Origin of the sequence: Sphingobacterium hungaricum (assembly GCF_015210005.1) — a bacterium.
In the GTDB taxonomy this organism is placed as follows: domain Bacteria; phylum Bacteroidota; class Bacteroidia; order Sphingobacteriales; family Sphingobacteriaceae; genus Sphingobacterium; species Sphingobacterium hungaricum.
Window position 1 is genome coordinate 1,669,640 of sequence record NZ_MU158698.1, and the last position, 115,343, is coordinate 1,784,982.

Genomic DNA, 115,343 nt, shown 5'->3' on the forward strand with positions numbered 1-115,343 from the left:
CTCTTAATATATTGTTCTAAAATTGTTGAATCGAGGCTGATTTGTGGAATAATAAATAGTTTTCATTTTTAATCCACTTCATTACACAGGTTATCCACATTATTTGTTAATTTGTTGCTCAGTTCAGAGAATAGAAACCAGGTTTAGTTTATATGCACAATAGAAAAGTAGATTTCTTAATCGTTGGGTCGGGTATAGCAGGATTAAGTTTTGCGTTAAAGATTGCAGATTTTGGTAAAGTGTTGATTATCACAAAATCAAATGAAGATGAATCGAATACCAAATATGCACAAGGCGGAGTTGCCGCAGTCATTGATGATACAGATAGTTTCGAAAATCACATTCAAGATACGTTAATTGCCGGTGATGGCCTATGCGATCAACAAGTTGTGGAAAACGTAGTAAAAGAAGGGCCGGACCGCATTGCAGAATTGATTGCTTATGGCACTTCATTCGACAAAGAAGCGTCTGGTGAATATGATTTAGCTAAAGAAGGTGGACATTCTGCTAACCGTATTTTGCATTATAAGGACATAACGGGTTATGAAATAGAACGTTCGCTATTAAAGAAAATCCATGAACATCCGAACATTGAAATATTAACCCATTATTTTGCAGTTGATTTAATCACCCAACATCATTTAGGTGAATTTGTGGATAAACGTTCTACAGATATTACCTGTTACGGTATTTATGCACTGAATACGAAAACCAATCTGATTGAAAAGTTTTTGGCTAAAGTGACATTAATGGCTTCCGGAGGTGCAGGACATATTTATTCGAGTACAACGAATCCAACTATTGCAACTGGGGATGGAATTGCAATGGTCTATCGCGCAAAAGGAAAAGTTAGAAATATGGAATTTTTCCAATTTCATCCAACAGCCTTATATAATCCAAGAGAATATCCTGCCTTTTTAATATCTGAAGCGGTTCGTGGCTTTGGCGGTATTTTGCGCCGTGTAAATGGCGAATCGTTTATGGAGGAGTATGATGAACGCGCTTCATTAGCACCGCGCGATATTGTTGCTCGAGCGATCGATAGCGAAATGAAAAAGTCCGGAATTGATTATGTGTATTTGGATATAACACATAAAAACAAAGCCGACTTATTGGCTCATTTTCCTAATATTTATGAAAAGTGTTTGTCGATTGGATTGGACATGACAAAGGATTATATTCCTGTTTCTCCAGCTGCACATTATCTATGTGGCGGAATTATGGTCGATGATTTTGGAAATACAAGCATCAATAATCTTTACGCCTGTGGCGAATGTTCTTCTACAGGATTGCATGGAGCAAATAGACTAGCTTCAAACTCACTATTGGAAGCTGCTGTGTACGCACATCGCATATTTTTAGACGCTAAATCTAAGTTTGAAAAGATTCAGTACCAAGAAAGCATCCCAGATTGGGACGATTCAGATACGATATTATTGAATGAAGAAATCTTAGTGACGCATAATTTAAGAGAAACACAAAAATTAATGAGCGACTATGTTGGAATTGTGCGTTCTGATTTTAGGTTAGACCGCGCTATGCGTAGGCTTGGTTTCATCTATGAGGAGACTGAAGATTTTTATAAAAACACTAAACTTTCCGTAAAATTATGTGAATTGCGAAATGTGATTCAAGTTGCTTATTTGGTTGTTAAGTCAGCCACGTTACGTAAGGAATCAAGAGGACTGCATTACACAACGGATTACCCTTCGCACAGCGAATTATTAGAAGATACGATTATTTAATTAGACCTTATGCCTACCATTTTACCTGTAGAAGATAAATATCCAAGTATTGATGATGCAGTTTTTATTGCTCCGAATTGCACCATTGTTGGTGATGTGGTTATAGGCAAGAACTGTTCTGTTTGGTTCAATGCGGTCATTCGTGGCGATGTCAACTTTATTAAGATTGGTGATTATACGAATATTCAAGACAATGTGACTATTCATTGTACTTATTTAAAGAATGGAACGACAATAGGAAATTACGTGAATATCGGGCATAATTCGATTGTTCACGGATGCATCGTCCATGATTATGTTTTGTTGGGAATGGGTTCTATCGTGATGGATAATGCAGTTATTGAGAGCAATGTGATTATTGCAGCTGGAGCTGTTGTTCTGGAAAATACGGTATGTGAATCTGGTTTTCTATATGCCGGAATTCCAGCAAAAAAAATCAAGCCTTTGACCGATGAACAATTGGGAATGTTACAGCAATTGCCGCATAACTATGTAAAGTACAGCGGTTGGTTTACGGAGAAGTAAAATAAGAGGTATCAAATTGAGTATTTTAATTTGATTTTTGATATTTGTTCATTTAATGTAAGTATATTGTTGCCTCTCTTAACAATTTTACCCGATTTTACCATTTCATTGTATCTATCATTGGCTTTTGTCAATGAATTTAATTTTGATGGAGCATCTTTTATAGCCTTGACATCATCATAAGTTTTTCCCATATTATTTTATATAAAGTTCCTTGTGTTTATAAATATTTTGGTTTGATTTATTCTAACATAATCATCCATAAGTTCATAATAATCTCTTATTAAATCTCTTAATTCTGTTTTATTAGAATAATCTTCAATTTCTAATTTCAACTCTTTTAAATCGTGGATATTTATTGGTCTAGCGTGTGATTTCCATTTGTTATTATTACTCAAATCATCTGCTATTTCTGTGGCTCTTTTCTCTTTTTGATTTTCTGTTACTACTGTACCTATCAAAGAACTATTTGTTCTATGGACAGTCCAATTTTTAAACTTATATTTTACCAACCATTTTTTTAATAAGGCTATTGTTAGGTCTTTAGCTTGTTCGTATCCCCTTAATTCTGCTAAATCAAAATCTCTTAAAATTAGAAATTCAGAATCTGATATAGAACCATCTCTTGCTTTTTCAAGTAAATCGTTTATTTTATCAAGATATCCTAATGCGGCAACAAATTTGCCATCTTTGTTAATTACCTGCGGGTCAATAGGGCCTAAAATGGAGAGATAATCCATATAAATATTATCTCCACTCATGCAAAAGATAGTGCCGGCACTATATGCGTAGTCAGGTACAATAAAATTTACTTCATCATAATGGTGTCTTAAGATATTTACGTATCTCTCTACGACTTCTGCGCTTCCGCCTGTAGTGGTTAATACAATAAAAATGCTACTTTTTTTATTTGGATCTGATGCAAGCTCTTCTACTATTCTTGCAAAACTGTTTTGCAATCCTTCAACAAATGGGCCGTAATAGACCAGTACATCTGCATTCAAATTATTTTCTATTTTCTCTATGTACTCTTTTAAAGAGGTTTGAGCATATTCATTAAGAGATTTACCCATAACAAATTTATAATTGACCTAATCTGTTTATTATTAGATGTATACTTTATATATAAATATAGTTAATTATAAATAAATTGTAAAATCAATCAAATTTTATTGCGATAGTCTCATTCTGCTCCCAGTTAGCTCGAATGGTGAATGTTTTATCCAAGTACCAAATATTTTCAGGTTCTCGTTTTTCATAAACATCTCCAGCATCCCATTTGCCATTTCGATTCAAGTCTTCAATAATTCGTAATGAATATTTTCCTCCAGGATATTTTACGTAACTCACAATTCTATTATCTGGAATTACGCTTCGATTGAAAAGCTTTTCTTTCGTTTCATCAATCAATTCAATGATGTATTGCTTATCAGCATCTAAGCCCGTTAGAGTCAAATTAATGTCGCCGTAGTTATCGGATTCATCTAAGGTGAAACTCGCCTTAAACTCCTTGTTTGTATCGTCAAACGGACTCTTTAATGCACCTTCTTCCAATACCAATTCGTAATTCCGTTTAGGGCGCCAATTGAAGCGGATATGGTAAAGATTACTGTTTAATGAATCCTGCTGCAATTGAAAATTACGTCTGGATACGCTGTCTTCCATAATTAAGACTTTTGCCTTATCAACGGAAGCTAAAGGTGTTTTAGTGGTTAAAGTGATGTGTTTTATGCGATCTACTTTGTTGCTGATATTTAATACAGGCAAAAGGGAACGGTCTATTTTTAGATTTCTTGGCTTGCGCAAAAGAATGGTATCTAGAACGTCATTACCGTCATTCACTTGAAATTTTAGAGAGTCAAACTCGATGTTATCAACGTATACAAATGCGGAATCATTAGCCTCGCTATAACGGACAAATTTTGAAGCATCTAATTCTGCTGGAGATAAAATGGTTAATTGAGGATCGTCTAAAGTTTTATTGTAGGTAAGCAAAGCAGATCCATCTTTTTCAACTTTTTTGTCCAGGTTTCTAAAAACTAATGGCTGACCTTTGGTATAAACCAACTTGATGTTGTTTACATTTTGGTCGAGCACAATACTATCTTGCAGAAAACCGATCCACTCATCAGTACCGTTAAAGATGCGGTCGTTATTCTGTTCTTTGATTGCATAGATTCTATATGTATTTTCTCTTAGGTTTCTGAACGAGAATTTTCCCAATGAATCCACGGTTGTGTAAATACTAGCTTTTCTTTTTCCGAAAATACTGTCTTGTGATGTAGGGATTAAAACGACATTGACATCTTTATCCTTATCGTATTTAAATTCTTTCGTATACCCATTCATCACCGAGCCGGTAATGACCAAAGAATCCAATTCATTTCCGGTCGCAAAAACATAACTGTAATTCGTAAGCGGATTGCCTTCGTTATAGTCGACCAATCCTTTTCCAAAATTAATTGTGTAGGTGCTGTTGTTGTCCAGCGAATCCGGAAGTTTGATAATTAGATTTTTTTTCTTGATGCGATATTCGGGTTGGATGTCCACATCGGGAGAAATACTAAATTCCTTAAATTGGTTACTGATTTTTACGTACTCGTCGAAAGTAATCGTAATTTCTTTCTCTTTAAAATTTGTTGTCAAGTTCGCCGGCGACTCATTCAAAATTTTTGGTGGCAACGAATCTTTAGGACCGCCGGTTGGCTTTTGCATGTTTGCACATTGAATACAAGTTAAAAAAATTAATGCGAAAAAGGCTAAAAGAACTAGTCTTTGCGATAAGCACGTTTTTAGCGCTTTTGAGCTATTTTTATCTTTTTTTAATAGTTGTATCATATATTTTAAAATATGCGCTTAAATCTCTTTATTTTAACCCAATTTTTATATTACCTAATTAATTGTATTTCAATTAATTAACTCATATGAACCATCAAAACACTGATATCTGAAGGAGAGACTCCAGAAATCCGTGAAGCTTGGCCTAAAGTTCTAGGTTTTACTTTCAGTAATTTTTCTTTTGCTTCAATCGATAAGGAAACGATGGATTTGTAATCGAATTCAGGATTGATTTCTCTGTCTTCCATTTTTTTCATCCGGTTGACAATTTCCAGTTCTTTCTGAAAATAGCTATCGTATTTTACTTTGATCTCCGCTTGCTCGATTGTTTCTTCGTCGAATTGATTTAATAGATTCTTAAATTCGGTATTTGCTTTTGCTAAATCAAAAATTCCAATTTGAGGTCTGCTCAATATAGCATATAACTTTGTTTTCTGATTAACTTCGGATGAACCAAGTTCTTGGAGAATCGGATTAATTTCAGTTTCAGAAATGCTGTTCTTTCTCAGGTATGAAACAATCTCATCTGAATTTCTTATTTTCTGATTCACTTTTTCTAAGCGTTCATCAGATACTAAACCTAATTCATGAGCCATTGGAGTCAAGCGGATATCAGCATTATCTTGTCTCAACAGCAAGCGATGTTCCGCTCGTGAAGTGAACATCCGATAAGGTTCGTCGGTTCCTTTGGTTACTAAGTCATCTATTAAAACGCCGATGTATGATTCCGCTCTTTTCAAGATTAGTTCATGTTGATCATTGATGCGTTGATGTGCATTAACCCCTGCTACAAAACCTTGTGCCGCGGCTTCTTCATACCCTGTCGTTCCGTTAATCTGTCCTGCAAAAAATAGGTGTTTTACGCGCAATGTTTCCAAGGTTAAATCCAATTGCATTGGTGGAAAATAATCGTATTCTATCGCATATCCTGGACGGTACATTTTTGCTTTTTCAAATCCCGGAATTAATTGCATTGCCTTTAATTGTACATCCTCAGGAAGCGAAGTAGAAAAACCATTTACATAAATTTCTACTGTTTTAAATCCTTCTGGTTCTACGAATATTTGATGACGGTCACGTTCTGCAAAACGATTGATTTTATCTTCTATGGATGGACAATAGCGAGGGCCTAAACCTTTAATCCTTCCGGTAAACATTGGTGATTTTTCAAAGCCCGTCTTCAATACTTCATGAACGGCCGAGTTCGTATACGTAATCCAACAGCACCGTTGTTCCTGTGGAATCTCAACATCCGTGTAAGAAAAGCGTCCTCTTTTTTCGTCGCCCCACTGTTCTTCCATCAAGGAATAATTCAAGCTTCTTCCGTCCACACGCGGCGGAGTTCCTGTCTTCATTCTTCCTGATTCGAAACCTAGGGAAACCAATTGTTCTGTTAATCCAGTTGCTGCCTTCTCTCCTGTTCTGCCACCACCAAATTTCTTTTCTCCAATATGAATAGTACCATTTAAAAAAGTTCCATTAGTCAAGACTACGGCATCCGATTCTATGCGTGCTCCCAATGAAGTAATGACACCACAAGCTTTTCCATTCTCCACTAAAACTTCTTTGACGGTATCTTGCCACATGTCCAGGTTGGAAATGCTTTCTAAAGTTAGACGCCATTCTTCTGCGAAACGCATGCGGTCATTCTGTGTTCTTGGGCTCCACATTGCAGGTCCTTTCGAACGGTTCAGCATTCTGAACTGAATAGTTGACTTGTCTGCGATGATTCCGGTGTATCCACCCATAGCGTCAATTTCGCGAACGATTTGGCCTTTTGCCACACCTCCAATCGCCGGATTGCAACTCATTTGTGCAATCACTCCCATGTTCATCGTGATTAATAAAACCGATGAACCCATGTTTGCTGCCGCTGCCGCTGCTTCACAGCCCGCATGCCCAGCGCCCACCACAATGACATTATATTTCTTAAACATATATTTTCGTACTGTTCCACGTGGAACGTTTTGGTTTTTGTTCCACGTGAAACATTAAATTAATTCTGATAATAATAACCAACGCTCCGTTTTTGAATCCAGCTCGCCTTTTAGCTTTTCTATTTCTTCAGACAATTCAATCAGTTTTTGATGGTCTGTTTCTGAATTTAAAGCTTCGCTTTTTTGAATAATCTTGTTTTCCCTATCCGCAATATCCTGTTCCAATTCTTCGTACTCCCGCTGCTCTTTGTAGCTCAATTTTGTTTTGACAGAAGGTTCAACTTTCTTTTCTACAACAACGGGAGCTGGAGCTGATTTTTCTTTTTTCGCTAATTCTTCTTGTTCGATTTTATAATCGGCATAGTTTCCATTGTAAATTGTGACATCCCCTTCGCCATTAAAAATGAATAATTGTTCTGTCAATTTATCGACCAAATACCTATCATGGGAAACCAAAACCAACACACCGGAATAGCTCATCAAAAATTCTTCCAAGACATTCAGCGTATCAATATCCAAATCATTGGAAGGCTCATCCAGAATTAAAAAATTTGGGTTTGCCATCAATACGCGCATCAGTTGCAAGCGCTTTTTTTCTCCCCCACTCAAGTTACGGATCATCCCGTATTGTTTTTCAGGCGGGAATAAAAACAGGGTCAATAATTGGGAAGCGGTAAGTACATCGCCGTTTGCCATCGTGATAAATTCGGCAACATTTTTAACCACATCCATGACACGTTCGTTGTCACTGAATGTCAAACCACCTTGACGGTAATATCCGAAAACGGTTGTCTCTCCAATCGAAATTGTTCCTGAATCTGGCTTCTCGTTTCCAGTGACTAAATTTAAAAACGTAGATTTTCCTGTCCCGTTTTTACCAGCTAATCCTATGCGATCTCCTTTTTTGAAAACGTATGAAAAATCGGCGATTACGTTCTTCGCTCCGTAAGTTTTATAGACATGATCTAGCTCAGCAATCTTCGCTCCTTGGCGACTGACTTTGACGCTTAGCTCAACGACATCATTCTTTTTAATGTGCTGCGATTTCTTCTCTAAATCATAGAAAGCTTCTATGCGAGATTTGGATTTTGTACCACGAGCTTTCGGCATTCGTCGCATCCATTCTAATTCCTTTTTCATCAAGTTGCGCGCTTTATCCGCCATCAACGAGTTGATGTTTTCGCGAGCAGCTTTGTTCTCTAAAAAGTAACTGTAATTTCCTTTATAACTAAATAATTCGCCACGATCCAATTCTCTAATTTCGGTACAGATTGTATCCAAAAAGTAACGGTCGTGTGTTACAAACAAAACTGTTTTTTGACCTGTGGTCAATAGCTTTTCTAACCATTCAATCGTTTCTACGTCCAAATGATTCGTCGGCTCATCTAAAATATAAACATCTGGTTCGTCAATCAATAATTTGGCTAATGCCAATCGCTTTTTCTGACCACCGGATAAACTTTCGATTTCTTGTTCGAAATCATTGATATTCAAACGATTAAGAATTGTCTTAATGTTGTATTCATAATCCCAAGCTTCCATCTCAGACATCTTATCGACAAGAATTGCCAATTTATTCTGGTCAACTGGTTCATGAAGCAACAATTCTTCATAAGCGCGAATTAATTGTTGTTGTTCGTTATCCGCAGAATAGATAAAGTCGTTGATAGACTTTAAATCTTTGAAGCTAGGTTCTTGAGGAAGGAAACCAATGCGGATTCCTCGTTCTTTAACAACCTTTCCTTCTGTTGGCAAAAATTGTTCTGCTAATAATTTTAAAAGCGTCGATTTACCCGTTCCATTGATTCCGACCAATGCAACCCTGTCTCCTTTTTGCAATCCAAAATGAAGACCTTTAAATAACCATTTGTCATTGAATGAATGACCTATTTGTTCTGTTGAAAGTATGCTCACGCTAATTCTTTAATTGTCGATGTTTTATAAATGTGTACACCTTGAGGATTTTTGAGACTCGCATGTATCATTGCGCTAGCAACATCTTTTCCTTGTATGCTTGTGTAATTTTTTAATGGTCCCCAAAGAAGCAAATTGATTCCTTTAAACAAAAAAGAAAAAATATCTTCTGCCAGTCTATTTTCATTTCGTTCGCCGATTAATAAGGATGGGCGAAACAGGAGCGTTGATGGGATTCCAACTTTGGTCAAGTCGCGCTCTGTCTCCCCTTTCATCCGCAAATAAAAGTTTTTGGAATGTTCGTCAGCTCCCATACTAGAAACAAGAGCAACAACCTGGCATCCATTATCTTTTAAGATGGAAGCAACTTTTACTGGATAATCATGATCGATTTGATAATAGACAGCTTTATCAGGAGTTTTCTTTTGCGTAGAACCTAGGCAAGAGTAAAGATGGTCAACCTGCAGATTTTCAATAAGTGCATTTATAGAATCAAAATCTGCCAAGAGCTGTTCCAGTTTAGGATGCTCCAAGGCTATTTTTTTTCTAGAAACAGCATACACTTTATGGTAGGCGGGATTATCGAGCAATTGCCGGACGACTTGTAAACCAATCATCCCACTTGCACCCAATACCAAAGCCGCTGTGGTCATCTCTCTCATACCTTTAATTAGGCAAAAATAAAGAATATTCGTTAGATAAAGATAAACACCAGATTATACTACGCTTAAATTACAAAATCTGCTAATTTAATAAGTACGCAGCTTCTAGTGTGAAGCGCGGAATATCGACCATAAACGTCTCTCCCGTCAGGTGATTTTTCATTTCGTAAAATCCTTCCATGTAACCCATATCGGATTTTAGGTTGCAACCAGAAGTATATTGATGGATTTCACCGGGATTTAAAATCGGCTGTACGCCAACGACACCTTCGCCATCGACCTGTTTGTATTCGCCAATGGTGTCAAAAATATCCCAATGCCTATTGAGTAGCTGTACGGTAAAATGACTTAAATTTTCAATCGTAATCCGATAAGCAAACATAAAATGTTTATTCTCCGGATTAGAGTATTCAGATTGGTAGGTCGCTTCTACTGAAACTTTTACACCTTCAGTGATTTGAGTAGTCATTTGTTTTCTTTTTATCAAAGATAAAAATTTTATCATTTAAGACAAGTTTTTATCAAAATCGAGCGAATTAAATTTTTAATCCAATCCTTCTATAGGAACAAACAAATCTATTAACCCAGCGCAACAATATTTGACTGAGAAAAAACAAGAAATTACCTTACTTTTGAGCATGAGTTTAGGAAAACTATATCTAATACCAGTTCCTTTGGCAGAAGAAGCGGCAGACGCTTCATTTACTCATTTTCATTATGAGCTTATCAATCAATTGGATGAGTATATTGTGGAGAATGAAAAAACAGCACGGAAATTTTTAAAGCAATCGGGATTAAAGAGACCGCAAAGTGAATTGATTATTCACGATTATGGAAAACATATTCGAAGCAAGGAAAATAAGGTGGATTTTCTAGCAGCAGCAATGAAGGGGAAAGATATCGGACTGATGTCGGAAGCCGGCTGTCCGGGTGTTGCCGATCCGGGAGCAGATATTGTTGCTGATGCTCACAAAAAAGGAATTCAAGTCATCCCTTTAGTTGGACCTAGCTCCATTCTATTGGCATTGATGGCTTCAGGATTCAACGGGCAGAGATTTTCATTTCATGGCTACTTGCCTATTGACAAAGCGGAGCGCACAAAAAGAGTGAAAGAATTGGAAGCGATTTCATCGAGGGATAAGCAGACACAAATCTTTATCGAAACACCTTTCCGCAACAACCAGCTTTTGGCCGAATTGATCCGTTCTTGCAAACCGCAAACAAAAATTTGCGTAGCGTCAAACTTAACCTCCAAAGAAGAATTCATACTAAGTCTTCCCGTTTCTAAATGGAAAAATAAAGAGATTGACCTTCATAAAAAGCCAACGATTTTTTTACTTTTTGCATAAGGAATAAATATTACGTAATATAGAAACCATGTCGGAGGATATTATAGCAGAATTTCAGGTTTTAGTGATTATCATATTTGTTGTGCAAATGACATTATGGCTTTTATTTGCGAACACCATACGCAAAACATTAAATTTGATCGCAGAAGAAAATCGATGCATTCTTCCAAACCAAGCTTGGTTTGTCGCAATTCCTTTATTTAATATTTATTGGAATTTCCAAGTGGCCAGAAGGCTATCTGATTCGCTGACAAATGAATTTTTTGACAGAAAGATTGAAGCTGAAGAAAATCCGACACATCGGGATGGATTTCTTTATTCCATAACAAATTTGTTGTGCTATATTCCATTTCCACCATTTTGGATTATATTTTTACGCACAATCAGTTTCATAAATTTTGTCACCTATTGGTTTAGGATTAACCAATGCCGGATCTTATTAATAGAACATAATAAATGGAAGGAGGAAACAAAGAACAATGAAGATTAAAGAACTAACACAGTATTTAGAAAGTATTGCGCCTTTAGCATATCAGGAAAGTTATGATAATTCAGGACTGCTGGTTGGAGATCCAAATGATGAAATCCAAAAAGCATTAATTTCATTGGATTGCACCGAAGCCGTTGTGGATGAAGCAATCGCAAAAGGCTGTGACCTAATTATTTCCCACCACCCTATCGTTTTCAAAGGATTAAAAAAGTTCAACAATAAAAACTACGTTGAACGCACGGTTATTAAAGCGATTAAGAACAACATTGCGCTGTATGCCATTCATACCAATCTGGATAATGTTTTCGGAGGCGTTAATTCTAAAATAGCCGAAAAATTGGGTTTGATCAATACGGCAATTTTATCTCCTAAAAAAAATCAGCTTAAGAAATTAGTAGTCTATGTTCCGCGTGCTTCGGTTGAAGAAGTTCGCGAAGCGTTGTTTGAAGCGGGAGCCGGAAGCATCGGTGATTACGATGAATGCAGTTTTAACAGTGCCGGCTACGGAACATTCAGGCCTTTAGCCGGAGCAAATCCAACGATTGGACAAATTGGAGAACAGGAGCGTGTCGAAGAAACGAAAATTGAAGTTGTCTATTCGGGGATCCGAGAAAGAGAGATTTTATTGGCGATGTTTGCTGCGCATCCTTACGAAGAAGTTTCGTATCAGATTGTCACATTGGAAAATTCAATTGCTTCCATCGGAGCTGGAATTATTGGGAATTTGGCAACGCCATTGTCACCAACAGATTTTCTCGCATACATTAAGGATGGTTTAAAATTGAACTGCATCCGCCACACAAAATTGATTGATACTAAAATCGAACGCGTCGCTATTTGTGGCGGTGCTGGAGGATTCTTGCTCGCCGATGCGAAACGCTCTGGGGCTGATGTATTTATCACGGCAGATTACAAATACCATGAGTTTTTCGATGCTGAAGACGAACTGATCATCGCAGATATCGGACATTTTGAAAGTGAACAATTTACACAAGAATTATTGTTGGATATAATTCAGAAAAAATTTGCTACCTTTGCTGTCCTATTGACGGAAATAGACACAAATCCCATTAAATACTATTGTTAAATGGAACAAACTGTAGAAGAAAAATTAAAAGCATTATGGACGTTGCAAACGATCCATACAAAAATAGACAAAATTCGCCAGGTACGCGGTGAATTACCTATTGAGGTGGCCGATTTAGAAGATGAAATCGCAGGCCTTGACACGCGTATTGAAAAAATCAGAACGGAATTAGACGACCTGGAAGATTCAATCGTGAAACGCAAGAATATGATTAAAGATGCGCAAGTAGCTATTAAGAAATATGAAGCGCAATTGAACGAAGTGAAAAACAATCGTGAATACGATGCTATCTCTAAGGAAATTGAAATTCAAGGTTTAGAAATTCAAGTCTGTGAAAAACGTATCAAAGAAGCTGAGTTTGAAATCAAAAACAAAACAGAAGCTTACGAAGACACAGAAAAAAACTTGGATTTTTCTAAAGGTGAATTGGCAGTTAAGAAAGGTGAATTAGACACCATCACTGCTGAAACGCAAAAAGAGGAAGATGCGCTTTTGAAAAAAGCAGCTTCTGCTGAGAAAAATATTGATGACCGCTTATTGAAAGTTAGTGGAAAATTACGTGGATCGTTCCGCAACGGATTAGCTATTGTTTCTATTGATAGAGATAGTTGTTCTGGATGCCACAATAAAATCCCTGCTCAATTGCAGTCAGAAATTCGTCAACGCAAAAAAATCATTATCTGCGAACACTGCGGAAGGATTTTAGTCGATGAAGGCATTGTTTTCGAAGAGGAAAACAAGTAAAAAAATAAAAAGGTATTAAGGCACGAGATTTCGTGCCTTTTTCTGTGAAAGTCAATTGTTTCTATTTGACCAAAAAGAACCCTAATGATTTTCATTCCATTTGAATGTTACTCATTAGGGTTTTATTGCAACAAGTTTGCTATAAAGCTGTTTGATTGACGCAAATGGCTATTTTTATGAATTATTATCTAAAAATGAATATATACACTAAAATTTTGACTGCATTCGTGCTATTGATTAGTGCGAGTTTTCAGCTGTTGGCGCAGCAGGAAACATTGCTTTTGCGCAATCCGACAATCAGCGACACGCATATCGCTTTTGTCTATGGCGGGGACATTTGGATTGCCGAAAAAAGCGGAAACAATCCAAGACGTTTAACGGTTAATCCGGGCGTAGAACAGAATCCTATTTTTTCTCCTGACGGAAGCCAAATTGCATTCACAGGAAATTACGATGGAAATACGGATGTGTATGTGATTTCGGTATATGGTGGAGAGCCAAGACGGATCACCCATCACCCAGCATCGGATGTTTTGCGTGGATGGTTAAACAACAACGAAGTTTATTTTACAACGTCTCGCGAATTTGATTACTCGTTGGGTTCAAGACTATACAAAACCAACATCAACGGAGGTCGCGATGAGGCACTAATCATGCCGGAGGCGTACCAAGGTTCTCCCTCAGAAGACGGAAAATTTTGGGCTTACATCAAAAATGGAGACCCAACCGAGCGTGACCGCGTAGCTTTTAAAAGATACAGAGGCGGAGGAATGCCATCGATTTGGATTTTTGACACCAAATCGCATGATATTCAAGTCGTTCCAGGTGAACGTTCAAATGACGTAAAACCAATCTGGTTAGGAAGTAAAGTCTATTTTCTTTCTGATAGAGATAAAATCGTCAACATTTTCAGCTATGATGTGAAAACTAAAAAAGTTGAGAAGTTAACGAATTACACGGATTATGATGTTCGTACTTTACAAGGTCGTAAAAACGAATTGACTTACGAATATGCAGGAAAACTGCATATCTTAAACACAGATTCAAAAAACAGCAATGCATTGACTATTTCGGTTAATGCGGATGCATTGTACAAAAGAACGCATTACGATGAAATGAGCGCTGGCATTCGCGGCTGGAACATTTCTCCGACAGGACAGCGCGCTTTGTTTGAGGCAAGAGGCGAAATTTTTTCAGTGCCTAAAGAAAAAGGCGACGCAAGAAACATTTCAAATTCTCCTGGATCGCACGAACGGTTCCCGTCATGGTCTCCAAACGGAAAGTGGGTTTCATACATTTCGGATGTTAGCGGAAAATACCAATTGGTTCTTCGTGACCAAAAGGCGAGCGACGCCCCTGTTTACATTTCTTTAGGAGATAAAAACTTTTATTTCCAACCGGAATGGTCTCCAGACAGCAAGAAATTGTTTTATAGCGATGCGCATTTAAATTTATTTTATGTGGATATCGATACAAAGCAAGTTGTTCAGGTCGATAATGATTATGACGGTTCGAGTTTAGGACGCACAAGCAATCCATTCCAACCAAGCTGGTCATTTGATTCTAAATGGATCGCATACACAAAAACATTGAAAAATGGCGTTTCTGCGATATTCATGTATAACTTGGATAACAAGAAATCTACGCAGATTACTGACGGAATGAGTGAGGTCAGCAGTCCTACTTTTACGAGAGACAATAAATATTTGTTTTTCACAGCGAGCACGAACACAGGTTTGACGAATTCAGGCTTACACATGTCGGCTTATGAGCGTAGTCCATCGTACAATGTGTATGCGTTTATTCTGTCAAGCGAAACACCATCTATCTTCAAAAATGAAAGCGATGAGGAGAAAGTGACGGAAGAGCCTGCGGCTCCTGAGAAGAAAAAGGAAGAGCCAAAAGACGAAAAGAAAACGACTAAGAAAGGCGACAAAAAAGAAGGCGATAAGCAAGACGAAGAGGAAACTAAAAAAGAAAAAGTTACTCCGATTAAAGTAGATTTCGATAATATTCAAAACCGTATCGTAGCGATAGATCTTCCTGCGGGGTATTACCGTTTGGATGGTTCAGTTGATAAATCCTTGATGTATATGCGCGGAAGAACAATCTATGCATACGATTTGGAGAAATTAGAAGAGAAATCTTTGGTTGAAAATGCAAACGGTTTCGCGGTTAGTGCAGATGGTAAGAAAATGCTGTACGGAACGCAAGCTGGATTTTTTATCAATAATGCTGGCCAAAAGCCTGCTGGCGATGCTGGAAAAATCAAAACAACAGACATCAAACAATTGGTTGATCCTGCGGCTGAATGGAAGCAGATTTTCAACGAAGTTTGGGCTTTGCAAAAAGAGTATTTCTATGTAGAGAACATGCATGGTGCGGATTGGGATGCGGTCAAAGTAAAATACGAGAAATTCCTTCCTTATGTGAATCACCGTTCGGATTTAGGTTACTTAATCAACGAAATGATGGGAGAAATGGTCGTTGGACACAACTACATTTACCCGGGTGATGAGCCATCGTCGCCGTCTGTTAACGCAGGTGTATTGGGCGCTGATTATGAAATCGACAAAGGAAGATACCGCATTAAGAAAATTTATACACGTTTGGATTGGAATCCTTCGTTCAAAGCGCCTTTGGCTGAGCCAGGGTTGAATGTCAAAGAAGGAATGTACATTCTTTCTGTTGATGGCGTAGAATTGACGGAAAGCACCGATATCTATAAATTATTTGATTTCAAAGTTGATAAGCAAGTAACCATAAAAGTGAACACAAAACCAAGTTTTGATGGCGCTAAAGATGTCGTCGTTAAACCAATATCTTTTGGAAACGAAATCGCTCTTCGCCGTACAGAATGGGTTGAAAATAACCGCAAGAAAGTAGATTTGGCAAGTAATGGCCAAATTGCGTATGTGTACATGCCAAACACGGGTCAAGAAGGATATACGTCATTCAATAGATATTACTTCTCTCAGATGGACAAAAAAGCGTTATTGCTTGATGAGCGTAATAATGGCGGAGGTTCAGTTGCGGATTATGTAATTGATTTGCTGTCCCGAGAATTAATCGCAGGATGGGGAATTCGTGACGGAAAAAGCTTTACGACTCCAGGAAATGGAATTTATGGACCGAAAGCGATGATCATCAATGAGAATGCGGGTTCTGGAGGCGATATGATGCCTTACATGTTCCGATTCAAAGGATTAGGAAAATTGGTTGGACGTACCACAATGGGAATTTTGGTTGGAATTTCTGGCTACCCTCCTCTATTGGACGGTGGAAGAATCACCTCTCCAAACTTTGGTGTATTTGATTTAAAAGGAAATTACATTATCGAAAACGAAGGTGTAGCTCCAGATATTTTTGTTGAACAGACTCCAAAAGAATTATTGCAAGGAAGAGACCCGCAATTGGAAAGAACAATTCAATTGTTGCTGGAAGAAATGAAAACCTACAAATACCAGGAAATCATTAAGCCAGCTGACCCGATCCGCGTAAACTAAGCGAATCGATAGCAAGAGAAATGGCGTCAACTCAAAAGTTGACGCCATTTTTTTAAAACTTAAATTCTTCCCATAAGCGGATCCGTTTTGCTGTCGTTGCCAGTTTCTACCCGTCCAGCAAATTGACGTTCAAATAATGGATAGTCTGGCAGTTTTACTGAAAAATCATACCAGTTGTGACTCGATTGGTTATCTATCGAGATTGATACTTCCTGTTGTGGTGCAAGTTTTTCTTCTCTGCGAAAATTATGATAAGCATTCGTTAAAACAGCAACTTTTATCGTTTCAGAAACGGAATTATTTTTAAGTTTCAATTCAATATTTCCTGTCGGAATGCCTTTTTGATCGATTGCATATTGACAAGAGATTGATAGATCGGGGTCTTTATCATTTCCTAGAAAAGTCCGATAAAAACCATTTGGACCATAAGCTTTTAATTGATAATGCTTGTTGTCAAAGTCCGTTAGTGGCCAATGATAATTTATGGAGGCTATATCTGTAGCAAATGTCCAAGAACGAACCCCGTCTTTATGTTTCTCTCCTGAATACACTAAAAACGGCGAAGGCAAGGATTTCTCTTTAAAGAAATTCTGCGAAGCAGAAAAACTCAAGGCAATGCTGTCTTCTTGTTGTCGTCCGTCAATGTACAGCTCATAAGCCAAGGCATTGGAAGGACGTATGCCCTTTTCTTGCTTAGGCAATAACGGATGATGCAAAGGCATCTGTTGAATGTCGCTTATTTCATTCGGATTAAATTGTCTAAAGCCATTTGGTGCGGGCAATTCTTTTGTTGCATTGATGTTTGCAATTTGCTGATTGCGGTCAAGAAAGAATGGCAGGTCAATTTTTTCACCTTGATATTGCCGAAAGGCAGAAGTTAAGTCGCCAGTTATTTTTCTTCGCCAAGAGCTGATATTTTCTTCGAATATTTCCTTGTTGAACTTTTTATTTAAGAAAACTTCTAGAAATTGCAAAGTCGAGGTAATATCACAGACTTCAGAATTCACCCAGCCTCCTTTTGACCAAGGGGAAACGATTAACAAAGGAACGCGATAACCCAAACCAACAGGTCCTTCCGTCGCCTGGTTTTCGGCTACGCCACTTGCTAATTCCTGTTCTTTAAATACATATTCAGAAGAATAATCTAGCGCTGAAGAAGTTTTTCCAGAATCTGGATCTTTTGGGTTCGGAGCAACAAATGGCGGAACATGGTCAAAATAGCCATCATTTTCATCGTAATTGATAATGAAAATGGTTTTCTTCCAAACCTCCGGTTTATCCGTTAAGATTTTCAAAACTTCGGATACATACCAGGCGCCATACATGGGAGCCGAAGGATGGTCGGAAAAATTTTGCGGAGCAACCAACCAAGAAACCGTCGGCAATTTTTTGTCTTGAACATCCTTTCTGAATTGATAGAGCACATCGCCTTTGGGAACAATGGTATCTTGATCGTCGATTTTAACCGTCTCTACCGAATGATAAGTTGCATCTAATTCATTTGTGCTGAAGGCTTTCTGATGCAAAGCTTTTTGAAAGGATGAAAGAGAGTTGAATTTTTCCTCGCTAAAATCCATGACTTCTCTTTTGTAAGATTCGAGCTGTTCTTGCTTCTGTTTAAGCGATTTTTGAGGTTTTTGAATGTCTTTATTCGCGGTTGCTTTTATCTCGTTTTCCAAGCCTAGAATCTCGTTTGGAAGTTGTGCAATGCGTTTGTGCAAGAAATCGAGGTGGCTTTTTTTAAACCTAACTTGATAGTTTGCAAACCATTCCAAATTGTTGTCGGTAAAATTTCCAAGCCAAGGCTCCGCAGCTCCGTCCAGATCATTTTGCAACGAAATCTCATTCTGATAGACCTTCCAGGAAATATGGTTTTCTTCTAAGCGCTCGGGAAACGTTTTCCAATGTGCCAATTTATTGTAATAGGTATCCGAGTTTCGGACCAAAGGCTTTGCTCCTTTTTCGGGTACACAGGTTCCTGTCCAAAAGAAATGCCTGTTGGTCGTTGTCCCGGTTATGGACGAACAGAAATGCTGGTCGCAGATCGTAAAAGCATCTGCTAAAGCATAGTAAAATGGGATATCTTCTCGTATGTAATAGCCTAGCGTAAGCGGTAAACCGTTGAAATCTTTTCTTCCGGAGCGTTTAGCTTCTAGCCAATTATCATGCTTTCCGTTATTTCTAGCGGCCATTTGATTTTCCCAAGAATGGGGTAAATCACTTGTCCAAGCCGCTTTGGAATTTTTAATATCCAGGCGGAATGGCGCAAAAGTTTTCCCGTCGCGATAGGACTGAAGCCAAACCGGATTTTTATTGGGCAAGCTGATCGCGCGCGGATCGTTGAATCCGCGAACGCCTTGCAAAGTTCCGAAGCTATGGTCAAACGAGCGATTTTCCTGCATCAGCAATACGACATGCTCAGCATCTAAAAAAGTAGAGCCTAATTCTGGATTTATAGCTAAAGCTTTTTGGATCGAAGCGGGCAATTGGCTAAATAAACCAAAGGAACCAGCTAATAGACCAGCCTTTTTTATAAAATCTCTCCTGTTTTCCATAGTCTGGATATAAATTATTTTTGAAAAAAAACGATTAATTTTAATTACACTTGTTTTAAAGATAGACCGAGGTTTATAAACTCTATCTTTGTATAAAAGTAAAATTTTTTAAAGAAGAATTATGCAACAAAAGCCAAATAGCCCTTGGTATTCATTGATGATACTTTTGATCTTGACGCTTGCACTTAGTGTTTTTGTTTCAATAGCCCTTGTTCTAATTGAGATAATCAGATCTGGGTCGCTGCACAATTTTGTTTCTAATGGTCAGACATTCTCCTTCGGTTCTATTGAGAGCGAATGGGCGCTCTATCTTTTTCTAGCTTGCGGAAGTATTGGAACTTTTTTTCTTCCTGCCTATTTTCTGCAGCGGATTGAAAAAGACCAAGTGATTTATTTTCCAAAAGACAGCGCGGCCCCCGCAATCTATGGGCTTGTGTTTTTATTTCTTCTTGCGTTCAGCCCATTGATGGGAATCATTGGTGAATGGAACATGAACATGACCTTGCCAAAATCATTTGAAGCTCTTGAAACCTGGATGAAGACACAGGAAGACCAAATGGCTGGGCTGACCGAACGTTTAGTGATGGTAACTTCCTGGGGCAGTCTATTCGCAAACCTGCTCGTGATGGCATTGATTCCCGCAATTGTTGAAGAGTACTATTTTCGCGGTGTTTTGCAGAACATCGCACAACGTATTGTTATTAATCCGCATGTGGCAATTTTTATTACGGCCATTATTTTTAGCGCGATCCACGTGCAATTTTATGGGTTTTTTCCGAGGATGATTTTGGGTGTTTTTTTTGGATACCTTATGCTCTGGTCAAACAACATTTGGGCTCCGATATTTGCCCACTTCGTGAATAATGCATCCGTTACGATCATCGCTTTTTATTATGCGCAGCAAGGAAAAACCTATCAAGATTTGATGTCTATGGATTCCTACTCTATATTTGTGTATATTGCAAGCTTAGTTCTGAGCATAGCTTTCGGCTATCTCATCTTTAAATTATCGAATAAAAAACAGCCCACGCATGGAGAAGAATTGGACGAAAGTCAGAACATATACGAACGAAATTAAAAGCGAATTTTTAAAACAGCTTTTAGAGCAAAATGATATTCCAACTGTCGTGATGAATAAAAAGGACTCTTCTTATTTGTTCGGTAAAATCGAAATTTATGTCAGTGATAGTTTGGTTGCGCAAGCAGAAAAAATTATTGAAGAGTTTGAAAGTGAAAAAAGTTTAAACTGGGATGAAGACTAGAGCAATTACCGGATTTTTCTTTATCGCGGTCGTTATTGGTGCTATTTTGCTTGGAGATATTTCGTTTGTTCTCTTTTTTTCAATCTTAGCTGCCTGGAGCACCTATGAATTTTACACATTGGTAAGTTCGGAATTGATCAAACCATTAAAAATTCTTGGAGTTGGCTCTGCTGTTGTCTTTTCAGGATTGGTATCGACTTATTTCCTTGGTTATCTTGAGGGAAAATTTATTTTATTGGGACTGCCGTTCCTGTCGCTGACGTTTATTTTGCCCCTATTTCAAAAACGAGAATTACCATTCAACGATATTTCCTATACGCTTTCTGGCCTGCTATATGCGGCTTTTCCATTTGTATTTTTTATTGCGTTGGGTTTTATTTCAGGGGTTTATAATCCATTTTTGCCACTCGGGTACTTGATCATCCTTTGGTCGAATGATACGGGAGCGTATTTGGCAGGAAGGAGTTTTGGGAAAAGAAAACTATTCGAACGCATTTCACCGAATAAAACTTGGGAAGGTTTTATCGGCGGATTGATTTTGGCTGCGGTCGTCGCTTTAAATTTGCATCAATATTTTGGTTCCATTTCGAAAATTCATTGGGTGTGCATTGCTTTGATCATCAGCACATTCGGAACGCTGGGCGATTTGGTGGAATCGATGCTGAAGCGCAGTTTGAATGTGAAGGATTCGGGTAAAATTTTGCCAGGTCATGGCGGTTTATTGGATCGTTTTGATGGCCTTTTAATCAGTACACCTCTGGTCTATTTATTTTTAATTTTTGTCTAATGAACATTAAAAGATCAACGTTTGACTTTTTGGAACAGCTTACAAAAAACAACAATAGAGAGTGGTTTCAAGAAAATAAGGCGCTTTATGATGATGCGCATCAGAATGTAAAAGATTTTATTACGGCGATGATTGTGGAACTGTCGAAATTTGACCCGCAGATCACTACCGATATTGTGGCATCCAAATGCTTGTTTCGCATTTATCGTGATGTCCGTTTTTCTAAAAATAAAGATCCGTATAAAACCTGGTTCTCGGCCGGAATTTCGCTAGACGGCAGAAAATTAGCTGGACCAGAATATTATTTTCACATTGAGCCTGAAAAGTCCTTTATCGCTTGTGGTTATTGGCGACCAGAAAAACTGCATTTGGAACTTATTCGCCAAGAAATTGACTATAATTCGGCAGCCATGAAAACGGCATTGAAGAAAGGTGGCTGGCAAGTGGAGGATCTTTCTTCTGAAGATAAATTGGTACGTCCTCCGGCTGGATATGATGCAGAAAACGAAAACATTGAGCAATTGAAATTGAAGAGTTTTATTCTCTATAAAAAATTAGAGCAAAAGGATTTGACCTCCGATAAAGCCATGCAAAATGTAATCGATGCTTGTGAAAGCATGTATCCTTTTAAGCTATTTATCCATCAGGCTTTGGATCAATAAAAAATTTCCCCTAACCCCCGAAGCGAGAACTATTGAGAAAAGACGAAGAGCTACAAAAACGTCCTGCCTTTTTACTAAAGATTGTTCCACGGAGTTTCGAGGAGCTCTCAGCAAACATATTATTGTGTTGCGGTTTGTCCCACTATTATCTGCCCATGAAAGTCTTTCCGCTTTTTTGAATTTTTACTTTTTACTTTTTAAGGAAAACTAATTTTCCCCATGCAGACAGCCGGTGAATCTTTTATCTGTTGTACATTTTCGGGTTTGCCTGCTAGGGTCTCATTCGCCAGCAAAGCGAAAAGACAAGCTTCTTTCGCATCAGGATTTAATCCCAGTTTTTCGAAAGATTCAACAGGATAGGCTTTCAGCCCGGCTCTTATTTTGTCCATCAAAAGCGGGTTATGCAAGCCTCCTCCGCTTACGTAGATACAAACATTTTCCAATCCCTGAACTTGCTTTAAAATACTATTGACAATGGAATTTGCTGAAAATTCGCAAAGCGTAGCTAATACATCTTCATGCGGAATACCAGAACTGTTTGACTTTTCTTGCGCGTTGTGCAAGTAAGCTAGACTGAATAATTCTGGTCCGGTAGTTTTTGGAAAGGATTCCGAAAAGAACACATTGCTTTCTAGTTCTGACAAAAGACCGTTCTGTACTTTTCCTTGCTTTGCAATATGCGCATCCTCATCCATTTCTTTCCCAAAATGAGCTAACGTATATTGATTCATCAGCGTATTTCCTGGACCAACATCTGTTGCATAGGCCTGTTGGTTAGTATTTGCCGAAGGCAAAAAAGTAAAATTAGCAATGCCGCCGATGTTTAATAGAATGCGGTTTTCTCGTTCGTCAGAAAAGAGCAGGTAGTCGCCATAAGCCGCCAAAGGAGCGCCCTCGCCACCAGCAGCAAGGTGCTTCTGACGAAAATCGCTGATGGTAATAATTCCTGTCTTTACAGCGATATGGTCGCCATCGCCAATCTGCAAAGTGCTGTTAGGCTGTTGCAGATTTCCGGTCAGTCGCTGCGGTGCGTGGTAAATCGTTTGACCATGTGAGGCTATTGCATCAACAGCCTGCGGAAGGATGTTCCATTCTTTTAATGCTTCCAAGATCAATTCCGCATGTTTCAGTGCAACCGATGCATTCAGCTGGCACAGAAGCTCTAAATCCACATTTTTTTTCGCAAACACAGAGCGAACGGAATTTCGGAATTCTTCATCAAACGGACTCGTTTTAAATTCGATTAATGCTAATTTCGTTCGTTTTCCACTTCCGCTTATTTTGCATAAGGCAATGTCGAGACCATCGAGCGATGTGCCTGACATTAGTCCAATAATCAGACGTTCTTTTTTTTCTGCGATTAAAAATAGGCGTTCAAGTTGCTGGTTCATACGATAAAATTACATTTAACTTTTGTATTATCATTAGTTAATTCTATTTTTGAAAAAAACAATTAATATGAATTTTCCAGCGGAATTAAAGTACACAAAAGATCACGAATGGGTTCGTGTTGAAGGTGATGAGGCTGTTATCGGGATTACCGATTTTGCACAACGTGAATTAGGTGATATCGTATTTGTAGATATCAATTCAGTAGGCGACGAAGTTGCTGCTAACGAGGTTTTTGGTACAATTGAAGCCGTAAAAACAGTTTCGGATTTATTTATGCCTGTTACTGCTACTGTATTAGAAATTAATGCAGCGATCGACGGTTCTCCGGAATTAGTAAATTCAGACGCTTATGGCGAAGGATGGATTATCCGCGTGAAATTATCAAATCCGGATGATGTTGCCGCTTTGTTGTCCGCAGATCAATATAAAGAAGAAGTCAACGCTTAAGCGCCGGTTTCTTTTCTAAATAAACAAAAAGCTCCTCGCAGATTATTGCGAGGAGCTTTTTGTTTGAGGTCGCCTAGAATTTAATAGTTGTTGTTAAATAGATGGCTCTAGGTTGAATAGATATCGTTGAAAAAGGTGTACTGTTCGAAACAGCTTGTTCGTATTGCTCACTAGTGAATGAGTTATTGCCTTCGATGACCTCTAAAATTCCACCAGGCCGAACCCAGCTCATGACACCGTAATTATTGAAAATATTGTTTACGTTTAAGGATAAATTTATTTTTTCATTAAAGCCGTATCCGGCCGATAGGTTAAATTGAGAGAATCCTGGAAGGACAAATACATTCCCGACATTTGTTTGTCGCTGACCTAAATAAGACCAAGTTGCTGACGTAAACCATTTGTTTAGCGAATATGTTGGGCTTATGTTAATAATCGCCCTGGGAGTATTGTCTGTTTCGTTGCCAGAAAATGAAATCTTCGTGTCGTCGTCTGGACCAGGATTGTTCCCCGCCCAAGATTCCAAGGTAACGATTTTTGAGCGTTGGAAGGTTGCAATTCCTCTTATGCTTAATTGTGAGTTCAGCGAGTATTCCATTTCTAATTCCACTCCTACAGTTCTGTATTTTCCATATAACATCTCTGGCGTATAAAACCCGCCATCTTCGGAAGACAAGAACTGACTGTTAGGAACGCCACTCAATATGCTGTAAAAGGGCGTTACAAATAAATTGATCTTTCCCGAACGAGCTTTTAAACCCATTTCAACTTGTCTCGTAGTTCGTTTTTGGGGGTTTAACAGCCCGATTGTTTCTTCGCGATTAGCCGCAAAATAGACATCTAAGTCCGGCGCTTTTTGTCCTTGGGAATAGCGTCCATATAAAGCCCAATTTTCATTAAACATATAATTTAAGGCCCCAGAGAATGAAAAGCTATGCAGCCGCCGATCGAATGACACAGACGTAATTCTATCCACGGTATTGTAATCATAAAACGTATTTGGATTGCCATCAACGCCGCCCTGAACTCCCGTTTTCATGTAGGCTCGTTCGTTCTGCTCTGAAACGCCCACATTCTCGTAACGAAAACCCCAATCAAAGGTGAATTCATCATCGATATTCCATGTGTGGCCAAAAAATAAGACCATTTGTTTTTGGGTTGCTTTAAAATTTAGGGAAGTCCCGTTGTCACCATTTGCTTGCCCAATTCCATCAGCATTTGTTACCATGTGTTCGCCAGCTGTACCGCCCAAAGTTGCTCCTGTGAAGGTTAACGAAAGTTGTTCGGGCCGATTTTGAATAGTGCCCAAAGCAATTCCATCAATTCCTGAATATCGATCGACATCCGAATAGCCGTAGTATCCACCAATGGTATAGGTCATATTATCAGTTGTTTTTTGTAGGGTAAATTGGTCAACAATTTCATTTACCTTGTTTTGATAACTCCCAAAAATTATAGCGAATAAGCCATTTTCTAATAAATCCTGGCCGGGAAGATTATTGTTATTTACAGTATACACGGGTAAGCCGTTAGAACCAATAGCAGAGCTTACGTTCATGACCTCTTCTCCGGTATTGACATTTTTATAGGAATAATTTCCGACTCCCAAACCCTCTAGGCCAGTTAACAAATAGTAGCTGACATAGTCTGTCGCACTTATTGTTGTGATCGTACTTGGCGTGTTATATAGAATATTATTTTTTGAAAATCGAAGGGCATTTTGGAACTTCCATCCGTCTCCTAAGTTTTGTTCCCAGTTCAAACCTGCTGATCGATAGTCGCTTTTAACCAGATTGCTTGGGTTAAAATTTATTCGCCCCCATGAATAAAGTTTGGAGAGGTATAGTCTACTCTTGGCATAAGCACACTTGAATTGATGTCGAATCCATTAGCCGGTTTTGGATTTGAATAGTTTGTTGTTGGCATAAATTGCACATAGCCATTTTTATCATTTAGGTATTTGAATAAAAATTTGAGTTTGCCGGTTGCATATTCCTTAACGATATTTGCTTTCAATTGACCACCATTATTTAAAGGATATCCAGCGAAGCGTCCGCTCTGATCATAACGATAAAAACCACCAACATTGTAATACCAATTATTCGCAATTGGTCCTCCCGTATTGGCGTCTACGCGTGCATAACTGTGGCCACTTCCATCCATTAGGCCATATTTTAATCTGATTTCGCTCTCAACAGTTTTGCCCCCAGTCTTAGAAATATAGTTAAATATTCCTCCGGGCGCGTTTGCCGCTGCAATAGAGGCGGTGCCTCCCCGTACAGCCTCAAGTCTGAATAGCGTAGCGTCGGGTCGCAGAAAAAAATCTGGGCCGTAATTTACATAGGTTGTGTTCGTTACTGGGAGATTGTCCTCTTGCATGGAAACATATTCATACCCGAAACTTCCATCTTGTGTTCCTGCCGTTATCCCGCGGCTTGCCACGCTGTTCCTGATTTCTCCCAAAGACGAATTGACGAAGACACCGGGAACATTTTTTAGAAGATCTGCAGCACTCGTGAGCACTTGATTTTCAATTAAGGATTCATCGAGTGTGCTAATGGCCACAGATGCATTCATGCGTGTCCGCTTATCAAATGTTCCAGTGACAAAAACTTCGTCCAATTTATTGATGTCTTCAACTAAAGTAATGTTCGCATGCTTGCCAGAAGTTAGCGTAAACAATTGGGTTTTATAGCCAATGTAAGAAACCTTAACAATAACTTGTGCGTTGGCGTTTCTAAACGAGAAGTTACCCTCGGAGTCTGAGAAGAAAACCAAATCTCCTTTCTCATTAGTTATTGTCGCACCCGTAATACGCTTTCCGTTTTCATCAACGATTGTTCCTAAGAAAGCGTGTGTTTGAGCAAGTACATGTTGCGATAAGGAAAGAAGAATGAGTAAAATTCCAATTTTGCAGATTGATTGAATGGATGTGATAATCATGCTGGTAGAGTTAAAGTTTTTGGTAATAGTCCTTGAAATATTCATTCATAAATGAATATAACTCAGGATACATTCGGTTTGGCAAAGCTCCGTGTGGGTATCCAGGATAATTGTGAAGTTCGACAGGAATGCCACTTTGAATTAGCTTTATTCCATATGCTAAAGCCCCATCTCGCAACGGATCGACACCACAAGTCACCAAATAAGTTGCGGGAATATTTTTAAAATTGGAGGTGATTCCTGGTAAAATATTTTCCGGCACATTTTTTAAATCGGAGTTTCCAACATACATTTCGAACAGAACTGGAATATCTGCACCCTTTATTCCGGGGATATTCCAAAGCTCTTTCACCGAAGCTCGTGAAAGATCCACGTCAGCAGCAGGAAAGAACAAAACTTGAAACGAAATTGGTGGACCTGATTTTTCTCTGTTCATTAAAACTAAACTGCCGGCGATTGAAGCTCCGGCGCTGCCTCCGCCAACAGCAATTTTTTTGGGATTGGCTTTTAGTTTTTTTGCATTGGCAATGCTCCATAAAAAAACAGAATATCCATCGTTAACTGCAGCAGGATAGGTGCTTTCCGGAGACAACCTATAATCTACAGATATGACGATAGATTTTGTATGCTGCGCAATATTGGCACAGGATTGATGATCCCAGTTCAGGGTTCCCTGAACGAATCCACCGCCGTGAAACCACAAAAAAATGGATGCAGAATCTACTCCTTTAGGTTTATAAATCCTAACGGGAATTGGTGGATCGTTCTCCAATAAACCCGGAATATTAACATAGTCAACATCTACACTATCGGAATTTGTCAAAACAGGAATTGGCATCGCGCGCTCTTGTGCCCTCAACAATTTTATTTGTTCAAGCGTTATTGGGCTGATTGGTGAAAAAGCTAACGGTGCGTAGGTCTCTATTAGCCTGTCGCTTACCTCTTGCGCTGTTAACTCTTTTACCTCGCCTTTGTGTTGAGCTACTGCGGCTATTGAAATAGCGAGCAGCAGAAATGTGATTGCTGTATTTTTCATAATCTTACTGGTTTACTTCCCATATTTTTTTATCCATGCCACTGCTTCGCCATAAATTTTGTCGCGATCATTCTTTTCCTTATTGATGTCGTGACCTGCGTTCGGAATTGGGACTAACTTGTGGATGGCTCCATTTGACAGTAAGGAATCCGCCAATGTTTGAGCATGTACAAATTGCACGACATCATCTTCTTGGCCGTGAATAATAAGTGTTGGAATTTTCTTTATTTGTTGTGTAGGACTAATCAAAAAATAAGCTGAATCTAAAGGCCTGTCATCCGAGTAAGGAATTCCCATAATTTTTTCTATCACAGGTTTTAACCCTATGCGTTCTGTGTACTTTATTACTGAAGAGTCAACAAAAGTCGTCGGCGCCGAGAATTCTACTATCGCCTTTATCTTGTTTTTCGATGTATATGCATAAAGTAAAGCTAGATGACCACCGGAACTGACGCCAGCCATTACAAAACCAGTGCTTCTAGTTTTCCAATCTGAAGACCGTGAAGCGCAATAGCGGTAAGCTAAATCTACATCTGATAGCAATTCATTGTAATGAATAGTTTCGCTAGCATACCGATGGTTAATGCTAACAACACAAATACCATGATTAAATAAGGAGTCTTGAAATTCTCTTACATTTTCTTTTGAAGCCGTTGTCCATGCGCCACCGTGAATGAGTATAACAAACGGCGTATTTTGGTCTCTATCTTTTGGCAAGAAGACATCCATAATTTGACGCGGATCCTTTCCATACGGACTGTTGAAAATCTTCTTCTCTACTAGTTCTTGGGCATGTAGAAAATACGAAGAAAATAAGGCAAAGAAAAAAAATAGACTTTCGATTTTCATAAGTCATGTTTATTTGATAACCCTTTTTGAGGATCTGAATGATTTATAATTGTAAGATTAAAGGTATTTGAATACCGATAACAGGAATGTATCGAAAAAGAAATATTTTGATACGAAAAGGAAATTTATTGATTTTTGATTTTTCGATCTTCTATGGGTAAATGACCATAAAAACGGCAGTATAGTTGTGCAAAATGGCCCCTATTGCTGTATCCTAACAAATTACAGATTTCTGTCAAGGGCAAATCTGTTTGAGAAATCAGGAGCTGGGCTTTCTCCATTCTCAATTTTATTTGGTATTGATGAATCGACAGTCCGAATAATTTTTTGAAATTAACTTTCAAATCCTGTTCGTTCAAACCGATCATTCTGCTGATCTGTTTTATCGTAATGGATGTATTAAGGTTATCGCTTATTATGGAGGCGGCATCATCGATTTTCGTGCGATTTTTTTGATAGCTTATCACATTTAGTTGATCTTCAATGTTTCCGAAATGTAGAAACTTAATCCAATAATAAATAAATTCCAGCATTTTGCTTTCTATCAACATTGAATTATAAATTTCTTTAGGGTTTATGTCGAAGATCTGTTTACTTAAAACAAGCATATTCTCGCTTGTACAGTATTTCTCGAAGCGATCGTGCAACTGCTTAAGTGGAACATCTAAATATAAATTGGGCAGAAAAAATCGAAACCCATCAATCTCGCTAATATCCCATTCGAAGCGTTTCGCGCCACATAGCGAAGCCGAACTAAACTGACCTTCTTTATTTACGCGAAAATCTATAATGCCATTGTATCCAACAGGATCATTTGATACGAAAGCTGTCGGTTTTTCGAAATTCCATTTTCCGCGAAAAAAATGGATATCATTTCTAATAAATAGCTGAATGACCCCATTTCCATATTCTTCCGGAACGCTCAGGTATTGATTATTAATACCAAAGGATTTTTTAAATAAATATTTGCTCGCTAAGCAATTAGCAAAATGATTGGGATTGATATATGGAAGCAATAATTCCATTTAAGCTTATAAGCGGTTACATAAAATTAAGAAAAAACTTTTTCTAAAAAAAATAGCCCCGCGTAATTTTCGAGGGGCTATTTTTTGATTCGAATTGGATAATTACTTAACGGAAATCGTTACATCATTAACAATCACGTTTCCTTGTATATCAAAAGAAGTCTTAACTACGCCATGTTTTGTAAAATGCGTTTTCTTGTCTAAAGTGTACAGGCCGCTCAATTGACCAATTTCTTCACCGTCTGGTGAAACAATTTTACCCAATACCTCAATTACGTAACCGTCTGCAGTTTCTTCTTTAAATGTAGAAGTTGTGGATATTGTTCCCATCATATCATTATCTACTTCTCCAGTCCATGATTCGCCTACTTTTTTTGCTCCTTCTGGTAATTCGGTTGACAGACTGTTCAACAGCGTTTCATCAATTCCTTCCCCTAATGCTTCAGGAATTATCAAATCGACAACATTTCCTTTGTTGGTCAAGATTGCGGTAATCTTTTGGCCAATAATCTTCGAAAATTCAGCTTCTAACATTTTTGACATGTCATCAGTCGCTTCTTGTTCAGAATCATAGCTTGAGCTCATCATGCCTGAATTCATTTCCGTTTTAATCTTGTTTGTCGTGTACTCAAAAGTGATGTTGTTGTTTTCCAATTTCGTTGGAAGAACAGTCATGTCCATTACCATATCCATGATCATGCTTTGGACGCCATCAATATCCATTTTGGAAGAAATGACCATGTTCAATGGTTTTCCTATCTCAGGATTGATTTTGAAGTTTACCTCTTGCGCAAATATATTGACGAAAAGAAGGCTTAACAGTATTGTAAATAAGGATTTTTTCATTGTTTAACTAATATTAAAATGTATCGAAATATATTCAAAATATATCAATATTCCATAAAAAAAATAGCCTTTTAGAATTTCTAAAAGGCTATTTTCAGGAAAGTTGTGAAGCTTACTTTTTCAAGTAACTAACTTCTTTTACGCCTTTTACGACCTTAGCGATGCTTGGCAAAGATGCCTCTACCAAGGTAGGAGCGTAAGCCAAAGGAACATCTTCGGAAGTAATTCTTGTAACAGGAGCGTCTAAGTAATCAAACGCATCTTTTTGTACTTTATACGTGATCTCAGAAGAAATAGAAGCCAATGGCCATGCTTCTTCAACGATAACCAAACGGTTTGTTTTCTTAACAGATTCTATGATTGCAGCGTAATCGATCGGTCTAACAGATCTTAAGTCGATTAGTTCAATGCTGATATTGTCTTTCTTCAATTCTTCGATTGCAGGAAGAACCACGCGAGGAATCATTTTACCGAAAGAAACAATCGTCACATCGGTACCTTCTTGGATTACATTGGCTTTGCCAATTTCTAAGTAGTACTCTTCTTCAGGAACTTCTCCTTTGTCGCCATACATCACTTCCGATTCCATGAAAATAACTGGATCTGGATCGATGATTGCAGATTTTAATAAACCTTTTGCATCGTAAGGATTTGAAGGAACAACAACTTTCAAACCTGGTGTATTTGCAAACCAGTTTTCAAAATTCTGCGAGTGCTGTGCACCTAATTGACCAGCGTTTCCTGTAGGTCCGCGAAATACGATCGGACAAGAAAATTGGCCACCGCTCATGGAATGGATTTTCGCTGCGGCATTGATAATTTGATCGATTGCTACTAAAGAAAAGTTGAAAGTCATGAATTCAACGATTGGTTTTAACCCATTCATCGCAGCTCCAACGCCTATACCTGCAAAACCAAGCTCAGCGATTGGTGTGTCGATTACTCGCTTTTCACCAAATTCGTCCAACATTCCCTGGCTTACTTTGTATGCTCCGTTGTATTCAGCAACTTCTTCGCCCATCAAAAATATGGTTTCATCTTTGCGCATTTCTTCACTCAATGCTTCCCGAAGTGCTTCTCTGAATTGTATTTCTCTCATCAGTTGATTAAATTTGTCTTATTTTTTGAATACGCAAAACTACTATAATTAATTGATATTTCGTAGACTGTCAAGCCTAAAACAAGCAAGGTTCATGTAAAAATATACTTGATTTTTCAGGAAATTAAGATTTTAAACGAAATTTTCGAGAAAAAGAATTAATCTGGAGTTTAACTGTCGCAATGCCAGCGAAATATTCCAGTTGGATTTATTTCTTGGTTCTACGTAATTTGAAATTGCTCGAATCTGTAAAACAGGAACCTGCAAACGTTCTGCTGCATAAAACACCCCCGCCCCTTCCATGCTTTCAACCGTCGATTCGGAAATTCTTTTTTTTGCATCCACAATCGATTCTGATTTCCCATGAACTTTATTAACGGTTATTCCATTCACCTTTGGAAAAACTGCTAGGATATTTTCTATTGAATACGGGATATTTTCTCGATAGATGGATTTTCCAAAACCCAATTCTTCAATGGACAAATAGTTATCCTGATCTTCTGCACCTAATTCGAAAAATTGGTCTTCAACAACCCTAACGACATCGCCCAGATTCATTTTGTCAGAAAAAGCTCCCGCAATGCCTACATTGATTAATAAATCATAGGATTTTTGTTGAAGGAATTGCCCAAGCTCAAATGCTGTGGCAACCATTCCGACGCCGGTAATCAGGTAGTCAATCTGATGGTCATTAAGAAACGGCAAGGAAGGTTTTATTTCGTCCAATGTCGCTGATACTATTAAAATACGCATGTCTTATTGAAAAGATGGAGGCACTAATATATTGAATTTTACATTATCTTTGTTTTATGATTTATATAACGCGTAGAGAACGTTTCAATGCAGCGCACAAGTTATACCGCGAAGATTGGACTTTAGAGCAAAATGAGGCTATTTTTGGAAATTGCTCTAATCCAAATTGGCATGGACACAATTACGATTTATTTGTTACCGTCAAAGGACAAGTCGATCCTGAAACCGGATACTTAATCGATTTAAAATATTTGAAAGAAGTTATTACGACCCATGTCATCAATAAATTAGATCATAAGAATATCAATCTGGATGTTGATTTCATGAAAGGTAAAATGGCTTCGACGGAAGTGATTGCTATCGAAATCTTTAAAATCCTTAAACCACATATCGAAAAGGGAAATGTGCTTTTGCATGCTGTTCGTTTGCACGAAACAGAGAATAACTACGTCGAGTATTTCGGCGAATAATCAAAAAAGTTTACGAAAATGACTACTATTAAAACCTTTGAAGAGGAAGAAATTGTCGGCTATTCAAAAGTTGACCAATATAATGCGGAGCAAGTTACGCGCATCGCAAATCATTACGAAGATATTCTATCGGCAATCGGCGAAAACCCGAAACGCGAAGGTTTGCTGAAAACACCTGAGCGTGTGGCTAAAGCTTTGCAGTTTTTAACGCACGGATACGACATTGACGCTTCTGAAATTCTTAAGAGCGCGATGTTCGAAGAAGATTATAGCCAAATGGTGGTTGTGAAAGACATTGAGGTCTATTCGATGTGCGAACACCACATGTTGCCTTTCTTTGGAAAAGCACATATTGCCTATATCCCGAACGGACATATTGTTGGGCTGAGCAAAATTCCTCGCGTAGTTGATATTTATGCACGAAGATTGCAGGTGCAAGAGCGTTTGACAAATGAAATCCGCGATTGTATTCAAGACACCTTGAAGCCAGCTGGAGTTGCGGTAGTTATGGAGTGCAAACACATGTGCATGGCGATGCGCGGTGTGCAAAAGCAAAATTCGGTGACGACGACTTCTGCGTTCACGGGAGCGTTTCAAAATGATGTTACACGTTCGGAATTTTTACGATTGATTACCGCAAAATTAGATTAATACAATTCTTGCAAAATGGGCTCAATTCGACGATTGAGCCCATTTTTTGTTTGCCAATGTTACACATACATGATTGATTATGAAATATTTAAATAAAAAATCTTTTTAATAGAAATCTTAATATGTACTTTTGCTCGGATGTTTCAAAACGAAGAGCTTTTAAATTCTTATTTGGAAAGTACCTGTGATGAAGAATCACAGCTGTTAAAAAAGATAAATAGGGACACCTATTTGAGGCAAACAAAACCTCATATGTTGTCTGGACATTATCAAGGACGCGTGCTTTCTTTATTAAGTAAACTGGCTTCGCCAAAGCGAATTTTGGAAATTGGAACCTTCACTGGTTATGCGACATTGTGCTTAGCAGAAGGATTGGTAGAGGGGGGCGAAATTCACACAATTGATATTGATGTTGAGTTGCAGGAACAAGTACAGCAATATTTTGATGAATCGCCGTATCGTGAGCAGATTCATTACCATATTGGAGACGCGCTGGATGTAATCCCAACGATCGAAGGAATGTTTGATCTGGTATTCATTGATGCGGATAAGAAGAGAAATTTAATTTATTACGATCTGTTGATCGATAGAATCCCTTCGGGAGGATTGATTTTGATCGATAATGTATTGTGGAAGGGGAAGGTTTTGGAAGATAAGCCAGACGCCCAGACCGATGCAATAAAAGATTTGAATACTACATTGGCAAAGGATAATCGGGTGAATAAGCTGATTTTGCCAATACGCGACGGGCTTTTTGTTTTACGCAAAAAGTAATGGTTTAACTAAAAAAGTAAGTATGTTAAAGACATGTAGAAACTTAGTTGTTGTCTGTTTAATTTTAACAAGCACATTCAATGTATCATTCGGACAGAAATTCTCTCCAACAACGTACATTGAAGAACACAAAGAAGTAGCACAGCAATTGATGAAAGAAACGGGTGTGCCAGCATCTGTAATTTTGGCGGTAGCAATCCATGAAAGCGCCTATGGAAACAGCAAAATCGCAAAATACCTGAATAATCATTTCGGAATCAAAGGAAAAAACAACAGCAAATCCATCAAATCAGCTTACAAAGGATACGGAAGCGTTCTGGAATCGTATAGAGATTTTGTCGGTTTGTTACAACGACGCAAGTCAACACAGCCCTTGTTTCAAAAGCAAAATAACGATGATTTTGATGTATGGATAAAAGGAATTGCTCGTTCTGGATATTCTCAATCTAGCGATTGGTCAAGAAAGGTTACAGCAACCATTGAGCATTACGATTTGGATCAGTACGACAAAAATTCGGGTCTTAATTAATTTCTTCTTTATTACATGAATAGAATTTTATTCTTTGTTTGCCTGCTTTCGATTGGCATCATGGCTTCGTGCGGTTCGCGCAAGTCAAGTGTTTTAGGTTCAAAGTCTCCGAATTCTATTCCCAATACCTCTTCAAATACGAATAAGCCAGCCTCTGCCAACGCGAATGCATATATTGAGCGCTATAAAAACATTGCAATCAATGAAATGAACCGTTACGGCATTCCGGCCAGCATAAAATTGGGGCAAGCCATTCTAGAATCCGGAATGGGCAACAGTTATCTTGCGCTAAAAGCGAATAATCATTTTGGAATAAAATGTGGAGGCGTATGGAACGGCAAAAGCGTGACTCGGCCAGATGACAACATCAATGATTGCTTTCGCGTGTATGCAAATGCCGAAGAATCATTTAAAGACCACAGCCAATTTTTGCTTCGCAAACGCTACGAAAAATTATTCGCGCTGCGAAAAGACGATTATAAAGCTTGGGCTCGAGGGCTCAAAGATGCGGGATATGCAACCAACCCAAAATACCCGGAATTGCTGATAGGAATTATCGAACGCTATGACCTTCATCGTTTTGACCGAGCAGAATCGTATGTAGAGAAAGAAACCCGCGAAGAAAAAGTTGAAGAAATCATCGTCGAAAAAGAAATCGAAGAACCTGCGGTCATACCAGAAGAAATCAAGACCCCAGTTGCCATGGTTATCTACGAAGTGAAACCATCTGATACCTTGTACAACATTAGCAAAAGATACAATGTTACCGTTGACCAATTAAAGACATGGAATAACTTGAGTACGGAGAATCTATCGGTAGGGCAGTTGCTAGTCGTAACAAAATAATAGCACATATTCTTAAATGTTGTTAAATATTATTTTTGTATAAATCTATAATGTAGTTTTACATTTAGTGCGCACAACCATCTATATACTATCTTTTTGCTTAAGTATGTCTTTACCATTTGTTGTTCAGGCGCAAGAACTCATTCAGGGTATAGTTTTTGATAAAGAAACGAAACAACGGATAGGCAAAGTGATTATAACAAACCTAAACCAACAAACAGAGTTTTATAATAATGTTCGAGGGGAATTTAAAATTAGCCCAAATCCAGGGGATGTGCTCGTTGCGAGCCGCGATGGTTTTAATTCGGACACGGTCGTTTTTGATCAACAATCCGTTATCTTGTTCAATCTAAAACGGAGCATTATTTACATTAGCGAAGTGAATGTGGTGGCGAGAAAATCTCCAGAAGAAATTTTAAAGCAGGAGAAAGAAAGTTTTAACAAAGCCTATCGGCTAGCAGATCCGGGAAGCCTGTTTAGTGTTGGACAGACGGGGGCTGGATTGAGCATTAGCTCAATTTATAATTTGTTGAGCAAAGAAGGGCGCAATGCGAGAAGGCTGACTGAAATCATTGAACGGAATTATCAGGAAAACTTTGTGGATTATCGGTTTTCGCCCGATTTAGTGAATAATATTACAGGACTTGAAGGCGATATGTTGAGGCGGTTTATGTCGAATTATAGGCCCAGTTATGAATTTACTCGCGCAGCGAATCAATATGAATTGAGCCAATATATAAAAAGTAAATACATTTTGTTTAAATTAAACCCAAATTTGCGACATTTGCCTGCATTGCCAGTTATAAAAATGGACGTGAATAATTAATAATATGCTTATGAATTTGAAATTTTACCTATTCCTATTTGTCTTGATATCATTGATGTCCAACACAATACACGCGCAAGATTTGCGAAATCTACGAGCTAAACCAGACACCGCAATACGTGATGACAATAAGCAGGCGCTTGATGGATTGAAAAACATCTACGTTCCTATTCCAAAATTAGATTTGGAAGTCAATTATTGGAAACATTGGTCGCGTTTTGGCGTTAGCGCCAATCAAGCTTCGTTTAGTGATAATTGGAGTAATGGTGGGGTGAATTCCATGGCTCTGGGTTTCAATACATGGCATAAATCAGAATACAACAAAAATAAAGTCAATTTCACTTCTGAAATCGACCTTCGTTACGGTAAGATTAAAAACAAAGACCAGCTGGCAAAGAAAAACAATGACCGTATTTTTTGGGATAATAAATTGTCTTACAAGATATCAAAAGCATGGGCGGTCTACGCATCAATAACATTTGAGTCTCAATTCGATAATGGTTTTTCATATGCTAGGGACGCAGATAATAATGAAATTATCAGCGATACCATTTCAAGCTTTATGGCTCCAGGTTATTTTACAGAGTCTGTCGGTTTGGAGTATAAACCAGATAACACATTTTCAGTTCGTTTGGGTACGGGTACGGCTCGTCAAACATTGATTTTAGACGATCGGATTGCGCCACCAGCTACGGCAACTAACCCTGTTTTCGGTGTTGACCCAGGTAAAAATTTTAGAAATGACCTCGCTTTTCAGGTTACCGCAAATTTAGACCGCAACCTGAGTAAAAATTTAAATTTAAAAGCAAGGTATAATTTATTCGCCGACTATACGGACATCACAGACCCAGATCACCGTTTGGATTTAACGCTTACAGCGAAAGTGACTCGCGTGATCAATGTAACCTTGACGGGAATCGGTCTTTATGACAGCGAATACATTGCTGCGGGAGATACCAAAGCGAAGATTCAATATAGCCAGGCTTTAGCCCTAGGATTGACATTTAATTTCCCGAGATAATCATTTATGATTAAAAAGTTTTATTTCTTGCTGTTTGTTTTATGGAGCGCGATTGCAATTGTTGGCTGTGCTCCAAAAAACAAATATGCGAAGACAAATAAAATATATACAAATACCGCGAAAGAAGTTGCCTCCATTATTGTGCAACCTCTGCCAGTACCAGCGAAGGTTGAAGAGGAAGTCGATACGGTAGTTGAAAACACCGTTGAATTCCCAACAGTAGTTCCTCCGACGCCTGAAGAACGTGCTTCTGCGTTGCAGAACAAAGGCAGGCGAACAGATTTGAGTTGGGTAGGCGCAATTCATTTTGACGTGCGAAAACCAACGTACGTCATTATCCATCACACCGCACAAAATAGTTTAGATCAAACCATTCGGACATTTACGCTTGAACACACAAAAGTCAGCGCTCATTATGTCATTGGCCGGGACGGCCAAGTTGTACAGATGTTAAATGATTATTTGCGAGGATGGCATGCAGGGAAATCCAAATGGGGTTCAATAACCGATTTGAATTCCGTTTCATTGGGGATTGAATTGGATAATAACGGAAGAGAACCGTTTCCTGACAGTCAGATCAATGCGCTGATCAATCTATTGGATACCTTAAAAAAGAATTACGATATACCACAAACGAACTTTATCGGACACTCAGATATTGCGCCTTCGCGCAAAGATGATCCAAGCGTTTTGTTTCCTTGGAAAACATTGGCCGAACGAGGTTTTGGAATTTGGTACAATGAAAGTTTTTTGACTACGCCTCCGGCGAATTTTAACCCTGTCGACGCCCTTCGCATCATCGGCTATGACACAAGTAACCTAGGTGCTGCGATTGTTGCTTTCAAACGGAAATTCATAAAGAATGATTTGACGCCAGAACTGACGCTTTATGATAAAAGTGTCTTGTATGATTTGTATCGAAAGTATTAAGGAGTTAATGTGTGCTTTTTTGCTTTTGAAAGTATACCATCTGAAGCAGATATCCAATCGCAATCACGCCGACACAGCCTACCAGATTTAGCCAAAGAAAAGCCATTACATCCTGATTCCAAAGCGTGAAAATGATGACTTCGGTAATAAGCGCCGCATAGAAGACAGCCTTCCCTCCGATTGCTTTTACATAGAACGCTACTAAGAAAATCCCAAGAATGGTTCCGTAAAACAAAGAGCCTAAAATATTAACAGCTTCTAATAAATTGCCTAATTTGCTTGCAAACAAGGCGATAATGATTGTTAAAATTCCCCATATCAATGTGAATAGGCGGGAAGCATTCAAATACTGCTGATCGTTCGCTTGCTTATTGACAAAGCGTTTATAGATATCAATAACCGTCGTCGATGCTAAGGAATTAATTGCGCTAGCAGTAGCGCCCATGGAAGCAAGAAAGATAACGGCAATTAAAAGCCCCACAAGACCTTTTGGGAAGGTTGATGTAACGAAGCTTAGAAAAATATAATTGTTGTCATTGGTGTCCGCTTTTTCATCATTCTTGACCATCAAATCAATTACTTGATCACGCAAAACTTTATCTTCCGCGTTCAGCGTTGCCAATTGTTCGCGAGCTTTATCCACCTTTGCGTCGTCGTTGGAGTGTAAGCCATCGGTTAGGTCATTGATAATCGCAGTTTTGTCTATGCTTACTTTTTGGTGGGATTGGAGAATGGATTCATATTCAGCTCGATATTCGCTATTTTGAAGCTTATTTGTTTCGAGCTCATTGAAGAATAGCGGTGGCGTATTGTATTGATAATATGCAAAAACCAAAATTCCAATCAATAAAATAGCAAATTGCATAGGCACTTTAAGCAAACCGTTCATCAACAAACCCAAACGGCTATCGCGGACAGAAGAGCCCGTCAAATACCGGCCAACTTGGCTTTGATCGGTTCCAAAGTACGAAAGTTGCAGAAAAAAACCACCAATCAAACCCGTCCAAACGGTGTATTGATTGTTCAAGTCAAAATTAAAATCGATGGCGTTGGCTTTGCCAGATTTTCCCGCAATGTGCAAAGCTTCAGAAAAACCAATTTCTTGCGGAAGCAATTGAATTACCATCACACCGGCTAAGAGCAATGCGGCAAAAATAATTCCCATTTGCAGCAATTGCGTAAAGGAAACAGCTTTGGTTCCGCCATAAACCGTATACAATACCACAACGCTTCCAATTACCAAGGTGGTATAGGTCACATCGATATGAAGAATGGTCGAAAGAATAATGGAGGGTGCAAAAATGGTGATTCCAGTCGAAATGCCCCGTTGAATCAAGAAAAGCAAAGCCGTCAACACACGGGTATTGACATCGAATCGCTTTTCCAAAAACTCGTAAGCGGTAAAAACTTTTAACTTATGGAATATGGGGACGAAGGTGATGCAGAGTACAATCATTGCCAACGGCAACCCAAAATAAAACTGCACGAAACTCATTCCTGACGAATAAGCTAAACCTGGAGCGGATAAAAAAGTAATCGCACTGGCCTGAGTAGCCATTACCGAGAAACCCACATTGTACCAAGGCAATGAGCGATTCCCTAATAAATAGCCATCAATATTTTTGATGTCCCGGCTTTTATAAACACCGTAAGCGACGATTAGGAATAGGGTCAGAAAAAGGACAAGCCAATCTAATGTACTCATCCAAAATAAATTGTGAAGATGTACATCAAAATAATGCAGACAACAAGCCAGGCAACAACTAAAATATAGAATTGTCGCCAGCTGCGCGCAAATGGTGGAAGTCCCTTATCGGTCACTAGGCTTTTGTGGAAGAATAAACTTATTAAACAATGCAGCGAAAATTAATCCTCCGATTAGACCGCCAACGATGCTCATAAATGTTCCAGAAGCAGTATAACTGATTAATGCGCCAAAGATAGCACCGATTAATAAAGTTAAATTGTTAGCGTTTAAAGAAGATGATTTTTCTTGTTGATTTTCCATTTTTACTTAATTTTTAATTTTCTTTAGTTAGCAAATTTACAAATAATCTATAAGCTCCGGGAACTCCGGCGGGTAATTGTCTAAAAAAGGCTAAAGAAGTATACACAAATTTCCCTTTTCCATAGTCAGCAATCAGCAAAGAGCCATTTCTTTCAGGCTCATTTACATCATGCATCCGTAAGGGCGTGCGGTAAGCTTTGTCAATGTTCTCTGCGAAATATAAACCTCGTTCTTGAACCCAGCCATCAAAATCAACAGCCGTTATTTTATTCGGGAAGTTCAAATCTTTGTCCGAAGCATCGAATTTAACCGCTGCATCTTCTTCGGTCACGCGATTTCTCGAAATCGAAAAAGGATATGGACCAAGATTGGCGGAGTTAAATCCAGAGTTGACGTTATACTGCATCAAGACCGTTCCCCCATTCTCCACATAAGAAAGGATGGAAGATTTAAATCGTTGCAGCGCGGCGTTCACATTGAACGCGCGAACACCAAAAACAACAGCATCGTATTGGTTTAACAAAGGACTTGCTAGCTGTTTCTCGGAAAGAACATCCACCGAAATACCAACAGCGCGCAATGCTTCAGGAACCAAATCTCCTGCCCCAGCAATGTAAGCGATTTTTTTGATTGGAATTTCTATTGCCAAAGGTTGCACTCGTACTGCTAATTCCGGAAACCAGCTGATTTTTGGAATATGGTCGTAATTGATTTCTTGAAGAGATTTTATGTTATTTCCAGCCTCTTGAAATTGGATAGCAGCAGCTTCATTTGAATTTTTCTGTGAAGTGACCTCAAATTCTTGGGTAATGCTTTCTCCAGCTTCTTTGAAAGTAAGGTCGATTTTATGTGGAGTTACTTGTATCGCGGGATTTGCTTTTACTTCAATCGAATAGTTTTTTTTGCTAGCTGATTGATTGGTGAATGTGACCTGAAGCACATTCGGTTTGCCGTTCGCCAGCAAAACAACAGGATTCGATGCCGATGCGGTGATGTCGGGAGTAACAGAAATCGGTACGAAAACTTCACCTCGAACCGGATCTACATAGCTATACTGAATGGGTTTTTCTATGGTAAATGTTGTTCCTAAAATCGAAAGAACAAAAGAAACTTTCGGGTGGTCGGGGTTTTCAGGATAGCCGAAGTCTTTCTCCTCAACCGAGAATTTTCCTAAGGTAAACGGATTTTTTAGCCAATAAGGCTGTGTAATTTTTGGATAATTCACAATCGATGTAAAAGATTCCAGTTTATTGATCGGCGCTGTTTTTTGAATAGACTGGCCATTGATCGTCAGCAACTGTACATCCACACCTGGATTTCTAACAATTAGATCATTCCGAACCTCAATCTTATCAGCAGTCGTGTAATTGATCGAGTTTGCTTTGGCTTGCATCCAAATTCCCGCGCAATCCAAGATTAGATGTTGGATTTCTTTTAGTTTTTCTTCGCGCCAGAACGCATCGTTTATTTTTTCAACTAACTGATACAAATTAACTAGATCTGGAACTGATTTTTGAGGTGATTTTTGATCGAATTCGATTTGGATCTTCTGCGCCAATGTTTGAATTTGAGCCGAGTTAGCAACTCTGCCCCAAGTCGTATTGACTCCGTCAAATAAATCTGTTTTTGCTGGCTCACCAGCAACGTATTCAAAATATTCGAACGATTGGCCTCGGCTGGCCGCCGAACCAAATCCTTGGCTTTTGTGCTGCGAACGGCTTAAGGCCGCAACTTCGCCATACGATTGTCCAAGCAAGGGATTGTAATGGCCGATATCGATTTTCAATTGGTCTTCGGAGGTATTGTTCATTCCGCCGAAGTTGGCGGTATTCCAAAGCAATCTTTTGGCTTGCCAAACATCGACCACGTCCAATTGTTCCGGAAATTTTTTAGGGTCTGCTGCTGCAATAAAGGCTTCGTGTGCTAATATGGCCGATGCTTGGTGATGTCCATGCCCTCCTCTTTCGTCGGGCGGAAATCGCGTGATGATCACGTCGGGTTTTAATTTCCGAATGATCCAGACGGCTTCTCTTAACACCTCTTTTTTTTCCCAAAACTTGAATGTTTCTTCATGCGTTTTCGAAAAGCCAAAATCATAAGCCGAACTAAAATATTGTTCGCCTTGATCGATTTTTCGTGCAGCTAAAAGTTCTTGCGTACGGATTAAGCCTAAGTTGATGCCCTGTTCGGACCCGATCAAGTTTTGGCCTCCGTCGCCGCGCGTCAAAGACAAGTAAGAAGTTTTATAATTTCTATCCGAAGATAACCAGGCAATTAGGCGTGTGTTTTCATCGTCGGGATGTGCCGCGAAATATAAAACAGAACCAAGAACATTGAGTTTATCTATTTGCATCATAATGGAAGATGATGATGCTTGATTAGACTGTGCAAATGACAGAGAAGACTGAAATGCTAGAAAAAAGATGAATAAATAGTTGAAATTCATTTTTAAAGATAAGCAAGTCTATCTAAATGCAAAAATAAAAGGAACCAATTAAAATTGATTCCTTTTACCAACAATTAAAAATCTTTTTTTTGTCTTAAAACTAAGCGTTTCGCATGTACGTTTAATATCTGTTATTAATCGTGATGGATTGACAGCTTTAAGGCGGGGTAACCTTTAACATTATAAAAGTAGTGTTAATCAACCGAATAAAGGCAGGGCTGGTTTAAAAACTTTTCCACAAAAAAACACTTATTAACACAAATTTGTGGAAAAGTCGGCGTGCAATTCAGAATCTATTTGTCAATAGAACCTAAAACCCGTTGCATAAAGGTATTCAAGGCTTCTTTTTGAGGCATTCCTTCTTTAATCAAGTTATTGACCTCAACAGCGCCATATAAATTGGAGATTAATTCTCCGATTACATCAAGCTCTTCGTCTTTCAATGAAGAAACTTCCGTCAGTGATTCTAGTGTTTCTATCGTTTCCAATACGAAATCGACATCATTCTCTGCGATAAACGCAGTCATATGTTTAATTATCGGTAACTTCATTTAACAAATCAATTAAACCATCCACTTTATTTGTTTGTACCTGATTAACCAACTTCCCGTTTTTGAATGCTGCAAACGTAGGTAAGTTATTTACATTTGCTAATTTTCTAGATTCAGGAAATTTTTCAGCATCAACCAATACGAATGAAACGCCTTCGTTTTCTCCGGCAAGTTTTTTAAATTTCGGTTTCATGATTCTGCAATTCCCACACCATGATGCCGAAAATTGAACCAAAACAGTTTCGTTGCTATCGACCACCTCTTGCAAAGTGTCGTTTTCTAATTCTTGTAACATAAAATTAAATTTAAAATGTTTGAAAGAAGAGGATTGAACAATCCCCTTCTCTAAGAATGATTTAGTTTTGTGATAAGTAGCTAGCAACACCGTCGCGAGTTGCATTCATAGCTTCTTTACCATCTTCCCAGTTTGCTGGACAAACTTCACCGTGTTTTTGAACATGTGTGTAAGCGTCAACCAAACGGATATATTCTTTCACGTTACGTCCCAAAGGCATATCATTTACTGACTCATGGAAAACTTTACCCGTTTCGTCAATTAAATAAGTTGCGCGGAAAGAAACAGCAGAACCTTCAGCCAAAGTACCGTACTCAGGGTGCTCAACTTCTTTCACTTCCAAAATACCTAAGATGCTAGAAAGGTTGCGGTTTGTGTCAGCGATAATTGGATACGTTACGCCTTCGATACCACCATTGTCTTTCTCTGTATTTAACCAAGCGAAATGCACTTCGTTAGAATCACAAGAAGCACCGATTACGATTGTGTTTCTTTTTTCGAATTCAGGCAATGCCTCTTGAAAAGCGTGCAATTCCGTAGGACAAACGAATGTAAAATCCTTTGGATACCAGAATAATAATACTTTTTTATTTTCTTTTTGTGCTTTCTCAAACACATTTAAAGAGATGTAGTCACCTAAATAATCAATTGCATCTACGGTGATGCTTGGGAAATTTTTGCCTGTAAAACTCATAATATATTCTATCTTTTTTTGTGCTACAAAAGTAGGCAATCTGCGCTTGTAAAACGATACGATTTACAAATGACATATCGATAAAATCTATTTGTTTAAGAATAATGAATAATAATCGACTATCTATTTCTGAAATAAAAAGCAGAAATGTAATTTTCGCTTTGGAATACCCGAATCGTGCGCTATATTTACGAAAATTTGAACCGGCCCTGTAGTTCAACGGATAGAATAGATGTTTCCTAAACATTTGATAGCAGTTCGATTCTGCTTGGGGCTACAACTCTTAACGAAAATCGCCGAAGTCTTAAAGATTTCGGCGATTTTGATTTTTTCCCATACAAGATCCCATACATTTCTTGATTTATAGGACTTAAAAGGTGTTAAAGCCTTGAGTGTAATCTTCCCCTAGCTAGCTACATTCAAAACTAAAAAATTCCAGTCAGAATTGCTGTTGTTATCCTGTTGGAATGTGGGAAACTCGGAGAGTTTTCCATATTTCAATAGGAACTCTGTTGGCGTTAGTTGACCTAGAGATGAGTGTGGTCTTTCATTGTTGTACATCCAAACCCATGCGTTCGCATATTTTCTGATTTCTTTCAGGCTTTCAAACATATAACTATCCAAAACATCTTGTCTGAAAGTTCGGTTAAATCTTTCGATCAAGCTATTCTGCGTCGGCTTGCCTGGTTGAATAAATTCCCATTCTATATCTTTATCTTCACACCAAACTCGAATTGCTTCAGCAACAAACTCTGGCCCGTTATCTGAACGGATCTTCTCAGGTTTACCTCGCCATTCAATCAAATTTTCTAACTCTCTTACCACACGCTGGGCAGGTAGGCTAGTATCAACAGAAATTGAAAGAGCCTCGCGGCTGAAATCATCAATAATATTCAGCGTTCGTATGGTCTTTCCACTGGCTAGTGTATCGTGCATAAAGTCAAGACTCCAAGTAATATTTGGCCCTATGGGGCAAAGTAATGGTGCCTTGACACGTGCAGGAAGACGTTTCTTCCGCTTATTACGTAGGTTCAATCGCATATTCGTGTAGATACGGTATACACGCTTATGATTCCACATATACTGTAACTTTCTTAACCTATGATACATCATCCAAAAGCCCCAAGTGCGGTGCAGATCAGCAAGTTTAGAAAGCTGTTCAATTACTTCATCATCATTTTTACGCTTTCCTTGATAGTAGAAAACTGATGTGCTTAAAGAAAACAGTAAACAGGCCTGACGCAGGCTCATGCCCAATTCTTCTCGGGCATAGCCTATAAGCTCTCGCTTTTCGACAGGCCCTAAAGCTTTTTTTCTATGACATCTTTTAAAACCGTGTTCTGAAGAGTCAGTTCCGCAACGATTTTTTTGTACTGCGCAAGTTCTCGTTCCATATCTTTCATCTGTTTGAGTTGAGATACCTCCATCCCAGAATACTTATTTTTCCAACTGTAAAAAGTTCCCTGACTAATACCATGTTCCCGGCAGATATCAGTAACCGATTGCCCTGAGTCTTGTTGGGATAAAATTTTGATAATTTGTGATTCACTGAATTTACTCTTTTTCATTGTCCCTAATTTATTAAAAACTACATTTATAATCGTAGCTGATTTTAGGGAAGATTACAACATGAGTTTTAGTTTTAATAGAAACATACTCTAAAAAACCATTTACGACATTAGACTTTTTAAGATTTGCTGCATCCGAATACCTTAAACCCGTAAAGCATAAGAATAAAAGACAATCTCGAACCTGATCCAAAGCAACATCATTTTTTAGCTCTAAACTTTTAATTGCAAGTATTTCTTCTTTTTTTAGCGCAATTATTTCAGGTTCTTTAGACGAGAATGTGAAGGTTTTATAAACCATATTTTTATTATAACCACGAATACTAGAATAATTTAAAAACTGCTTTAGAGTTTGAGTGTACTTTGCTATTGTCACATTGGAATGATTCTTCTTATTCATAAGAAAGTCAACAAACTTTTGATAGAAGTCAGTATCTATCACATCGAATTCAAATTTAAGTCCAGAATATTTTGAATAAGCTTTTAAAAGCTCAATAGAGGTTTTATGCTTTTTAAGAGTATTTAAAGCACATTTCATTTCTACATTTTTTATATACTCATCATAGTATTCCCAAAAGGTCTTGTTACTACTTGTTTTAATTTTGTTAATTGAGTTTCTGATGAAAGCGACTGATAATTCGATTCCATTAAGTTGAGCATCAAATATTATTTTCTCAACTTCATTAACTTTAATCTGAATAATTCCATTAAGTTCTAAACTATTGGACACAGAGGTTTTAATACGATTATTTTTAGGATCCCAAAAACTTCTATTTGTTTTGATTCCTGTTTGTAACCAAAGTCTATTGCCTTTGAATACTACATCTAATAGAACAGGAACATTATCCTTTCTAAGTTGCCCAGTTTTTGGGTCTTTTCTTTGCTCTAATTTTGGAGTTACTTTTGCCATTTTTTAGTTATTAAATTGTTATATATTTTATAATAAATATTTATATATTTATTTGTTTATCAATATGTTACAATTGTAATAACCTTGTATGGAACTTCAATGAAAAAAGTGAAAATAGTCTTATATAAATAACTGATATTTTTATATTCATTTAGTTATTTTATAAGTTAATTTTAAGATGTATTTCTTATCAATATATTTGATAAAAGTTACAATTAAAAATTCTTTATAAAATTTATAGACAAAAATGTTTTAATTTAGTTTTATAAAAAAAAATATTTAAGAGATAAAGCTAATATGATTACGGAAGTCGGTATTGTTGGATATAAATCTATAAAAAGACAACTTGTGAAATTAACACCATTAAATGTTTTAATTGGGGGAAATGGTGTTGGAAAGAGTAATTTTATTTCAATCTTTTCTCTAATAAAGAATCTTTATGAAGGTAATTTGCAAAATTATATTGCAACTAAAGGTGGTGCAAATTCATTTTTGCATTTTGGATCAAAACTAACGAAAGAAATTAGTATTGGATTAACCTTTGATGATGTAAATAGATTCTTTTTTGATCTACAGTATGCACAAGATAAATTAATTATTAAAAATCTTTCAACTTCTTTTTTTAATAAAATTTGGCACGATAAACTCTATCAAAGTAATGTGTTGGAGACTGATTTTAGTTCAGTATATAGAAGTCAAGCATATTGGGTAAACCCTTATTTGATAGGGTTTGATGTTTATCATTTTCATGATACTAGTGATAATTCTCCAATGAAAATGAAGTGTAACATAAATGATAATATTAAGTTAAGACGAGATGGATCTAATTTAGCTGCTTTTCTTTATTTTCTTAAAGAAATACATCCATTGTCTTTTAAAAAGATCGAAATGACAATTACCTCAGTCGCCCCATTTTTTGAGTCTTTTGTGTTAATTCCTGATAGACTAAACAGTGAAATGATCCAATTAGAATGGAGAGAAAAGGGAAATACTGATGCTTATTTTAACGCGTTTTCTCTATCTGATGGTTCTTTACGATTCATTTGCCTTGTTACATTACTTTTACAACCTAATCCACCAAAAACAATAATTATTGATGAACCTGAATTAGGATTACACCCTTACGCAATTAATAAGATAGTAAATCTTATGAAAAAATTGAGTGAAAATAATTATCAAATTATTGTTTCAACACAGTCCGTTACTTTATTGGATAATTTCGATTCAGATTCAATTTTGGTTGCTGATAGGGAAGATGGTCAGACAGTATTTAAGCGATTAAATAAGGATGATTTGTCAAATTGGATTAATGACTACTCTTTAGGTGAAATGTGGGAGAAAAATTTGATTGGTGGATTGCCTTTTTAAAGCTATGAATAGGTTAGTTTTTTTGGTTGAAGGAGACTCTGAATTATATTTTGTTCAGAATAGAATTATACCTTACCTATATTTAAACGGTGCTATTGGAGCAATAACATGTCAGAAGATAACTACCAATAGAAAACTTAATATTTCTGGAGGAAATGTTTCTTATAATTTGTTTAAAAATGAGTTAGATAGAATTTACGCACAGGGAGGGGTAGTAGTAACTACTTTTTTAGATTTCTTTAGATTACCAAATAATTTTCCCAACCATGGTGCTGGAAATCCAGATGATATTGAAGCAGGCATGCTAGAGGATAATTTGGATAATAGAAATTATATCCCTTATATACAAAAACATGAATTTGAAGCTATTTTCTTTTCAGATATAAGTAATTTTTATTTGTTTGTTGATTCAAATGATAAAAGGGAGGCTATTGAGAGTATTTTGAATGAATTCCCAAATCCAGAAGATATTAATTCTCATCCAAATAGATATCCAGCAAAAAGACTTAAAGATATATTAGGCTATAATAAAGGAGCTGATGCTGAACTAATAATTGAATCTTGTTCAATAGAAATGGTTATTAGTAAATGTCCCAGATTTGCAGTGTGGATAGAAAAATTAATTAATTTGTATGTAGCGGCTTAATTGATTTAGTATAAAAATTGTATTAAGCTTATCAAATATTCTAAGTATTACTATATTATGAAATATAAGGTTTCTCCAAAATATTTAATGTTACTCATCTCGGAGATTGAAAAGGCACTTTGGGGATTATTCCCTTCCAGTAAATACAAGAATGTTCTTTTCTATATTGAGAAATGGCACGAATTCGAACAGGGGTATAATTTTAATGATAATTGGGAAAATTTCACAATCTTTTTTGACAACAACAACAATAACAATATAGATTTAGTAAGGACTCTAAATAATATTGATGGAGATACTCTAATAAAGATAGCTATAGATTTAGGTGTTAATACTCCAGATTTTATTCCTTCAATACCAACATTTCGCAATGATATTAAGGTTAACCACCACTCCGCAAGTGCAACTTTTGAAAATGCATTTAAAAAAATAGAATCAGAGCCTAGTTTAGCAATTGGCTTAGCTAATTCAGCTTTGGAAAGTATTATTAAGGAAATATTGAAAGATGAAAGGATTGCGAGCAAGATCAAATCAAATAAAACACTTTACGATTTGTCTTCAGAAATTCTTAAAGTTTTTCAGTTATTTCCTCATTCGGATATGCCAAATGAGATTAAAGCTATAGGTAGTTCATTGTTAGCAATTAGTCAGAATATTGAAAAGCTAAGAAGTGATAAAACCGATTTTCATGGAAAAACAAAGGAAGATTATAAAATAGAGGATTCAATTTATACTTATTTCATAATCAATTCAGTTACAACAATTGGTTTATTTTTAAGGTCATATTATAAAGCAAATTTTCCTGAAAATTTATTGGAAACCTCACAATCTATATTGGATGATGATGAATTACCATTTTAATTTATCATACAAATTTCCATACAAATTCGCCTTTTATCAATAAATAGACATCTATATTCAATTGGAAATCTTAAAATTTTATCTTTTAATAAAGTTTTTACAATTCCAAAATCATAATGAAACCATATATTTCATTATGAGAATGTGAATTCTGCTTGGGGCTACAAAAAAGAAAAGCGATTTTAATCGCTTTTTTTAGTTTATTAAATTTTCCTTATCCCTATTCAGTTCTTTACGAGATAAGTTGCGCGGTGTAGATTCGCTTTTATTTTATTATATAACTTTGGCAAAAAATTAAATTTTTGCCAAAGTTATATAAATAATTATTACTTTTATGTAATTGGAAATCATGACACAAGCTCTAGAAAAACATATCGGTCGATACTTTAAGGAAAGCGAAAGACTTTCCAAGCAAAAGCTTGTGGGTTCAATAAAAAAGGATTTTCCATCCTGGTCTGATAACACGATCAATATGTATCTGTCCAAACTAAAAAAAGAGGGGGTTATAAATGCTCCTTCTAGAGGGATTTATGAGATGGATAGTAACATCCCTTTTCAACCCAATATTTCAAATAATTTAAAGAGAGTATTTTATAAGGTAAAGCGCGAATTTCCTTATATCAATTTTTGTATTTGGGATACGGTGTGGCTAAATGATTTTATGCGTCACCAGCCATTTAAACATTATGTTGTTATAGAAGTAGAAAAAGATGCGTCTGAATCTGTATTTGCTTTTCTAACAGAAACCAATAAAAACGTTTTCTTTAATCCTGATGAGAAGATATTTGACCGTTACATTCATAATCAAGATGAAGTTCTTATCGTGAAAAATATGTTTTCGGAGTCTCCTTTGATAGAAAAGGGTAAAATTAATGTGCCTGCATTGGAAAAGTTATTGGTGGATATGTTGATTGATACAACACTTTTTTCGGCACAGCAAAACGAAAAGGATTTTATTATGCGAACTGTAAAGCAGAAATATACTTTAAATGAGCTAAAGATGCGGAGGTATGCCGTCCGAAGAAATAGAGAAGAAGAAATAGAAAAACTGATAAATATAAGTTTGGCAAAATAAGTTTATTTATGCCAATATTATACAATCTATGATAGACACAAAATCATATACAGTAGAGTGGGTTGTCGACTTGCGAAATAGGTTGGGAAAACGTATTGATCCAAAACTGATTGAAAAGGTAATATTTGCTTTGACACTTTTAGAGCAAATGCAATTGAATCATCTGAACTTTGTGTTTAAAGGCGGAACAGCTCTACTTTTAGCAACGGAAACACCTAAACGATTTTCGATAGATATTGACATTATTACAGAAGAACCGGAAGATAAAATCAAGAATATTTTAGAAAAGATTAGCCAATTAGAAATGTTTATCCGTTGGGAAGATGACAACGACCGAAAGCATTCGCCTGATATACCTATCGGACATTTCAAAATGTTTTACAAAAGTGTGGTTGATGGTAACGAAGAACCGATACTATTGGATTTATTGTACACGCTCAATCCATATACTGAAACAAAAGAATATCCAATAAATCATAGCTGGTTAGCCACTTCGGGGAAAGATACGATAGTTGTATTGCCAACGTTTGAGGCTATTTTGGGAGATAAACTAACGGCTTTTTCCCCAAAAACCACAGGCATATTGTATTCAAAAAATCGTCCTGTCGAAATCATTAAACAGTTGTATGATATTGGTTTTTTGTTTGACCAAATAACTGACCTCAAAGTAGTAAAAGAAAGTTATTTGAGAGTAGTACAGGAAGAAATCGGCTATCGAAAATTAAATATGGATGCTGACGATGTCCTAAAAGACACTTGGCTGGCTTGCTATACGTTGGCGGAAAGAGATACAAAATCTGATGAGTTCAAACACCTACAATTAGGCATTAAGAATTTCACGAATTTCATTATCGACCGATTTTCAATAGAAGAAGCCATAACAGCGTCAGCTAAAGTTGCCTATCTGACTTCATTATTGAATAAAGAAAATCACGAAATTGAACGTTTTAAAAATCCTTTGGAAATTAAAGATTGGTTGATTGAAGACCAATCCTACAATAAATTAAACAAATTAAAAAAGACCAATCCGGAAGCGTTCTTCTATTGGTATAAGATTATGTGACAAATGGAATGAGACTTAATAAAACCGATAGTCAAAAAATCTTCAAAAAAAATGCGACACCACCACAGTATCGCATTTTTCAATTATTAAAATAAATTTCCTAACTCCCCTTTTCGATTGCCTCAACTAGCGTCTTGCTAAAAATCTCCAAATCATCCGGATTTCGGCTGGTAATTAGATTTCCATCAACAACGACGGGTTCGTCGACCCAAGTTGCTCCTGCATTTTCGACATCAGTTTTAATCGATGTATAGGAGGTCATTTTCTTGCCGCTAACGACTTTTGCTTCCACTAAAGACCATGGCGCATGGCAGATTGCGGCGACAGGCTTTGAACTTTCGACGAATGCTTTGATAAAATCCAGCGCCGCTTTGTTTAGGCGCAATTTATCAGGGTTAATCACGCCGCCCGGAAGAAGCAATGCATCGTAGTCCGAAGCCTTAGCTTCGTCTAATTTTACGTCAACTTCATATGCTTTTCCCCAATCTGTAAAATCCCAAGATTTTATTTTTCCTGATTCAGGAGAAATAATAAAGGTTTCTCCGCCGGCATCTTCGATTGCTTTTTGAGGTTTTGTCAATTCAACTTCTTCAAATCCTTCTTCTGTTAAGATGGCTACTTTTTTTCCATGTAAACTCATACTACTTTTTTTTAAATATTAATATGCACTATTGCGATGGATAGTTGTGTTTTATAGATATAACACTTTAAGAAAAAAATTGTTGTATGAAATAATCGTTATTCATTTCGATTCCGTTGAACGCGGGAATACCTGTTGGTATTCGAAAATAAAAATCACAAACAGCAAGGGCCATCGTGATAAAATGTATAGATTAGTAGTTTAGTTAGATTATATGAAAAATTGGATATTCATACTTTTGTTTTGTGCGGTAGTCTCCAACAGTTATGGGCAATCGGATTATCTGCCACAAGGAAAATCGGTTATTTGGGGTCCATCCGTTGGTTACCAATACCAAAGCGGCAATTTTGTGAAAGTTTCCGGATGGGGATTGTTCGCTCCGAATGAATCTCAATACATGAAGGTCGATTTGGGCGCAAATTTTACGTGGATGCAAAATCAGACCACCGTTGTTCCTGAACTGGGATTAACCTATTATTTAAGCACAGCCTTATTATTTCCGTTTGTTAAGGCAGAGGCAAATTTATACACCGTTACACCAAAAGTGGGCATTAGCCTATTATCAATAGTAGATTTTGCAGTGGGTTATGGCTTCGATGTGCAGACGAAAAGCAACTTTAAAGAATTAAAAGGAATCACAGGTTCGGTTTCTGTGAATATTCCATTAAATTTTTATTTGAAATAAATTATTATGCTTAACTTCATGATACAGACGGTTGCATCCTGTTAACAATCTGGATACATTAAGTTAAAATGGGCTTAAATGTCTAGTTAGTGTAACAATAGCCAACCGGCTTCAACGAAAAACATTAAATATTTGAATTTCAGTTAAATAATAGTAGATTTGCAAATCTTTTAAGAATTTTATAGCTCACTAAATTATTAATTAGTTGAATTATAATTGATTGATGTAGGAAAAATTACAAAATATATTTTAAAACATCATTTTAAAAAGATACTTTTGCATCCCCAAATGTAATGCATTATGGGGTTGAACAATAAATAATTACAGTAAAAATTATTATGACTAAAGCGGAAATTATTGCAGAAATCTCTAACAAAACTGGTTTAGAGAAGGTAGACGTCCAAGAAACAGTTGAAGCATTCTTCAAAGTAGTAAAAAATGCCATGATTGGTGGTGAAAACGTGTATGTGAGAGGCTTTGGTAGCTTCGTGGTTAAAAAGAGAGCTGAAAAAACTGCACGTAACATCTCTAAAAATACGGCGATTATTATCCCTGAGCACTATGTTCCTAGCTTCAAACCAGCGAAGGTTTTTGTAGAGAAAGTAAAAGTAGGTAATAACAAAAAATAACATCTTCAATGCTTAATTCCAAACAAATACTAGTTATTGTGCTGATTCTCGCTCTTATGGGTGTATTATTGGCGCGTCCTATATCAGGTTTGGTAAGTGAAGATAAGGGTGCAAATTCTTCCTCATCGGTCGAAAATGCCTCAATCTATAATCTGGAAAATGTCTCCGACATTGCGAAGCAAGGATTAAATTCAAAGATTTCTAGCGAAATCGCTGCGTTGGAAAACAAAATTGCTTCTGCTGAAGGTGACGAGAAAGTGGAATTGTTACAGCAATTGGCAAATAAATGGGACGATGTCGCTAAATATGCTCCGCAAGGATTTATATATCAAGAAATGGCGACCATCAATCCAAAATTTGACTATTGGTTGAAATCAGGGAATGCATATCGTTCTGCATATGCGAATCTGCAAGATACAGTCATGGTAAGGGAGTTAACACAATTTGCAATCAATTCTTACGAGAAAGCGATTGCATTGGATGAAAACAACTTGGATGCGAAAATGGGCTTAGGCGCTGCGATGGTTACGGGAACAAATAATCCAATGGCCGGAATCGCATTGCTTAGAGAAGTTGTCGCAGCCGAACCAAAGAATGTAGAAGCAAATAAAACTTTAGGTTTGTTTTCATTGCAATCCAAACAATTTGATAAGGCTATCGAGCGTTTTCAAACGGTTATTGAAGTGAAACCAGATGCTGAAGCTTATTTTTATTTAGCAACAGCTTATCAAAACATCGGTTTGAAAAGCGAAGCTATTGCCTCCTTTCAACAAAGTAAAGCGCTTGCCGCAGACCCTACTTTGTCTCAGTACATCGACAGCCAGATTAAAGAATTAAGCAAGTAATTCACAAATTATTTTATAATCATTTAAAAAAATTAAAGCTATGCCAAGCGGAAAAAAAAGAAAAAGACACAAAATGGCTACTCACAAACGTAAAAAACGTTTAAGAAAAAATAGACATAAGAAAAAATAGTTTCTTATGAAGTTTGACAAGATGTAATCTTGAAAAACACCATACAATCTATGGGAACAAGTTTGGTACCATGGATTGTATTTTTTCATTAAATGGGTTTTATGTTTCATTGGACAACATAATTTTGCAAAGCAATTTTGTAAAAGTCCATAATTATGTAGCTGTTGGTAAAGGAATTAATTATCGATTCAACTCCTGATAAAGGAGTCACTATTGCTTTACTACAGGACAAGCAACTTGTAGAACTAAACACAGAACAGGTTGGAAATAATTTTTCTGTCGGAGATATTTATCTCGGCAAAATCAAGAAAATTATGCCCGGCTTAAATGCAGCATTCGTAGATGTAGGTTACGAAAAAGATGCATTTCTTCACTATTTAGACCTTGGACCGCAGGTTCAATCCTTGTTGCAGTATACACGTCTAGTAAAGAACGGCAGTTATCAAGAGAAGCTGCTCAATAGTTTTAAATTAGAAAAGGACATCGATAAAGCAGGTAAAATTTCGGATATCTTGACCCGAAACATGCTTTTGCCAGTACAGATTGCGAAAGAACCGATATCAACAAAAGGACCGAGATTAAGCTCGGATTTATCTATTGCTGGACGGTTTATTGTATTGGTTCCATTTTCTAGCAGTATTTCCATATCCAAAAGAATTAAGGGAAGCGCGGAACGTTCGAGACTTAAAAAAATAGTAGAAAGCATTAAGCCTACTAATTTTGGAGTAATCATCCGTACCGTGTCCGAAGGAAAAGGAGTTGAAGAACTTCAAAAGGACATGCTCGACTTAGTTTCAAAGTGGGAAATATTTACCAAACGCCTTAAAAGTGCCGAACCTCCTCAAAAGGTATTGGGAGAAATGGATAGAGCTTCTACCATTCTTCGCGATATCCTGACCGATGAGTTCACACACATATATGTCAATGATTCTACGATTTATGAAGAAACAAAATCGTATGTTCAGGAAATCTCTCCGGATTTAGAGAAAATTGTCAAGCTGTATAAGCACAAAGAGCCAATTTTTGACCATTACGGAGTAGAGAAACAAATTAAGGCGTCATTTGGCAAGACGGTCAATTTACAAGGTGGCGCATACCTAGTAATTGAGCACACAGAAGCTTTACACGTTATCGATGTAAACAGTGGCAACCGGATTGCGAGCAAAGAAAATCAAGAAGATAATGCGTTGCTTGTTAATAAAGAAGCAGCAAAAGAAATTGCAAGACAATTGCGATTGAGAGATATGGGCGGAATTGTGGTGGTCGATTTTATCGATATGCACAAACCAACCAATCGGAAAGAATTATTTGGGTATTTGCGTGAATGCATGGCCGACGACCGCGCTCGTCACACCATTCTCCCACCGAGTAAATTTGGATTAGTTCAAATCACTCGACAACGCGTAAGGCCAGAAATGAGCGTAGTGACAAATGAAAAATGTCCAGCTTGTGGAGGTACTGGAGAAATCCGTTCTAGCATCGTATTGTTAGATGACATTGAGAATAACTTAAGTTTTATTCTTCAAGAACAAAACGAAAAGGGAATCACATTATCGGTTCATCCTTACATCGAAGCCTACATCAAATCGGGTTTTGTTTCGAGACGAGTAAAATGGTTTTTTAAATTTGGTAAATGGATTAAGATTACATCCAACTCCAGTTATCATTTAACAGAATTTCGTTTCTTCAACGCCAAAGAAGAAGAAATTAAATTGTAAGAAAAATATTAAAGAAAGGATAGCTGCCCAGCTATCCTTTTTTCGTAACAGCAAATCCTTTACGACAACTTAATACATAGATAAATTTTCAATAACACTAAGTTAATCTCTCCGATATAGTTTTACATATCTTAATTAACTTACAAATGAAATTAGTTGACATCATTAATCGTGGAATTAGGCTAAGTTTTACGATTACAATCCTCTCCATTTTATTTTCACAGCAGGCATCTGCACAAGGCACACAGGCTTCGATTGTCGGAAATGTTCGCGACGATTCGGGGGCTTCATTGGCCAATGTGACGATTCGGGTGAAAAATGAATCTACAGGTTTTACGACTTCGACAGAAACCAATGAAAATGGGCGCTATGATTTTAAGCAATTGCCTTTGGGCGGTCCTTACACGGTAAATGCTTCACATGTTGAAAAAGGAAATAGCGTCAAAACTGGAATCCAGTTAAATCAAGGCGATGTGTCGCGAGTAGATTTTGTACTTTCAACGACAGCTTATGATATCGATGCGGTAGAAGTGAACGCGACTTCATTGAAAAACACAAAAGAATACCTGGGAGCGGCGACTGCAATTTCAGCTCGCGCAATTCAAAAATTGCCGGTAAATGGGCGGAATTTTGCATCGCTAACGGATTTATCGCCTTTGGCAAGAGGAAGCAGTATTTCTGGTCAATTGGGTTCGTCAACAAACTTCACCATCGACGGAATGAATGCAAAAAATCCAACATCTGCCGGAGCGACAACAAGCAGAAGCGGTGCACCATATTCAATCTCTATGGAGGCTGTCCGCGAATTCAAAGTCGTGACAAATCAATACGATGTCACGTATGGAAGAAGCGGAGGAGGTACAATCAGCGCGGCGACCAAAGCCGGAACAAATACATTGACAGGTTCTGCTTTTGTCTATGGCCGTGCAAATTGGTTGACAAGTCCTTACGATATACGCGGAAATGAATTATTAGGGAGTTATTCGACTTATCAATATGGTTTTTCATTGGGTGGCCCAATCATCAAAGATAAATTGCACTTCTTTTTGGTTTGGGATCACCAACAAGATAATCGCTCTTTATTAATCGCCGATATCCGTTCGGAAACTGATGAAGTATTGTACAAAGTAAATCAATCGACTTTGGACCAATTCTTATCTATTGCCCGTACTAAATATGGCGTTTCGAACGATGCGCAATTTGGAAATATTCCGAAAAGCCGAAATTCAGATGCGGTATTTTTAAGATTGGATTATCAATTGAATGAAGATAATCTATTGACCATTCGAAACAATGCGACTTATGACAATAATCCTCTGGGTTTAGCCGATAACTCGGGCATAAATTTACTGGAATCGTATGGTAACGACAGAAGTTTCGATAATAGCTTTCTAGCAACTTTAAGAACCTCGATTTCTCCAAGAATTACAAATGAACTGAAAGTACAGCATTTGTATGTCTATCAAAACAGTACGCAAGGAAGCCAAATAACACAAACCTACATTCCTAGGGCGATTGTTGAAAATGTGGTTTCTGAAATTGGAGGAAGCAATTTATCCACATCGATTCAGCTGGGAGGACATCGTTTTGGTCAAGAGAATTTTAGAAACAATGTATTTCAGATTGTCAATAACCTATATTACGATACAGATCGGGCAAAATATACTTTCGGGGTGGATCTAATGGCTACGCGTTCTGGATCTGTTTACGGAAGCGAAGTGAATGGCCGTTTTCATTTTACATCGTCAACAGGGGTAACAGCAATGGAAGCTTTTGATAACCTTGCGCCTTACCGCTACTACCGCGAAGTTCCGCTGAAAGATGATATCGCTGTGAAAGGAACAATCGCGAATATTGGTTTGTATGGCCAAATGAAAACATTTTTAACACCGGCTTTAGAAATGACAGCTGGTTTGCGTTTAGATTATGCAGCTTATCCAAAAGCAGTTTTTAATCAATTGGTTTTTGATGAATTAGGGATCAGGACAGATAATAAACTTCAGTCGTTTATCGTACAGCCGCGTGTTCAATTTACTTGGGATGTCAACGAAAATCAAACGGATTTCATCAAATTAGGTGGGGGTATTTTTGCGTCAGACATCAACAACTATGTCATGATCAATAACCTGACCTTTGATGGAACGAACATTGGAACGGTTGATGTGAGCGGAGCAGACGTTCCTACTCCTGATTTTATTTCTTACCGAAATGACATGAGCACAATTCCAACACTCGATAATTTGCAATTGCCTTTTATAAATTATACAGGAGAAAATGCTAAGGTGCCGACATTATACAAAGCCAATATTTCGTATACGCACTTCTTCAGCGATAAATTCAAAGCCAGTCTGACAGGATTTATGTCGTTGGCTAGAAATAATTATACTTATGTCGACCGCAATATGGTGGATGATCCATATTTCACGCTGGCGAACGAAGGTAACAGAGGTGTTTTTGTGCCTTTGGCAAGTATGCCGAGCAATGGACAGCCAGATTGGAAAGCTGGACGAAAAAGTACACAATTGGGACGCGTCTTAGAATTGACCAGCGATGGTAAAGTGAATCAGTTCGCAATTGCTATTGATGGAACATACAACTATTTTAAGGACGGAGAAGCCTCGTTCAGCTATACGTGGAACGATACAAAGGACAACACGTCGTTTAATGGAAATGTGGCGAATAGCGCAACGCTTTCACAGCCAGTCGTAGATGATCCGCGCGACTTGAGCGCAATTACCTATTCTGATAATCAGTTTCGCCATAAGGTCGTTTTCTTCGGAACCTTGCCCTCATTTTATGGCATAAGTGTTGGTTTCCGATATACAGGAATGGGCGGAACTCGCTATACCTTCTATTCTGGAGGAAACACAAATGGAGATTTTGTAACCTCGAACAACGATTTGGCTTATATTTTTGACATAAATGACCCAAATACAGCTGAAAATATAAAAACAGGTCTGCAAGCTATTTTGGATAATCCAGATGCGAGTCCAAGCATCAAAGATTATATTTTGGAATATCAAGGTGAGATTGCGCAGAGAAACGGTGGAATAAATGACTTTTATGGTTTGGTGGACCTAAGAATCAGTAAGAAGTTTAATTTTTACAAAACACATGGCGTAGAAATTTCTGCCGAAATCTTCAATTTTATGAATATGCTAAATAAAGATTGGGGAGTAAATAAATCCTTAGGAAATCAAGCCTTGTATGCGCTCGGCGTGGCGGCTGCGGGAACAAATCCTGCGTTGCCAGCTTTTGATCCAGCGAAAGCTCAATTCAACTACCGCGTGAATACATCGGGATTAGCTACTCCGTCAGGAAATCCTTATCAAGTCCAACTCGGATTGAGATATGCATTTTAGATAAGGCGGGACAGAACAACAAAAAAATGGGACTCAAGATTTTCTTGAGTCCCATTTTTTTTAAAAACAGATTGGCTAAAAACTAATCGGCATCTAATTCTTTTTGGAATTCAGCAACATTTTTGTAAAAATTCAATCTTCCCGAATAGATAACTTTCCATTCATTGTTGATTCCAGCAACATCCTCATCTTCTTGTTCATTGGTCACTTGTCTAATCAAATGACACCATAAGGCTCCTGGCTCAATGTACGACATTAAATGTGCCTGTGTTTCGCTCCAAATGCCCCCTTTATTCATCCAAGTGTAGCAGACATTGTTGCCCAAAATCATTGTGCTCTCTTTAGTTTTATCGGTCGGTTCAATTTTTTCCGTATCTGAATTATAGGTGTACCGAGTGCCCTTCCCATTCAATATTTGAATCATCATGTAATTCGTGTTCGAATCATCATCGGCATCTTTCAGCTCCCCAACCCAAAAGCCTTCAAAACTACTGCTCGTCGCTACGTGTTGTGCTTCAGCAGTGTTTGTTAATGTGTGCAGTGAAACAATCATCCACAGCGCAAGAATAATTTTCGTTAATTTCATAATAACTAGTTTTCACAAATATAATGCAGTGTTAGCGATATAAAAATAGCTACATGTGGGTATTTTTCAACAATTATTTTGTTGAAGAAATCGGTTTTAAAGGGAGTTTTATTCTGTATCTAGCCAATGAATTTGGATGCCGTCTTTTTCCATTTTGCGAAAGAAAGTCATTTGCCTTTTGGCATAACGATGGATTTCGGTTTCCAACTTTTTGTGAAACTCAGGATAATCTAAATAGCCTTGTAAATAATACGACACATATTTGTATTCCAAACCATAAAACACCAAATCCTCGTGCGTCAATCCTAAGTCAAGGAGTTTGTTGACCTCGTCGATTAATCCCGCTTTAAGACGTTCTTCTAGGCGTATACTAATTTTTTCTCTCCTTTCGGATAATGCTGGGTTTAATCCAAAGGCAATATAGTTTTTGACGACAGGGTAATCGGAGAATGCATAATCGGGATTGTTCTTCAGGAACTGAATGATTTCCAGCGAACGGATTAATCTTTTTTTGCTGTTTACGTCAATAATAAAATCGTTCGGCAATTGAGAAGCATTGATTTCTGAAAGCAAATCTTCTTTGCTGAGAAGTTGGCATGAGTTTACAAATTCTGCAGAACTCGGAATCTGGCTATAAGGTTTTGAAATCAGCAGGGAATGAATGTATGAACCCGTTCCTCCACATAAAATTGCTCGCTTCCCTCTGCCCCTGATGTCTTCAAATGCTTGAAAAAAATCTTTCCGGAATTCATTGACTTGGTAGCGATCACCGGGTTCTTTGATGTTGATTAGATGATACGGAATTTCGCCGTATTCAGTTAGGTCTTTCCCAGTCCCGATATCCATCTGTCGAAAGACCTGCCTAGAATCTGCACTAATAATTTCAGCATCAAATTCTTTCGCAAGCGCAACGGCTAAGGACGTTTTTCCGGAAGCGGTCGGTCCTAAAAGAATCAATAATGAATCAGGCGGAAAATTATTTTCCGCCTGATTTTTAGTAAGAATTGAATGAATTTGTTTTAAACGACAAATTTGGTCCATTTTTCAGTTCCTTCATTGTTATTCACAACATTTTCAATAAATGCCATTCCTCTTACGCCGTCATATACATTTGGAAAATCCAGCATTTCAGGAGTCGGTTGCTTGCCTTCTCTTTTTGCAGAGACAGTCAACGCAAAATTTCTGTAGATATTGGCAAATGATTCTAGCAAACCTTCAGGATGTCCTGCCGGAATGCGTGTGTTGTGCGTTGCAAACGAGCTTAACGTAAATGGCGCTGCGTAAGCATTTCCTGTACGGTAAAGCTGTCTTGGCTGGTCTAGCATTTTGATGATTAGATTATTTGGATCTTCATTCGCCCATTCTAATCCACCTTTTTCTCCATAGATGCGGATACGAACGGCATTTTCTTCACCAGCAGAAATCTGAGAAGCCATCAAAACGCCTTTCGCTTTATCTTCAAAGCGCAATAGGACAGATCCATCATCATCCAACAAACGGCCTTCGACCATTGTGCTCAAATCAGCACAAACTTCTGTGATTCTCAATCCAGAAACATATTCAGCCAAATGCGCGGCATGTGTTCCTATATCACCCATAACCAATGACTTTCCAGAACGTTTTGGATCCGCACGCCATGCTGCGCCTGCATTTCCTTCTCTTTCTGAAAGACGGCTTAACCATCCTTGAGGATATTCAACAACAATTTTTCTTATTTTTCCGAAATGACCTTCTTTCACCATTGCTTTGGCTTGTTTGATCATTGGATATCCAGAATACGTATGTGTCAAGCACAAGGTCCGACCAGTTCGTTCAACGGTTTCCTGAAGTTCTTTGGCTTCCTCCAATGAAACGGTCATTGGTTTTTCAACAACCACATCGAATCCATTTTCTAAAGCTAGTTTGGCAGGACCAAAATGCAAAAAATTGGGTGTCACAATCGTTAAAAAATCCATTCGCTCGCCTTCTGGAAGCTGCGCTTCTTTGGCAATCATTTCTTCATAGGTTGCATACACACGGTCAGGAGAGACAAATAGTTCTTCTCCCGATTCTTTTGAAATAACCGGGTCAATACTAAATGCACCACAGACCAGTTCGATTTTTCCATCCATAAAGGCTGCAATTCGATGTACAGCGCCGATGAAAGCATCTTTTCCACCGCCAACCATACCCATACGTAATTTACGTTTCATACTATTTTATTGTTAGATTGTAGTTTGATATCGTTTTAATAAATTTAAATATAGTAATTAGAAATCTATTTTAAAGTTCAAGAACCATTTTTATACTGCCGCTATTGCTTTTCACAAAACCTTCGCCGTTTTTTTCTCTTAGTAAAAGGGCATCTTCTTTTGCTTTAAAAATCATTCGCTCGTTATTTCTGACGTAATAATATTGCGGTTCTATTCGTCCTTTTTCCTCGAATCCCAAAGTCGTTAAGGTCGAACTTTGCGTCCAATCCAAGTCGACATAAGTCATCAAGTCATTTGCCGAAAAATCCTTTGCAAAGGATTTGATTAATTTTGACAATCCGCCAATAACAAGGATCGAGTTTTTATGGCAGAATCGGATTAACTCAAAAGAGCGATAATTTTCGTCTTTCCCAATCATTTTTCGGCCTCCGCTGAACACCGCAATCGAGACCAGCTCCCCTTCATAAAACAAACCATACCTATATTTTCCAGAAATAGGAAGTTGTATATGATGCTCCTCTTGAAATTCCAATGCAACTTTCTTATTGATGCGGGCAACAACCGTATTTCGAGCAAACAGTTTTGTTTCACAATGTATAATTCCTTTCAGCCTCGCTACAATCTTATCAAGAGATTGGTGAATTTGATCCTCATCCAAGTGGACGCATTGTTTTGAAGTTTGAGTTTGTATTCTTTGCTCAATGTGATTGGCATAGCAGTAGATTTCATAGTCAAAATCATCCAAAACAAGCAGAAAAACACCTTCTTGGATTTCTTCGATTGCCAAATTCTTATCGAAGCTTGACAAAATAGCTTGTTCTATTTTTTGAATGAAATGTTGTTCGCTCATTTGTGCAAATATAGGCAATGTGTTAGGTTGAGCTGTCGTAATAATAAATTAATTGATACCTTTGTAAACGAAAAAATTTAAAGATGAAGTTACCTATTGTTGCATACGGAGATCCGATTTTAAGAAAAAAAACCGAAGAGATTGACGAAGACTATCCTAATTTACAGCAGCTTATAGCGGATATGTTTGAGACAATGTATGCTGCGAATGGAGTGGGTTTAGCTGCTCCGCAAATTGGACTGGCAATACGTCTGTTCGTAATTGACGCATCTCCTTTTTCGGATGATGACGAAGATGGTCCGGGCGATGCAAGCGTAAAAGATTTCAAAAAAGTAATCATCAATCCTATAATCGTTGAAGAATCAGGTGAAAAATGGGCTTTTAATGAAGGTTGCCTAAGTATTCCAGATATCAATGAGGAGGTTTTGCGCAAACCGAATATTGTCTTGAATTATTTGGATGAGAATTTTGAGGAGCATGAAGTGGAATTATCCGGTCTTGCTGCCCGAGTTGTTCAGCACGAATACGATCACATTGAAGGAAAGCTTTTTATTGACAAAATCTCTGTGCTGAAAAAAGCCATGATCAAAGGAAAGTTAGATGCTATCGCAAAAGGTCGCGTCAAAGTGGATTACAAAATGAAATTTCCTCAAGCCAGCAAAAGAAAGGTTTAAAGCCTAATTTCTATAGTTTCCTATACTCGGCAGTGATAGTTTGTATTTTACAGCAACTATGCGAATGATAAATACTAACGCTGCGCTGAAGAAAATATTAGCTGACTGGTCGATTCCTACCGAACGTAAAATCACATAGAGAATCGCGCCGGCCAAACAGGCCGTCGCATAAATTTCTTTATGAAAGATTAATGGTGTTTCATTCAACAGCGTATCGCGAATAACGCCTCCCATGACAGCCGAAAACATACCTAAAACCACCGCGGCAACTTCCGAACTTCCATATGATAAAGATTTCTGCACACCAACAATACAGAAGAAACCAATTCCGATCGCATCAAAGAAAAACAGAGTCCGCGCAAGTTTGTCGATTTGTTTGTTCGCAACAATAGAGATAATCACCCCGATAAGAATGGCCAAAAGATAATTCCCGTCATCTACCCATACCGGCCGAAGGTTTAAAAAAACATCTCGTAAAGATCCTCCACCTATAGCCGTTACGAATCCGGTGAAGGTTGCACCAAACACATCGATATGCTTTCGGTTAGCCGCCATAGCTCCCGAGATAGCAAATACCATTGTTCCACAAAGATCGACCAGGTAAATAGGATCCATTTCAATATTCGATTAGATATGCAATAATAGCAAAAAAGACACAGCTTAAATAAATTTGAAATTAGTTTAAGAAACTTAAAATTGTTTTCTAAAAGCTTTTGTCTTGCTAATCATCTACTTAGGGTAGCTTAATGGATTTAGCAAGGCTGTTCAAACAAAATAAAACAAAAAAAGTTTTGGAGGTTCGGAAAAGATTTCTACCTTTGCAGTCCCAACGGAAACGAAGGGATCCAGAATCGCAAGGATTTTGGGAACAACAACGAAAAGATTGAGCTATTTATAGCGAGGTTATATAAGCAGAAGCGCGAAGCGGATGCGATAGAAGTTCTTTAAGAAAATGATCATGTAAACGCAGCGAGTAGCTTGAGAGAGCGAAAGTTCGCAAGGAAGAATCAGTTCTTCCGAAAAATTAACTTAAGCCTAGTCAGATCGGATTAGAAATAAACAAAGACAATTCTAATTATTTTATAGATAGTTAGGTGTCGAACACTACATTTTACAATGGAGAGTTTGATCCTGGCTCAGGATGAACGCTAGCGGCAGGCCTAATACATGCAAGTCGGACGGGATTCAGTTGTTAGCTTGCTAACAACTGATGAGAGTGGCGCACGGGTGCGTAACGCGTGAGCAACCTGCCCATATCAGGGGGATAGCCCGAAGAAATTCGGATTAAGACCGCATAAGAATACAGGATGGCATCATCTAGTATTTAAATATTTATAGGATATGGATGGGCTCGCGTGACATTAGCTAGTTGGTAAGGTAACGGCTTACCAAGGCTACGATGTCTAGGGGCTCTGAGAGGAGAATCCCCCACACTGGTACTGAGACACGGACCAGACTCCTACGGGAGGCAGCAGTAAGGAATATTGGTCAATGGAGGGAACTCTGAACCAGCCATGCCGCGTGCAGGATGACTGCCCTATGGGTTGTAAACTGCTTTTGCCCAGGAATAACCCTATCTACGAGTAGATAGCTGAATGTACTGGGAGAATAAGGATCGGCTAACTCCGTGCCAGCAGCCGCGGTAATACGGAGGATCCGAGCGTTATCCGGATTTATTGGGTTTAAAGGGTGCGTAGGTGGCCCATTAAGTCAGTGGTGAAAGACGGCAGCTCAACTGTCGCAGTGCCTTTGATACTGATGGGCTTGAATATTGATGAAGATGGCGGAATGAGACAAGTAGCGGTGAAATGCATAGATATGTCTCAGAACACCGATTGCGAAGGCAGCTATCTAAGCAATGATTGACGCTGATGCACGAAAGCGTGGGGATCAAACAGGATTAGATACCCTGGTAGTCCACGCCCTAAACGATGATAACTCGATGTTAGCGATATACAGTTAGCGTCTTAGCGAAAGCGTTAAGTTATCCACCTGGGGAGTACGGTCGCAAGATTGAAACTCAAAGGAATTGACGGGGGCCCGCACAAGCGGAGGAGCATGTGGTTTAATTCGATGATACGCGAGGAACCTTACCCGGGCTTGAAAGTTAGTGAATTATCTAGAGATAGATAAGTGAGCAATCACACGAAACTAGGTGCTGCATGGCTGTCGTCAGCTCGTGCCGTGAGGTGTTGGGTTAAGTCCCGCAACGAGCGCAACCCCTATGTTTAGTTGCCAGCACGTCAAGGTGGGGACTCTAAACAGACTGCCTGCGCAAGCAGCGAGGAAGGTGGGGACGACGTCAAGTCATCATGGCCCTTACGTCCGGGGCTACACACGTGCTACAATGGATGGTACAGCGGGCAGCTACATAGCAATATGATGCTAATCTCTCAAAGCCATTCACAGTTCGGATTGAGGTCTGCAACTCGACCTCATGAAGTTGGATTCGCTAGTAATCGCGTATCAGCAATGACGCGGTGAATACGTTCCCGGGCCTTGTACACACCGCCCGTCAAGCCATGAAAGTTGGGGGTGCCTAAAGCATGTAACCGCAAGGAGCGTGTTAGGGTAAAACCGATAATTGGGGCTAAGTCGTAACAAGGTAGCCGTACCGGAAGGTGCGGCTGGAATACCTCCTTTCTAGAGTATCCGCATTTGGTGCTCGCTGCGTTCACACATGGTTATAAGAAATTGAATAGTACTGAAGTATTTAGTATAGAGTATTTAGACAAAAACAGCAAGCAGATGATCGGAAACGATTTCCGCAGACGTTTCTAACTACTACTATCTAACTACTAATTACTATAACAGGAAACAGTGCCCGCCCCAAGATATTGGCAGTAGGTTACCCAGAGAGATAAGAAGATAAGCTAGTCCCGTAGCTCAGTTGGTTAGAGCACTACACTGATAATGTAGGGGTCAGCAGTTCAAATCTGCTCGGGACTACTAAAGATAGTATGGAAGTATTTAGTATCTAGTATTTAGAAAGGACAACAGTTATGTCATGGAGATTGATTCTCCATCTTAACAGGAAGCCATGAACGTTCTAACTACTGTTATCTAACTACTAGCTACTAAAACAAGGGGAATTAGCTCAGCTGGCTAGAGCACCTGCCTTGCACGCAGGGGGTCATCGGTTCGACTCCGATATTCTCCACTTGTGAGCTAGAGCGATAAGCTTAAAGCCCAACAAAGAGTTCTTTGACATATTGAAAGAAAAAAATTACAAGAGAAGACAACAGTAGAGACGCTGTTCTGGAGTAATAGGAAAAAAGGATATAGGAATGGGCTTCGGTCTATATACTAGATACTATATACTATATACTAAGAGGACAGCAATCAAAAGCATCTTATAGCTTAGCAAAAGGGGCTATAGGAGAAGAAAGTAAATAAGGGCACACGGAGGATGCCTAGGCTCTCAGAGGCGAAGAAGGACGTGATAAGCTGCGATAAGCTCCGGGGATTAGCAAATGTGAGCAGATCCGGAGATTTCCGAATGGGGCAACCTAGCATACTGAAGGTATGTTGTATAATACGCGAACGCGCTGAACTGAAACATCTAAGTAGGCGTAGGAGAAGAAAATAATAATGATTTCCCAAGTAGTGGCGAGCGAACGGGAAAGAGCCCAAACCGCACTTGTTACGGCAAGTGCGGGGTTGTAGGGCCACGACATTGCATTGCAGCTATGAACTGGAATCTGGAAGGGAAGCCAGGACCATAGGGGGTGATAGTCCCGTACAGGTAAAGAATTGCAGCATAGTGGTACCCTGAGTAGGGCGGGACCGGAGAAATCCTGCTTGAATCTGCCGGCACCATCCGGTAAGGCTAAATACTCCTGAGAGACCGATAGTGAACCAGTACCGTGAGGGAAAGGTGAAAAGAACCCCGAACAGGGGAGTGAAAAGAACCTGAAACCGTGTGCTTACAAGCGGTCGGAGCAGACGAGTTCTGTGACGGCGTGCCTTTTGCATAATGAGCCTACGAGTTACTCTTATCTGGCAAGGTTAAGCGATCAAGTCGCGCAGCCGAAGCGAAAGCGAGTCTGAACAGGGCGCATAGTCAGGTGAGGTAGACGCGAAACCTTGTGATCTACCCTTGGGCAGGTTGAAGGTGCAGTAACATGTACTGGAGGACCGAACCGATAAACGTTGAAAAGTTTCCGGATGACCTGAGGGTAGGGGTGAAAGGCCAATCAAACTGGGAAATAGCTCGTACTCCCCGAAATGTTTTTAGGAACAGCGTCGGTGTTGAGTCTGCTAGAGGTAGAGCTACCGATTGGGTGCGGGGGAGTCAAATCCTACCAAATCCAGACGAACTCCGAATGCTACGCAGATATAACCGGCAGTGAGGCTTTGGGTGCTAAGGTCCAAGGCCGAGAGGGAAAGAACCCAGACCATCAGCTAAGGTCCCAAAATATAGTCTAAGTTGAACTAACGAGGTCCGGTTGCCCAGACAGCTAGGATGTTGGCTTGGAAGCAGCCATTCATTTAAAGAGTGCGTAACAGCTCACTAGTCGAGCGGCCGGGCGTGGATAATAAACGGGCATCAAGATTATTACCGAAGCTATGGATTTGCATTGAAAGATATGCATCTGGTAGGGGAGCATTCTATAGGGGGCGAAGCAGCATGGCAATGTGCTGTGGACTTTATAGAAAAGCAAATGTAGGCATAAGTAACGATAAGGCGGGTGAGAAACCCGCCCACCGAAAGACTAAGGTTTCCTGATCAACGCTAATCGGATCAGGGTTAGTCGGGGCCTAAGGCGCATCCGAAGGGAGCAAGCCGATGGACAATGGGTCAATATTCCCATACTTTTATTGACTGCGATGTGGTGACGGAGTAGTGACACTGCCGCGGACTGACGGAATAGTCCGTTAAAAGGCGTAGGTATAGGGACGGTAGGCAAATCCGCCGACCCTGCTGAAACCCAATAGTACAGCAAAGCTTCGGCGGCGCTGATAGAGCAGGTAAGCAGACTTCCAAGAAAACCCGCTAAGCTCCAGGTCAATAAAACCCGTACCGTAAACCGACACAGGTAGTCGAGGAGAGGATCCTAAGGTGCTCGAGTGAATCATGGCTAAGGAACTCGGCAAAATGGCCCTGTAACTTCGGGAGAAGGGGCGCTTCCTCCAGCGATGGAGAAGCCGCAGTGAAAAGGCCCAGGCGACTGTTTAGCAAAAACATATGGCTTTGCAAAATCGAAAGATGAGGTATAAGGCCTGACACCTGCCCGGTGCTGGAAGGTTAAGAGGGGATGTCATCGCAAGAGAAGCATTGAATCGAAGCCCCAGTAAACGGCGGCCGTAACTATAACGGTCCTAAGGTAGCGAAATTCCTTGTCGGGTAAGTTCCGACCTGCACGAATGGTGTAACGATCTGGGCGCTGTCTCAGCCATGAGCTCGGTGAAATTGTGGTATCGGTGAAGACGCCGGTTACCCGCAACGGGACGGAAAGACCCCATGCACCTTCACTATAGCTTAACATTGGAATTGGGTACAGGATGTGTAGGATAGGCGGGAGGTAATGAAGCGGCTTCGCCAGGAGCCGCGGAACCGACCTTGAAATACCGCCCTTTCTGTATCCGGTTTCTAACTCGGTCTAGCCGAGGACATTGTTTGGTGGGTAGTTTGACTGGGGTGGTCGCCTCCAAAAAGGTAACGGAGGCTTTCAAAGGTAAGCTCAGTACGCTTGGTAACCGTACGCGGAGTGCAATGGCATAAGCTTGCTTGACTGTGAGACCAACAAGTCGACCAGGGTCGAAAGACGGACATAGTGATCCGGTGGTTCTGTATGGAAGGGCCATCGCTCAAAGGATAAAAGGTACGCTGGGGATAACAGGCTGATCTCCCCCAAGAGCTCATATCGACGGGGAGGTTTGGCACCTCGATGTCGGCTCGTCACATCCTGGGGCTGGAGAAGGTCCCAAGGGTTGGGCTGTTCGCCCATTAAAGTGGCACGCGAGCTGGGTTCAGAACGTCGCGAGACAGTTCGGTCCCTATCTGTTGTGGGCGCTGGAAGTTTGAGTGGATCTGACCTTAGTACGAGAGGACCGGGTTGGACGAACCGCTGGTGAACCTGTTATGCCGCCAGGTGTATCGCAGGGTAGCTACGTTCGGAATAGATAAGCGCTGAAAGCATCTAAGTGCGAAACTAGCCTCAAGATGAGACTTCCTTAAAGGGCCGTAGAAGATGACTACGTCGATAGGCTGCAGGTGTAAAGGTAGAGATACCATAGCTGAGCAGTACTAATCACCCGAAGCTTTCTCATAGCAGAGACACTGTTGTCTTCCTCTTTGATATGATTTTCTTTCAATAGTCATTAGATTAGTGCTTAAGTATATAGTATTTAGTATATAGACAAGATAAGGCTGAAGCCAAGAGTTCTAACTACTAACATCTAGCTACTAGCTACTAATAAAGATATTCAGGTGCCTATATCGGCGGTGTCTACCTCTTCCCATTCCGAACAGAGCAGTCAAGCCCGCCAGAGCCGATGGTATTGCCGTAACAGGTGGGAGAGTAGGTCGGTGCCTTTTTTTACACAGAAGCCCTTGCTGGAAACAGACAAGGGCTTTTTGCTATAACAGTTTTTTTTGAGGGAGCAAGGAATAAGGAACAAGGAGTAAGGATTACTTGGAGATTTGATATCCAATTTTATAAAATCCGCGATTGGTTCATTCAGGCATAAAGTATATATGCATCCAATTAAATCCTATATAAACAAATGGAATAGTATAATACGTATTGAGGTATAATAGATAATTATTGACTTACGGCCAATTTCTTTAATAGTACAATTTGCCCAAGATGGTAATAACAATGTTCAATCATGCCTTCTAAATTACGTAGATAGCTTCCATATTTTTCTTCAACAAACACGTTGTCCAGTTCCTCATTATTTAATTTTTCGAAATGTAGTGCCAATTGCTCACAGTTATTCCAAAATCTATTTAGAAAGCCGTCCCAATCAGATTGAACCGTTAATGGCTTAAAGTCGAAACTAAACTTGTCTTTGATATCCAAAGTCCTAAAATCAAATACTTTTAGAACTCCTTCCACATAATAGTTGATATGCTGTGCAATAGTCGCAATTGTATTTAGCGTTCCGACTTTTGCATTGGCTATAGATAAACTCAATCCTTGTAATTCCTGTCTATAGTTTGTATTGGCTATAAAAGTTCCGTGGAGAATAACTTCTCTAAATCGATCTGCAAGTTGTTTTGAGCTACTTTCCATCGCTTTAATATTTGTGAAAGATTAATTTAATTTTCCAAAAGTTACCTTGCTTTCATGCTGATTATCAAAATAGATCCTATGCGTATTTTTAAGGTAATCTTCCGCTTTGGCTTGGTAGATATCCATAAATTGATTTGGATTGCGGTCGACTAAAGGAAACCAAGAATGCTGGATTTGCACCATCAGCTTATGTCCCTTCTTGAACGTATGTCCAATATCGGGCAAAGTTAAATTTACCGCTGTAATTTCATTCGGAACAAATGCCTCCGGTGTCGAAAAGCTATTCCTAAATTTGCCTCTTAAGATTTCACCTCGAACTAGCATCTGATATCCTTGCATCACTTTTGTTTCCAAAATGGGCGATGTAATCGTCGTCGTATCTGGATATACATCAATTATTTTAACAATAAAATCTGCATCCGTTCCGGTCATCGAAACATTTAGCTCCGCTAACACTGGACCAGTTAAAGTTAAATCCTCTTCCAATGCTTCGGTTTGAAAAGAGATCACATCTGGGCGATTGGAAACGAAGCGCTGATCATCAATCATGTATTCTCTAGTCCGGTTCGTAATCACGCCCTCTTGAAAAGGGACAGGCTTATTTGGGTTGCTCTCGTATTCAACAAAATTAGTCTCTTTGCTATTTTTTTCTTTCGTTAATGTCCCGTGCTCATTTAAAAATAAGGAAAAAGCAGTAGCGTCTTTTGGAGGCCATTGTTTAAAAGATTTCCATTCATTGCTTCCAGAAATAAAAACATTCGCCTCAGCGGGATTAAAATCTCCTTTATCTTTCAGATAATAATTGAAGAATGGCAATTCAAATTTCTGCTGATAATCCAAACTCGTCTTTTGATTGAAACGGATGTCTCCAAAACTGTCTCCATTGCCACGCACCCAGCCACCATGAAACCATGGACCTGCGACTAAGATGGATTTATTTTTGGGATTTTCTTTTTCAATCGCTTTGTAGGTCGCAAATGTTCCATAAGCATCCTCAGCATCGAAAAAGCCTCCAACAACCATCACAGCTGGCTTCACGTTCTGTAGATGATTCGTAATTGTTCTCGCTACCCAAAATGTATCCAAGGTATTGTGTTTCGCTAAATCGTCCCAAAACTTGACGGTATGGCTTAGGTAGTCTTTTTTGATTCCGCTTAATGTTGGGTTTTCCAAAAAGAATTTGTAATAATCTTTCGACGGCAAATCAAAACCTTTATATGTGTTTTCCGCTGGAGTAATCGGTTTTGGTCTTGGTGCATCGAAAGTATACATAAACCGAAAAGCATCCATTAAGAATAAGGCACCGCCATGATTAAAATCATCTCCGATAAACCAATCGGTCACTGGCGCCTGAGGCGAAACCGCTTTCAAAGCCGGATGCGCATTCACTAAACCCGTTGTGGAATAAAACCCAGGATAGGAAATTCCATACAAGCCAACGCGTCCATTATTTTGATTTATGTTTTTTAACAGCCAATCGACCGTGTCCCAAGTATCTGTGCTTTCATCAATTTTTAGGTTATTCTGCTTTGTTGCCGTAGGACGGATATTTTCAAATGTGCCTTCGCTTTTCCATTTCCCGCGAACATCTTGGTAAACAAAAATATACCCTTCTTTAGTCATTCCGGGAAAGTTTCCTAGATAGGCTTTTACATTTTCTTCCCCATACGGTGCCACAGTATATGGCGTTCTATTCATCAGGATAGGCATTTTTTCTTTGCTATCTTTTGGGATATAAATGGCTGTAAATAATTTGACGCCATCGCGCATTGGAATTTCACGTTCGATTTTTGTAAAATGTGCTTTTACATACTCTTCATTAATCTCTTGGGAAATACCTATTTTTATGCTAAAAAAGAATAAAAGGAAAAGAATCTGAACTTGTTTGATCATGGTAATCTGAGTTGATTTTACAGCGGTCAATGTACAAAAACTGTTTGACTATTTTTTCTTCTGACTTTGTAAAAAAATAATTGCGCAAGCATGCAATGGATTGCAAAGTTAAATCGTCTACCTATTAAATGACACAAATGGATCAATCTACTTTTAAAAATACGGTATTCATCTTAAAGGATAAGCTATATCGTTTTGCGAAAAGTATGCTGAAAGATGAAGAAGATGCATTTGATCTAGTTCAGGAAATGTTATTGAAGTTTTGGCAAAATAGAGACGAATTAAGTAAAGTGAATAATATAGAAGCTTACGCGATGCGTTGTGTGCGCAATGAAATCGTCAACAAATCGCGTCATGCTAAAGTAGTTCAGCTCTTTCAAAATCAGTTATTCGAGCGGGTCCAAGATGCTGAATATCCGGCAATGACAAAAGAGATCATACTTAAACTGATCAACGATTTGCCAGAGAAGCAAAAAGCGGTAATCCACTTGAGAGATGTCGAAGAATATGAAATCGCTGAAATTAAAGAGGTTTTGGGAATGGAAGAAAATGCAATTCGAAGCAATCTAATGCGTGCTAGAAATAAGGTGAAATTCGAATTGCAAAAAATATTTGATTATGAAAAAGGACAAATTAACAGAATCGGAAGATAAATATTTGAATGGAGCTACTTCTTTGGAAGAGGAGCGTCTGTTGAAATCACAAAATCAAGAGCCGATGTTCAAGGGTCTGAATGAGATTTCCAAAGATAAAATGGATTTGGATTTTGACGAATTCATGGGCATTGCGACAACAGAAAAGGAAATAAACACATTGCCGAATAAGAAAATAGCGAAACCTATTTTTTGGAAATACGGAGCGGTCGCAATGGCTTTGCTAGTTGGATCCCTGTTTTTAATCAATTCATTTCAAACAGAAAATGCGGATTATCCTGAACAAGAAAAATTGGTTGCTCAGATTTTAAAGGCAGAACCTAGGGCAGAACTCGTACCGGATAAAGTCATTGCGACAGCAGAAAAAAGACAAATAACTAAAGCCAAAAAACAACACGTAGCCGAAAAAGAGCCGGAGATTTTGGAAACAGCTCAAGAAGCTTATGTTATCGTAAATGGAAAGCCCATTTATGATGAAGCAGAGGCAGAGAGAATCACCTTGTCATCGCTGAAATTACTTGCGAGCAACATGAGCGATGGAAAATCGGCTATGGATAAAATGAAATACATATCAATTGAATTATAAAACGCAAAAAATAGAAACCATGAAAATAATATTTAGCCTGCTTTTGTTGCTGTTTTCCACAGTAGCAAATGCCCAAATCTCTGCTTTGGATAAAATTTTTGAAACTTATCAAGAAGCACAGGGAGTGACATCCATAAAAATCGGGAAACCGATGTTTAATGTGATCAGTAAATTTAATATTCAGGATGATGATCTCAATCAGATTCGACCTTTGCTGACAAAGATAAACTCCATCAAAATGCTGATCGTTGAGGATGGGGAAAATAATATCATTCAAAATCAAGTGAAAAATGCATTTAATAATATCCATTATGAAGAGCTGATTTCGATCAATAGCGAAAAGAATAAAGTGAAATTTCTAGCGCAGGAAACGGAAGGCGACGTGCTCAAAAACCTTTTGTTGAATATTTCAACCGAAGGAAGTACAATCTTTATGATTTTGGACGGCGCGATTTCGTATGCCGATATTAACAAACTAGTTGCTGAGGAGAATTAATATGAAAAGATTACTTTATACCTTCTGTGCGATTGCTCTACTATTTAGCATGCAATCCTGTTATGTCAAACGCGGATCCAATATGAGCTTTGTCGATCGATCGTTAGCTGGCCGTGATGCTGAAATTGTTTCGATGCGAATGCCGATGTTTCTTGCTAGACCTTTTATCGTCAAAGAATTGGCTTCCGAAGAGAATGAGTTGGTGAGAAAAGCCATCTTGAATATCAAAAGTGTCAAATTTATGGCCTTATCGAATGCGCAGAATACGGATCGCATTTACAAAAGCTTCTCGAACTACCTGGACCATCAGAACATGGAAGAATTCGCCAGCCTGTATAGCGACGGTAGCCGGATTTCGATCAATGGAAAGATCAAGAAGAATAAGATTAAAAAATTATTGCTTTGCATCTCCGATGATCAAGATCAAATCTATGTAGAAGTGAAAGGCAATTTTTCGATGGATGATATCTCGAATTCAATCAATGTCTACGAAAAGAAATCATCGCTATAATTCAGGAGGCAAAAACTGCTGGAACAAAAAATCCCGAAACGTTTAGTTTCGGGATTTTTTTATGGAATAATTTGTTTGAATTATTTTGCTAATTCTTCAGCGATTGCTTTTCCGATTTCTGCTGGAGATTCTACAACACGGATACCGCACTCAGCCATGATTTTCATCTTCGCTGCTGCTGTATCATCAGCTCCGCCAACGATTGCTCCTGCGTGACCCATACGGCGTCCTGGAGGCGCTGTTTGGCCAGCGATAAATCCAACAACTGGTTTTGTACCATGTTCTTTGATCCATTTTGCAGCTTCCGCTTCCATGCCACCACCGATTTCACCAATCATGATGATACCTTCAGTTTCTGGATCGTTCATTAATAATTCTACAGCTTCTTTAGTCGTTGTTCCAATGATTGGGTCACCACCAATTCCGATTGCTGTTGTGATTCCTAAACCAGCTTTCACGGTTTGGTCAACTGCTTCGTACGTTAATGTACCTGATTTAGAAACAATCCCTACATTTCCTTTTTTGAAGATAAAACCTGGCATAATACCGATTTTCGCTTCGTCAGCACTAATGACACCTGGACAGTTAGGGCCAATTAAACGAGATTTTTTATCGCTCAAGTAAGATTTTACTTGAATCATATCTTTAGTAGGAATTCCTTCCGTAATACATACAATGACTTCAATTCCTGCAGCAGCAGCTTCCATAATTGCATCAGCAGCAAATGCCGGTGGTACAAAAATAATAGAAACATTTGCGCCAGCTTTATCCACAGCATCTTGTACGGTGTTAAATACTGGACGATCTAAGTGGCTTTGGCCACCTTTTCCCGGTGTTACACCGCCAACGACATTTGTACCGTACTCAATCATTTGAGACGCATGGTAAGTTCCTTCGTTTCCGGTAAAACCCTGAACAATTACTTTGGAATCTTTATTAACTAATACACTCATTTTATCTGTTTTTTTGCATAGCAAATCTACTATTTTGCTGTGACTTCTAAAAATTTAACCTGTAATCAATTTGTGTATTTTATGTAAATCTTAATTTATGGATAAAATCCCATAAAACTATTCCGACCGAAACGGAAACATTAAACGAATGTTTTGTGCCAAATTGTGGGATTTCAATGCAATGGTCGATGATTTTCATTACTTCTTCGTCGACTCCATGAACTTCATTTCCAAAAATCAACGCATATTTTTTGTCAGCCGATAGGCTGAAATTCTCTAGAGAAATACTTTCTTGAGCCTGTTCAATAGCTAAAATCGTATAATTTTCTGCTTTTAATTTTTGAATTGCATCCATCGTCTGCTCAACATGTTCCCATTCTACCGACTTCGTAGCACCTAAAGCTGTTTTTTCAATCTCGCGGTGCGGAGGCTGAGCAGTGATGCCACATAAAATTATTTTTTCGATTGCAAATCCATCGGCTGTCCGAAAACTTGAACCCACGTTATGCATGCTTCTTACATTATCCAATACAAGGGTTATGGGGAATTTTTGAAATTCTTTAAAGGACTCTACATCCATTCTTTGGAGCTCATCCATTGATAATTTTTGCATGTACAAAAGTAATCATTTCAAAATCTTTAAAAACATTTTGATTATTGAATTAATCTGGTTATTTTTGCAGTCCGAAATTTAGTATAAAAATATAATAGAGCTAAGAAAAAATGGCAAATCATAAATCGTCGATTAAAAGAATTAGAGCAAATGCTACAAAACGTTTGAGAAATCGTTACCAAGCAAAAACTACACGTAATGCAATCAAAAAATTGCGTAGCACAACTGTTGCTTCAGAAGCAAAAGATTTGTTACCTCGTGTAATCTCTATGTTAGACCGTTTAGCGAAGAAAAACGTAATTCACAAGAAAAAAGCTTCGAACAACAAATCTAAATTAACGAAATTCGTTAATACTTTAGGTTAATTTTTAAGCTTGATAATACTATTGGGGATGTGTAACAACGCATCCCCTTTCTTGTTTGGTTTCTTTATTTTCCTTTAAGTATAGTCTCAATAATTTGGTTCAATACTTCAGGTTTGTTTTTGAACTTATCCAAGTTGTATAATTCAACTTTTCTAAAGTCAACCGGATGGCTTTCGCTTTGCAAATAGATAAAGCCTGAAGTCAATGCTTGTCCGTCTTTTTTCTGATTCGCATCAAAGCTTTCCACATTTCCACCACCAATCTGAGGTTTGCTATACGATAAAACAACTTGGTTTTCCAAAACGTGCTGAATCAACGAATCACCTAATACCACAAAATCAGCTGTAACCCATTGGTCACCGTGATATGTTTTTGATGTAGAGCTGATGCAGTGTGGCGTAAACAATTTTCCATCCATCACGACATTCGTCCCTGGAGTACATAGATTTGATGTTGAACGAGCATTCTTACCATCTCCGCCCAATAATTGGCCTTCAATAGAAATCGGGAAATCCTGGTCTTTTAACATGGTCTTTGGGTCTTGACCGTGCAACATGGCTCCGCTATTGGCCCAAGCCCAACCCTCACCACCTTTGGCTTGTTCGTCTACAAAGCGGTATTCCACACGCAGAATATAATAACTAAAAGGTTTGTTGTAAGCGATGTGTCCGTATTGCTGATTAAATTCGTCATAGCCATCGTAGCGGACTTTCATTAAGCCGTCTTCTACACGAAAGGTATTGGCATAATTTACTCCTACATCTTGATGTCTGATTTTTGGAGTCCAGTCTTTAATGTCTTTTCCATTGAACAACTGAATGGGTTTTACATGCGGAACTTTTTGCGCAAATAATGCATTAGCTGTAAGTAAATTAGCTAAAGCAAGAGACAAGACAATTAGGTAAGTATAAGTTTTCATTCTTAAATATAGGAAATATGTTCGCTAAAGAATGATTGTTTTCTAAAAATTACTTTCAGAAATTTTCTTTTTGAATTCCGATAACGGAACAAAAACTAGGTGTAGGTTTTTATGAGCTGTGTTTAAGCAAGAAGTTATTATAACAGATAGCTTTTCTTTTTGACATATTCACTTGGCCTTACCCCAATTATTTTATGAAACGTATTGCTAAATGTAGGCAGGCTATGGTAACCGACGCGATTGGAAACTTCCTTGATGCTTAATTTTTCGTCCAATAAAAGTTTTAAGGCAGTCAACATGCGCAGAATAGTATAATATTGGATAAAGGACATGTTGATTTCTTTTTGAAATAAGCGAGCTAATGTGCGTTCGCCCACATCAAAATGTTCTGACAATTCATTGAAAGTCACATTTTTTGATAAATCCTTTTCCAGATAGGTGATGACTTGGATGAGCAATGGATTGTTAGGGTATGGCAAAGCCAATGGCAATTCCGATTGCGAAAGTTCAGGTAAAATCAATTTAAATGATTTCGCCAATGTATAATTCGGCTCGTCACTCTTATGGATATTGCCATTCCAGCGATTTGAAAACATAATCAATTCAATCAACAAATCATTTACCGGATAAATATTTATTTTCTCATAAAACAGGCTGTCGGTATCAAATTTTGGGAAATACAGATTCCTCATGATTACAGTTGGACTGCTTGGATGTATGCTGTGACGCGTTCCTGCCGGAATCCAGATGTAATGCCTTGCAGGCAAAAAATAGGATTTTTCAGGAGTTTTAAGAAATACAATTCCGCCCTCGGTATATAAAAACTGACCTTTGTGATGCTGATGCTCTTCCACGTGTTCGCCCATCACGGTATGATGACAATAAATGCTATCCGAATACTTGTCGACTTCGGTCATGTAATATCGGTCTATGTAGTCTTTTTCGCTGTTCATTGTTGAATCACATAAATTGTTAAGCAGTTTTTTTGCCGAATTTTCGTTTACGTAAATAGTGTTGGATAAGCCCAAAGAGCACTAACACGACTATAGGAAAAAGCACATTGATGACTTGCCATTTTACCTTCTCACTTTTGACGACTGATGCATTTAATAAGCGAAGCTTGATTTCTCGGTTCCTGAGTTGAATCAAACTTTCATCATTCAACAAATAATCCACCACATTTTCAAGCAATATTTTGTTGGCAAATTGCTGTTCGCTATATCGGTCCCAGCCCAATGGATAGGGCGACTGGTCTTTTGCGTTGACTTGATTGATTAACCAATCTCCATCCGCAATCAAAAACATTTTAGATTCTTGGGACGTTGCACTTAAATCTACCGCTTCGCTGATTCCTACAGGCGTCGGCCGGTCTTTAAATAGGTATGGGAATTTTCCAGACAAGGTCATTGCTACAGGAGCAGGAGCAGTGCGGAAAGTCTTAGGGTCGGGCTGTTCTTCAACCATTTGCAAAGAAATGCTGTTTGGCGTATTGATGATTCGGGTAAAAGGAGACGAACTTAGAACAATCTCTTTCTTTATTTCAGCATTCGCAATGGTATCCAATGTTCCGATAAATTCAGTACGGATTCCATCCAGATTTTTGACGATTGGATTTTGAGAAGTCGGCATCAGTATCGGGAAGAAATACCAAGGCGCCAATTCAATTTGGCTTTGGCCTGTTGCGCCAGCCATTGTAATCGGAATCTGGGAACAATTCAAGTCCGCTACTAAATTGTAATTGAAGCGCGCCCCATATAGAAAAAGCAAATCGTCCAGATTCAAATCCCGACCGATAATGGATTGGCTTCCCGTTACACGGAGATTATCTAAGCTTGCATTGACTTGGTCCAACGCCCAAACAACTTTTCCGCCATTTCTGACGAAATAATCAATTTTGTATTTGTCGCTTTCTGAAAACTTTTCTAAAGGCTTGACCACGAACAAGACCGATAATTGTTTCAACGATTCATAGGTTGTCGAATCTAAATTCACTCTGCCTACCTGATTTCCACCCATCAGGGATTGCATCGCATCATACAATTCCAAATCTGTTGGCTCTCCATGGCCTTCCGTAAAACCGATAAACGGAACTTCCTTAGCCGTTACTTTTTTGATGGAAGAAATAAAAGCATATTCAAGGTTTTGAACGGAATTATTTAATACTTCGTTGGGGTCTAATCCAGTTTTATTTTGCAATAAATTGACAGCGATTTCATGTTCTGCGTTTCCTACAATTGCCCAAGGGAAAATCAGTTTCTGTGAAAATCCATCTTCGGATTTGACATTTAAATTGGTAGGATACAATCCTCGCTCAGTCAAAGCCGTTGTGAATTCCTGCTGTTCTTGCTGACTGCCTTCCAAGGGATTGATGACATTGTATTTCACTTTTCCATCGGAATAAGACCTTAAATCAGCAATCATATCGATGGCTGAATTCTTCAAGCGGTTAAATCCGCTCGGAAGATTTCCGTCTAAAAACAGCGTGATGTAAATATCATCGTCGATTTCTTTAATCGTATTCTTCGTCGTGTTGGATAGGGTGTAGCGCTTATCTTGCGTAAAATCAATTCGGTTGGTTAATTGCGGAGCAACAAAGCAATTCAGGACAATTAAAACGATAATTACGCCAGCGTAGGTCAAGAGCGTTTTCTTTCTCTTTTGAAATTTTCGGTTTAGATGTCCTACGGACAATAACAGAAAAAAAGAAGTGATGGATAGGAAATAAATAAAATCACGAACCGTCAAAACACCACGGCTAATGGCATTGTAGTGCTCCTGAATGCCCAATTCTTTTACTTGTTCAGATGAATCAGTGAAAATGGATAGCTGGCTGATGGAATTAAAGCCATCGTAGAAGATAAAAGAAACAAAAACGGCAGTTAAAAATGCAAGAATTGAGTTTTTGGTCAATGAAGAACAAAATATGCCGATTGCCACAAATGAAAAAGAAAGCAACAATAGTCCGATGTAAGAACCGATTGTCGCGCCCAAATCAATATTTCCAACAGGATTTGCTAACAAATAGATGGAAATCGCGTAGATGCATGTGGGCAAAATCGCTAGCGCCGTAATCGTTACGCAAGCAAAGAATTTGGCTAAGATGATTTTTTTGATTTCAACGGGCCTGCTCAATAAAAGTTCGTAGGTTCCATCGGCTTTTTCTCCTGCAATGGTGCGCATGCTGATTGCCGGAATCAAAAACATAAACAAATAGGGAGAGATGGAAAAGAAACCTTCCAACGATGCAAAACCAGCATCCAGAATCGACGTGTCTGGAAATACCCAAGTAACTAATCCGGTTACGATAAGAAAAATTCCTATGGCTAAATAGCCGATTAGTGAATTAAAATATGAAGCGGTCTCTCTTTTATAAATACTGAACAAGGGTATGAAAATTTGATGTCTCGAAATTAGGAATTAAAACCCTGTAAAGCAAGAAAGCACAAACCCTCGCGGTCTGTGCTTCCTAAATTTATGTAAAAAAGCGATTTTCTATTTTTGTCCTGGCAAATAAATTTGGAAACCAAGGCTAACACCTAAGCCATTTTGAGAATTGTCGACGCCACTGACAGTAGCTTTTGAATAATTGTATCCTGCCATCACCTCCAAAGCAACTGAATTAGTAACAAAGTGTGCATATCCCACATTTGCTCCTAACTTTAAGCTAACACCATCTCCTGGGTTACTTCCCTCGATACCGACATCACCTTGTCCAAAGAAACGTCCTGAAGCGCTAGAACCTCCTGGGAAGTAATAACGTACAAATGGTGCAATACCATAGTTCCATACATTCTCTTGTTCATCTTGGGTTTGAAGACCTAATAAAGCTTGAGCACCAACAGCAAGACCATCTGCAACAAAGTATCCAGCTCTAGGACTTAAAGAAATACCAAATGATTTTCCTTCAAAGCTGTAGCCGATATTTCCTACAGAACCACCTACCATCCAGTTTCCAGCTTTGATAGGCGCCATGCCTACATTAGCGGAGCTTTGTGGAGTTGTAGAAACGGTTTGCGCTTGCGTACTAGCAAGCAGACCGAATGCTAAAATCGTAGAAAGTATTAATTTTTTCATATTTATAAATTTTATGTTTCCTTAATTAACAAGAAAGGATTAATAAAGTTTTAAGAAAATCAAAAAATTAATTTGTCAGTTTGACAAAGAGTGATTCTACGGTTTCGTCTTGCTGTTGATTCTTGATTTCTGCCAGTGGCAAATTGATTTTTAAAATACCTTTATGAAGGATAATAATCTCATCACAGATTGCCTCCACCTCCTGCATAATGTGGGTGGACAGCAACACCGTTTTGTTTTTAGCCAATTCTTTTATCAGGTTTCGGATTTCTAAGATTTGATTGGGGTCAAGTCCTGTGGTGGGTTCGTCCAGAATCAACACTTTTGGGTCATGGATTATCGCGAGCGCTAAACCCACCCGTTGCCGATAGCCTTTAGATAACTGGTTGATTTTTTTATGCTGTTCAAGTTGCAGACCTGTCAATGCAATAACTTCCTCAATCCGTCGTTGTTTGTTTTTTACTTGCTGTAAATCGGCTTCATAAGCTAAAATTTCCTTGACATATAAGTCCGTGTACAAAGGATTGTGTTCGGGAAGAAAACCGATTTGACGCTTGGCTGTCAGGGGGTCGGTCTGAATATTGAAACCACTAATCGAAATCGTTCCTTGCTCAAAAGGCAAAATTCCAGTGATGCATTTCATCGTTGTCGATTTTCCGGCACCATTAGGCCCTAAAAAACCAACGATTTTCTGTTCGCCGATTTCGAAAGATAGGCCATCAACAGCTTTTTGATTGCCATAGGTTTTTGTCAGATTTTCAACTTTTATGGACATGTTATGGAAGAAAGGGCGAGCTTAATTTTCGTTTTTTAATGTAATAATCCAATGCTTTTTGAGCTTCTTGCGGATGGTCGGTTGATAGAATATCCGCTCCGCGGTCAATGTATTCGGCATACACTTGATAGCCATTTTTGGTAGCTTGTCTATCTAAATTTCCTATCGTGCCCAAAATCGTCATAATGCCATGCGCATGCAATCGTTCGACAAGGGACTCGTCAGCTTCTTTTGTTCCGACAAAAGCAACAATCCGGTTGTCGGGAATGTTGTAGCTTGCTAAGCGACTAAAATCTTCTGTGTTTTTGATGTTTGCCGAAATCATTAAATCCGGTGCCAAGCTATGTACTTGCCCGGCTTGTCCAGCAGAATACGTAATGATAATCACATTGGATTCTGCCTGTGCGTTTCGGATTGCATCAACGACTAAACTATAAGGTACATTTTTTTTGACATCCAGTGTGTAAATAACTTTGCCTTTACCCCATTTCAAAGCGCTTTGCAAAGTAGGTACTCTAAACCGTGTCACATCACCGCGCGTATCTTTTAGATTCAGTTTAACGATTTCATCATAAGTAAAGCTACTGATTCTTCCTTGACCAGTGGTGGTTCTTTCCAAAAGTTCGTCATGCATCAATACAAGTACAGAATCTTTGGTCAATTGCACATCGCATTCGATGATGGTAGGTCTTTTTTTTGCATGGAATGCGAATGTTTCCAATGCATTTTCAGGGTGTTTTTCGAATGCGCCACCTCGGTGTGCGCTTACCAATGGATAGCGGTTTTCGTCATAGGTCAAAAACTGGTATAAATCGTCAATCGATTTGAAATTGAAGACCAGCTGATTTTCGGCATATTCCACTTTCGATTCCGCCTGAAAACAAGCCACACAGCTTAAAAGTGTGCTTATACAAATTAAAATATAAGCGAATCTTCTCATATAGTCTTTTCGGTTAAATGATTTTGAATTCGTTCTTCGATTTCTTCCAGCGAGGTGTGGATTTGGTCGATTTTGATATGTGCCCGTTCATAATGCTCAGAACGTTCTTCCAGTTTTTCTTCTATAAACGCAAGCAATTCTTCGTTGCTTAAATTTTTCAATGCTGGACGTTCCACAATTTTAGGCGTATTCAAGCGTGCATACAATGATTGTGGCGTATGGAATAAATAAACTGAAATGCCATTTTCAACAATCCAATCCATGTTGTCAAAAAAACATGGTGTGCCTCCACCTGTAGAAATAACCGCGTCCGTATTTGCCTGTTTTTTTAGTATCTGTTGCTCCGCAATCCTGAATTGCTCTTCGCCATGCAACTTAAAATAGCTCGGAATATCCATTTTGTATTCCTCCACAAAGACATGGTCCAAATCCACAAAAGGCAAATCCATTTTTTTGGCTAATTTCTTACCCCAAGTGGTTTTCCCGCTTCCCATAAAGCCAATCAAAAAAATAGGTTTCATGTCTAATTGATGTTTTGGAAATACGTTTTTTCTAAATATTCCTTGTCAGGGAAAGAGTTTTTTGACCATTTTTTGATGACAATACCATTTTGCAACAGCATAACTCCTGGATTTGAGCGAACCATACTTTTGATTGGAACGGCATCTGCATAAAATGTCTCCAAGACTAAATCCATTTGCTCATTTAAGTAGCTCGCGTCTTTTGGGGCGCTTGCTGTCAATAAAATTGCACGGATTGTATAGTCTTCCGCCAAGTTTCGGATAGTCGCATTGATTTCATCCAGTCTCAAATAATCCAACTGAGATAAGCCATTTAAATCCGTACTGGTTACAATGAAATTGTAATATGGATTTTCAATAATTTCCTGCGTGACTTCATTGCCCTCGGCATCATTGATATGCAAATCGGCAATCGGAACAACGTAACCTTGCTTAATCAATTTCGATTTTGGTTCTCCGATAATTTCCCAATTGTCGTCTTCCCAAATTTTATCATCCATATACACTTTGTCGGTCACGTCTTTTTCTTCGCCAGTTTGCTTATGTTTCAAATGATAGGTCTGCTCATAAACAGTTTCTTCCGCACCTTCCGGAACTTTCATCAGTTCGGGAATATTATTTCCCTCTTTGTAAGGAAGAAAATCAATGAACGGAAGATACATGCTCGTGTAAATTCCGATTCCAAAAGAAATCAGAACGATAAACGTCGTAATTAATCCCTTCGATTTCTTAGTTACTGGACGGATTTTATTGCGGTGGATAAATATGTAAAGAATAAAGACCAGCAGGATTAAATCTTTGATAAACGATTGCCATGGAGTCAGCGGAATCGCATCTCCGAAACAGCCACATGAAGTCACCACTTCAAAAAAGGCCGAATAAAATGTCAAGAACGTAAAAAAGATAATCAGCAACAACAGTCCCCAAGCCACTTTTTTACCGCTGAATCCTAGAAGCAATAAGGCTCCCAAAATAATTTCGAACGCACAAATGACGACAGCAATCCAAGTGCTGTAATCGTTTAGAAAGTTCAGGTTGAACACATGGAAATATTCCTGCAATTTATAGCCAAAACCCATCGGGTCGTTCGCTTTGATTAATCCAGAAAAAATAAATAATAAACCCACGAAAATTCTGGAAATCCACAAAAGGATTTCTGTCGTTGTCGAATGCTGTTGTTTAGCCGTTGTGTTAGTTGATTGCATGGTTTTTATTTTTTATCTCCAAAGCCCATTTTTATTAACGCAAAAACCGAATAATTTAGCATATCCTGGTAATTCGCTTTCAAGCCTTCCGAAACTAAAGTCGTTCCGTTGTTGTCTTCTATCTGTTTAACGCGGAATAATTTCATCAGAATTAAATCTGTCAATGACGAAATGCGCATATCGCGCCAAGCCTCTCCGTAATCGTGGTTTTTGGCCAGCATCAAATCGTAAGTTTCTTGTACAGCTTGCGTATATTTTTCATTGACTTCGTCAAAGGGAATGTTTTCCGGAGCATCTTTCGGCAATTCCAATTGAATAATTGCAATTACGCAGTAATTGACGATAGCAATGTATTCTTCTAAAATACCTTCACCGACTTTAGAGACTTTTTTTTCTTCTAACGTACGAATACGCTGTGCTTTGATAAACAATTGGTCGGTTATGGATGAGGGGCGCATAATCCGCCACGCCGTTCCATAATCTTTTGTTTTCGATAAAAATAATGTTTTGCACTGTTCTATTACGGTGTTGTATTCCGTCGTTGTATTCATATTGAAAATTACTTCTTTCCTTGCTAAAATACAAATATAGGCAGAATAACTTGTTTGAGTCAGTCATAGCAGTGTACAATTTGATTTGTATTTTTCATCATTCCATCAAAAAATCATGATATTTGGATAACGAATAACGAATGGAAATTTTTAAACCAGAAATACGAACCGTATCTATCACACGATATATTCAGCCTTTTCGCGAAGGTGGCTCTTTGCCAGCTTTAGTCGATGCCGACGATGGATTTAGTTATGTCATTAAATTTAGAGGTGCGGGGCAAGGCAAGAAAGCTTTGGTCGCTGAACTGATAGGAGGTGAGCTTGCCAGAATAGTAAAACTTAGAATGCCCGAATTGGTGTTCGCAGAATTGGACGAATCATTTGCCCGCACGGAGCCTGACGAGGAAATTCAAGATTTATTGAAGTTTTCCGTTGGGCAGAATCTTGGCGTTCATTTTTTGAACGGCGCAGTGACTTTCGATGCGAATGTTGACAAGATTTCATCTGAAGAAGCTTCAAAAATTGTTTGGCTGGATGCTTTGCTGATGAATGTTGACCGTACGGTCAAGAATACCAACATGCTGATTTGGCATAAGGAATTATGGCTAATCGACCATGGTGCATCTTTATATTTCCACCATTCTTGGGATAATTGGGAAGAGCAGGCCTTAAAGCCATTCGTCCAGATTAAAGACCATGTGCTGTTGCCGTTTGCTGATGCGGTTCAGGAAGTAAATGACGAATATGCTCCGTTATTTTCTGACGAAAATCTAATCAATATCTTGAACAGCATTCCTGATGAATGGTTACAAGAAGAAGGTCGAGATATCTCGGCGCAAGAGGCACGGTTAGTGTATTTGGAATTTTTGAAAAGAAGAATTGCCAATTCATCGTTATTTATAAAACAGATAGAAAATGAGCGAAAGAACCGTCTATGAATACGCTAGCATTCGAGTGGTTCCTCGTGTAGAACGTGAAGAATTCTTGAATGTAGGGGTCATCTTGTATTGCAAAAAACAGCGATTTTCGGGTATTCGTGTGTTTGTCGACGAACAGAAATTAAAGGCTTTCTATCCAGCAATTGACCTGGAATTAATCGTCAATCATTTGGCATCGTTCGAAAAAATATGTCAGGGAGCAAAAGATGCAGGAAAATTAGCTGAATTGGACCAAGCCGAACGATTTCGCTGGCTGACGGCCAAACGCAGTACGCTTATTCAATGTTCCGCTGTGCATCCCGGATTATGCGTTTCGGCAGAAGAAACATTGGAAGAATTATTTTCAAAATTGGTATTAGATTAACTCGGAATGGAAGATTTTTATAAATATATATTTCAAAAACAGATTGAAGTTCAGGATATGCCCAGCAATAAAAAAATTGCACAATGGGCAGTTTCGCTTTTGCATTTATTATTTCCGGAACGGAATTCTAAATCGTTCGTAAATGTGGTTGAAGTGAAAGATGCTTTTAATGAATCGAAAGCTGAATTGCTGGATATTTTATTAAAGACAAAAGCCTGCACGGTTTGTGATAATGAAGATATCGCGGAAGAATTTTATCAAAAGCTTCCCGATTTGTATCAGAAAATGCTGACGGATGCGCATGCTTTGCTGTCTGGCGACCCCGCCGCGAAAAGCATTCGCGAGGTCATTCGGATTTATCCTGGATTTACGGCAATCGGCATTTATCGCTTGGCGCATGAACTGCAGAAAGTGCAAGTTCCGCTGATTCCAAGAATTTTGACTGAATATGCACATTCAAAAACCGGCATTGATATACACCCAGGCGCTGTAATCGGCGAAGCATTGTATATTGACCATGGCACAGGATTGGTCATTGGCGAAACTTGTCGCATAGGCAATTATGTCAAATTGTATCAAGGCGTGACTTTAGGTGCATTGAGTGTTGAAAAGGCAATGGCGGATACACAGCGTCATCCGATTATTGAAGACCACGTTATTATTTATGCTGGAGCAACGATTCTTGGTGGCGAAACAGTCATTGGGCATCATTCCACCATCGGTGGAAATGTGTGGCTGACAAGTAGTATCGAACCTTATACGACTGTTTATCACCAGTCAAATTCAAAATTTATTGATTCTAAACCAACAACAATTTAATGGGAAATTTAATCGATGCGATTGGCAATACACCTTTGGTGGAAATAGAACATTTTTCTTTAAAAGAAGGTGTGCGGATTTTTGCGAAGTTAGAAGGGAACAATCCTGGCGGTTCTGTCAAAGACCGCGCTGCGCACAATATGATTTTTTCGGCCATGGAGCGAGGAGAAATTACCAAAGACACCAAATTGATTGAAGCAACTAGCGGAAATACAGGAATTGCTTTGGCAATGATTGCCAGCGTGTATGGATTGAAGCTGGAATTGGTTATGCCAGAAACATCGACCCGCGAACGTACATTGACGATGGAGGCTTTCGGTGCGGAAGTGACCCTGTTGGAGAACATGGAAATATGCCGTGATTATGCCGAAGAAAAAGCTACCAAAGGCGATTATTTTATCTTGAATCAATTTTCCAATCCGGATAATTATAAAGCGCATATCAAAACAACGGCTCCTGAAATCTGGCGCGACACAAAAGGTGAAATCACTCATTTTGTGAGTTCAATGGGAACGACAGGAACCATTATGGGAACATCCATTTTTTTGAAAGAGCAAAATCCAGACATCCAGATTGTCGGCTGTCAGCCGACGGAAGAATCTTCTATTCCTGGAATCCGACGCTGGCCTAAAGCTTATTTGCCAAAAATCTACGACGCTTCGCGCGTAGACCGCATTATTGATATTTCGCAAGCGGATGCGACAAAGAGAACAAGAGAACTTACTCGCAAAGAAGGGATTTTCGCTGGAATGAGTAGCGGTGGCGCCTTCCATGCTGCTTTGCAATTAGCAGAAGAAATAGATAAAGGCATTATCGTGTTTATTGTCTGCGATAGAGGCGACAGGTATTTAAGCTCGGATTTGTTCGGGTAAAGAAAGTAAAAATTAAAAATTAAAAATTCAAAAAGCCTTTCTGAGGAACTAAATTTTATGTGCAAAACTTTTGGAAGATATTGATTGTAAAGTGCTAATTGATTTTTTTATTCTGTAGGGCCTGAAAAGAGTAAAGTATATAGAATAAAGGTCGGATTATACTTTTTTTTAAAGCCTCGTTAGAGGCTGAATGTTTGTAGAAATAGTTAGGAGGATTAAATGCGTGCCGTAGGTACGCAACCCAATCATAAAGATTTTTATGGTTTTGAAATAAATTGTTGCGTACCTACGGCACGCTGATTTTATTGCGCATTCTTTTCCTACAAACATTTTGCTCCTACGGAGCAAAATCAGAAGCAATAGAGTTTCCAGTCAATGTGTCCTAGGCATAACCGCTTTGTAGCAAAACAACCCAGCATAATATATTATGCTTTAGACAGTGCCCATTTCTGCTGAGGCGCATACCTACGGCAAGCAATTATTAACGGAATAATAGAACTATAAAGCGGTTATTCCTATGGAGCGATATCGCTACTTTTAGCCAGTATTAATTCTGTCATTGCTAGTGATTAGAAAGTCTTTTCGATTTTCTTGTATTATTGCTGTCTAAGCTAGTCAGCTTTCTATTCCCTGCTCCAGATTTCATAAATAGGATCGCCTTTAGAACTTTTTCCGCTGTGATGCCATTGTCCATCTTTAAGCTCTCCCTTAAATGCTAATTCAGCGCCGACGCGGGAATTATCTCTCGAAAAGAAAATAATTGTTTCCGCATAGGTGGAATTTGAAAATTTGTAGGTTCCGCCACCGGTGCCGTAGAATCCTTTTTCGGCGGGGTTAATAGCAATCCATTGGAAATATCCATCTACTAACAATTTGATGGTTTTGCGGTCACCTCTTTGTATCGTAGAAACGGTTCCATTTTGATCACGTCCAGTAATTCTCCAAAGACCATCTAAATCTTGTTTTTTGTTAGCTTGTTTGACCCAAGTCAAGTTATTGGCTTTGATGTTTTTGCCATCCATTTCTATCGGGATAGCAACTTGTTGGCCAACTTTTTCTTTATCCTTATCATTGAATTCCACTTGAATTTGAAGTTGATTGTTCGCTAATAAAATCGGACCGCCCCATGTATTGAAGTATTCTTTGTCTTTGTACGAAATAAATGAACTGTAACCATCAATCACCAACAAAAGCTCGTGGTTTCCGTTGTTTTTCGCATGGTAGACTCCAGTTAGGTTTGGGGCTGTTTGTGCGTAGGTCGTTATCGAAAATGCGATCGATAAAAACAGGATTAAAATCTTTTTCATATGCCTAATTTTTGTTTAGTAAAGCCCACATTACTTCTAAAAGTACTAAAAATAAATTAAACGATTGATTTGTAATTCGATGGGAAGAAAAAAACAGGAAATAAAATCCAGATTTTTTCTGCTCAAAAACTTACTTTTGCGCTAATGAAAAAAGTTTTTCTAAATAAAGGCAAAGATAAAGCTGCTTGGCAATTGCATCCTTGGGTGTTTTCTGGAGCTATACAGTATGTCACAGAAAGTCCTGAAAATGGCGAGTTGGTAGCAGTTCACAATAACGATAAAGAATTTATAGCCTATGGACTGTACCATGGAAGTTCCAGAGTAGCGGTTCGTTTGTTGGAGTGGCATCCTGATCAGGAAGTTACCGAAGCCTGGTGGCGACAAAAGGTAGCTAGCGCTTTGTCAGCAAGGGCGAGGCTTTTGAAAGAAAATAACAATACATGCCGTTTGGTATTTGCGGAAGCTGATTTTCTTCCAGGTTTAATTGTTGACAAATATGCCGATTACCTGGTGATGCAGATACATGCTGCAGGATTGGAAAAAGTAAAAGACATTATTGTCGATGAATTGGTGAAGTTGATTTCACCGAAAGGGATATATGAACGAAGTGATTTAAAATCTAGAGAATACGAAGGTCTTCCGGACAACAATGGGTTAGTTTACGGCGAAAACCCACCAGAATTCCTTCCGATCATTGAGAACGGAATTCAATACGAAGTCAATATTGCCGAAGGACAGAAATCGGGGTTTTATTGCGATCAGCGTGAAAATCGTTTTCTAACGGCGCAATATGTAGAAGAAAAACGTGTTTTGGATTGTTTTTCGTACTCGGGCGGCTTTACATTAAATGCATTTGCGCAGCGCGCAAAAGAAGTTTGGGCGGTCGATAGTTCGGCTTTAGCTATTGAAACTCTTCATAAAAATGTGGCATTGAATAATTTTGATGCGTCGAAATTAAAAACTGTTCAGTCAGACGTAAATAAATATTTGCGCGAATTGTATGATGCGAATGAGAAATTTGACCTGATTGTTTTGGATCCTCCAAAATATGCACCTTCGCGTTCTTCATTAGAAAAAGCTTCTCGGGCGTATAAAGATTTAAATCGACGTGGTCTTTTGTTGCTGGAAAAAGGGGGCTTGCTAGCAACTTTTTCATGCTCAGGCGCAATGGATATCGATACGTTTAAGCAAGTTTTAGCTTGGGCCGCCTTGGATGCGGGAAAAGAAATCCAGTTTATCCGTCAGTTTAACCAACCTGAAGATCATCCTGTGCGTGCTTCGTTTCCTGAAGGAGAATACCTGAAAGGTTTACTGGTGCGGGTTTGTTAGAAGGGAGTAGGTTGCAAAAGCAAAAAAGAGATAGCCGATCGGCTATCTCTTTTTTGTTATTTATTCATTTGGCATTTTAAACGCATTTAATATAGATTCAGCCATTAAGTTTGAACCTGCCAAGGAGGTATGTATACCATCCGTTGTCCAATAATCGCCAGCAGCTCTTTTTAAAGACCCGTTAAATATATTCTGATAAGGAATAAATCGTGCTTTATATTCTTTGGCAATTTCTCTAGTTACTTCTTGATAAGCCGGAAACGCAGGATACCAAGTTCCAGTTACATGTTTTACATCTTTTAAACCGAAAGGTTCGCCTATAATCAATTTGACATCGGGAAGATTCTTCAACGTTTCATCCAGCAGTTTTTGGTATTGGCTTTTGAACGCTGCGGGTGTATTCTGCGCATTGCTGTCCATCGTTCTCCAAAAGTCATTCACTCCAATTAAGATGCTCAAGATCGTTGGCTTCAAATCAAGGGTATCCGTTTGCCAACGATTTAATAAATCTGGAACACGATTACCTGATATGCCGCGATTGTAGACTTTGATGTTGTTTTTTGCGAATTTGTTCAACAGATGGCTTGCCGCAATTTGCGCGTACCCATTGCCAAAGGCACCAGTCTGATTAGGGTTTAAATTATTTTTGTCGCGTCCGCTGTCTGTAATGGAATCTCCTTGAAACAGAATAATATCGTTATCACGAACGCTGATCTTGTTAAAAAGATCCTCATTGGTCAATGCTTGAACTGAATTTGCGCCTAAAACTGTGGCGCCCACAGTTACTAAACTTTTGGTAATAAAATCTCTTCTTGTGCTCATTGATATAGGTTTGAGATGTAAATATAACTTTTTTAGCAAAACGTTTCAATAGCTTCTAAAATTATCTCACAAGCGATTTTTATTTCATCCGCTGATATGGTCAAAGGAGGTGCGATTCGCAAGGCAGTTTCACAATGCAAATACCAGTCAATCATCAATCCTTTTGCTGCGCAATAACTGCTGACTTGATAGACTTGGTCAAAATTTTCCAACTGAATGCACATCATCAGACCTAATCCTCGGATTTCTTGGATTTTCGGATGGTCCAACTGTTTGCGGAATAACTGAGCTTTGTGTTCCACTTGTTCCAGCAAGTTTTCATCTTGAATAACCTGAAGGGAAGCCATTGCGGCAGCGCAAGAAACCGGATGTCCGCCGAATGTCGTGATGTGGCCAAGCATTGGATTGTCCTTGATTACGTCCATGATTTCTTTGCTGGCAACAAATGCACCTAAAGGCATACCGCCACCAATTCCTTTCGCCAGAAGCAAAATATCCGGAACGATACCGAAATGTTCGAACACAAATAATTTTCCGGTACGGCCAAAACCAGTCTGGATTTCATCGAAAATCAATAATGTTCCATGGTCTGTGCAAGTTTGGCGAAGTGCCTGCATAAATTCCAATGTCGGAACCCGAACGCCGGCTTCGCCTTGTATCGCTTCGATTACCACCGCTGCGGTTTGATCCGTTATTTTTGTTAAAGAATCAAGGTCATTGAATTTGATAAAATCAATTTCCGGAAGCAATGGGGCATAGGCTTTTTGAAACTCTGGATTTCCAATCAAACTTAAAGCACCTTGCGTGCTGCCGTGATAGGCTTTTTCAGCGCCTAAAATTTGCCTTCTGCCAGTATATTTTTTTGCAATTTTCATGGCGCCCTCAACAGCTTCTGTTCCGCTGTTGGTGAAGTAAACGGATTGGAAACTAGCTGGCAATGTTTCTAAAAGACGTTGAGCAAACTCTACTTGAGGAGCTTGCACATATTCACCGTAAACGGTAACATGCAAATACTTGTCCAGTTGATTTTTAATGGCTTCAATGACTTTCGGATGCCGATGGCCAATGTTGCTCACGTTAAATCCAGAAACTAGGTCTATGTACTTCTCGCCATTTGGGCCAAATAAATAAATACCCTCAGCTTTTACGATTTCAAAAAGTCTGGGGGAATTCGATGTTTGCGCTAAATTATTTAGAAATAATTCTCTGTTGCTAATCATAGAACGAAAGTAAGGGATATTTTATAAAAGAAAAAGAAGCTGTAAAGCTTCTTTTATTTGTTTTTATCTTTTCTGTTTTGCAATTCCTGTCGAAGCATGCTTCTAAATTCTTGCTCGACGACAAAAAATTGCGATGCACGGGACGAACCGATAACCTGGCTATATTTTGTGCGGTATTCTTTTTTTATTTCAACTTCTCTGGCGTCAAATTCGATAACATCGTTTGATGAAGATCGGTTGAATGAATTGCTGTTTGACTTGTTGCTGTTAACCGTTTTTGTTTTTGCAGAATTTAGCGCCCAAATTTCTTTCGAGTACTGATTGTAAATCGGGATGAATTTTTGAGTTTCCGCAGGAGTCAACTTTAACTGCTTGATGATATAGGCAATCTTTTCGTTTTCTATTTGTGAAAACCGATCCTCTCTACCACCAGATTCTTGTTGTGCGAATGCAGCAAAACTCGTGAAAATAAATATGCAGATTATTAGTAAATTCTTTACTTGCAACATTATAACATATAATTTAAATAATCTTCGATGTCTTTTTCTTTCACATTCTCACAAATCCCGTCTTCATCATGCGCATGTGTGCTATGATCTTCTTGAATTTCCTCATTGTAATTTGAAAAGAAAATTAAATCTTCTGCATCTCCTGATTGCGCCAAATAATTTGCAATCTCCTCGTCAGGGATTTCTGATAATTCAGTGTTGTCTGTTGCGGCTGTAAGCGTTGGCTGATCTGTAGAATTCAGGTATGAATAAGAACCAATACCTAAAATAGAAACCAAACAAGCTGCAGCGACATACTTACTCCATTTTCTGTAAACAGAAATCTTACGAACAGGCGTCTCTTCTTGTTGATTCGGAACAAATTCTACAACGTTATCTTCCTTGATTTTAGCAAGAATCGAAACTTTGGCGTTTTCGAAATAAGCTGCGGGAACAGAAAAGCCATCTTCTTCAACGCTGTCCAATCCTTTATCTTCTTCAATAGCGTTCATAATGCGCGACTGAAGTGTGTTAAAATAATTTGGAGCTGTTTGGAAAACGATTTCTTCAGGGGACTGGATCGATTCAATTTTCACCTGACCAAGAATTGCTTGTTGCGCATTTTCGAAATAATCAGCTGGAGTTGTGAAACCAGTTTTCCTAAAAATGCCATCTTTCTTGATTTCCATTTTCAATACGGAGGACAAGCCTTCGAAATAACCTGTTGGAACGGTAAATGGATTTGATTCTGGATCTGTTTTTGCAGTTAACTTCACAATAGATTGTATATTTCCTGCTAAATCGGAGAAATAGTTTTCTGGCACGGAAAAAGGATTTTCACGAAAAGAATCCGGAAGATTTTTATCTCCCTCCTGACCGAAATATGTGCTATTTTCCTTCATAGTAAATCTATAGAGTCCAATACTTTAAAAAGGTTTAATCATTGTTAGCAAAAAAGTTTTCAATCTTTTTCACGGCCAAATGATAAGAAGCTTTTAAGGCCCCAACACTAGTTCCTAAAATTGATGAAATTTCTTCATATTTCAAATCATCGAAATATTTCATATTAAAAACTAAGCGCTGTTTCTCTGGAAGCGTTAATAACGCTTGCTGAAGTTTTAATTGCGCAGCATCACCATTAAAATAGGCGGTGTCAGCTAACGTTTCAGAAAGGTATGAAGAATTGTCGTCATCCAGCGAAACATTCTGTTTTTGCTTTTTCTTGTTTAAAAACGTTATGCATTCATTGGTTGCAATGCGATACAACCAAGTGTATAACTGAGAATCTTCTCTGAATTTTTCAAGATTGCGCCAAACTTTAATAAAAATATCTTGCACCACATCGTCAGCATCGTCGTGATCCACAACCATGCGTCTTACATGCCAATATATTTTTTGCTGGTATTTAGTAAGAAGAAGCCCGAAAGCTTCTTCTCGTGTTTTTTCTTCCGCAAATTTTGATATAATCAGGGAATCTTCCATAGTTTATTTTCTGCTAATTACTTTACGGACAGCAGCGACAATATTCGCAGCGTTCAATCCGTATTTCTCCATTAATTGTGCAGGTGTTCCTGACTCACCGAAACTGTCATTAACAGCAACGTATTCTTGTGGAGTCGGTAGTTTTTGTGACAACAATTGAGAGACACTATCTCCTAGGCCTCCTAAGCGGTTGTGTTCTTCAGCCGTAACAACGCAACCTGTTTTCTGAACAGATTTCAAGACTGCTTCGCTATCCAAAGGTTTGATGGTGTGGATATTGATAATTTCAGCATTGATGCCTAATTTTTCCAATTCTTCACCCGCTTGAATAGCTTCCCAAACCAAATGGCCTGTTGCAATAATCGTTACGTCAGCTCCTTCATTCAACAAAACAGCTTTTCCAATTTCAAAAACCTGATCAGCAGGCGTGAAGTTTGGAACTACCGGACGTCCGAATCTTAAATAAGCAGGACCTACATGGTCAACTAACGCTAAAGTAGCCGCTTTTGTTTGGTTATAATCGCAAGGATTGATTACCGTCATGCCCGGAAGCATTTTCATTAGGCCGATATCTTCTAAAATCTGGTGTGTTGCACCATCTTCTCCTAATGTCAATCCAGCGTGCGAAGCACATATTTTTACGTTTTTGTCAGAATAGGCAATAGATTGACGGATCTGATCGTAAACTCTTCCTGTAGAGAAATTGGCGAAAGTTCCGGTAAAAGGAATTTTTCCACCGATTGTTAATCCTGCCGCAATACCCATCATATTCGCTTCAGCGATTCCGATTTGAAAGAAACGTTCAGGAAATTCTTTAATAAAATCGTTCATTTTTAATGAACCGATTAAGTCAGCACAAAGTGCAACTACATTTTCGTCTTTTTTTCCAGCCTCAAGTAATCCGGCTCCAAATCCAGAACGTGTATCTTTTGACTCTGTGTATGTATATTTTTTCATTGTTGTTCGTTTTTGAAGATAAAGTTTTTCTTTATCGTAAAGATTTGGAATACTATAAATTAATAATCACCTAAAGTTCTTGGTAATTGATTTAAGGCTAATTCCAATTGCTCATCATTTGGCGCAACACCATGCCATTTGTGCGATCCCATCATGTAATCAACACCATTGCCCATTTCTGTGTGCATCAAGATAACAATCGGCTGTCCATTTCCTGTTTTTGATTTAGCTTCTGCCAAACCACGAACAACATCTTTCATGTCATTGCCATTCATCTCTAAAACTAACCATCCGAATGCTTCCCATTTTGCTCTTAAGTCGCCTAATGACAAAACTTGGTCGGTCGATCCATCAATTTGTGCACGGTTATAATCTACCGTAGCAATTAAATTGTCGATTTTGTTGTGTGGAGCATACATTGCCGCTTCCCAAACCTGACCTTCTTGCAATTCACCATCGCCCATCAAAACATAAATAAGATTTTCATCTTTGTTCAGTTTCTTTGCTTGCGCAGCTCCGATTGCTACCGATAATCCTTGACCCAATGAACCCGATGCAATGCGGATTCCAGGAAGGTGCTCATGTGTAGTCGGGTGGCCTTGAAGACGAGAGTTTATTTTTCTGAATGTTGCCAATTCGCTAGCTGGGAAATATCCTGCTCTAGCTAATGTGCTGTAAAAAACAGGTGAAATGTGTCCGTTTGAAAGGAAAAATAAATCTTCTCCTATGCCATTCATGTTAAACGAAGGATCGTGTTTTAACGCGTTAAAGTATAGCGCTACAAAATAATCCGTACATCCTAATGATCCACCGGGATGACCAGATTGACAAGAATGTACCATACGTACGATATCCCGTCTAACTTGTGATGCAATTTGTTCAAGGTTGCTTATATCTGCACTCATTTTCTAGATTATGTTACTACAATTTTTGCGATAAAGTTAATGATTTTTAGAAGAATAGACTTTATTAAAAGTAAAATAGCTATTAACTAGTTTTGGCTTACAAGATTACAGAGCAAGGCAGGTAACATAGGATTTTTGTTTTCCGAAATTTTGGACACAAAAAAGCCAGCTTAATTCGTTTAAGCTGGCTTTAAATTTTTTAACCGAAAGTTACATTGATTCTGCAACAACTTCTTCCACTTCTGGAACCATGCGTTTCAATAAGCCTTCAATGCCGGCTTTCAACGTAATGGTCGAAGAAGGACATCCGCTGCATGAACCTCTCAATTCGACAGTTACTTTTCCATCTTCAAAAGATTTGTAAGCGATTGCGCCACCATCTTGCTCCACAGCAGGTCTTACATAATCATGCAAAACTTGTTGGATTTTGACTTCCGTTTCATTTCCTTCGAAATTAACTTCTTCAGAATGCTCAATAGGTTTAACAGCCAATTCAGACTCCACTGCACCTTTTACAAAATCTTTCAATAGCGGCTCAATGTCTGACCATTCTGCCTCTTCTGATTTTGTAATCGTTACAAAATTGCTTGCAAAGAAAACACCATTTACAAAATTGAATTTGAATAATTCTTTCGCAAAGGCTGATTCTTGCGCTTTTTCTTTATCTGGATAATCTAAACTCCCGTTAATCAACAACTTGTTGACCAAAAACTTCATCGTCGAAGGGTTTGGAGTAGATTCGGTATATACATTAATTGTTGCCATAGTATGCTAAATATAGAAAACAAATATACAGTATTTATGTTTTTCTCCTCGTCATTGCTGCGTAAAAGCTTGTTGCTAAACGCCTGTATAATTACTCGGCGTAATCTGCTTGATTTCTGATTTTACTTCGTCCGAAACATTTAATTGGTCGACAAATTCTGCGATTGTCTCTTGCGTAACATGTGAATTTGTGCGCGTCAAATCTTTTAGTGCTTCGTATGGTTTTGGATAGCCTTCTCTGCGCAATATTGTTTGGATTGCTTCCGCAACAACAGCCCAGTTATTTTCTAAATCTTTCTGCAAAGCAGCTTCATTCAAAATTAACTTCCGTAAGCCTCTCAATGTAGATTTGAAAGCGATAATCGTATGTGCGAATGGAACGCCGATGTTACGAAGAACCGTGGAATCTGTTAAATCGCGCTGCAATCTTGAAATAGGCAATTTGGACGATAAATGTTCAAACAAGGCATTTGCTAAGCCAAAGTTTCCTTCAGCATTTTCGAAATCAATAGGGTTGACTTTGTGCGGCATAGCCGAAGAACCAATTTGTCCGGCAGTTATTTTTTGTTTGAAATAATCCATCGAGATATAGGTCCATACATCGCGGCATAAATCAATTAAAATTGTATTGATGCGTTTCAGCGCATCGCAGCTTGCTGCAAAGTTATCGTAATGCTCGATCTGTGTCGTTGTCTGAGAACGCGAAAGACCCAACTGGTCATTGACAAAGGAATTCCCAAAATCAACCCAATCCGTATTTGGATAGGCTACATGATGCGCATTGAAATTTCCTGTTGCTCCGCCGAATTTTGCTGAATAAGGAACTTGGTTTAACGCTTTGCGCTGAATTTCCAATCGTTCCACAAACACCTGAAATTCTTTTCCTAAGCGGGTAGGTGAAGCTGGCTGTCCGTGCGTTCTTGCCAATAATGGAATCGAAGCCCAAGAAGTAACCAGGCCTTTCAATTCATCTAGCAATTCTGTTAGCGTCGGAATATACAAATGCGTGATGGCTTCTTTCCAAGAATAAGGAATAGCCGTATTGTTAATGTCTTGAGATGTTAATCCAAAATGGATAAATTCCAAAAAGGAATCAAGACCTAAAGTTTGGAATTTGTCTTTCAGAAAATATTCAACCGCTTTGACATCATGGTTGGTTACTTTTTCTGTATCCTTAATCCATTGCGCATCGTCAAGGCTAAAATCAGTGTAGATTGCTCTTAGCTTTTCATCGAATGAAGAATCATAGGATTCTAACTGTGGAATTCCGGAAGCCGCTAATGCAATAAAATATTCGACTTCTACTAACACGCGGAATTTGATTAAGGCAAATTCGGAGAAATAGGGTGAAAGTTCTTTTGTGGCATTGTGATATCTTCCATCGACTGGAGTCACAGCCGTTAGTGGCGACAACATCATTTTTTGTAAATTTTTTTATGCAAAAGTAGCAAAACAAGTAGAGCTTAACAATTATAAAACAGGATAAAACAAAAAAGCCCGCAAATTTTGCGAGCTTTTCTGTATTTGAATGTGGTTCGGATTATTGAACGTTTTTCAATGAATCAGAGATTGAATCACCAGTTGAACGTACTGAATCAGCAACGTTTTCTAATGAATCAGCAACGTGCTCTGTAGTGTGGTCAACTTCTTTAGCTAATGAATCTGTAGTTTCACCAGTTTTAGTACCTGAGTTACAAGATGCCATAACGAAAGTTAAAGCTAAACCTAAAAATCCGAATTTTAATAAATTTTTCATTTTTCTAATTTTCTATTTAATTGAAACAAATTTGTTTATTTACTCTTTATACTTTTAAAGTAAAAAGGTAACCCAACTTTTAAATAAAATTTTAAAATATTTATTATTCTGTTAATTGTCAGTTAGTTAAATTGAATATTTATTTTAAATGAAGTGTAGGGTTTACTAAGTAGGGCAACAATTATCGCTGAAAATTTGTTATCTTACGATACTAGATCGATAAAAAATAAAACTATGTTTAAAAAAATCAAGAATATACTTAGCCTTCTAAAATCTGTTGATTTAGAACAGATTCAAAAAATATCACAAAAAATTGACCTACCCGCAGTTATGGCATCTGTTTCCAAAATGGATGATAAGCAATTGAAGATGCTTAATAAAATGCTGACGTCAGGAGGGAAGAAGCGCGAATCGCCGCCAATCAATGCCGATTTCTATGGTGTCGAAACAAAATTAAATCCTGAAGACCGCGCTTTACAATTAAAAGTCAGAGCTTTTTTAGAAGCCGAGATCAAACCTTTGGTTAATAATTACTGGTTGCATGATGAATTTCCATTTGAAATCATTCCCAAATTAGCCGAATTAAATATTTGTGGCTACACCTATGAAGGGTACGGCTGTGCGGGAGGAACATCGCTTATGGATGGCATTATTGCAGCCGAATTTGGACGCATTGACCCATCGATTGCTACATTTTTAGGTGTACAAAGCGGATTAGCGATGGGTTCTATTTATCTCTGTGGTTCGGAAGAACAGAAAGCAGAATGGTTGCCGCGCATGCAACAAATGCAGGTAATCGGGGCTTTTGGTTTGACGGAACCAGAAATCGGTTCCGGAGCGGCTGGCGGTTTGACCACAACCTGTAAGAAAACAGAACAAGGATGGGTTCTGAATGGACAGAAAAAATGGATTGGAAATTCAACATTTTCAGACATCACCATTATTTGGGCGAGAGATTTGGATGACGGAGAAGTCAAAGGTTTTATTGTGAAAAAAGAAAATCCTGGATTTGAGGTCGAAAAGATAAAAGGCAAAATGGCTTTGCGTATTGTTCAAAATGGTTTGATTACGATGAAAGACTGTGTTGTTCCTGAATCCGACCGTTTGGCTTTAGCCAACTCATTTAAAGATACAGCGAAAGTATTGCAGATGACGCGAGCAGGTGTGGCTTGGATGGCTGTTGGATGTGCGCGTGGCGCTTATGAAAATGCATTGGCGTATACACTGGAACGCAAACAATTCGGGAAACCAATCGCTTCCTTTCAGTTAATTCAAAATCATTTGGTAGAAATGTTATCCAATCTTACCGCTATGCAGACTTTGGTGTTCCGATTATCTGAAATGCAAGATGCGGATGAGCTGCGAGATGAGCACGCTTCGTTAGCTAAAGTTTTCTGTTCGTTGCGCACGCGCGATATCGTTTCTAAAGCTCGTGAAGTAATGGGCGGGAATGGTATTTTGTTAGAGTATAACGTCGCACGATTTTTGGCGGATGCGGAAGCCATCTATTCCTACGAAGGAACAAAAGAAATAAATTCATTGATTGTAGGCCGAAGCATTACTGGAATCAGCGCATTCGTTTAAGTTATTATTTCTTAGAGGTTAAAACAATTTTATATTTTGGAATGTTAATTGTAACATAAGTATATACATAAACTATCCTTTATATGAAATTAAAAATTGCCACTATTGCGTTAGGTTTGTTAGGAACAAGCATTACGCTATCACAAGCACAAATCAAGCTCAATAGTAAAACCATTGGCTCTGCCACCAAAGCCGTTCAAGCTGTCACCTTATCAAACGATGATGTGATTGCATACACTAAGGAATACATTACTTGGATGGACGAAAATAATCCGGTTGCGCCTGCGGATAATGAATTAGCACAGCGATTGACTAAGTTGACCAGCGGTTTGACAAATTACGATGGACAAACGTTGAATTTTAAAGTGTATTTAGTGCGCGATGTCAATGCTTTTGCATGTGCGGATGGTTCCGTGCGTGTATGTGCAGGCCTGATGGAAGTGATGTCGGATAATGAAGTATTAGGTGTGATTGGACATGAAATCGGGCATGTGAAAAATATGGATTCACGCGATGCCTTTAAAACAGCTTTGTTGACTTCGGCGCTGAAAGATGGCGTTTCTTCCCAAGGAGGAACCGCGGCGACTTTATCTGATTCGCAATTGGGAGAATTGGGCGAGCAAGTAGCTAACATGAGCTTTTCTAGAAAGCAAGAAAGTGTTGCTGATGACTATGGCTATAAATTTTTAAAAGATAATAATGTAAATCCTTGGTACATGTCGATGGCATTTGAACGTTTGCAAGAGCTTTCGGGTGGCGCTTCAGATGGAGGAGCAGCAAAGAAATTATTTTCTTCGCATCCGGACACTGGAAAACGTGTAACAGAGATGGCGAAGAAAGCCGAAAAAGACGGATTTACCAAACCGACTGAATAACTGGTTTTAATGCTAAAAGGAAAGGGCTGCAATTTTTTGCAGCCCTTCTTTATTTTGAGATAAATCTCTATTTCTTTTTCGCTTGTTGCTGTTGTTTCATCATGTCTTCCATACGTTGTTGGAAAGATGATTTTTTAGCAACCTTCGGATTTTTCTTGTTTGCCTCCAAAGATGCAAGGATTTTATCATCATCGATAAATTGACGGATGATAACTTGTGTCAAGAATGTGAACACCGCTCCTAACAAATAGTAGTAGTTCAAACCAGCTGGGAAACTATTTAAGACAAAGAAGAAAATCAACGGCATAAAGTAACCGATGTATTTCATTTGTCCTGTCGCTCCTGACGTACTGTTGTTGTACCAAGTTGTCAATAAAGTGGTGATTGTCATCAACACACACATCAACGAAATGTGGTCAATTCCGAAGAACGTAGGAGGGAAGGAAATCCAAGAATCGTAGGTCGATAAATCTTTTACCCACAAGAAACTTTCGCCCCTCAATTCAAATAAATTCGGGAAGAAGAAGAAGAATGCTAGCGTAAACGGCATTTGTAATAACAATGGCAGACATCCGCCGATTGGATTCACTCCAGCCTGTTTATACAATTTCATCTGCTCTTGCTGCAATAACATCGGGTTGTCATCGCCAACTTTTTCTTTTATTTGGTCAAGCTGCGGTTTCAAAACGCGCATTTTCGCCATTGATTTGTATGATTTGTACGTCAATGGGAATAATACAGCTTTCAATAAAATCGTTAAAATCAAAATAACGATTCCGTAGCTCATGTGGAATCCATCTAGAAAATCAAAAATCGGAACCGTAATGAATTTGTTAATCCATCCGATAGGTCCCCAACCCATGTTGATGATTTTGTCGTAGCCTTGGTCTTCTGCTTTTAATGTTTTGTATTTATTCGGGCCGAAAAAGAAATTCATCGCATACCGATTATCGCTTTGCGAGTTGAATGCTAAATCTGCTGTCGTTTTATAGACTTTAACAATGCTGTCTGAAGTCGTGTAGTTTACAAAAAGCTCAGGATTTGTGAACCCTTCTTTGTTGCTTAAGATGGAAGAGAAGAAATGTTGTTTGAAGGCAATCCACTCTAATTTTTCCTCTATTTTTTCCGAGTCATCTTTAGCTTCTGAAAGATGGTCTACATCGCCTTCGGACGTTTTGTAGAAAATAGTTGATTTTTCACGCTCTGATTTTACATTCTTTTCTTTTTGCAATAAAGTGGTTTCCCAATTTAATAGAATGTTTTTTTGTTTTAAATCAATTGAATTTTGGATTCCGATTGCGTCAATCGCCAAACCAACATTGTACGAATTTCCTGCTAACGTGTAGGTGTATTCGATGTATTGCGTTTCGTTGTAGTTTAAACGGGCCTTAATCGATTGTGAATCTGCTCCTGCAACACTGAAATTTCCTCCTTGAAGCTGAAAGAACATGTCATTTGTGTTCACATTCAATCCCGAAGCGTTAAATAATAAACCGAATTTATTGTTATCTCCTTCGAATAACAACAAAGGAGAACCGTCAAAATTAGTTTCATTTTTCAATTCAACCGATTTCACGCGGCCACCTTTTGAACTGATGTTCACACGAATCAATTCATTTTCAATCGTCACTATTTGCTCTTGACCAAATTTAGAAGCTCCAAAAGGCTGTGCCAATGCTGCTGAATCTGGAGTTGTGCTGCTAAGTGTAGTCGTAATCTTCGTTGTATCTAAAGGTTCTGTGACACCTTCTTTTACTCTTTTTAAAGAATCTTGTAACGCCTGTTCTTGCTTAATCTCTTGCTCAGAAGGTTTCATGAAATAAAACGAACCTGCAAAAATTGCAAAAATCAGTATTAAACCTGTTAGGGTACTTCTATCCATTTTTTATTTATTAGTATTGAATTTTCTCAATTTTATTTTAATGCTTTCTTGTTTGCCAAAGAAGCGGCTACAAAGCTAACAAAAAGTGGGTGAGGATTTGCAACTGTTGACTTTAATTCTGGATGAAATTGCCCAGCAACAAAAAACGGATGGTCTTTTAGCTCAACAATTTCCACTAATCCCGTCTTCGGATTGATGCCAGACGCAATCATTCCTGCTTCTTCGTACTGTTTTAAATAAGCATTATTGAATTCATAGCGATGTCTGTGGCGTTCTGAAATTTTGGCTTTGCCATAAATTGCATGTGCTTTGGTGCCTTTTTTAATTTCACAATCATAAGCACCCAAACGCATCGTTCCGCCCATGTTTGTAATGTTTTTTTGCTCTTCCATTAAATTGATGACCGGATGTTTTGTTTTTTCATCCATCTCAAAGCTATTTGCATTTTTTAATTTCAGCACATTTCTGCCAAATTCAATCACTGAACATTGCATTCCTAAACAAATACCGAAGAAAGGAATTTTATGTTCACGTACATATTGAATAGCCGCAAGTTTCCCTTCCAGACCACGCTCGCCAAAACCTGGAGCAACTAAAACGCCATCTAAATGTTTTAACTTATCGTGTACATGCTCAGCGTCCAAACTTTCGGCTGCGATAAATTTCAGTTTTACTTTCGTTTCATTTGCAGAACCAGCGTGAATAAAGGACTCCGTAATTGATTTGTATGCGTCAGGCAATTCAACATATTTACCAACTAAACCAATGTTTACTTCATTCGTTGGATTTTTTAATTTGCCTAAAAATGTTTTCCAGCTTTCTAAATCCGGTTCGTTTTTGGTCGATAATTTTAGTTTTGCCAGAACAGTTTTGTCCAACTGCTCTTTCAGCATATTTAATGGAACGTCATAAATAGTTGGCGCATCAATCGATTCAACAACCGCATTGATATTCACATTACAGAATAAAGCCAATTTTTTGCGGATATCCTGATTCAATTTATGTTCGGTACGGCAAACCAGAATGTCCGGCTGAATACCATATTCCAATAATGTCTTAACAGAATGTTGTGTAGGCTTGGTTTTTAATTCACCGGCTGCGGCCAAATAAGGAATTAATGTCAAATGGATTACCAACGAATCATTGCTTCCCAATTCCCAGCGCAACTGGCGTACGGCTTCGATAAACGGCAAGGACTCAATATCGCCGACTGTTCCGCCCAACTCCGTGATGACGATGTCATACTCACCTGTCTCACCCAATAATTGCATGCGGCGTTTGATTTCGTCCGTGATGTGTGGAACAACCTGCACCGTTTTGCCTAAATAAGCGCCTGCACGTTCTTGTTCGATTACTTGTTTGTAGATTCTGCCAGTGGTCACATTGTTGGCTTGCGAAGTTGCAACGTTCAAAAAACGTTCGTAATGACCTAAATCTAAGTCGGTTTCGGCGCCATCTTCCGTTACGTAACATTCGCCATGTTCATAGGGATTCAATGTTCCTGGGTCAATGTTAATGTAAGGGTCGAACTTTTGGATGGTTACTTTAAAACCACGCGCTTGAAGAAGTTTTGCTAAAGAAGCAGCAATGATGCCTTTCCCTAACGACGAAGTTACGCCGCCCGTAACAAAAATATATTTAGTCATTATTTGTGTGAATTTTCTATAGCATACCTGTAGAAATAGTGCTACAATCTCTGCTATATGTACGGGATACAAAGATAAGATTATTTTCTTACTTTTGGCAGTAAAAGTAAATTAGCAAGCAGAAGATGTTAAGCCGAAAGGTAATCTTTCGGCTATTTCAATGATTTTAAAAGTTCAATAGTTTCATTATCAAATTCTTGTTCCCCAAATAAAGAAACACCCGCTGCACCATTCGATTTTGCTAATTTAATTCCAGTTTTTAGCTCTGCTAAATCTTTGAAATCCGGCAAATACAATCCTGCATACAGAGGGAATTTATTGTTTAAAGCATCCACGCCTTCATGAACGGCTTGACCAATCCAGCTCACCGGTTCTTTATAAAAGCCATGATAAATCATTGGAAATACGCCCGACAAGTTCCAATGCGTCCAATCCTGACGGACAATTCGTTTGGCTAAATCAGGTGTTGGAAACACGGCTGCGGTGAGCGGTTTTTCGTATTCCTTTGCTACATCGGCAATGCGATTCACAATTTTATTGATTTGACGGTATCGAAATGCTTTCCATGACAAACTTTGGTCAGGGCGCTGCACTTGGTCAATATCAATTCCTGTTTCATCTAAAAATGCTTTCTTGCTGAATTTGCTATAACAAAAATCATAATCCGGAAGTTCGGATGATTGGTCCAATTGATAATTGTCCCAAAGGTTTACAGGCAGAACCACATCTGGATACCGAATGTAATCCAAATGCAAACCATCGACATCTTCTTTTTCTAGCTGTTCGCGCGCTTTGTCCTCTAAATATTTGGGCACATCGGGATGAGAGGGGCAAAGAAAACGATAGTAGCCCACGTAAGGCGGTTCAGTCGCACATGACTTTCCTGAACGACTTACCGCATAATATTCGGGATGTTTTTCCAGCAATTCTTTTTCGCCTCGGTTCATCGTCCACATCCATCGATGGGTTTCCAATCCAAATTCTTTGGCAAGCTGAAAATGTTTTGGGCTGTAATCTTCAAAAAATAATCCCCTGACTCCTGCTTCTTTAAATGTTGCGTAGCGTTTCTTCAAATCGCTTTCCGAATCCTTTTGATTCGGCCTATTCCATAGCCAATAGTCAAAAGTTAGCCGCTGTTCTTGCGGATTTGCGAAAGCTAAATTTGGCAGATTTAAAGCTAGCATGCCACCTAGGGAATTTTTTATAAAGTTTCTTCTATTGCTCATTGTTCAAAATAATTAATTGGTATTTCCTTTACTGTCAATCACAAAATGCGCATCGCTGTGCCTGTTTTTTAATGTTATTCTATAAAAATCCAACTGCTTGTCAGTCGTGATATCAACGATATAATCTGATAGCTTACTGGCGATAAACTCCTCGTAGCCGTTTAGTTTTTTTAAGTCATCTGCATATTTTTTTGTTGCATTAAAATGCAATTGCTGCAGATAATGGATATTCCATGCAAGTTTTTTGATTTCGTAGGTGGAAGGTAATTTTGCTGGCTTATCCAATGATTCAACAAACTGAACATAACCCCAACGCTCCGGATAATGCATATTGATAATGCCAATTGGCGACCAAACCCAATTATCTTCTTCTACAATTTTTCCATTTGTCTTTTTGCGTTGATAAACGCCGTTTTCAAGCGCATGTTCCCATTGAACTCTAGAGAAATTGATTTGCCAATGGCTATTCAATGGAGGCGTTTTTGATTTTCCGAAGGACAGAATCGATTCGAATGGGATTGCTATTTCGACTGACCAGTATTTGTCTTTATCTTTTGCATTATTCAATGTCCCTTCGTTGTGGACTGCTGTTTTCAAGCCCTTTAAATCCCAATGGATTAATGCTTCTCCATTAAAGCGATACGGTTTTGTCATCACCAAATCCAAAATTGTATTTAAAGGATTCACTTCAATCTCATAATAAGTTGCATGTTGGAGGAATGGTTTGATAAAGACTTCGAAATCGTTGTTTAGGTAAATAATTTCATCGTGTTTATCAATGTCAGCCCAGATATGGGGCTCTTCCAGCTCCGCGTAGATATATAGGTATTGATTGTCCCATAACATTTTCAATTTTGTCGGATAGGTTGGCTTTTGCGCTTGCGAACCACGGATATCGACAAAATCGGATGACCACGCCGCGCGTTCCCAGACTGCTTCGTCAGCTTTTCCATCTACCGTTATTCTTTCATTTACCTTTAAGGCCGAATAGGTGAGCGGTTCGCTTTGCATGGCTCTTATCTGTTCGATACTGTGCTGCGCAATGGCCTGTTGAGCCATAAAGCCACATAAAAAACAAAGTAAGGAACATGTAGATTTTGTCATACGAAATTAATATAGGGATTATTCAATAAATTTTACCGCTAAAGACGGAAAAATATTGACGATATTCGTGTAACAATTAAATCGCAATATGGAATATAGAAGAATGGGTAAAACCGGTTTGCAATTAAGCGCCTTGTCCTTTGGATCTTGGGTGACTTTCGCTCGGCAAACCGATGATGCAGCCAACGACCGATTAATGTCGATTGCATACGATGCTGGAGTAAATTTCTTTGATAATGCTGAGGTGTATTCTTCAGGAAAATCAGAAGAAATGATGGGCCGAATTTTAAAGGCAAAGGATTGGGAACGCAGTTCGTATAGCGTTTCGAGCAAAGCTTTTTTCGGATGGCGAGGGAAAGACAATAAGCCAAACCAGACGGGTCTTAGCCGGAAGCATTTGATGGAAGCGTGCGAAGAAGCTTTACAGCGTTTGCAGGTAGAATACTTGGATATTTTTTATTGCCACCGTCCGGATAAGCACGTTCCGATTGAAGAAGTTGTCCGCACAATGAATATCTTAATCCAGCAAGGGAAAATTTTTTATTGGGGAACGAGTGAATGGTCCGCTGCCGAAATCGTGGAGGCGCATTTAGTTGCGAAGCAATATGGATTGGAAGGTCCATCTGTCGAACAGCCAGAATATAATTTATTCAATCGCCAAAAGATGGAATCTGATTATCTGACGGTATTTAATAATATCGGCATGGGAACGACCATTTGGAGTCCTTTAGCTTCTGGGCTTTTGACCGGAAAATACAATCAAGGAATTCCCGAAGGTTCTCGTCTATCGCTGGAAGGCTACGAATGGCTGAAGGACAAATCCATATTGGATTCGAAAATTCAGAAAGTCATCGAGTTAGGAAAGTATGCTGCAGAATTAGAAGCAAGCCTTCCGGTCTTGGCGGTTGCTTGGTGTATTAAAAATCCAAATGTCACGACTGCGATTTTGGGAGCGACGAAGGAAAGCCAGTTAACAGAAACGCTAAAAGCGATTGACTTTTTGCCTAACTTGACGGTTGAGGTCATGGCAAAGATTGATGCGATTGTTGGGACTAAGCCCATCCTGCCGGAATATTAAGGGATAAAAGGCTATAAAACAAAAGAGGCTGATTATGAAATCAGCCTCTTTTGTTTTATGTCTAACGCAGTAAAATTATACACGTCTAGTTTTGATACGAGCTGCTTTACCAGTAAGACCACGTAGATAAAATAATTTAGCACGACGAACTTTACCGTAGCTATTTACAACAATTTTATCAATGTTTGGTGAGTTAATAGGGAAAATACGCTCAACGCCAATTCCGTTAGAAATTTTACGTACTGTAAAGGTCGCATTCACACCTGCACTATTTAATTGGATAACCACACCTTGGTAAACCTGAACACGTTCTTTGTTTCCTTCGCGAATTTTATAATGAACGCTGATGGTATCTCCTGCTTTAAAAGCGGGAATTTCATTTCTTACTACCGCTTGTTCTTCTACAAATTTTACTAAATCCATGATTTCGAGTATTATTAACGACTTTTATCCTGTAAAAATCGGAATGCAATATTACAGCTTTTTTTTGATTTAATAAAACAATTTTTCAAATATATTTTTCTCGCCGCTATTCTCTCGGAATGGATGGCATGCTTAGGATGAATATAGGGCGATTGCTGGGCAATATTCCATTCAGAAAAACGAAATTAAAAATTAATTCGCATAAAATGAGGATTTTAGTCATGAGATGAAAAATATCTCTTGACATGTATGATTATTGCCGTATATTTGTGCCACAGAAAACAAAAGGGGATACCTTTTCGGGGTGTAGCGTAGCCCGGTATCGCGCCACATTTGGGATGTGGAGGTCGTAGGTTCGAATCCTGCCACCCCGACAAAAAGCTCTAACGAAAGTTAGGGCTTTTTTTGTTTTTGGGTATTTTTGGGGAAATGTGCAAGCATGTTGGAAAAGGAGGGTAGTCAATATTAACCTATTAGATGTTATAGATTTGGGAGTTGGAGTGATAGGTTTAGGTACAACAGGGTTAGTTGCAACGGGTCTGGTTTCCAATTCTATCGGTTGGGGTATTGGTGTAGGAGTTACTCCATATTTTGTAGGACGATGGTATTTGATTTAATAAAAGACTAAGAAAATGAGATTATATTACAGAATTTGGGTCGATGCTATAGTTAAACTACGTTCTCGTCCAGAGAATGTAGGAATGTGGAAATTTTTTGCCATGGCTTTTATGTCTATGTCAATGGCAATAAATTTTATGTTTATTGAGACTATTATTGGAAGGTACATTATTCAAAGATCATTTACAGTATAGATGTAGATATTTTTCCTGGAACTATTTTAAATTCTTTTACCAGCTTTTTTATTTTATATCTGTTACCAATGCTATTGCTAAATTACTTTTTGATTTTTTATAGGAACAGGTATGAGGAACTAATTGACAAGTATGAATACCGTGATGGTAAGCTGTTTATAACCTACTTTTTATTGTCGCTGTTTGTGCCGTTATTGCTGTTGTACGTTGGGATTTTTGTGAGCAGAATATAAAAGATGCTCCATAAACAAAGAGTCTTCACAATAAAAAGTTTGCAGTGCCCCAAGAAAGTGTCTAACTTTTTGTGAGGAATGCGCTGGTTTTACAACAGAAATGCATAAGAAACAGTTTCGGCATCAGTACATGCAGGCGCAACAATTGTGGAAAGTCCAAAAACAAAACCCTGAACACAAATTCTTGCTTATGTGAGGGATATCGACGGATTTCTTATAGAGATTTGTACAGCAATGAGCTAACGAAAATGACCGAAATAATTATTTAGCTTTTCAATAAAAGTATCGAAAAATGCTTATTTTTATTTCGCCAATTAGAAATTTTTAATGTAGAATTTTAGTTTACAATAGTTCGATATATTTACTAATGGTCTCTACGCAATTCGATTGTAGGATTTATTTGGCGAAATTATGTTGAGTAAAAAGTAGTTGCCTGCAATGCATAGAAAGACATCTCAATGAATAAAATCACTGACATAAACCAAGGAGACTTACTGGCATTCAAAGCAAATGACGAAAAGTATAGAGTTTTACTTTGCACAAGTACTATTAAAGAGAAAAGTCCGCAGAGTTTTGCTTTTGCTGCTTTGACTTATAATGACAGAGAAAAACCAACTGCTGAAAAAATTCTGAGTTGTGAATTTTGGGGAATAGGGAATTCAAATAACGACTATTTTAAATATTCCGAAATTGAACTAAATCAAATGTGGAATATACATCCCGAGACAAAACCGTATTTTTTAGGCTCATATGGATTTGTAATTTGGAGAAAAGACTTTATGAAATTTAGACACAATTTTGAAGTTATTGGCGACCTGAAAATTGTTGAAAATCTTGATAAAAATGGCAATGGAGGAATGAATGTAAGTGATTGGAATCTTATTAAAGACTTTTTTACCGACAAAATAAATTCTGTTTTAACTGGTAGGGGGCAGAAGACTTTTAGGCTAAAGGCAATAATAAAGAACGAACAATAAGTGGAAAATGGTAAAGCACAAGCAGGTTACATTGTAATGCCAAAAGCGGCGCTGAACGGTTTCGATTGAGCCTTTGTGCTAAAAATCCCCGCCTTCGGCAATACCCGAAATGTTAGCTGTAAGCTTCAGAAAAACTAAATGAAACAAGAATTAGACAAAATATTTGAGTTAGAAGAACAAAAGAATTTTGATGAAGTTTATGAACTTTATCAAAATCTGTATTCAGAAAATAAATTTGAATACGAAGTTTGGAAAAATTTTTACTTTTTCTTGTGGACTGCAATTGAAGATGCTCCAAATGAATTTCAAGAAAAAATTGAAATTAGAAAATTAATGCAACAAATGTATGATGATGGCAAAAGTAAGTTTTCTGAAATAGCAGATTTTAATTTTATCGCTGGATATACAGTTTCAATATTTCCATATGAATATGGAGATTATGATGATTTAGAAAGAGAAGCTAACCAATTGCTGAAAAAAGTAACAGAACTTGAACCTGAAAACATAATATATAGGTTAGCATATTTTGGAAGCATTGAAAACGTTGACAAACAAATGTACAGAAAGTTAGAAATCGAAGCTTCACCAATAGTTTTGAAAATATTTAACGGAAAAGGAACGTTAAATAAATATGTTAAGCAAGCTCTAAATCGAATTGACAGGAAAGCCTATCGCTAACAAGGGTTTTGCTTCAGGCGGGCTGATGTGCAAACTGAGAGATGTGCGCTTCGATTGCCCCAGCATCGTTAAGCCCTGAAGTGTTGTGCAGAATTTCTAGAGCAATTAGAACAAAAAATTATGAGTTTTACAAAAATTATATTTACATCAATCTTTGTTTTTGGCATAGGCATTTTCCAGATAACAAATAATTCAAAGACAAAATCAGAATACGAAAAATCTAACGGTTCTATCGAATATCTTGGAAAAGAATTTGAAAATTTACCAAACAGACACAAAGGTGACTATAGATATTTAAAAATCACAACTTATCCATACCTTTTTGAAATTTACGAACCGAACAGCGAACCAACAGAAAAGAAGATTGACGATTTAAAACTCGGTGATGTTATCGAAATCTACTACTATGAAGTTCCGAAAACAAAAACGGAGGGAATTAATAGATTCGCCCAGTTTATCGACATGGAGGGTAAACCTTATTTCATTCGTAATGCATTTCAAAAGCAGTTAGGGTACGTGCTAATCGGACTTTGTGTGCTTTTGAACGTGTTTGGATTTATACTATTTAAAATTGGAAAAATCAATTGGTAAACTAAGCCTGTGCACGACCGAGGGGTCGATATAAAATATTTACCTTGACGCGAAAATAAACTACAGCGAACAGGGGCTTTGCAAAAGGCAAGCTGAAAGGCTAAATTGAAAGTTTGTAGTTAGTTATCCACCAAAAACGAATAAAATTCGTTTTTGTTTTGTAAGTTTAACTAATAAAAAAACGCTTTGGTTCGCCTCGGTGCAAAATCGAAACTTACCGCTTCGATTGTCCGCTACCTCGCCAATGCGCTTCCAATTACAGGCAACGGTAGGACGAGACAACAATGACATTGACGAAAGAACATTTATACTTTGAAAAATTCAGCCGACAATTGATTGGATTGACCATTTTGAAAGTTGAGTATTCTGAAATAGTATATGAGCCGACAGATCCAAAACCATATTACCCGACACAATTCACAAATCTCGACTCAGTTGACTTCTCAATTTTCTTATATACAGACAACGACAAGTTGGTTGAGTTTTATTGGGACGATAAATTTTTTCAATTTGGAATTGGCATTAAAATAAACGAGGAGACAGGCTTTTCTGGAAATATTAAATGGGACGTTTCAAGTAACGACCTTTGGAAGCAGTTTCTTGGGACGACTATTACAGACATATATATTAATTGGGAAACGGTTATGGCAAGCGAAGAAAGGTCTGGCAAGACAGAAAATTTTATTTATCCGCAGGACGTAAAAATTACTTTTTCAAACAACAAAAGTGTTTTTATCAGTGCGGCTGGTTTTTTAAATGAAGGTGACGAGGAAGTTTACGGAATGCTTGATAATTTAACGGTGACGGACAATGAAGAGCTAGCAAGACAAGTAAGAATGATAAACTAACCAATGACAAGAACGACAGCCTATAACAGCATATTTACAATAAGGGGATTTGTATTCATTATAACCATTAGTGGTAAAAAACCGTCTACGGAAAATCTGCTAAACGTTAGTGGTCAGGCTAAAAGGAGATGCATAAACGAGAAGAAATTTAATAATTATTGCAATTACTATCACTGTTTTAAACTTGCTTGGTTGTATAGGAAAGTCGAAAAAAGAGGATAGCAAACATCATAAAGATACGGTTGTGCAAGTTAGTCAATCATTAGAAACCTCAACAAGTAAATCAATGTATTTAAATCTGAATTTGGAAAAATTTAAAGAAAATTTGGGGGCAACGGCTGTTCCAATAGAACTAGAAAAATTGATCGATTTTCAAACCAATATTTCTGCTCCGGAATTTTATTCGCGGGGTTTTGCTGTGACTATAGATGACAAAGGAGAACCCAATCGTTGGAGTTACAAAAGAGGTTGCTAACGATGGCTACACAGGAGATTTTAATTTAGTCAAATTGAACGACAATATTTAATAGGATTTATCAATTCAGCATTATTAATAATATAGGTGTTGTAATCTGATAGTTTGGAGAAATGAAATTTTAGAGAATCTCAAATGAAGATTAAATGTCCAAAATGTTTACCAAAAGAGGGAGTTGAAATCCCGAATTTTACATTAAAACATAAGCAAGAAATAATTCAATTTTTGGATAATTCTCCAATGAATGCAATTAACTATATAAAAGCTGAGTTTTCAATAAATTCAACTGAAGCAA

General features: G+C 38.3%; 108 protein-coding genes, 4 tRNA genes and 3 rRNA genes. 56 read left to right on the forward strand and 59 right to left on the reverse strand.

What is annotated here, in order from left to right:
• The first annotated feature begins 152 nt into the window (after positions 1-152).
• Entirely contained in the window at positions 153-1,745 is a 1,593-nt protein-coding gene (nadB, locus tag C4F49_RS10465) for an L-aspartate oxidase (protein ID WP_196935795.1), read from the forward strand.
• Between the two features lie 9 nt (positions 1,746-1,754).
• Entirely contained in the window at positions 1,755-2,270 is a 516-nt protein-coding gene (locus tag C4F49_RS10470) for a gamma carbonic anhydrase family protein (protein WP_196935796.1), read from the forward strand.
• A 200-nt stretch (positions 2,271-2,470) separates the two neighbouring features.
• Here C4F49_RS10470 and C4F49_RS10475 read toward each other — a convergent pair whose 3' ends face one another.
• The 6 genes from C4F49_RS10475 to apaG form a co-directional block, all read right to left on the reverse strand.
• Entirely contained in the window at positions 2,471-3,343 is an 873-nt protein-coding gene (locus C4F49_RS10475; RefSeq protein ID WP_196935797.1) for an SDH family Clp fold serine proteinase, read from the reverse strand.
• Between the two features lie 85 nt (positions 3,344-3,428).
• Entirely contained in the window at positions 3,429-4,985 is a 1,557-nt protein-coding gene (locus C4F49_RS10480; RefSeq protein WP_231388272.1) for an Ig-like domain-containing domain, read from the reverse strand.
• 200 nt (positions 4,986-5,185) lie between these two features.
• Positions 5,186-7,045 (reverse strand): tRNA uridine-5-carboxymethylaminomethyl(34) synthesis enzyme MnmG, encoded by a 1,860-nt coding sequence (mnmG, locus tag C4F49_RS10485; protein WP_196935799.1) that lies wholly within the window; start codon positions 7,043-7,045, stop codon positions 5,186-5,188.
• 54 nt (positions 7,046-7,099) lie between these two features.
• Positions 7,100-8,959: an ABC-F family ATP-binding cassette domain-containing protein gene (locus C4F49_RS10490; protein WP_196935800.1), complete on the reverse strand. Its 1,860-nt coding sequence runs from the start codon at positions 8,957-8,959 to the stop codon at positions 7,100-7,102.
• Positions 8,956-9,621: an NAD-dependent epimerase/dehydratase family protein gene (locus C4F49_RS10495; protein ID WP_196935801.1), complete on the reverse strand. Its 666-nt coding sequence runs from the start codon at positions 9,619-9,621 to the stop codon at positions 8,956-8,958. The genes C4F49_RS10490 and C4F49_RS10495 overlap by 4 nt, the downstream gene beginning before the upstream one ends.
• Positions 9,622-9,703: 82 nt before the next feature.
• Positions 9,704-10,090, reverse strand: coding sequence for a Co2+/Mg2+ efflux protein ApaG (apaG, locus tag C4F49_RS10500; protein ID WP_196935802.1), 387 nt, complete (start codon positions 10,088-10,090; stop codon positions 9,704-9,706).
• Positions 10,091-10,259: 169 nt separating this feature from the next.
• On the opposite strand from apaG, the gene C4F49_RS10505 reads away from it, so the two are divergent.
• From C4F49_RS10505 to C4F49_RS10525, 5 genes are all read left to right on the forward strand, one after another.
• Positions 10,260-10,970, forward strand: a complete 711-nt coding sequence (locus C4F49_RS10505; RefSeq protein ID WP_196935803.1) for an SAM-dependent methyltransferase — start codon at positions 10,260-10,262, stop codon at positions 10,968-10,970.
• A 28-nt stretch (positions 10,971-10,998) separates the two neighbouring features.
• Positions 10,999-11,460 (forward strand): hypothetical protein, encoded by a 462-nt coding sequence (locus C4F49_RS10510; protein ID WP_196935804.1) that lies wholly within the window; start codon positions 10,999-11,001, stop codon positions 11,458-11,460.
• Complete coding sequence (locus C4F49_RS10515) at positions 11,450-12,547, forward strand: Nif3-like dinuclear metal center hexameric protein (RefSeq protein WP_196935805.1); 1,098 nt, start codon at positions 11,450-11,452, stop codon at positions 12,545-12,547. The genes C4F49_RS10510 and C4F49_RS10515 overlap by 11 nt, the downstream gene beginning before the upstream one ends.
• Positions 12,548-13,291 (forward strand): zinc ribbon domain-containing protein, encoded by a 744-nt coding sequence (locus tag C4F49_RS10520; protein WP_196935806.1) that lies wholly within the window; start codon positions 12,548-12,550, stop codon positions 13,289-13,291.
• A 194-nt stretch (positions 13,292-13,485) separates the two neighbouring features.
• On the forward strand, positions 13,486-16,797 hold the full coding sequence (locus C4F49_RS10525; RefSeq protein ID WP_196935807.1) for a S41 family peptidase: 3,312 nt from the start codon (positions 13,486-13,488) through the stop codon (positions 16,795-16,797).
• A 59-nt stretch (positions 16,798-16,856) separates the two neighbouring features.
• On the opposite strand, the gene C4F49_RS10530 is transcribed toward C4F49_RS10525, so the two are convergent.
• Positions 16,857-19,352: a phosphocholine-specific phospholipase C gene (locus C4F49_RS10530; RefSeq protein WP_196935808.1), complete on the reverse strand. Its 2,496-nt coding sequence runs from the start codon at positions 19,350-19,352 to the stop codon at positions 16,857-16,859.
• A gap of 121 nt (positions 19,353-19,473) precedes the next feature.
• On the opposite strand from C4F49_RS10530, the gene C4F49_RS10535 reads away from it, so the two are divergent.
• The 4 genes from C4F49_RS10535 to C4F49_RS10550 are packed head-to-tail and all read left to right on the forward strand — an operon-like array spanning position 19,474 to position 22,063.
• On the forward strand, positions 19,474-20,430 hold the full coding sequence (locus C4F49_RS10535; protein WP_196935809.1) for a CPBP family intramembrane glutamic endopeptidase: 957 nt from the start codon (positions 19,474-19,476) through the stop codon (positions 20,428-20,430).
• A complete protein-coding gene (locus C4F49_RS10540) occupies positions 20,384-20,614 on the forward strand; it encodes a putative signal transducing protein (protein WP_196935810.1) in 231 nt (76 codons plus the stop codon). Before C4F49_RS10535 ends, C4F49_RS10540 begins: the two co-directional genes overlap by 47 nt.
• Positions 20,604-21,401, forward strand: a complete 798-nt coding sequence (locus tag C4F49_RS10545; RefSeq protein WP_196935811.1) for a phosphatidate cytidylyltransferase — start codon at positions 20,604-20,606, stop codon at positions 21,399-21,401. Before C4F49_RS10540 ends, C4F49_RS10545 begins: the two co-directional genes overlap by 11 nt.
• Positions 21,401-22,063: a DUF2461 domain-containing protein gene (locus C4F49_RS10550; protein ID WP_196935812.1), complete on the forward strand. Its 663-nt coding sequence runs from the start codon at positions 21,401-21,403 to the stop codon at positions 22,061-22,063. The genes C4F49_RS10545 and C4F49_RS10550 overlap by 1 nt, the downstream gene beginning before the upstream one ends.
• A gap of 197 nt (positions 22,064-22,260) precedes the next feature.
• Here the strand turns inward: C4F49_RS10550 and C4F49_RS10555 are convergent, their stop codons facing one another.
• On the reverse strand, positions 22,261-23,454 hold the full coding sequence (locus C4F49_RS10555) for an anhydro-N-acetylmuramic acid kinase (protein WP_196935813.1): 1,194 nt from the start codon (positions 23,452-23,454) through the stop codon (positions 22,261-22,263).
• A 67-nt stretch (positions 23,455-23,521) separates the two neighbouring features.
• On the opposite strand from C4F49_RS10555, the gene gcvH reads away from it, so the two are divergent.
• Positions 23,522-23,902 carry a glycine cleavage system protein GcvH gene (gcvH, locus tag C4F49_RS10560; protein WP_196935814.1) on the forward strand — a complete coding sequence of 127 codons (381 nt, stop codon included), beginning with the start codon at positions 23,522-23,524 and terminating at the stop codon, positions 23,900-23,902.
• A gap of 73 nt (positions 23,903-23,975) precedes the next feature.
• Here gcvH and C4F49_RS10565 read toward each other — a convergent pair whose 3' ends face one another.
• From C4F49_RS10565 to mqnB, 8 genes are all read right to left on the reverse strand, one after another.
• The gene (locus tag C4F49_RS10565; protein ID WP_196935815.1) at positions 23,976-25,664 is read right to left on the reverse strand and encodes a TonB-dependent receptor domain-containing protein; all 1,689 of its coding nucleotides are present in this window, start codon (positions 25,662-25,664) and stop codon (positions 23,976-23,978) included.
• Positions 25,665-25,711: 47 nt separating this feature from the next.
• Positions 25,712-26,845, reverse strand: coding sequence for a TonB-dependent receptor (locus tag C4F49_RS10570; protein WP_196935816.1), 1,134 nt, complete (start codon positions 26,843-26,845; stop codon positions 25,712-25,714).
• A 10-nt stretch (positions 26,846-26,855) separates the two neighbouring features.
• Positions 26,856-27,881 (reverse strand): alpha/beta hydrolase, encoded by a 1,026-nt coding sequence (locus tag C4F49_RS10575; RefSeq protein ID WP_196935817.1) that lies wholly within the window; start codon positions 27,879-27,881, stop codon positions 26,856-26,858.
• A 12-nt stretch (positions 27,882-27,893) separates the two neighbouring features.
• The gene (locus tag C4F49_RS10580) at positions 27,894-28,730 is read right to left on the reverse strand and encodes an alpha/beta hydrolase (RefSeq protein WP_196935818.1); all 837 of its coding nucleotides are present in this window, start codon (positions 28,728-28,730) and stop codon (positions 27,894-27,896) included.
• 125 nt (positions 28,731-28,855) lie between these two features.
• Positions 28,856-29,755, reverse strand: a complete 900-nt coding sequence (locus C4F49_RS10585) for a helix-turn-helix transcriptional regulator (protein WP_196935819.1) — start codon at positions 29,753-29,755, stop codon at positions 28,856-28,858.
• Positions 29,756-29,857: 102 nt separating this feature from the next.
• The gene (locus C4F49_RS10590) at positions 29,858-30,601 is read right to left on the reverse strand and encodes a DUF6263 family protein (RefSeq protein ID WP_196935820.1); all 744 of its coding nucleotides are present in this window, start codon (positions 30,599-30,601) and stop codon (positions 29,858-29,860) included.
• Between the two features lie 112 nt (positions 30,602-30,713).
• A complete protein-coding gene (locus tag C4F49_RS10595) occupies positions 30,714-31,700 on the reverse strand; it encodes a pyruvate dehydrogenase complex E1 component subunit beta (protein ID WP_196935821.1) in 987 nt (328 codons plus the stop codon).
• Positions 31,701-31,832: 132 nt separating this feature from the next.
• Complete coding sequence (mqnB, locus tag C4F49_RS10600) at positions 31,833-32,453, reverse strand: futalosine hydrolase (protein WP_196935822.1); 621 nt, start codon at positions 32,451-32,453, stop codon at positions 31,833-31,835.
• A gap of 56 nt (positions 32,454-32,509) precedes the next feature.
• Between mqnB and C4F49_RS10605 the strand changes: the two genes are divergently transcribed.
• From C4F49_RS10605 to C4F49_RS10640, 8 genes are all read left to right on the forward strand, one after another.
• Complete coding sequence (locus tag C4F49_RS10605; protein ID WP_196935823.1) at positions 32,510-32,923, forward strand: 6-pyruvoyl trahydropterin synthase family protein; 414 nt, start codon at positions 32,510-32,512, stop codon at positions 32,921-32,923.
• Between the two features lie 18 nt (positions 32,924-32,941).
• The gene (gene folE, locus C4F49_RS10610) at positions 32,942-33,574 is read left to right on the forward strand and encodes a GTP cyclohydrolase I FolE (protein WP_196935824.1); all 633 of its coding nucleotides are present in this window, start codon (positions 32,942-32,944) and stop codon (positions 33,572-33,574) included.
• Between the two features lie 138 nt (positions 33,575-33,712).
• Positions 33,713-34,348, forward strand: a complete 636-nt coding sequence (locus C4F49_RS10615) for an O-methyltransferase (protein WP_196935825.1) — start codon at positions 33,713-33,715, stop codon at positions 34,346-34,348.
• A gap of 22 nt (positions 34,349-34,370) precedes the next feature.
• Complete coding sequence (locus C4F49_RS10620) at positions 34,371-34,877, forward strand: glucosaminidase domain-containing protein (RefSeq protein ID WP_196935826.1); 507 nt, start codon at positions 34,371-34,373, stop codon at positions 34,875-34,877.
• A 15-nt stretch (positions 34,878-34,892) separates the two neighbouring features.
• Entirely contained in the window at positions 34,893-35,723 is an 831-nt protein-coding gene (locus C4F49_RS10625; protein ID WP_196935827.1) for a glucosaminidase domain-containing protein, read from the forward strand.
• Positions 35,724-35,829: 106 nt separating this feature from the next.
• On the forward strand, positions 35,830-36,549 hold the full coding sequence (locus C4F49_RS10630) for a hypothetical protein (protein WP_231388273.1): 720 nt from the start codon (positions 35,830-35,832) through the stop codon (positions 36,547-36,549).
• 10 nt (positions 36,550-36,559) lie between these two features.
• Positions 36,560-37,570: a DUF3078 domain-containing protein gene (locus C4F49_RS10635; protein ID WP_196935829.1), complete on the forward strand. Its 1,011-nt coding sequence runs from the start codon at positions 36,560-36,562 to the stop codon at positions 37,568-37,570.
• 6 nt (positions 37,571-37,576) lie between these two features.
• Complete coding sequence (locus C4F49_RS10640) at positions 37,577-38,500, forward strand: N-acetylmuramoyl-L-alanine amidase (RefSeq protein ID WP_196935830.1); 924 nt, start codon at positions 37,577-37,579, stop codon at positions 38,498-38,500.
• A 4-nt stretch (positions 38,501-38,504) separates the two neighbouring features.
• Here C4F49_RS10640 and C4F49_RS10645 read toward each other — a convergent pair whose 3' ends face one another.
• The 6 genes from C4F49_RS10645 to C4F49_RS10670 all read right to left on the reverse strand — a co-directional run bounded on the left by C4F49_RS10645 (position 38,505) and on the right by C4F49_RS10670 (position 44,494).
• Positions 38,505-40,205, reverse strand: coding sequence for a sodium:solute symporter family protein (locus C4F49_RS10645; protein WP_196935831.1), 1,701 nt, complete (start codon positions 40,203-40,205; stop codon positions 38,505-38,507).
• Between the two features lie 105 nt (positions 40,206-40,310).
• A complete protein-coding gene (locus tag C4F49_RS10650) occupies positions 40,311-40,508 on the reverse strand; it encodes a hypothetical protein (protein WP_196935832.1) in 198 nt (65 codons plus the stop codon).
• Positions 40,509-40,521: 13 nt separating this feature from the next.
• Positions 40,522-42,954: a PIG-L family deacetylase gene (locus tag C4F49_RS10655; protein ID WP_196935833.1), complete on the reverse strand. Its 2,433-nt coding sequence runs from the start codon at positions 42,952-42,954 to the stop codon at positions 40,522-40,524.
• A gap of 293 nt (positions 42,955-43,247) precedes the next feature.
• Complete coding sequence (locus C4F49_RS10660; RefSeq protein ID WP_196935834.1) at positions 43,248-43,505, reverse strand: DUF6952 family protein; 258 nt, start codon at positions 43,503-43,505, stop codon at positions 43,248-43,250.
• On the reverse strand, positions 43,486-43,800 hold the full coding sequence (locus C4F49_RS10665) for a thioredoxin family protein (RefSeq protein ID WP_196935835.1): 315 nt from the start codon (positions 43,798-43,800) through the stop codon (positions 43,486-43,488). The genes C4F49_RS10660 and C4F49_RS10665 overlap by 20 nt, the downstream gene beginning before the upstream one ends.
• Before the next feature lie 61 nt (positions 43,801-43,861).
• Complete coding sequence (locus C4F49_RS10670) at positions 43,862-44,494, reverse strand: peroxiredoxin (protein ID WP_196935836.1); 633 nt, start codon at positions 44,492-44,494, stop codon at positions 43,862-43,864.
• A gap of 205 nt (positions 44,495-44,699) precedes the next feature.
• Here C4F49_RS10670 and C4F49_RS10675 point away from each other — a divergent pair.
• Positions 44,700-44,771: transfer RNA gene (locus C4F49_RS10675), tRNA-Arg, on the forward strand.
• 128 nt (positions 44,772-44,899) lie between these two features.
• On the opposite strand, the gene C4F49_RS10680 is transcribed toward C4F49_RS10675, so the two are convergent.
• Together C4F49_RS10680 and C4F49_RS10685 are read right to left on the reverse strand one after the other, a co-directional pair.
• Positions 44,900-46,062 (reverse strand): IS3 family transposase gene (locus C4F49_RS10680; RefSeq protein ID WP_231388274.1). Its coding sequence is split into 2 segments (ribosomal slippage): positions 44,900-45,810 and positions 45,810-46,062, totalling 1,164 coding nucleotides; the frame shifts between segments, so codons are not numbered across the junction.
• A gap of 13 nt (positions 46,063-46,075) precedes the next feature.
• Positions 46,076-46,972, reverse strand: a complete 897-nt coding sequence (locus C4F49_RS10685) for a site-specific integrase (RefSeq protein WP_196935837.1) — start codon at positions 46,970-46,972, stop codon at positions 46,076-46,078.
• Between the two features lie 297 nt (positions 46,973-47,269).
• On the opposite strand from C4F49_RS10685, the gene C4F49_RS10690 reads away from it, so the two are divergent.
• The 5 genes from C4F49_RS10690 to C4F49_RS10710 all read left to right on the forward strand — a co-directional run bounded on the left by C4F49_RS10690 (position 47,270) and on the right by C4F49_RS10710 (position 51,985).
• Positions 47,270-48,340 carry an AAA family ATPase gene (locus C4F49_RS10690; protein ID WP_196935838.1) on the forward strand — a complete coding sequence of 357 codons (1,071 nt, stop codon included), beginning with the start codon at positions 47,270-47,272 and terminating at the stop codon, positions 48,338-48,340.
• Between the two features lie 4 nt (positions 48,341-48,344).
• Positions 48,345-48,986, forward strand: a complete 642-nt coding sequence (locus tag C4F49_RS10695; RefSeq protein WP_196935839.1) for a DUF4276 family protein — start codon at positions 48,345-48,347, stop codon at positions 48,984-48,986.
• A gap of 57 nt (positions 48,987-49,043) precedes the next feature.
• Positions 49,044-49,847: an abortive infection family protein gene (locus tag C4F49_RS10700; RefSeq protein WP_196935840.1), complete on the forward strand. Its 804-nt coding sequence runs from the start codon at positions 49,044-49,046 to the stop codon at positions 49,845-49,847.
• A gap of 349 nt (positions 49,848-50,196) precedes the next feature.
• Positions 50,197-50,922 carry a DUF6577 family protein gene (locus C4F49_RS10705; RefSeq protein ID WP_196935841.1) on the forward strand — a complete coding sequence of 242 codons (726 nt, stop codon included), beginning with the start codon at positions 50,197-50,199 and terminating at the stop codon, positions 50,920-50,922.
• Between the two features lie 28 nt (positions 50,923-50,950).
• A complete protein-coding gene (locus C4F49_RS10710; RefSeq protein WP_196935842.1) occupies positions 50,951-51,985 on the forward strand; it encodes a nucleotidyl transferase AbiEii/AbiGii toxin family protein in 1,035 nt (344 codons plus the stop codon).
• 100 nt (positions 51,986-52,085) lie between these two features.
• Here C4F49_RS10710 and C4F49_RS10715 read toward each other — a convergent pair whose 3' ends face one another.
• Complete coding sequence (locus C4F49_RS10715; protein WP_196935843.1) at positions 52,086-52,625, reverse strand: type 1 glutamine amidotransferase domain-containing protein; 540 nt, start codon at positions 52,623-52,625, stop codon at positions 52,086-52,088.
• Positions 52,626-52,839: 214 nt separating this feature from the next.
• Between C4F49_RS10715 and C4F49_RS10720 the strand changes: the two genes are divergently transcribed.
• The 5 genes from C4F49_RS10720 to C4F49_RS10740 all read left to right on the forward strand — a co-directional run bounded on the left by C4F49_RS10720 (position 52,840) and on the right by C4F49_RS10740 (position 59,994).
• Positions 52,840-53,310, forward strand: coding sequence for a hypothetical protein (locus C4F49_RS10720; RefSeq protein WP_196935844.1), 471 nt, complete (start codon positions 52,840-52,842; stop codon positions 53,308-53,310).
• Positions 53,311-53,648: 338 nt separating this feature from the next.
• A complete protein-coding gene (locus tag C4F49_RS10725) occupies positions 53,649-53,939 on the forward strand; it encodes an HU family DNA-binding protein (protein ID WP_196935845.1) in 291 nt (96 codons plus the stop codon).
• A gap of 8 nt (positions 53,940-53,947) precedes the next feature.
• Complete coding sequence (locus C4F49_RS10730; RefSeq protein ID WP_196935846.1) at positions 53,948-54,784, forward strand: tetratricopeptide repeat protein; 837 nt, start codon at positions 53,948-53,950, stop codon at positions 54,782-54,784.
• 294 nt (positions 54,785-55,078) lie between these two features.
• Complete coding sequence (locus C4F49_RS10735; RefSeq protein ID WP_196935847.1) at positions 55,079-56,632, forward strand: Rne/Rng family ribonuclease; 1,554 nt, start codon at positions 55,079-55,081, stop codon at positions 56,630-56,632.
• Between the two features lie 146 nt (positions 56,633-56,778).
• Positions 56,779-59,994, forward strand: a complete 3,216-nt coding sequence (locus tag C4F49_RS10740) for a TonB-dependent receptor (protein WP_196935848.1) — start codon at positions 56,779-56,781, stop codon at positions 59,992-59,994.
• 82 nt (positions 59,995-60,076) lie between these two features.
• On the opposite strand, the gene C4F49_RS10745 is transcribed toward C4F49_RS10740, so the two are convergent.
• The 4 genes from C4F49_RS10745 to C4F49_RS10760 form a co-directional block, all read right to left on the reverse strand.
• Positions 60,077-60,580, reverse strand: a complete 504-nt coding sequence (locus C4F49_RS10745; RefSeq protein WP_196935849.1) for a hypothetical protein — start codon at positions 60,578-60,580, stop codon at positions 60,077-60,079.
• A gap of 108 nt (positions 60,581-60,688) precedes the next feature.
• A complete protein-coding gene (gene miaA / locus C4F49_RS10750) occupies positions 60,689-61,621 on the reverse strand; it encodes a tRNA (adenosine(37)-N6)-dimethylallyltransferase MiaA (protein ID WP_196935850.1) in 933 nt (310 codons plus the stop codon).
• Positions 61,600-62,772, reverse strand: coding sequence for a Gfo/Idh/MocA family protein (locus C4F49_RS10755; RefSeq protein ID WP_196935851.1), 1,173 nt, complete (start codon positions 62,770-62,772; stop codon positions 61,600-61,602). Before C4F49_RS10755 ends, miaA begins: the two co-directional genes overlap by 22 nt.
• A 70-nt stretch (positions 62,773-62,842) precedes the next feature.
• Positions 62,843-63,622, reverse strand: a complete 780-nt coding sequence (locus tag C4F49_RS10760; protein ID WP_196935852.1) for a hypothetical protein — start codon at positions 63,620-63,622, stop codon at positions 62,843-62,845.
• A gap of 83 nt (positions 63,623-63,705) precedes the next feature.
• Between C4F49_RS10760 and def the strand changes: the two genes are divergently transcribed.
• Positions 63,706-64,296: a peptide deformylase gene (gene def / locus C4F49_RS10765; protein ID WP_196935853.1), complete on the forward strand. Its 591-nt coding sequence runs from the start codon at positions 63,706-63,708 to the stop codon at positions 64,294-64,296.
• 3 nt (positions 64,297-64,299) lie between these two features.
• Here the strand turns inward: def and C4F49_RS10770 are convergent, their stop codons facing one another.
• On the reverse strand, positions 64,300-64,911 hold the full coding sequence (locus C4F49_RS10770; RefSeq protein ID WP_196935854.1) for a trimeric intracellular cation channel family protein: 612 nt from the start codon (positions 64,909-64,911) through the stop codon (positions 64,300-64,302).
• 498 nt (positions 64,912-65,409) lie between these two features.
• Between C4F49_RS10770 and C4F49_RS10775 the strand changes: the two genes are divergently transcribed.
• From C4F49_RS10775 to rrf, 5 genes are all read left to right on the forward strand, one after another.
• A 16S ribosomal RNA gene (locus C4F49_RS10775) occupies positions 65,410-66,939 on the forward strand.
• Between the two features lie 232 nt (positions 66,940-67,171).
• Positions 67,172-67,245, forward strand: a tRNA-Ile gene (locus C4F49_RS10780).
• A 137-nt stretch (positions 67,246-67,382) separates the two neighbouring features.
• Positions 67,383-67,456, forward strand: a tRNA-Ala gene (locus tag C4F49_RS10785).
• A 222-nt stretch (positions 67,457-67,678) separates the two neighbouring features.
• Positions 67,679-70,569, forward strand: a 23S ribosomal RNA gene (locus C4F49_RS10790).
• Between the two features lie 156 nt (positions 70,570-70,725).
• Positions 70,726-70,837 (forward strand): 5S ribosomal RNA (rrf, locus tag C4F49_RS10795).
• Together the 16S, 23S and 5S rRNA genes with 2 tRNA genes alongside form the textbook arrangement of a ribosomal RNA operon.
• Before the next feature lie 226 nt (positions 70,838-71,063).
• Here rrf and C4F49_RS10800 read toward each other — a convergent pair.
• Both C4F49_RS10800 and C4F49_RS10805 read right to left on the reverse strand, forming a co-directional pair.
• Positions 71,064-71,537: a DUF1572 domain-containing protein gene (locus C4F49_RS10800; RefSeq protein WP_196935855.1), complete on the reverse strand. Its 474-nt coding sequence runs from the start codon at positions 71,535-71,537 to the stop codon at positions 71,064-71,066.
• A 21-nt stretch (positions 71,538-71,558) separates the two neighbouring features.
• On the reverse strand, positions 71,559-73,430 hold the full coding sequence (locus C4F49_RS10805; protein WP_196935856.1) for a CocE/NonD family hydrolase: 1,872 nt from the start codon (positions 73,428-73,430) through the stop codon (positions 71,559-71,561).
• Between the two features lie 137 nt (positions 73,431-73,567).
• Here C4F49_RS10805 and C4F49_RS10810 point away from each other — a divergent pair, with 137 nt between their 5' ends.
• From C4F49_RS10810 to C4F49_RS10825, 4 genes are read left to right on the forward strand one after another with little or no spacing between them, the layout of a single operon-like run.
• Entirely contained in the window at positions 73,568-74,083 is a 516-nt protein-coding gene (locus tag C4F49_RS10810; protein WP_196935857.1) for an RNA polymerase sigma factor, read from the forward strand.
• A complete protein-coding gene (locus C4F49_RS10815) occupies positions 74,049-74,669 on the forward strand; it encodes a hypothetical protein (protein WP_196935858.1) in 621 nt (206 codons plus the stop codon). Before C4F49_RS10810 ends, C4F49_RS10815 begins: the two co-directional genes overlap by 35 nt.
• A gap of 19 nt (positions 74,670-74,688) precedes the next feature.
• Positions 74,689-75,165: a DUF4252 domain-containing protein gene (locus C4F49_RS10820; RefSeq protein ID WP_196935859.1), complete on the forward strand. Its 477-nt coding sequence runs from the start codon at positions 74,689-74,691 to the stop codon at positions 75,163-75,165.
• Position 75,166: 1 nt separating this feature from the next.
• On the forward strand, positions 75,167-75,676 hold the full coding sequence (locus C4F49_RS10825) for a DUF4252 domain-containing protein (RefSeq protein WP_196935860.1): 510 nt from the start codon (positions 75,167-75,169) through the stop codon (positions 75,674-75,676).
• A gap of 80 nt (positions 75,677-75,756) precedes the next feature.
• Here C4F49_RS10825 and sucD read toward each other — a convergent pair whose 3' ends face one another.
• Together sucD and C4F49_RS10835 are read right to left on the reverse strand one after the other, a co-directional pair.
• A complete protein-coding gene (gene sucD, locus C4F49_RS10830; RefSeq protein ID WP_196935861.1) occupies positions 75,757-76,629 on the reverse strand; it encodes a succinate--CoA ligase subunit alpha in 873 nt (290 codons plus the stop codon).
• A 79-nt stretch (positions 76,630-76,708) separates the two neighbouring features.
• Positions 76,709-77,242 (reverse strand): RNA methyltransferase, encoded by a 534-nt coding sequence (locus C4F49_RS10835; RefSeq protein WP_196935862.1) that lies wholly within the window; start codon positions 77,240-77,242, stop codon positions 76,709-76,711.
• Positions 77,243-77,352: 110 nt separating this feature from the next.
• On the opposite strand from C4F49_RS10835, the gene rpsT reads away from it, so the two are divergent.
• Positions 77,353-77,607 (forward strand): 30S ribosomal protein S20, encoded by a 255-nt coding sequence (rpsT, locus tag C4F49_RS10840; protein ID WP_196935863.1) that lies wholly within the window; start codon positions 77,353-77,355, stop codon positions 77,605-77,607.
• Positions 77,608-77,671: 64 nt separating this feature from the next.
• Here rpsT and C4F49_RS10845 read toward each other — a convergent pair whose 3' ends face one another.
• From C4F49_RS10845 to C4F49_RS10885, 9 genes are all read right to left on the reverse strand, one after another.
• Entirely contained in the window at positions 77,672-78,526 is an 855-nt protein-coding gene (locus tag C4F49_RS10845) for a 3-keto-disaccharide hydrolase (RefSeq protein ID WP_196935864.1), read from the reverse strand.
• A gap of 137 nt (positions 78,527-78,663) precedes the next feature.
• Positions 78,664-79,479 carry a helix-turn-helix transcriptional regulator gene (locus C4F49_RS10850; protein ID WP_196935865.1) on the reverse strand — a complete coding sequence of 272 codons (816 nt, stop codon included), beginning with the start codon at positions 79,477-79,479 and terminating at the stop codon, positions 78,664-78,666.
• Positions 79,480-79,498: 19 nt separating this feature from the next.
• The gene (gene gldG / locus C4F49_RS10855; RefSeq protein ID WP_196935866.1) at positions 79,499-81,910 is read right to left on the reverse strand and encodes a gliding motility-associated ABC transporter substrate-binding protein GldG; all 2,412 of its coding nucleotides are present in this window, start codon (positions 81,908-81,910) and stop codon (positions 79,499-79,501) included.
• A 108-nt stretch (positions 81,911-82,018) separates the two neighbouring features.
• On the reverse strand, positions 82,019-82,600 hold the full coding sequence (locus C4F49_RS10860) for a hypothetical protein (protein WP_196935867.1): 582 nt from the start codon (positions 82,598-82,600) through the stop codon (positions 82,019-82,021).
• Positions 82,601-82,667: 67 nt separating this feature from the next.
• Complete coding sequence (locus tag C4F49_RS10865) at positions 82,668-83,375, reverse strand: ATP-binding cassette domain-containing protein (protein WP_196935868.1); 708 nt, start codon at positions 83,373-83,375, stop codon at positions 82,668-82,670.
• 1 nt (position 83,376) lies between these two features.
• On the reverse strand, positions 83,377-84,315 hold the full coding sequence (locus C4F49_RS10870) for a glycerophosphodiester phosphodiesterase family protein (protein ID WP_196935869.1): 939 nt from the start codon (positions 84,313-84,315) through the stop codon (positions 83,377-83,379).
• Positions 84,312-84,836, reverse strand: a complete 525-nt coding sequence (locus tag C4F49_RS10875; protein ID WP_196935870.1) for a shikimate kinase — start codon at positions 84,834-84,836, stop codon at positions 84,312-84,314. The genes C4F49_RS10870 and C4F49_RS10875 overlap by 4 nt, the downstream gene beginning before the upstream one ends.
• 2 nt (positions 84,837-84,838) lie before the next feature.
• Positions 84,839-86,041 carry a BT_3928 family protein gene (locus tag C4F49_RS10880; protein ID WP_196935871.1) on the reverse strand — a complete coding sequence of 401 codons (1,203 nt, stop codon included), beginning with the start codon at positions 86,039-86,041 and terminating at the stop codon, positions 84,839-84,841.
• Positions 86,042-86,046: 5 nt separating this feature from the next.
• Complete coding sequence (locus C4F49_RS10885) at positions 86,047-86,592, reverse strand: DUF1599 domain-containing protein (RefSeq protein ID WP_196935872.1); 546 nt, start codon at positions 86,590-86,592, stop codon at positions 86,047-86,049.
• A gap of 140 nt (positions 86,593-86,732) precedes the next feature.
• On the opposite strand from C4F49_RS10885, the gene C4F49_RS10890 reads away from it, so the two are divergent.
• The 4 genes from C4F49_RS10890 to cysM are packed head-to-tail and all read left to right on the forward strand — an operon-like array spanning position 86,733 to position 89,585.
• Complete coding sequence (locus C4F49_RS10890) at positions 86,733-87,530, forward strand: HipA family kinase (RefSeq protein WP_196935873.1); 798 nt, start codon at positions 86,733-86,735, stop codon at positions 87,528-87,530.
• Positions 87,508-87,894: a DUF3037 domain-containing protein gene (locus C4F49_RS10895; protein WP_196935874.1), complete on the forward strand. Its 387-nt coding sequence runs from the start codon at positions 87,508-87,510 to the stop codon at positions 87,892-87,894. The genes C4F49_RS10890 and C4F49_RS10895 overlap by 23 nt, the downstream gene beginning before the upstream one ends.
• A 6-nt stretch (positions 87,895-87,900) precedes the next feature.
• Positions 87,901-88,713: a serine O-acetyltransferase gene (locus tag C4F49_RS10900; RefSeq protein WP_196935875.1), complete on the forward strand. Its 813-nt coding sequence runs from the start codon at positions 87,901-87,903 to the stop codon at positions 88,711-88,713.
• A complete protein-coding gene (gene cysM, locus C4F49_RS10905) occupies positions 88,713-89,585 on the forward strand; it encodes a cysteine synthase CysM (RefSeq protein ID WP_196935876.1) in 873 nt (290 codons plus the stop codon). The genes C4F49_RS10900 and cysM overlap by 1 nt, the downstream gene beginning before the upstream one ends.
• A 623-nt stretch (positions 89,586-90,208) precedes the next feature.
• Here cysM and C4F49_RS10910 read toward each other — a convergent pair.
• Positions 90,209-90,892 (reverse strand): hypothetical protein, encoded by a 684-nt coding sequence (locus C4F49_RS10910; protein ID WP_196935877.1) that lies wholly within the window; start codon positions 90,890-90,892, stop codon positions 90,209-90,211.
• Positions 90,893-91,036: 144 nt separating this feature from the next.
• On the opposite strand from C4F49_RS10910, the gene C4F49_RS10915 reads away from it, so the two are divergent.
• Positions 91,037-92,221: a class I SAM-dependent rRNA methyltransferase gene (locus C4F49_RS10915; RefSeq protein ID WP_196935878.1), complete on the forward strand. Its 1,185-nt coding sequence runs from the start codon at positions 91,037-91,039 to the stop codon at positions 92,219-92,221.
• Positions 92,222-92,281: 60 nt separating this feature from the next.
• On the opposite strand, the gene C4F49_RS10920 is transcribed toward C4F49_RS10915, so the two are convergent.
• The 10 genes from C4F49_RS10920 to C4F49_RS10965 form a co-directional block, all read right to left on the reverse strand.
• Positions 92,282-93,043 (reverse strand): SGNH/GDSL hydrolase family protein, encoded by a 762-nt coding sequence (locus tag C4F49_RS10920; protein WP_196935879.1) that lies wholly within the window; start codon positions 93,041-93,043, stop codon positions 92,282-92,284.
• Positions 93,044-93,075: 32 nt separating this feature from the next.
• Positions 93,076-94,263 carry an aspartate aminotransferase family protein gene (locus tag C4F49_RS10925; RefSeq protein WP_196935880.1) on the reverse strand — a complete coding sequence of 396 codons (1,188 nt, stop codon included), beginning with the start codon at positions 94,261-94,263 and terminating at the stop codon, positions 93,076-93,078.
• Between the two features lie 53 nt (positions 94,264-94,316).
• Positions 94,317-94,772 carry a hypothetical protein gene (locus C4F49_RS10930; RefSeq protein WP_231388276.1) on the reverse strand — a complete coding sequence of 152 codons (456 nt, stop codon included), beginning with the start codon at positions 94,770-94,772 and terminating at the stop codon, positions 94,317-94,319.
• Positions 94,772-95,653: a hypothetical protein gene (locus C4F49_RS10935; RefSeq protein ID WP_196935881.1), complete on the reverse strand. Its 882-nt coding sequence runs from the start codon at positions 95,651-95,653 to the stop codon at positions 94,772-94,774. Before C4F49_RS10935 ends, C4F49_RS10930 begins: the two co-directional genes overlap by 1 nt.
• A gap of 34 nt (positions 95,654-95,687) precedes the next feature.
• Entirely contained in the window at positions 95,688-96,233 is a 546-nt protein-coding gene (locus tag C4F49_RS10940; protein ID WP_196935882.1) for an RNA polymerase sigma factor, read from the reverse strand.
• A gap of 3 nt (positions 96,234-96,236) precedes the next feature.
• Positions 96,237-97,190 carry a transketolase family protein gene (locus C4F49_RS10945; protein ID WP_196935883.1) on the reverse strand — a complete coding sequence of 318 codons (954 nt, stop codon included), beginning with the start codon at positions 97,188-97,190 and terminating at the stop codon, positions 96,237-96,239.
• Between the two features lie 59 nt (positions 97,191-97,249).
• Positions 97,250-98,095 (reverse strand): transketolase, encoded by an 846-nt coding sequence (locus C4F49_RS10950; RefSeq protein WP_196935884.1) that lies wholly within the window; start codon positions 98,093-98,095, stop codon positions 97,250-97,252.
• A gap of 210 nt (positions 98,096-98,305) precedes the next feature.
• Positions 98,306-98,860 (reverse strand): NifU family protein, encoded by a 555-nt coding sequence (locus tag C4F49_RS10955; protein ID WP_196935885.1) that lies wholly within the window; start codon positions 98,858-98,860, stop codon positions 98,306-98,308.
• A 75-nt stretch (positions 98,861-98,935) separates the two neighbouring features.
• A complete protein-coding gene (gene purB, locus C4F49_RS10960; protein ID WP_196935886.1) occupies positions 98,936-100,279 on the reverse strand; it encodes an adenylosuccinate lyase in 1,344 nt (447 codons plus the stop codon).
• A 121-nt stretch (positions 100,280-100,400) separates the two neighbouring features.
• On the reverse strand, positions 100,401-100,616 hold the full coding sequence (locus C4F49_RS10965) for a hypothetical protein (protein ID WP_196935887.1): 216 nt from the start codon (positions 100,614-100,616) through the stop codon (positions 100,401-100,403).
• 234 nt (positions 100,617-100,850) lie between these two features.
• On the opposite strand from C4F49_RS10965, the gene C4F49_RS10970 reads away from it, so the two are divergent.
• Together C4F49_RS10970 and C4F49_RS10975 are read left to right on the forward strand one after the other, a co-directional pair.
• The gene (locus tag C4F49_RS10970; protein WP_196935888.1) at positions 100,851-102,200 is read left to right on the forward strand and encodes an acyl-CoA dehydrogenase family protein; all 1,350 of its coding nucleotides are present in this window, start codon (positions 100,851-100,853) and stop codon (positions 102,198-102,200) included.
• A gap of 83 nt (positions 102,201-102,283) precedes the next feature.
• Entirely contained in the window at positions 102,284-103,075 is a 792-nt protein-coding gene (locus C4F49_RS10975; RefSeq protein ID WP_196935889.1) for a M48 family metallopeptidase, read from the forward strand.
• 67 nt (positions 103,076-103,142) lie between these two features.
• On the opposite strand, the gene yidC is transcribed toward C4F49_RS10975, so the two are convergent.
• From yidC to C4F49_RS10995, 4 genes are all read right to left on the reverse strand, one after another.
• Positions 103,143-104,957, reverse strand: a complete 1,815-nt coding sequence (yidC, locus tag C4F49_RS10980) for a membrane protein insertase YidC (RefSeq protein WP_196935890.1) — start codon at positions 104,955-104,957, stop codon at positions 103,143-103,145.
• Positions 104,958-104,989: 32 nt separating this feature from the next.
• Entirely contained in the window at positions 104,990-106,603 is a 1,614-nt protein-coding gene (locus C4F49_RS10985) for a CTP synthase (protein ID WP_262894786.1), read from the reverse strand.
• 152 nt (positions 106,604-106,755) lie between these two features.
• Positions 106,756-107,829, reverse strand: a complete 1,074-nt coding sequence (locus C4F49_RS10990; protein WP_196935891.1) for a family 10 glycosylhydrolase — start codon at positions 107,827-107,829, stop codon at positions 106,756-106,758.
• Between the two features lie 12 nt (positions 107,830-107,841).
• Positions 107,842-108,888, reverse strand: coding sequence for a carbohydrate-binding family 9-like protein (locus C4F49_RS10995; protein WP_196937259.1), 1,047 nt, complete (start codon positions 108,886-108,888; stop codon positions 107,842-107,844).
• 133 nt (positions 108,889-109,021) lie between these two features.
• Between C4F49_RS10995 and C4F49_RS11000 the strand changes: the two genes are divergently transcribed.
• Entirely contained in the window at positions 109,022-110,011 is a 990-nt protein-coding gene (locus tag C4F49_RS11000; protein WP_196935892.1) for a potassium channel beta subunit family protein, read from the forward strand.
• A gap of 75 nt (positions 110,012-110,086) precedes the next feature.
• On the opposite strand, the gene rplS is transcribed toward C4F49_RS11000, so the two are convergent.
• Positions 110,087-110,434 (reverse strand): 50S ribosomal protein L19, encoded by a 348-nt coding sequence (rplS, locus tag C4F49_RS11005; RefSeq protein ID WP_196935893.1) that lies wholly within the window; start codon positions 110,432-110,434, stop codon positions 110,087-110,089.
• Between the two features lie 300 nt (positions 110,435-110,734).
• Here rplS and C4F49_RS11010 point away from each other — a divergent pair.
• The 6 genes from C4F49_RS11010 to C4F49_RS11035 all read left to right on the forward strand — a co-directional run bounded on the left by C4F49_RS11010 (position 110,735) and on the right by C4F49_RS11035 (position 115,048).
• Positions 110,735-110,808 (forward strand) — tRNA-Pro (locus tag C4F49_RS11010).
• Positions 110,809-111,937: 1,129 nt separating this feature from the next.
• Positions 111,938-112,456 carry a hypothetical protein gene (locus tag C4F49_RS11015; RefSeq protein ID WP_196935894.1) on the forward strand — a complete coding sequence of 173 codons (519 nt, stop codon included), beginning with the start codon at positions 111,938-111,940 and terminating at the stop codon, positions 112,454-112,456.
• Between the two features lie 138 nt (positions 112,457-112,594).
• Complete coding sequence (locus C4F49_RS11020) at positions 112,595-113,134, forward strand: hypothetical protein (protein ID WP_196935895.1); 540 nt, start codon at positions 112,595-112,597, stop codon at positions 113,132-113,134.
• A gap of 120 nt (positions 113,135-113,254) precedes the next feature.
• Positions 113,255-113,725, forward strand: coding sequence for a hypothetical protein (locus C4F49_RS11025; RefSeq protein ID WP_196935896.1), 471 nt, complete (start codon positions 113,255-113,257; stop codon positions 113,723-113,725).
• Between the two features lie 284 nt (positions 113,726-114,009).
• A complete protein-coding gene (locus C4F49_RS11030; protein WP_196935897.1) occupies positions 114,010-114,573 on the forward strand; it encodes a hypothetical protein in 564 nt (187 codons plus the stop codon).
• Between the two features lie 184 nt (positions 114,574-114,757).
• Complete coding sequence (locus C4F49_RS11035; protein WP_196935898.1) at positions 114,758-115,048, forward strand: hypothetical protein; 291 nt, start codon at positions 114,758-114,760, stop codon at positions 115,046-115,048.
• Positions 115,049-115,343 lie beyond the last annotated feature (295 nt).

Excerpts from the sequence above, each read along its gene's own strand:
- C4F49_RS10950 (WP_196935884.1), bottom strand. The coding sequence starts at position 98,095 with ATGAGTGCAGATATAAGCAACCTTGAACAAATTGCATCACAAGTTAGA.
- C4F49_RS10845 (WP_196935864.1), bottom strand. The coding sequence starts at position 78,526 with ATGAAAACTTATACTTACCTAATTGTCTTGTCTCTTGCTTTAGCTAAT.
- C4F49_RS10575 (WP_196935817.1), bottom strand. The coding sequence starts at position 27,881 with ATGAAAAATACAGCAATCACATTTCTGCTGCTCGCTATTTCAATAGCC.
- C4F49_RS10590 (WP_196935820.1), bottom strand. The coding sequence starts at position 30,601 with ATGAAAAAATCCTTATTTACAATACTGTTAAGCCTTCTTTTCGTCAAT.
- C4F49_RS11020 (WP_196935895.1), top strand. The coding sequence starts at position 112,595 with ATGAAACAAGAATTAGACAAAATATTTGAGTTAGAAGAACAAAAGAAT.
- yidC (WP_196935890.1), bottom strand. The coding sequence starts at position 104,957 with ATGGATAGAAGTACCCTAACAGGTTTAATACTGATTTTTGCAATTTTT.
- C4F49_RS10925 (WP_196935880.1), bottom strand. The coding sequence starts at position 94,263 with ATGATTAGCAACAGAGAATTATTTCTAAATAATTTAGCGCAAACATCG.
- C4F49_RS10660 (WP_196935834.1), bottom strand. The coding sequence starts at position 43,505 with ATGAAGTTACCGATAATTAAACATATGACTGCGTTTATCGCAGAGAAT.
- C4F49_RS10880 (WP_196935871.1), bottom strand. The coding sequence starts at position 86,041 with ATGCAATCAACTAACACAACGGCTAAACAACAGCATTCGACAACGACA.
- C4F49_RS10620 (WP_196935826.1), top strand. The coding sequence starts at position 34,371 with ATGTTAAAGACATGTAGAAACTTAGTTGTTGTCTGTTTAATTTTAACA.
- C4F49_RS10965 (WP_196935887.1), bottom strand. The coding sequence starts at position 100,616 with ATGAAAAATTTATTAAAATTCGGATTTTTAGGTTTAGCTTTAACTTTC.
- C4F49_RS10630 (WP_231388273.1), top strand. The coding sequence starts at position 35,830 with ATGTCTTTACCATTTGTTGTTCAGGCGCAAGAACTCATTCAGGGTATA.
- C4F49_RS10900 (WP_196935875.1), top strand. The coding sequence starts at position 87,901 with ATGGAAGATTTTTATAAATATATATTTCAAAAACAGATTGAAGTTCAG.
- C4F49_RS10710 (WP_196935842.1), top strand. The coding sequence starts at position 50,951 with ATGATAGACACAAAATCATATACAGTAGAGTGGGTTGTCGACTTGCGA.
- C4F49_RS10705 (WP_196935841.1), top strand. The coding sequence starts at position 50,197 with ATGACACAAGCTCTAGAAAAACATATCGGTCGATACTTTAAGGAAAGC.
- C4F49_RS10770 (WP_196935854.1), bottom strand. The coding sequence starts at position 64,911 with ATGGATCCTATTTACCTGGTCGATCTTTGTGGAACAATGGTATTTGCT.
- C4F49_RS10585 (WP_196935819.1), bottom strand. The coding sequence starts at position 29,755 with ATGGAATTATTGCTTCCATATATCAATCCCAATCATTTTGCTAATTGC.
- C4F49_RS10550 (WP_196935812.1), top strand. The coding sequence starts at position 21,401 with ATGAACATTAAAAGATCAACGTTTGACTTTTTGGAACAGCTTACAAAA.
- C4F49_RS10805 (WP_196935856.1), bottom strand. The coding sequence starts at position 73,430 with ATGATCAAACAAGTTCAGATTCTTTTCCTTTTATTCTTTTTTAGCATA.
- C4F49_RS10690 (WP_196935838.1), top strand. The coding sequence starts at position 47,270 with ATGATTACGGAAGTCGGTATTGTTGGATATAAATCTATAAAAAGACAA.
- C4F49_RS10720 (WP_196935844.1), top strand. The coding sequence starts at position 52,840 with ATGAAAAATTGGATATTCATACTTTTGTTTTGTGCGGTAGTCTCCAAC.
- C4F49_RS10725 (WP_196935845.1), top strand. The coding sequence starts at position 53,649 with ATGACTAAAGCGGAAATTATTGCAGAAATCTCTAACAAAACTGGTTTA.
- C4F49_RS10555 (WP_196935813.1), bottom strand. The coding sequence starts at position 23,454 with ATGAACCAGCAACTTGAACGCCTATTTTTAATCGCAGAAAAAAAAGAA.
- C4F49_RS10955 (WP_196935885.1), bottom strand. The coding sequence starts at position 98,860 with ATGGCAACAATTAATGTATATACCGAATCTACTCCAAACCCTTCGACG.
- C4F49_RS10755 (WP_196935851.1), bottom strand. The coding sequence starts at position 62,772 with ATGAAACGTAAATTACGTATGGGTATGGTTGGCGGTGGAAAAGATGCT.
- C4F49_RS10970 (WP_196935888.1), top strand. The coding sequence starts at position 100,851 with ATGTTTAAAAAAATCAAGAATATACTTAGCCTTCTAAAATCTGTTGAT.
- C4F49_RS10920 (WP_196935879.1), bottom strand. The coding sequence starts at position 93,043 with ATGAGCACAAGAAGAGATTTTATTACCAAAAGTTTAGTAACTGTGGGC.
- C4F49_RS10860 (WP_196935867.1), bottom strand. The coding sequence starts at position 82,600 with ATGAAAAAATTAATACTTTCTACGATTTTAGCATTCGGTCTGCTTGCT.
- C4F49_RS10865 (WP_196935868.1), bottom strand. The coding sequence starts at position 83,375 with ATGTCCATAAAAGTTGAAAATCTGACAAAAACCTATGGCAATCAAAAA.
- C4F49_RS10850 (WP_196935865.1), bottom strand. The coding sequence starts at position 79,479 with ATGAACAGCGAAAAAGACTACATAGACCGATATTACATGACCGAAGTC.
- C4F49_RS10940 (WP_196935882.1), bottom strand. The coding sequence starts at position 96,233 with ATGGAAGATTCCCTGATTATATCAAAATTTGCGGAAGAAAAAACACGA.
- C4F49_RS10580 (WP_196935818.1), bottom strand. The coding sequence starts at position 28,730 with ATGAAAATCGAAAGTCTATTTTTTTTCTTTGCCTTATTTTCTTCGTAT.
- C4F49_RS11000 (WP_196935892.1), top strand. The coding sequence starts at position 109,022 with ATGGAATATAGAAGAATGGGTAAAACCGGTTTGCAATTAAGCGCCTTG.
- C4F49_RS10915 (WP_196935878.1), top strand. The coding sequence starts at position 91,037 with ATGAAAAAAGTTTTTCTAAATAAAGGCAAAGATAAAGCTGCTTGGCAA.
- C4F49_RS10470 (WP_196935796.1), top strand. The coding sequence starts at position 1,755 with ATGCCTACCATTTTACCTGTAGAAGATAAATATCCAAGTATTGATGAT.
- C4F49_RS10505 (WP_196935803.1), top strand. The coding sequence starts at position 10,260 with ATGAGTTTAGGAAAACTATATCTAATACCAGTTCCTTTGGCAGAAGAA.
- C4F49_RS10650 (WP_196935832.1), bottom strand. The coding sequence starts at position 40,508 with ATGGAAAATCAACAAGAAAAATCATCTTCTTTAAACGCTAACAATTTA.
- C4F49_RS10640 (WP_196935830.1), top strand. The coding sequence starts at position 37,577 with ATGATTAAAAAGTTTTATTTCTTGCTGTTTGTTTTATGGAGCGCGATT.
- purB (WP_196935886.1), bottom strand. The coding sequence starts at position 100,279 with ATGATGTTGTCGCCACTAACGGCTGTGACTCCAGTCGATGGAAGATAT.
- C4F49_RS10730 (WP_196935846.1), top strand. The coding sequence starts at position 53,948 with ATGCTTAATTCCAAACAAATACTAGTTATTGTGCTGATTCTCGCTCTT.
- cysM (WP_196935876.1), top strand. The coding sequence starts at position 88,713 with ATGGGAAATTTAATCGATGCGATTGGCAATACACCTTTGGTGGAAATA.
- C4F49_RS10715 (WP_196935843.1), bottom strand. The coding sequence starts at position 52,625 with ATGAGTTTACATGGAAAAAAAGTAGCCATCTTAACAGAAGAAGGATTT.
- C4F49_RS10530 (WP_196935808.1), bottom strand. The coding sequence starts at position 19,352 with ATGGAAAACAGGAGAGATTTTATAAAAAAGGCTGGTCTATTAGCTGGT.
- C4F49_RS10700 (WP_196935840.1), top strand. The coding sequence starts at position 49,044 with ATGAAATATAAGGTTTCTCCAAAATATTTAATGTTACTCATCTCGGAG.
- apaG (WP_196935802.1), bottom strand. The coding sequence starts at position 10,090 with ATGACTACTCAAATCACTGAAGGTGTAAAAGTTTCAGTAGAAGCGACC.
- C4F49_RS10835 (WP_196935862.1), bottom strand. The coding sequence starts at position 77,242 with ATGCAAAAATTATCAATGGATGAGCTCCAAAGAATGGATGTAGAGTCC.
- C4F49_RS10815 (WP_196935858.1), top strand. The coding sequence starts at position 74,049 with ATGAAAAAGGACAAATTAACAGAATCGGAAGATAAATATTTGAATGGA.
- def (WP_196935853.1), top strand. The coding sequence starts at position 63,706 with ATGAAGTTACCTATTGTTGCATACGGAGATCCGATTTTAAGAAAAAAA.
- C4F49_RS10885 (WP_196935872.1), bottom strand. The coding sequence starts at position 86,592 with ATGAATACAACGACGGAATACAACACCGTAATAGAACAGTGCAAAACA.
- C4F49_RS10875 (WP_196935870.1), bottom strand. The coding sequence starts at position 84,836 with ATGAAACCTATTTTTTTGATTGGCTTTATGGGAAGCGGGAAAACCACT.
- C4F49_RS10670 (WP_196935836.1), bottom strand. The coding sequence starts at position 44,494 with ATGAGTTTTACAGGCAAAAATTTCCCAAGCATCACCGTAGATGCAATT.
- C4F49_RS10695 (WP_196935839.1), top strand. The coding sequence starts at position 48,345 with ATGAATAGGTTAGTTTTTTTGGTTGAAGGAGACTCTGAATTATATTTT.
- C4F49_RS10870 (WP_196935869.1), bottom strand. The coding sequence starts at position 84,315 with ATGAGAAGATTCGCTTATATTTTAATTTGTATAAGCACACTTTTAAGC.
- mqnB (WP_196935822.1), bottom strand. The coding sequence starts at position 32,453 with ATGCGTATTTTAATAGTATCAGCGACATTGGACGAAATAAAACCTTCC.
- nadB (WP_196935795.1), top strand. The coding sequence starts at position 153 with ATGCACAATAGAAAAGTAGATTTCTTAATCGTTGGGTCGGGTATAGCA.
- C4F49_RS10820 (WP_196935859.1), top strand. The coding sequence starts at position 74,689 with ATGAAAATAATATTTAGCCTGCTTTTGTTGCTGTTTTCCACAGTAGCA.
- C4F49_RS10800 (WP_196935855.1), bottom strand. The coding sequence starts at position 71,537 with ATGGAAAGTAGCTCAAAACAACTTGCAGATCGATTTAGAGAAGTTATT.
- C4F49_RS10545 (WP_196935811.1), top strand. The coding sequence starts at position 20,604 with ATGAAGACTAGAGCAATTACCGGATTTTTCTTTATCGCGGTCGTTATT.
- C4F49_RS10930 (WP_231388276.1), bottom strand. The coding sequence starts at position 94,772 with ATGTTGCAAGTAAAGAATTTACTAATAATCTGCATATTTATTTTCACG.
- C4F49_RS10645 (WP_196935831.1), bottom strand. The coding sequence starts at position 40,205 with ATGAGTACATTAGATTGGCTTGTCCTTTTTCTGACCCTATTCCTAATC.
- C4F49_RS10985 (WP_262894786.1), bottom strand. The coding sequence starts at position 106,603 with ATGACTAAATATATTTTTGTTACGGGCGGCGTAACTTCGTCGTTAGGG.
- C4F49_RS10945 (WP_196935883.1), bottom strand. The coding sequence starts at position 97,190 with ATGAAAAAATATACATACACAGAGTCAAAAGATACACGTTCTGGATTT.
- C4F49_RS10665 (WP_196935835.1), bottom strand. The coding sequence starts at position 43,800 with ATGTTACAAGAATTAGAAAACGACACTTTGCAAGAGGTGGTCGATAGC.
- C4F49_RS10745 (WP_196935849.1), bottom strand. The coding sequence starts at position 60,580 with ATGAAATTAACGAAAATTATTCTTGCGCTGTGGATGATTGTTTCACTG.
- C4F49_RS11030 (WP_196935897.1), top strand. The coding sequence starts at position 114,010 with ATGACATTGACGAAAGAACATTTATACTTTGAAAAATTCAGCCGACAA.
- C4F49_RS10635 (WP_196935829.1), top strand. The coding sequence starts at position 36,560 with ATGAATTTGAAATTTTACCTATTCCTATTTGTCTTGATATCATTGATG.
- C4F49_RS10910 (WP_196935877.1), bottom strand. The coding sequence starts at position 90,892 with ATGAAAAAGATTTTAATCCTGTTTTTATCGATCGCATTTTCGATAACG.
- C4F49_RS10975 (WP_196935889.1), top strand. The coding sequence starts at position 102,284 with ATGAAATTAAAAATTGCCACTATTGCGTTAGGTTTGTTAGGAACAAGC.
- C4F49_RS10595 (WP_196935821.1), bottom strand. The coding sequence starts at position 31,700 with ATGAGAGAAATACAATTCAGAGAAGCACTTCGGGAAGCATTGAGTGAA.
- miaA (WP_196935850.1), bottom strand. The coding sequence starts at position 61,621 with ATGGACCAAATTTGTCGTTTAAAACAAATTCATTCAATTCTTACTAAA.
- C4F49_RS10810 (WP_196935857.1), top strand. The coding sequence starts at position 73,568 with ATGGATCAATCTACTTTTAAAAATACGGTATTCATCTTAAAGGATAAG.
- C4F49_RS11015 (WP_196935894.1), top strand. The coding sequence starts at position 111,938 with ATGAATAAAATCACTGACATAAACCAAGGAGACTTACTGGCATTCAAA.
- C4F49_RS10825 (WP_196935860.1), top strand. The coding sequence starts at position 75,167 with ATGAAAAGATTACTTTATACCTTCTGTGCGATTGCTCTACTATTTAGC.
- rpsT (WP_196935863.1), top strand. The coding sequence starts at position 77,353 with ATGGCAAATCATAAATCGTCGATTAAAAGAATTAGAGCAAATGCTACA.
- C4F49_RS10990 (WP_196935891.1), bottom strand. The coding sequence starts at position 107,829 with ATGAGCAATAGAAGAAACTTTATAAAAAATTCCCTAGGTGGCATGCTA.
- C4F49_RS10525 (WP_196935807.1), top strand. The coding sequence starts at position 13,486 with ATGAATATATACACTAAAATTTTGACTGCATTCGTGCTATTGATTAGT.
- C4F49_RS10515 (WP_196935805.1), top strand. The coding sequence starts at position 11,450 with ATGAAGATTAAAGAACTAACACAGTATTTAGAAAGTATTGCGCCTTTA.
- C4F49_RS10615 (WP_196935825.1), top strand. The coding sequence starts at position 33,713 with ATGTTTCAAAACGAAGAGCTTTTAAATTCTTATTTGGAAAGTACCTGT.
- C4F49_RS10625 (WP_196935827.1), top strand. The coding sequence starts at position 34,893 with ATGAATAGAATTTTATTCTTTGTTTGCCTGCTTTCGATTGGCATCATG.
- C4F49_RS11025 (WP_196935896.1), top strand. The coding sequence starts at position 113,255 with ATGAGTTTTACAAAAATTATATTTACATCAATCTTTGTTTTTGGCATA.
- C4F49_RS10890 (WP_196935873.1), top strand. The coding sequence starts at position 86,733 with ATGGAAATTTTTAAACCAGAAATACGAACCGTATCTATCACACGATAT.
- C4F49_RS10740 (WP_196935848.1), top strand. The coding sequence starts at position 56,779 with ATGAAATTAGTTGACATCATTAATCGTGGAATTAGGCTAAGTTTTACG.
- C4F49_RS10475 (WP_196935797.1), bottom strand. The coding sequence starts at position 3,343 with ATGGGTAAATCTCTTAATGAATATGCTCAAACCTCTTTAAAAGAGTAC.
- gcvH (WP_196935814.1), top strand. The coding sequence starts at position 23,522 with ATGAATTTTCCAGCGGAATTAAAGTACACAAAAGATCACGAATGGGTT.
- folE (WP_196935824.1), top strand. The coding sequence starts at position 32,942 with ATGACTACTATTAAAACCTTTGAAGAGGAAGAAATTGTCGGCTATTCA.
- C4F49_RS10480 (WP_231388272.1), bottom strand. The coding sequence starts at position 4,985 with ATGCAAAAGCCAACCGGCGGTCCTAAAGATTCGTTGCCACCAAAAATT.
- C4F49_RS10895 (WP_196935874.1), top strand. The coding sequence starts at position 87,508 with ATGAGCGAAAGAACCGTCTATGAATACGCTAGCATTCGAGTGGTTCCT.
- C4F49_RS10760 (WP_196935852.1), bottom strand. The coding sequence starts at position 63,622 with ATGAGCGAACAACATTTCATTCAAAAAATAGAACAAGCTATTTTGTCA.
- C4F49_RS10495 (WP_196935801.1), bottom strand. The coding sequence starts at position 9,621 with ATGAGAGAGATGACCACAGCGGCTTTGGTATTGGGTGCAAGTGGGATG.
- C4F49_RS10540 (WP_196935810.1), top strand. The coding sequence starts at position 20,384 with ATGGAGAAGAATTGGACGAAAGTCAGAACATATACGAACGAAATTAAA.
- C4F49_RS10535 (WP_196935809.1), top strand. The coding sequence starts at position 19,474 with ATGCAACAAAAGCCAAATAGCCCTTGGTATTCATTGATGATACTTTTG.
- C4F49_RS10570 (WP_196935816.1), bottom strand. The coding sequence starts at position 26,845 with ATGATTATCACATCCATTCAATCAATCTGCAAAATTGGAATTTTACTC.
- C4F49_RS10510 (WP_196935804.1), top strand. The coding sequence starts at position 10,999 with ATGTCGGAGGATATTATAGCAGAATTTCAGGTTTTAGTGATTATCATA.
- C4F49_RS10605 (WP_196935823.1), top strand. The coding sequence starts at position 32,510 with ATGATTTATATAACGCGTAGAGAACGTTTCAATGCAGCGCACAAGTTA.
- mnmG (WP_196935799.1), bottom strand. The coding sequence starts at position 7,045 with ATGTTTAAGAAATATAATGTCATTGTGGTGGGCGCTGGGCATGCGGGC.
- rplS (WP_196935893.1), bottom strand. The coding sequence starts at position 110,434 with ATGGATTTAGTAAAATTTGTAGAAGAACAAGCGGTAGTAAGAAATGAA.
- C4F49_RS10935 (WP_196935881.1), bottom strand. The coding sequence starts at position 95,653 with ATGAAGGAAAATAGCACATATTTCGGTCAGGAGGGAGATAAAAATCTT.
- sucD (WP_196935861.1), bottom strand. The coding sequence starts at position 76,629 with ATGAGTGTATTAGTTAATAAAGATTCCAAAGTAATTGTTCAGGGTTTT.
- C4F49_RS10995 (WP_196937259.1), bottom strand. The coding sequence starts at position 108,888 with ATGGCTCAACAGGCCATTGCGCAGCACAGTATCGAACAGATAAGAGCC.
- C4F49_RS10520 (WP_196935806.1), top strand. The coding sequence starts at position 12,548 with ATGGAACAAACTGTAGAAGAAAAATTAAAAGCATTATGGACGTTGCAA.
- C4F49_RS10685 (WP_196935837.1), bottom strand. The coding sequence starts at position 46,972 with ATGGCAAAAGTAACTCCAAAATTAGAGCAAAGAAAAGACCCAAAAACT.
- C4F49_RS10655 (WP_196935833.1), bottom strand. The coding sequence starts at position 42,954 with ATGAATTTCAACTATTTATTCATCTTTTTTCTAGCATTTCAGTCTTCT.